At 49.1% G+C, this 115343-nt stretch carries 110 protein-coding genes and 1 tRNA gene (1 of these 111 only partly in view); 30 read left to right on the top strand and 81 right to left on the bottom strand.

All coding sequences use genetic code 11. The annotated features are described in order from the left end of the window. The 3 genes in view from HMPREF3091_RS21025 to HMPREF3091_RS21015 are tightly spaced (at most 26 nt apart) and all read left to right on the top strand, a layout consistent with a single transcriptional unit that may run on beyond the window. Positions 1–196 carry the 3' end of a CsgG/HfaB family protein gene (locus HMPREF3091_RS21025; protein ID WP_087944316.1) on the top strand. It extends 476 nt beyond the left edge of the window, so 196 of the gene's 672 nt are visible here — the last part of the coding sequence; its start codon lies beyond the left edge, outside the window; the stop codon is at positions 194–196. Between the two features lie 26 nt (positions 197–222). After that, positions 223–582 carry a DUF4810 domain-containing protein gene (locus HMPREF3091_RS21020; RefSeq protein ID WP_070718762.1) on the top strand — a complete coding sequence of 120 codons (360 nt, stop codon included), beginning with the start codon at positions 223–225 and terminating at the stop codon, positions 580–582. Continuing rightward, positions 579–1235, top strand: coding sequence for a DUF799 domain-containing protein (locus tag HMPREF3091_RS21015; protein WP_004092594.1), 657 nt, complete (start codon positions 579–581; stop codon positions 1233–1235). The genes HMPREF3091_RS21020 and HMPREF3091_RS21015 overlap by 4 nt, the downstream gene beginning before the upstream one ends. Before the next feature lie 76 nt (positions 1236–1311). On the opposite strand, the gene HMPREF3091_RS21010 is transcribed toward HMPREF3091_RS21015, so the two are convergent. From HMPREF3091_RS21010 to HMPREF3091_RS20935, 16 genes are all read right to left on the bottom strand, one after another. Further along, the gene (locus HMPREF3091_RS21010; RefSeq protein WP_004092596.1) at positions 1312–1866 is read right to left on the bottom strand and encodes a sugar O-acetyltransferase; all 555 of its coding nucleotides are present in this window, start codon (positions 1864–1866) and stop codon (positions 1312–1314) included. 189 nt (positions 1867–2055) lie between these two features. Next, positions 2056–3528, bottom strand: coding sequence for an NADH-quinone oxidoreductase subunit NuoN (gene nuoN, locus HMPREF3091_RS21005; protein WP_008814013.1), 1473 nt, complete (start codon positions 3526–3528; stop codon positions 2056–2058). Positions 3529–3534: 6 nt separating this feature from the next. After that, on the bottom strand, positions 3535–5073 hold the full coding sequence (nuoM, locus tag HMPREF3091_RS21000) for an NADH-quinone oxidoreductase subunit M (protein ID WP_004092599.1): 1539 nt from the start codon (positions 5071–5073) through the stop codon (positions 3535–3537). Between the two features lie 88 nt (positions 5074–5161). After that, positions 5162–7009 carry an NADH-quinone oxidoreductase subunit L gene (nuoL, locus tag HMPREF3091_RS20995; RefSeq protein ID WP_061059799.1) on the bottom strand — a complete coding sequence of 616 codons (1848 nt, stop codon included), beginning with the start codon at positions 7007–7009 and terminating at the stop codon, positions 5162–5164. Further along, a complete protein-coding gene (gene nuoK, locus HMPREF3091_RS20990) occupies positions 7006–7308 on the bottom strand; it encodes an NADH-quinone oxidoreductase subunit NuoK (protein WP_004092601.1) in 303 nt (100 codons plus the stop codon). Before nuoK ends, nuoL begins: the two co-directional genes overlap by 4 nt. Continuing rightward, positions 7305–7883 (bottom strand): NADH-quinone oxidoreductase subunit J, encoded by a 579-nt coding sequence (nuoJ, locus tag HMPREF3091_RS20985; RefSeq protein ID WP_004092602.1) that lies wholly within the window; start codon positions 7881–7883, stop codon positions 7305–7307. The genes nuoK and nuoJ overlap by 4 nt, the downstream gene beginning before the upstream one ends. Before the next feature lie 10 nt (positions 7884–7893). Continuing rightward, the gene (gene nuoI, locus HMPREF3091_RS20980; protein ID WP_004092603.1) at positions 7894–8436 is read right to left on the bottom strand and encodes an NADH-quinone oxidoreductase subunit NuoI; all 543 of its coding nucleotides are present in this window, start codon (positions 8434–8436) and stop codon (positions 7894–7896) included. 14 nt (positions 8437–8450) lie between these two features. Beyond that, a complete protein-coding gene (gene nuoH / locus HMPREF3091_RS20975; RefSeq protein ID WP_004092604.1) occupies positions 8451–9428 on the bottom strand; it encodes an NADH-quinone oxidoreductase subunit NuoH in 978 nt (325 codons plus the stop codon). Continuing rightward, positions 9425–12175, bottom strand: a complete 2751-nt coding sequence (gene nuoG / locus HMPREF3091_RS20970; RefSeq protein ID WP_070718755.1) for an NADH-quinone oxidoreductase subunit NuoG — start codon at positions 12173–12175, stop codon at positions 9425–9427. Before nuoG ends, nuoH begins: the two co-directional genes overlap by 4 nt. 33 nt (positions 12176–12208) lie before the next feature. Further along, positions 12209–13570, bottom strand: coding sequence for an NADH-quinone oxidoreductase subunit NuoF (nuoF, locus tag HMPREF3091_RS20965; protein WP_004092607.1), 1362 nt, complete (start codon positions 13568–13570; stop codon positions 12209–12211). Next, positions 13567–14067: an NADH-quinone oxidoreductase subunit NuoE gene (nuoE, locus tag HMPREF3091_RS20960; RefSeq protein ID WP_004092610.1), complete on the bottom strand. Its 501-nt coding sequence runs from the start codon at positions 14065–14067 to the stop codon at positions 13567–13569. The genes nuoF and nuoE overlap by 4 nt, the downstream gene beginning before the upstream one ends. 2 nt (positions 14068–14069) lie before the next feature. After that, positions 14070–15893 (bottom strand): NADH-quinone oxidoreductase subunit C/D, encoded by a 1824-nt coding sequence (gene nuoC, locus HMPREF3091_RS20955; protein WP_371272857.1) that lies wholly within the window; start codon positions 15891–15893, stop codon positions 14070–14072. 97 nt (positions 15894–15990) lie between these two features. Continuing rightward, positions 15991–16665, bottom strand: a complete 675-nt coding sequence (locus HMPREF3091_RS20950; protein WP_004092613.1) for a NuoB/complex I 20 kDa subunit family protein — start codon at positions 16663–16665, stop codon at positions 15991–15993. 48 nt (positions 16666–16713) lie between these two features. Beyond that, positions 16714–17154 carry an NADH-quinone oxidoreductase subunit A gene (locus tag HMPREF3091_RS20945; protein WP_008814016.1) on the bottom strand — a complete coding sequence of 147 codons (441 nt, stop codon included), beginning with the start codon at positions 17152–17154 and terminating at the stop codon, positions 16714–16716. Positions 17155–17837: 683 nt separating this feature from the next. Next, entirely contained in the window at positions 17838–18797 is a 960-nt protein-coding gene (locus HMPREF3091_RS20940; RefSeq protein WP_004092615.1) for a LysR family transcriptional regulator, read from the bottom strand. Between the two features lie 361 nt (positions 18798–19158). Next, on the bottom strand, positions 19159–19842 hold the full coding sequence (locus tag HMPREF3091_RS20935; RefSeq protein ID WP_070718751.1) for a TVP38/TMEM64 family protein: 684 nt from the start codon (positions 19840–19842) through the stop codon (positions 19159–19161). A gap of 158 nt (positions 19843–20000) precedes the next feature. On the opposite strand from HMPREF3091_RS20935, the gene HMPREF3091_RS20930 reads away from it, so the two are divergent. Further along, the gene (locus HMPREF3091_RS20930) at positions 20001–21314 is read left to right on the top strand and encodes a rhodanese-like domain-containing protein (RefSeq protein WP_070718745.1); all 1314 of its coding nucleotides are present in this window, start codon (positions 20001–20003) and stop codon (positions 21312–21314) included. A gap of 446 nt (positions 21315–21760) precedes the next feature. Here HMPREF3091_RS20930 and HMPREF3091_RS20920 read toward each other — a convergent pair whose 3' ends face one another. After that, the gene (locus HMPREF3091_RS20920; protein ID WP_070718736.1) at positions 21761–22390 is read right to left on the bottom strand and encodes a CDP-alcohol phosphatidyltransferase family protein; all 630 of its coding nucleotides are present in this window, start codon (positions 22388–22390) and stop codon (positions 21761–21763) included. Next, positions 22383–22979 (bottom strand): carboxymuconolactone decarboxylase family protein, encoded by a 597-nt coding sequence (locus HMPREF3091_RS20915; protein ID WP_070718733.1) that lies wholly within the window; start codon positions 22977–22979, stop codon positions 22383–22385. The genes HMPREF3091_RS20920 and HMPREF3091_RS20915 overlap by 8 nt, the downstream gene beginning before the upstream one ends. A 299-nt stretch (positions 22980–23278) precedes the next feature. On the opposite strand from HMPREF3091_RS20915, the gene HMPREF3091_RS20910 reads away from it, so the two are divergent. Then, positions 23279–24499: a pyridoxal phosphate-dependent aminotransferase gene (locus HMPREF3091_RS20910; RefSeq protein WP_004092623.1), complete on the top strand. Its 1221-nt coding sequence runs from the start codon at positions 23279–23281 to the stop codon at positions 24497–24499. 116 nt (positions 24500–24615) lie between these two features. Then, entirely contained in the window at positions 24616–25221 is a 606-nt protein-coding gene (yfbR, locus tag HMPREF3091_RS20905; RefSeq protein ID WP_040046426.1) for a 5'-deoxynucleotidase, read from the top strand. A gap of 232 nt (positions 25222–25453) precedes the next feature. On the opposite strand, the gene HMPREF3091_RS20900 is transcribed toward yfbR, so the two are convergent. The 4 genes from HMPREF3091_RS20900 to yfbV form a co-directional block, all read right to left on the bottom strand. After that, positions 25454–27286: an SLC13 family permease gene (locus tag HMPREF3091_RS20900; protein WP_070718729.1), complete on the bottom strand. Its 1833-nt coding sequence runs from the start codon at positions 27284–27286 to the stop codon at positions 25454–25456. A gap of 159 nt (positions 27287–27445) precedes the next feature. Then, the gene (locus HMPREF3091_RS20895) at positions 27446–28099 is read right to left on the bottom strand and encodes a sugar phosphatase (protein WP_035503384.1); all 654 of its coding nucleotides are present in this window, start codon (positions 28097–28099) and stop codon (positions 27446–27448) included. 15 nt (positions 28100–28114) lie between these two features. Continuing rightward, positions 28115–28609 carry a YfbU family protein gene (locus tag HMPREF3091_RS20890; RefSeq protein ID WP_008814025.1) on the bottom strand — a complete coding sequence of 165 codons (495 nt, stop codon included), beginning with the start codon at positions 28607–28609 and terminating at the stop codon, positions 28115–28117. 256 nt (positions 28610–28865) lie between these two features. Next, the gene (yfbV, locus tag HMPREF3091_RS20885; protein WP_004092641.1) at positions 28866–29321 is read right to left on the bottom strand and encodes a terminus macrodomain insulation protein YfbV; all 456 of its coding nucleotides are present in this window, start codon (positions 29319–29321) and stop codon (positions 28866–28868) included. Positions 29322–29726: 405 nt separating this feature from the next. Here yfbV and ackA point away from each other — a divergent pair, with 405 nt between their 5' ends. Both ackA and pta read left to right on the top strand, forming a co-directional pair. Next, positions 29727–30926 carry an acetate kinase gene (gene ackA / locus HMPREF3091_RS20880; protein WP_004092645.1) on the top strand — a complete coding sequence of 400 codons (1200 nt, stop codon included), beginning with the start codon at positions 29727–29729 and terminating at the stop codon, positions 30924–30926. 155 nt (positions 30927–31081) lie between these two features. After that, on the top strand, positions 31082–33238 hold the full coding sequence (pta, locus tag HMPREF3091_RS20875; RefSeq protein ID WP_020303665.1) for a phosphate acetyltransferase: 2157 nt from the start codon (positions 31082–31084) through the stop codon (positions 33236–33238). An 81-nt stretch (positions 33239–33319) separates the two neighbouring features. Here the strand turns inward: pta and HMPREF3091_RS20870 are convergent, their stop codons facing one another. From HMPREF3091_RS20870 to HMPREF3091_RS20850, 5 genes are all read right to left on the bottom strand, one after another. Then, positions 33320–34285, bottom strand: a complete 966-nt coding sequence (locus HMPREF3091_RS20870) for a transketolase family protein (protein WP_070718726.1) — start codon at positions 34283–34285, stop codon at positions 33320–33322. After that, positions 34282–35112, bottom strand: a complete 831-nt coding sequence (locus HMPREF3091_RS20865) for a transketolase (protein WP_070718723.1) — start codon at positions 35110–35112, stop codon at positions 34282–34284. Before HMPREF3091_RS20865 ends, HMPREF3091_RS20870 begins: the two co-directional genes overlap by 4 nt. Positions 35113–35121: 9 nt before the next feature. Then, positions 35122–36507 carry a PTS ascorbate transporter subunit IIC gene (locus HMPREF3091_RS20860; protein WP_004092653.1) on the bottom strand — a complete coding sequence of 462 codons (1386 nt, stop codon included), beginning with the start codon at positions 36505–36507 and terminating at the stop codon, positions 35122–35124. A 39-nt stretch (positions 36508–36546) separates the two neighbouring features. Beyond that, entirely contained in the window at positions 36547–36816 is a 270-nt protein-coding gene (locus tag HMPREF3091_RS20855) for a PTS sugar transporter subunit IIB (RefSeq protein WP_004092655.1), read from the bottom strand. 89 nt (positions 36817–36905) lie between these two features. Then, positions 36906–37349: a PTS sugar transporter subunit IIA gene (locus HMPREF3091_RS20850; RefSeq protein ID WP_004092656.1), complete on the bottom strand. Its 444-nt coding sequence runs from the start codon at positions 37347–37349 to the stop codon at positions 36906–36908. 309 nt (positions 37350–37658) lie between these two features. Between HMPREF3091_RS20850 and HMPREF3091_RS20845 the strand changes: the two genes are divergently transcribed. Then, complete coding sequence (locus HMPREF3091_RS20845) at positions 37659–38678, top strand: LacI family DNA-binding transcriptional regulator (RefSeq protein ID WP_070718719.1); 1020 nt, start codon at positions 37659–37661, stop codon at positions 38676–38678. Positions 38679–38697: 19 nt separating this feature from the next. On the opposite strand, the gene yfcD is transcribed toward HMPREF3091_RS20845, so the two are convergent. The 3 genes from yfcD to yfcF all read right to left on the bottom strand — a co-directional run bounded on the left by yfcD (position 38698) and on the right by yfcF (position 40755). Further along, positions 38698–39312 carry an NUDIX hydrolase YfcD gene (yfcD, locus tag HMPREF3091_RS20840; protein WP_004092664.1) on the bottom strand — a complete coding sequence of 205 codons (615 nt, stop codon included), beginning with the start codon at positions 39310–39312 and terminating at the stop codon, positions 38698–38700. Between the two features lie 112 nt (positions 39313–39424). Beyond that, on the bottom strand, positions 39425–39973 hold the full coding sequence (yfcE, locus tag HMPREF3091_RS20835; RefSeq protein WP_070718716.1) for a phosphodiesterase: 549 nt from the start codon (positions 39971–39973) through the stop codon (positions 39425–39427). A gap of 137 nt (positions 39974–40110) precedes the next feature. Then, entirely contained in the window at positions 40111–40755 is a 645-nt protein-coding gene (gene yfcF, locus HMPREF3091_RS20830) for a glutathione transferase (RefSeq protein WP_035503359.1), read from the bottom strand. Between the two features lie 211 nt (positions 40756–40966). Here yfcF and yfcG point away from each other — a divergent pair, with 211 nt between their 5' ends. From yfcG to HMPREF3091_RS20815, 3 genes are all read left to right on the top strand, one after another. Further along, positions 40967–41593: a GSH-dependent disulfide bond oxidoreductase gene (yfcG, locus tag HMPREF3091_RS20825; RefSeq protein WP_070718714.1), complete on the top strand. Its 627-nt coding sequence runs from the start codon at positions 40967–40969 to the stop codon at positions 41591–41593. 107 nt (positions 41594–41700) lie between these two features. After that, complete coding sequence (gene folX / locus HMPREF3091_RS20820) at positions 41701–42078, top strand: dihydroneopterin triphosphate 2'-epimerase (protein ID WP_004092674.1); 378 nt, start codon at positions 41701–41703, stop codon at positions 42076–42078. A gap of 99 nt (positions 42079–42177) precedes the next feature. Beyond that, positions 42178–43083 carry a TIGR01777 family oxidoreductase gene (locus tag HMPREF3091_RS20815; protein WP_004092676.1) on the top strand — a complete coding sequence of 302 codons (906 nt, stop codon included), beginning with the start codon at positions 42178–42180 and terminating at the stop codon, positions 43081–43083. A 667-nt stretch (positions 43084–43750) separates the two neighbouring features. Here the strand turns inward: HMPREF3091_RS20815 and hisP are convergent. The 16 genes from hisP to HMPREF3091_RS20730 all read right to left on the bottom strand — a co-directional run bounded on the left by hisP (position 43751) and on the right by HMPREF3091_RS20730 (position 58933). Then, positions 43751–44524, bottom strand: coding sequence for a histidine ABC transporter ATP-binding protein HisP (hisP, locus tag HMPREF3091_RS20805; protein ID WP_035503387.1), 774 nt, complete (start codon positions 44522–44524; stop codon positions 43751–43753). Between the two features lie 10 nt (positions 44525–44534). Next, positions 44535–45251, bottom strand: coding sequence for an ABC transporter permease (locus tag HMPREF3091_RS20800; protein WP_070718709.1), 717 nt, complete (start codon positions 45249–45251; stop codon positions 44535–44537). Then, positions 45248–45934, bottom strand: coding sequence for a histidine ABC transporter permease HisQ (hisQ, locus tag HMPREF3091_RS20795; RefSeq protein ID WP_004092681.1), 687 nt, complete (start codon positions 45932–45934; stop codon positions 45248–45250). The genes HMPREF3091_RS20800 and hisQ overlap by 4 nt, the downstream gene beginning before the upstream one ends. Before the next feature lie 81 nt (positions 45935–46015). Continuing rightward, a complete protein-coding gene (gene hisJ / locus HMPREF3091_RS20790; RefSeq protein WP_004092682.1) occupies positions 46016–46798 on the bottom strand; it encodes a histidine ABC transporter substrate-binding protein HisJ in 783 nt (260 codons plus the stop codon). Between the two features lie 364 nt (positions 46799–47162). Next, entirely contained in the window at positions 47163–47744 is a 582-nt protein-coding gene (locus HMPREF3091_RS20785) for a UbiX family flavin prenyltransferase (protein ID WP_008814041.1), read from the bottom strand. Continuing rightward, on the bottom strand, positions 47741–48121 hold the full coding sequence (locus tag HMPREF3091_RS20780; RefSeq protein WP_070718705.1) for a helix-turn-helix domain-containing protein: 381 nt from the start codon (positions 48119–48121) through the stop codon (positions 47741–47743). The genes HMPREF3091_RS20785 and HMPREF3091_RS20780 overlap by 4 nt, the downstream gene beginning before the upstream one ends. A 258-nt stretch (positions 48122–48379) precedes the next feature. Continuing rightward, positions 48380–49897, bottom strand: coding sequence for an amidophosphoribosyltransferase (purF, locus tag HMPREF3091_RS20775; RefSeq protein ID WP_004092690.1), 1518 nt, complete (start codon positions 49895–49897; stop codon positions 48380–48382). A 21-nt stretch (positions 49898–49918) separates the two neighbouring features. Next, positions 49919–50434: a colicin V production protein gene (gene cvpA, locus HMPREF3091_RS20770; RefSeq protein ID WP_008814043.1), complete on the bottom strand. Its 516-nt coding sequence runs from the start codon at positions 50432–50434 to the stop codon at positions 49919–49921. A 255-nt stretch (positions 50435–50689) separates the two neighbouring features. Then, on the bottom strand, positions 50690–51484 hold the full coding sequence (gene dedD, locus HMPREF3091_RS20765; RefSeq protein WP_070718702.1) for a cell division protein DedD: 795 nt from the start codon (positions 51482–51484) through the stop codon (positions 50690–50692). Continuing rightward, the gene (folC, locus tag HMPREF3091_RS20760) at positions 51474–52760 is read right to left on the bottom strand and encodes a bifunctional tetrahydrofolate synthase/dihydrofolate synthase (RefSeq protein ID WP_070718792.1); all 1287 of its coding nucleotides are present in this window, start codon (positions 52758–52760) and stop codon (positions 51474–51476) included. The genes dedD and folC overlap by 11 nt, the downstream gene beginning before the upstream one ends. A gap of 164 nt (positions 52761–52924) precedes the next feature. Beyond that, positions 52925–53833 (bottom strand): acetyl-CoA carboxylase, carboxyltransferase subunit beta, encoded by a 909-nt coding sequence (gene accD, locus HMPREF3091_RS20755; RefSeq protein ID WP_008814046.1) that lies wholly within the window; start codon positions 53831–53833, stop codon positions 52925–52927. A gap of 309 nt (positions 53834–54142) precedes the next feature. Further along, on the bottom strand, positions 54143–54817 hold the full coding sequence (locus HMPREF3091_RS20750; protein ID WP_004092702.1) for a DedA family protein: 675 nt from the start codon (positions 54815–54817) through the stop codon (positions 54143–54145). 64 nt (positions 54818–54881) lie between these two features. Beyond that, positions 54882–55703 carry a tRNA pseudouridine(38-40) synthase TruA gene (gene truA, locus HMPREF3091_RS20745; protein ID WP_035503390.1) on the bottom strand — a complete coding sequence of 274 codons (822 nt, stop codon included), beginning with the start codon at positions 55701–55703 and terminating at the stop codon, positions 54882–54884. Between the two features lie 35 nt (positions 55704–55738). Then, the gene (locus HMPREF3091_RS20740; RefSeq protein ID WP_008814049.1) at positions 55739–56749 is read right to left on the bottom strand and encodes an aspartate-semialdehyde dehydrogenase; all 1011 of its coding nucleotides are present in this window, start codon (positions 56747–56749) and stop codon (positions 55739–55741) included. Between the two features lie 171 nt (positions 56750–56920). Continuing rightward, the gene (gene pdxB, locus HMPREF3091_RS20735; RefSeq protein ID WP_070718699.1) at positions 56921–58048 is read right to left on the bottom strand and encodes a 4-phosphoerythronate dehydrogenase PdxB; all 1128 of its coding nucleotides are present in this window, start codon (positions 58046–58048) and stop codon (positions 56921–56923) included. Between the two features lie 108 nt (positions 58049–58156). Beyond that, the gene (locus tag HMPREF3091_RS20730; protein WP_070718694.1) at positions 58157–58933 is read right to left on the bottom strand and encodes an AraC family transcriptional regulator; all 777 of its coding nucleotides are present in this window, start codon (positions 58931–58933) and stop codon (positions 58157–58159) included. A gap of 152 nt (positions 58934–59085) precedes the next feature. Here HMPREF3091_RS20730 and HMPREF3091_RS20725 point away from each other — a divergent pair, with 152 nt between their 5' ends. From HMPREF3091_RS20725 to malI, 3 genes are all read left to right on the top strand, one after another. After that, on the top strand, positions 59086–60015 hold the full coding sequence (locus tag HMPREF3091_RS20725; protein WP_070718692.1) for a DMT family transporter: 930 nt from the start codon (positions 59086–59088) through the stop codon (positions 60013–60015). 150 nt (positions 60016–60165) lie between these two features. Then, on the top strand, positions 60166–60339 hold the full coding sequence (locus HMPREF3091_RS20720) for a hypothetical protein (protein ID WP_167510567.1): 174 nt from the start codon (positions 60166–60168) through the stop codon (positions 60337–60339). A 228-nt stretch (positions 60340–60567) separates the two neighbouring features. Beyond that, the gene (gene malI, locus HMPREF3091_RS20715; RefSeq protein WP_035503362.1) at positions 60568–61584 is read left to right on the top strand and encodes a Mal regulon transcriptional regulator MalI; all 1017 of its coding nucleotides are present in this window, start codon (positions 60568–60570) and stop codon (positions 61582–61584) included. Here malI and HMPREF3091_RS20710 read toward each other — a convergent pair. The 7 genes from HMPREF3091_RS20710 to HMPREF3091_RS20680 all read right to left on the bottom strand — a co-directional run bounded on the left by HMPREF3091_RS20710 (position 61581) and on the right by HMPREF3091_RS20680 (position 68826). Then, entirely contained in the window at positions 61581–62477 is an 897-nt protein-coding gene (locus HMPREF3091_RS20710) for a glycosylasparaginase (RefSeq protein WP_210403581.1), read from the bottom strand. The two genes, malI and HMPREF3091_RS20710, sit on opposite strands and share 4 nt — an antisense overlap. A 38-nt stretch (positions 62478–62515) precedes the next feature. After that, positions 62516–63268, bottom strand: coding sequence for a 6-phosphogluconolactonase (locus tag HMPREF3091_RS20705; protein WP_035503364.1), 753 nt, complete (start codon positions 63266–63268; stop codon positions 62516–62518). Between the two features lie 10 nt (positions 63269–63278). Then, positions 63279–64856, bottom strand: coding sequence for a PTS transporter subunit EIIC (locus tag HMPREF3091_RS20700; RefSeq protein ID WP_004092727.1), 1578 nt, complete (start codon positions 64854–64856; stop codon positions 63279–63281). Between the two features lie 267 nt (positions 64857–65123). Next, positions 65124–65621: a protein disulfide oxidoreductase gene (locus HMPREF3091_RS20695; RefSeq protein WP_070718684.1), complete on the bottom strand. Its 498-nt coding sequence runs from the start codon at positions 65619–65621 to the stop codon at positions 65124–65126. Continuing rightward, positions 65618–66361, bottom strand: a complete 744-nt coding sequence (locus HMPREF3091_RS20690; protein ID WP_070718682.1) for a DsbA family protein — start codon at positions 66359–66361, stop codon at positions 65618–65620. Before HMPREF3091_RS20690 ends, HMPREF3091_RS20695 begins: the two co-directional genes overlap by 4 nt. Before the next feature lie 4 nt (positions 66362–66365). Then, positions 66366–68393 (bottom strand): protein-disulfide reductase DsbD family protein, encoded by a 2028-nt coding sequence (locus HMPREF3091_RS20685; protein WP_070718679.1) that lies wholly within the window; start codon positions 68391–68393, stop codon positions 66366–66368. 52 nt (positions 68394–68445) lie between these two features. Further along, complete coding sequence (locus HMPREF3091_RS20680; RefSeq protein WP_070718676.1) at positions 68446–68826, bottom strand: copper resistance protein; 381 nt, start codon at positions 68824–68826, stop codon at positions 68446–68448. A gap of 198 nt (positions 68827–69024) precedes the next feature. Between HMPREF3091_RS20680 and HMPREF3091_RS20675 the strand changes: the two genes are divergently transcribed. Next, complete coding sequence (locus HMPREF3091_RS20675; protein ID WP_004092737.1) at positions 69025–69390, top strand: DUF4186 domain-containing protein; 366 nt, start codon at positions 69025–69027, stop codon at positions 69388–69390. Positions 69391–69534: 144 nt separating this feature from the next. Next, on the top strand, positions 69535–69966 hold the full coding sequence (gene asr / locus HMPREF3091_RS20670; protein WP_061059789.1) for an acid resistance repetitive basic protein Asr: 432 nt from the start codon (positions 69535–69537) through the stop codon (positions 69964–69966). Positions 69967–70717: 751 nt separating this feature from the next. Here asr and HMPREF3091_RS20665 read toward each other — a convergent pair. Next, positions 70718–71116 (bottom strand): VOC family protein, encoded by a 399-nt coding sequence (locus HMPREF3091_RS20665; RefSeq protein ID WP_070718673.1) that lies wholly within the window; start codon positions 71114–71116, stop codon positions 70718–70720. Between the two features lie 215 nt (positions 71117–71331). On the opposite strand from HMPREF3091_RS20665, the gene HMPREF3091_RS20660 reads away from it, so the two are divergent. Next, positions 71332–71553: a YgdI/YgdR family lipoprotein gene (locus tag HMPREF3091_RS20660; RefSeq protein WP_008814061.1), complete on the top strand. Its 222-nt coding sequence runs from the start codon at positions 71332–71334 to the stop codon at positions 71551–71553. Between the two features lie 64 nt (positions 71554–71617). Here HMPREF3091_RS20660 and fabB read toward each other — a convergent pair whose 3' ends face one another. Continuing rightward, the gene (gene fabB / locus HMPREF3091_RS20655; protein WP_008814062.1) at positions 71618–72832 is read right to left on the bottom strand and encodes a beta-ketoacyl-ACP synthase I; all 1215 of its coding nucleotides are present in this window, start codon (positions 72830–72832) and stop codon (positions 71618–71620) included. 173 nt (positions 72833–73005) lie between these two features. On the opposite strand from fabB, the gene mnmC reads away from it, so the two are divergent. Next, complete coding sequence (mnmC, locus tag HMPREF3091_RS20650) at positions 73006–75024, top strand: bifunctional tRNA (5-methylaminomethyl-2-thiouridine)(34)-methyltransferase MnmC2/FAD-dependent 5-carboxymethylaminomethyl-2-thiouridine(34) oxidoreductase MnmC1 (protein ID WP_070718670.1); 2019 nt, start codon at positions 73006–73008, stop codon at positions 75022–75024. 61 nt (positions 75025–75085) lie between these two features. Here mnmC and HMPREF3091_RS20645 read toward each other — a convergent pair whose 3' ends face one another. The 4 genes from HMPREF3091_RS20645 to HMPREF3091_RS20630 form a co-directional block, all read right to left on the bottom strand. Then, positions 75086–75436: a hypothetical protein gene (locus HMPREF3091_RS20645; RefSeq protein ID WP_070718668.1), complete on the bottom strand. Its 351-nt coding sequence runs from the start codon at positions 75434–75436 to the stop codon at positions 75086–75088. A gap of 75 nt (positions 75437–75511) precedes the next feature. Further along, positions 75512–75790: a YfcL family protein gene (locus HMPREF3091_RS20640; protein WP_004092755.1), complete on the bottom strand. Its 279-nt coding sequence runs from the start codon at positions 75788–75790 to the stop codon at positions 75512–75514. Positions 75791–75812: 22 nt separating this feature from the next. After that, positions 75813–76367, bottom strand: a complete 555-nt coding sequence (locus HMPREF3091_RS20635) for an elongation factor P hydroxylase (protein ID WP_020303657.1) — start codon at positions 76365–76367, stop codon at positions 75813–75815. Positions 76368–76499: 132 nt separating this feature from the next. Beyond that, complete coding sequence (locus HMPREF3091_RS20630) at positions 76500–77312, bottom strand: sulfite exporter TauE/SafE family protein (RefSeq protein ID WP_139146239.1); 813 nt, start codon at positions 77310–77312, stop codon at positions 76500–76502. A gap of 221 nt (positions 77313–77533) precedes the next feature. Here HMPREF3091_RS20630 and HMPREF3091_RS20625 point away from each other — a divergent pair, with 221 nt between their 5' ends. Next, positions 77534–78271: a cysteate racemase gene (locus tag HMPREF3091_RS20625; RefSeq protein ID WP_070718666.1), complete on the top strand. Its 738-nt coding sequence runs from the start codon at positions 77534–77536 to the stop codon at positions 78269–78271. Here the strand turns inward: HMPREF3091_RS20625 and hypT are convergent. From hypT to prmB, 7 genes are all read right to left on the bottom strand, one after another. Continuing rightward, the gene (gene hypT / locus HMPREF3091_RS20620; RefSeq protein ID WP_004092764.1) at positions 78254–79150 is read right to left on the bottom strand and encodes a hypochlorite stress DNA-binding transcriptional regulator HypT; all 897 of its coding nucleotides are present in this window, start codon (positions 79148–79150) and stop codon (positions 78254–78256) included. The genes HMPREF3091_RS20625 and hypT overlap by 18 nt on opposite strands. Positions 79151–79234: 84 nt before the next feature. After that, positions 79235–80401 (bottom strand): beta-aspartyl-peptidase, encoded by a 1167-nt coding sequence (gene iadA, locus HMPREF3091_RS20615; protein WP_210403580.1) that lies wholly within the window; start codon positions 80399–80401, stop codon positions 79235–79237. A gap of 10 nt (positions 80402–80411) precedes the next feature. Beyond that, on the bottom strand, positions 80412–80876 hold the full coding sequence (locus HMPREF3091_RS20610) for a YjiG family protein (RefSeq protein ID WP_008814069.1): 465 nt from the start codon (positions 80874–80876) through the stop codon (positions 80412–80414). Positions 80877–80880: 4 nt separating this feature from the next. Continuing rightward, complete coding sequence (locus HMPREF3091_RS20605; protein WP_004092767.1) at positions 80881–81561, bottom strand: nucleoside recognition domain-containing protein; 681 nt, start codon at positions 81559–81561, stop codon at positions 80881–80883. A 241-nt stretch (positions 81562–81802) separates the two neighbouring features. Beyond that, positions 81803–82630, bottom strand: coding sequence for a penicillin-insensitive murein endopeptidase (gene mepA, locus HMPREF3091_RS20600; protein WP_070718784.1), 828 nt, complete (start codon positions 82628–82630; stop codon positions 81803–81805). Between the two features lie 120 nt (positions 82631–82750). Then, positions 82751–83836, bottom strand: coding sequence for a chorismate synthase (gene aroC, locus HMPREF3091_RS20595; protein ID WP_008814072.1), 1086 nt, complete (start codon positions 83834–83836; stop codon positions 82751–82753). Between the two features lie 142 nt (positions 83837–83978). After that, positions 83979–84911 (bottom strand): 50S ribosomal protein L3 N(5)-glutamine methyltransferase, encoded by a 933-nt coding sequence (prmB, locus tag HMPREF3091_RS20590; RefSeq protein ID WP_035503370.1) that lies wholly within the window; start codon positions 84909–84911, stop codon positions 83979–83981. 239 nt (positions 84912–85150) lie between these two features. Here prmB and smrB point away from each other — a divergent pair, with 239 nt between their 5' ends. After that, the gene (gene smrB, locus HMPREF3091_RS20585; RefSeq protein ID WP_070718661.1) at positions 85151–85693 is read left to right on the top strand and encodes an endonuclease SmrB; all 543 of its coding nucleotides are present in this window, start codon (positions 85151–85153) and stop codon (positions 85691–85693) included. 140 nt (positions 85694–85833) lie between these two features. Here the strand turns inward: smrB and sixA are convergent, their stop codons facing one another. The 4 genes from sixA to HMPREF3091_RS20565 form a co-directional block, all read right to left on the bottom strand. Beyond that, entirely contained in the window at positions 85834–86316 is a 483-nt protein-coding gene (sixA, locus tag HMPREF3091_RS20580) for a phosphohistidine phosphatase SixA (RefSeq protein ID WP_070718660.1), read from the bottom strand. 379 nt (positions 86317–86695) lie between these two features. Further along, the gene (gene fadJ, locus HMPREF3091_RS20575; protein ID WP_070718657.1) at positions 86696–88843 is read right to left on the bottom strand and encodes a fatty acid oxidation complex subunit alpha FadJ; all 2148 of its coding nucleotides are present in this window, start codon (positions 88841–88843) and stop codon (positions 86696–86698) included. Then, positions 88843–90171 carry an acetyl-CoA C-acyltransferase FadI gene (gene fadI, locus HMPREF3091_RS20570; protein ID WP_070718655.1) on the bottom strand — a complete coding sequence of 443 codons (1329 nt, stop codon included), beginning with the start codon at positions 90169–90171 and terminating at the stop codon, positions 88843–88845. The genes fadJ and fadI overlap by 1 nt, the downstream gene beginning before the upstream one ends. Positions 90172–90527: 356 nt before the next feature. After that, positions 90528–90824, bottom strand: coding sequence for a YfcZ/YiiS family protein (locus HMPREF3091_RS20565; protein ID WP_008814078.1), 297 nt, complete (start codon positions 90822–90824; stop codon positions 90528–90530). A 405-nt stretch (positions 90825–91229) separates the two neighbouring features. On the opposite strand from HMPREF3091_RS20565, the gene fadL reads away from it, so the two are divergent. Continuing rightward, positions 91230–92555 carry a long-chain fatty acid transporter FadL gene (gene fadL, locus HMPREF3091_RS20560; RefSeq protein WP_070718653.1) on the top strand — a complete coding sequence of 442 codons (1326 nt, stop codon included), beginning with the start codon at positions 91230–91232 and terminating at the stop codon, positions 92553–92555. A 257-nt stretch (positions 92556–92812) separates the two neighbouring features. Here the strand turns inward: fadL and mlaA are convergent, their stop codons facing one another. The 10 genes from mlaA to ccmA all read right to left on the bottom strand — a co-directional run bounded on the left by mlaA (position 92813) and on the right by ccmA (position 100890). Continuing rightward, the gene (mlaA, locus tag HMPREF3091_RS20555; protein ID WP_070718649.1) at positions 92813–93571 is read right to left on the bottom strand and encodes a phospholipid-binding lipoprotein MlaA; all 759 of its coding nucleotides are present in this window, start codon (positions 93569–93571) and stop codon (positions 92813–92815) included. 120 nt (positions 93572–93691) lie between these two features. After that, positions 93692–94903 carry a c-type cytochrome biogenesis protein CcmI gene (ccmI, locus tag HMPREF3091_RS20550; RefSeq protein ID WP_070718647.1) on the bottom strand — a complete coding sequence of 404 codons (1212 nt, stop codon included), beginning with the start codon at positions 94901–94903 and terminating at the stop codon, positions 93692–93694. A 2-nt stretch (positions 94904–94905) separates the two neighbouring features. Continuing rightward, positions 94906–95379 carry a cytochrome c-type biogenesis protein gene (locus tag HMPREF3091_RS20545; protein ID WP_172635538.1) on the bottom strand — a complete coding sequence of 158 codons (474 nt, stop codon included), beginning with the start codon at positions 95377–95379 and terminating at the stop codon, positions 94906–94908. 8 nt (positions 95380–95387) lie between these two features. Next, entirely contained in the window at positions 95388–95939 is a 552-nt protein-coding gene (locus tag HMPREF3091_RS20540; RefSeq protein ID WP_004092781.1) for a DsbE family thiol:disulfide interchange protein, read from the bottom strand. Next, on the bottom strand, positions 95936–97909 hold the full coding sequence (locus tag HMPREF3091_RS20535; RefSeq protein WP_070718644.1) for a heme lyase CcmF/NrfE family subunit: 1974 nt from the start codon (positions 97907–97909) through the stop codon (positions 95936–95938). The genes HMPREF3091_RS20540 and HMPREF3091_RS20535 overlap by 4 nt, the downstream gene beginning before the upstream one ends. Then, complete coding sequence (ccmE, locus tag HMPREF3091_RS20530) at positions 97906–98412, bottom strand: cytochrome c maturation protein CcmE (protein ID WP_070718640.1); 507 nt, start codon at positions 98410–98412, stop codon at positions 97906–97908. Before ccmE ends, HMPREF3091_RS20535 begins: the two co-directional genes overlap by 4 nt. After that, a complete protein-coding gene (gene ccmD, locus HMPREF3091_RS20525) occupies positions 98409–98648 on the bottom strand; it encodes a heme exporter protein CcmD (protein WP_004092784.1) in 240 nt (79 codons plus the stop codon). The genes ccmE and ccmD overlap by 4 nt, the downstream gene beginning before the upstream one ends. Then, entirely contained in the window at positions 98648–99403 is a 756-nt protein-coding gene (locus HMPREF3091_RS20520) for a heme ABC transporter permease (protein ID WP_070718638.1), read from the bottom strand. The genes ccmD and HMPREF3091_RS20520 overlap by 1 nt, the downstream gene beginning before the upstream one ends. A 210-nt stretch (positions 99404–99613) precedes the next feature. Next, positions 99614–100273 (bottom strand): heme exporter protein CcmB, encoded by a 660-nt coding sequence (gene ccmB, locus HMPREF3091_RS20515; protein WP_004092786.1) that lies wholly within the window; start codon positions 100271–100273, stop codon positions 99614–99616. Continuing rightward, the gene (ccmA, locus tag HMPREF3091_RS20510) at positions 100270–100890 is read right to left on the bottom strand and encodes a cytochrome c biogenesis heme-transporting ATPase CcmA (RefSeq protein WP_004092788.1); all 621 of its coding nucleotides are present in this window, start codon (positions 100888–100890) and stop codon (positions 100270–100272) included. The genes ccmB and ccmA overlap by 4 nt, the downstream gene beginning before the upstream one ends. Positions 100891–101286: 396 nt before the next feature. Between ccmA and hutH the strand changes: the two genes are divergently transcribed. The 4 genes from hutH to phsC all read left to right on the top strand — a co-directional run bounded on the left by hutH (position 101287) and on the right by phsC (position 106643). Then, positions 101287–102978: an HAL/PAL/TAL family ammonia-lyase gene (gene hutH / locus HMPREF3091_RS20505; RefSeq protein ID WP_246840038.1), complete on the top strand. Its 1692-nt coding sequence runs from the start codon at positions 101287–101289 to the stop codon at positions 102976–102978. Next, positions 102971–104548 (top strand): flavocytochrome c, encoded by a 1578-nt coding sequence (locus HMPREF3091_RS20500; RefSeq protein WP_070718635.1) that lies wholly within the window; start codon positions 102971–102973, stop codon positions 104546–104548. Before hutH ends, HMPREF3091_RS20500 begins: the two co-directional genes overlap by 8 nt. 1 nt (position 104549) lies before the next feature. Beyond that, entirely contained in the window at positions 104550–104978 is a 429-nt protein-coding gene (locus tag HMPREF3091_RS20495; protein ID WP_118937719.1) for a cytochrome c3 family protein, read from the top strand. Between the two features lie 357 nt (positions 104979–105335). Beyond that, complete coding sequence (gene phsC / locus HMPREF3091_RS22395) at positions 105336–106643, top strand: thiosulfate reductase cytochrome B subunit (protein ID WP_246840037.1); 1308 nt, start codon at positions 105336–105338, stop codon at positions 106641–106643. 80 nt (positions 106644–106723) lie between these two features. Here the strand turns inward: phsC and HMPREF3091_RS20485 are convergent, their stop codons facing one another. Then, positions 106724–108175 (bottom strand): AAA-type ATPase lid domain-containing protein, encoded by a 1452-nt coding sequence (locus HMPREF3091_RS20485; protein ID WP_246840036.1) that lies wholly within the window; start codon positions 108173–108175, stop codon positions 106724–106726. 294 nt (positions 108176–108469) lie between these two features. Here HMPREF3091_RS20485 and HMPREF3091_RS20480 point away from each other — a divergent pair. The 4 genes from HMPREF3091_RS20480 to HMPREF3091_RS20465 form a co-directional block, all read left to right on the top strand. Continuing rightward, positions 108470–108544: transfer RNA gene (locus tag HMPREF3091_RS20480), tRNA-Arg, on the top strand. 958 nt (positions 108545–109502) lie between these two features. Then, on the top strand, positions 109503–110180 hold the full coding sequence (locus HMPREF3091_RS20475) for a hypothetical protein (RefSeq protein ID WP_004091356.1): 678 nt from the start codon (positions 109503–109505) through the stop codon (positions 110178–110180). A gap of 58 nt (positions 110181–110238) precedes the next feature. Next, positions 110239–110697: a hypothetical protein gene (locus tag HMPREF3091_RS20470; RefSeq protein WP_004091357.1), complete on the top strand. Its 459-nt coding sequence runs from the start codon at positions 110239–110241 to the stop codon at positions 110695–110697. A gap of 214 nt (positions 110698–110911) precedes the next feature. Further along, positions 110912–115343, top strand: a 4432-nt coding sequence (locus tag HMPREF3091_RS20465; RefSeq protein ID WP_210403579.1) for an Ig-like domain-containing protein, incomplete at its 3' end; no start/stop codon positions are given.

Genomic DNA, 115343 nt, shown 5'->3' with positions numbered 1-115343 from the left:
TCAAACCTCTGAAGTGGTGTTCTCATCTCAGGGCGCTGGTGAATATGAGTTATCTAATCGTGAAATTATTGGCTTTGGCGGCACCGCAAGTTACGACTCAACGCTCAATGGCAAAGTTTTGGATCTTGCCATCCGTGAAGCCGTCAACAATCTGGTCGCAGGGATCCAAAACGGTGCATGGCAGCCAGCTCAATAATTATAAAATATACGGATAACCACTTTATGAAGTTCGTTAGACATTCGGGGCTACTGCTAGCCGTAGCCCTTTTAGCAGGCTGTGCCACGGCACCAAAGCCACTCTATAGCTGGGATAATTATCAGTCCACGATTTATCAATATTACCAGTTAGGAGAAACCGGCCCTGAACAACAGATTGAGACGCTCAAGGCGAGCATCGAAAAATCTCGCTCGAAAGGTTTGCCGGTTCCCCCCGGATTACATGCTCACTTAGGCATGCTTTATAGCAATACCGGACAAATGGATTTGGCGATGGCGGAGTTTGAAGCAGAGAAAGCACAGTACCCAGAATCGGCGACGTTTATGGATTTTCTGACCCGCAAGAATAAAGGAGCGATAAAATGAAATATCTTCTCGCTCTATGCGGTTTGATCAGTGCGCTGCTCCTGACCGGCTGTGTGTCCCCTGTTAAACATGACTATTCGGCATTTAAGCAAAGCAAACCGAAAAGCATTTTGGTGTTGCTGCCACAAAATCAGTCTCCTGATATAACGGCTAGCCACGGCCTTCTGTCTCAGGTCACTTTCCCTTTGGCTGAGGCTGGATACTACGTCTTCCCTGTTGCCGTGGTAGAGGAAACCTTCAAGCAAAATGGCATGACCAATGCTGGAGATATCAACGCGGCAAGCCCTGCCAAGCTGCGCCAAATCTTTGGTGCGGATGCTGTTTTGTATCTGACGGTGACTCAATATGGCACGTCTTATCAAGTGATTTCCAGTGATACCCGCGTCTCAGCCACGGCGAAACTGGTGGATCTACGCGATGGGAAAACACTGTGGAGCGGCTCTGCTACGGCATCTAGCACCGAGAATGACAATAACTCCGGCGGACTGCTTGGCATGGTTGTCACAGCCATGATCAATCAGGTTAGCAATACGCTGAACGATAAGAGTCACGATATTGCCGGTATCACCAGCGTCCGCTTGCTCTCTGCGGGAACGCCAAATGGCATTCTCTATGGGCCGCGTTCACCTAAATATGGCAAAGACGCACAATAACGTTTTTACACCATAATCTGATCAAGCCTCGCCCTGCGGGGCTTTTTTGTGTCAATATCTCTTTAAGCACAAAGCGTTAGCTCAGTACTTTATGTGCGCGACAAGGGTTACCGCACGCCACCACATTCGCCTCAATCGAACGCGTTATCACGCTCCCTGCCCCCACGGTCACGCCGTCACCGATAGTCACTCCTGGCAAAATGATACAGCCGCCGCCAATCCACACATTACTGCCAATGGTCACCGGCTGCGCACTGCCGATATGCGCATTACGCGAATCTATCGCCAGCGGATGTTGAGCGGTATAAAGTTGAACATCTGGGCCAATAAAGACATTGTCGCCAATAGTCACCCTCGCACAGTCAAGGATCACAAAGTTGAAGTTGATAAAGACATTGGAGCCAAAGTAAGTGTTACAACCGTAATCAACCCGTAGCCCTTTTTCGATGTGAACGTTCTCTCCCACCTGAGCAAAAATGTCAGCAATGAGACGATTTTTCTCCATAACGTTACGGGCACTGAGTGCATTGAAAGCATCCACGCGGTCACGCGTTGTATAGCGAATTTCGCGCAGTTCATCATCGTTAATAAAATACTCTTTCCCCGAAGTCATTAGATCAAATGCGCGCATGTCAGTCTCTCTGTAGAAAACTTCAAACTAGCATGCCGCAGGGTTTATAACAGGGACGCGTCTGACGCAAAGATGCACTATTTAGCTAACAAACGCGGTTAGATGATGAATATCAAAAAGACAAAAAGCCCCTGCTGCTTGCGCGAACAGGGGCTTTATTTACCTGAGATTAACGCTCAGGAAAGGTTATTACAAAATCGGCTGTGCCATCTGCACCAGAGAGATCAGCGGCTGCGGGAAGATACCCAGCAGAACCACTAAGATCCCGGAGATCAGAACAACAACGCCACCGGCAGTCAGTGCCCAGTTATTTGGCGTATCACGTACCAATGTCTCAGGTGCATGGAGATACATACTGACAGCCACGCGCAGGTAGTAGTACAAACCAATCGCACTCCCCACGACAACGGCACCGGTCAACCACCACAGGTGCGCACTCACACCCACGGAGATAATGTAGAACTTACCGATAAAGCCTAGCGTCATTGGAATGCCTGCCAGTGACAACATAGAAACCGTCATGACGGCAGAAAGAATCGGCTTGTGCCAGAACAGACCACGGTATGAGAACAGTGACTCTGCATCAGGGCCGCTGTAAGGGCTAGACATCAGGCTCACTACGCCGAAGGAGGCCAAGCTGGCGAACAGATAACCTGCCAGATAAACACCCACCGCTTCCGCGGAGATCTGTTGGCTTTGCACCGCAATCAGCGCGACCAGCAGATAACCCAAATGTGACACCGAAGAGTAACCCAGCAGACGCTTGATGTTGCTCTGAGTGATCGCCATCAGGTTACCAAACAGGATTGAGCAGAACGCAATAATACCCAGAACCAAACGAACGGTTTCGCTGTTGGTGACAGGAGCATACATGAACAGACGCATCAGAACCGCAAAGATCGCAATCTTGCTGGCCGTAGCGAGGAAGGTTGAAACCGGCGCAGGCGCACCCTGATAGACGTCAGGCGTCCACAACTGGAACGGAACCAGAGACAGTTTGAAACCGAAGCCAACCAGCATTAAGCCCAAGCCCGCCAGCAGCAGCGGCTCATGCAGCATGCTATCGCTCATGCTCTTACCTAAACCAACAAACGACAGGTCACCAGACTCAGCGTAGAGCAGCGCCATACCAAACAGCAGGAAGGACGAAGCCGCTGCTGACAGAATAGTGTACTTGATAGCCGCTTCCAGCGAGCGTTTCTGGCGGTAGGCATAACCGATCAGGCCAAACAGTGGCAGAGAGATAAGCTCAATACCAATGAAAAGCGCAGCCAAATGGTTAGCACAGGCCAGCACAATGCCGCCCAGCGTCGCGATCAGAACCAGCAGGTAGAACTCATCGCGGTTATCGGGATAGCCTTGCAGCCACGGATAAGCAAAGGTGCTAGTCGCAAGGCTCGACAGCAACACCAGCCCAATATAAAGCATGGAGAAGCTATCAATGCGGAATAGCGGAGTTACGCTTAACGAGCCGTCCGTTGCAGAAAGAAGCTGCCCCACAAAATAGAGCGAAAGCAGCGCTAGGTTCAAACCGATCACTGTCACCGTTGCGTTGACGAAGTGGTTGCGTCGCCACGCAATGCACAGCATCACAACCACCACCGTCAATCCGACGATCAACAGCGGTAACAGTGCGATCAGATGTTGAGGAGTTATTGTCATGGCGAATTACGGCCTTGTTGTTGTAGATAATGACTGCAAAGTTGAAGCAGAGCTAAACCAGTGCTGCACGTTCGTCATTGCTGCACTGGACGTATCCAGAATAGGCTGAGGATAAAGACCCAGCGCAACCAGCAGAACCACCAGCAGCAGAATAATCGACAGCTCACGCGCACTCATGCCCGGCAATGGTTTGTCAGATTTTGGTGCGCCGTAGTAGGCGCGCTGCATCATGATTAACGAATAAACAGAGGCAAACACCAGACCGAAGGTTGAGATAATCGTGATAACCGGCACTACTTGGAAGCTGCCGAACAAGATCATGAACTCACCAACAAAGTTACCGGTACCTGGCATACCCAACGTCGCTACGGCGAAGAACAACGACAGCGCTGGCAGATATTTAATCCGCCCCCACAGGCCACCCATCAGGCGCATATCACGCGTGTGCAGACGCTCATACAGCTGACCACAGATGATGAACATACCGGCAGCGGACAAGCCGTGTGCAATCATCTGAATCACTGCACCCTGATAAGCCAGTTGGTTACCAGAATAAATCGCGATCAGTACAAAGCCCATATGAGACACAGAGGTATATGCGATCAGACGCTTAATATCGGTCTGCGCAAATGCCATCCATGCGCCGTAGAAGATACCAATCACACCCAGCCACATGGCGATCGGTGCAAACTCATGAGAAGCTTCAGGGAACAGAGGCAAACTGAAACGTAGCAGACCATAGGCCGCGGTTTTCAGCAAGATACCCGCTAGGTCAACAGAACCTGCGGTTGGTGCCTGACTATGCGCATCGGGTAACCAGCCGTGCAATGGAACCACCGGCATTTTCACTGCAAAAGCAATGAAGAAGCCTAACATCAGCAGATACTGAACGTTATGGCTCATCGGCGTATTCAGCAACTCTTCATAGTTGAATGTCCACACACCGGTTGCGTTGTAGTGAACGAACACCAGACCCAAAATCGCGATCAGCATGATCAGACCGCTGGACTGGGTATAGATGAAGAACTTGGTTGCCGCACTGATACGGGTTTTGCCGTCTGATGCTTTATGACCCCAAAGAGCGATCAAGAAGTACATCGGCACCAGCATCATTTCCCAGAAGAAGAAGAACAGGAACAGGTCGATGGCCAAGAACACACCGATAACGCCGCCCAGAATCCACAGCAGATTCAGGTGGAAAAAGCCCTGATACTTCTGGATCTCGTTCCAAGAACAGAGAATCGCTAGCACACCCAGCAAGCCGGTCAACACGACCATCAGCAATGATAAGCCGTCTAATGCAAGATGGAATTCAATACCGAAACGAGGGATCCACGGTATGGAGAACTCCGACTGCCACTGCGGGATACCCGCTGCCTGAGTCAGAGAATAGCCGCCCTGCAACCAGAGTTGCAGAGACAACACTAACGTCAGACCCATTGCTATCAGTGCAATCCAGCGTGGAGCTTTGGTGCCGAAGCGCTCGCTCTGCCAGCTTAAGAAGCCACCGATAAACGGGATAAGAATTAGCCAAGGTAATAACATGGCGCTTTGTGTCCCTTAAAATTGAATAATGTAAAACTTGTTATTAGTAGGGGCCTGTTGCCCCTACTCTTCAGGTTTTAAACTCTATTCATTTGACCAATAACAACAGAGCCAATACGACCACTGCGCCCACACCCATAGATGCCATATACCAGCGCAGCTGACCGTTCTCGCTCACCGCCAGACCACGATTACCCCAACGCGCAAAGACGGCGAACAGGTTCATCAGGCTGTTTAGCGGATCGCGCTGTAACAGGTAAGCAACGGCTTTAAACGGCTTAACAAAGATCATGTTGTATAGCCAATCGAAGCCCCACGCATGGAACCACCACGTTGAGAAGAAGCGACCTGGCGCACTTTGCGCCACGCTGTTCACAAACTGGCGTTTACCAAGGTACAAGACAGCAGCCAACAAGATGCCAACGATAGCGACAACGCCGGAGATAATTTCTAAGGTCATCTTACCCGCTTCACCGCTATGGCTTTCTGGCAACACGCCCGCCAGCGGTGGTGTAATCAACGCACCGATGAACGTAGACAGAACCAGCAGCACGATCAGCGGTAGGCTGTGCGCAATGCCTTTACCAGCATGGGCTTTGGTGTGTGCTTCGCCATGGAACACAATGAAAATCATACGGAAGGTATACAGCGACGTCAGGAACGCCCCAACCAGACCCGCAGTCATCAGGTTGACGTGACCAGAAGCCAATGCGCCCCACAGGATCTCATCTTTACTGTAGAAACCTGCGGTGACGATTGGCAACGCTGACAGCGCAGCGCCACCCACCAAGAAGCAGATGTAAACCAGCGGCAGCGATTTACGCAACCCACCCATTTTGAAGATGTTCTGCTCGTGGTGGCAGGCCAAAATGACCGAGCCAGAAGAGAGGAACAGCAGCGCTTTGAAGAACGCATGCGTCATCAAATGGAAAATTGCCGCGTCCCATGCCTGAACGCCAAGCGCCAAGAACATGTAGCCAATCTGACTCATCGTTGAATAAGCCAGCACACGTTTGATGTCGGTTTGCACCAGCGCAGCAAAGCCAGCCAGAACCAGCGTAACGGCACCAACGATGCCCACCAGATGCAGTATCTCTGGCGCCATCAGGAACAAGCCGTGAGTACGTGCAATCAGGTAAACACCCGCGGTAACCATGGTCGCGGCGTGGATCAGTGCAGATACCGGTGTTGGACCCGCCATCGCATCTGCCAACCACGTTTGCAGCGGCAGCTGTGCAGATTTACCCACAGCACCACCCAGCAGCATCAGCGTTGCCCAAGTAATGGCGGCGGAGCCGACTTCCAATTTCTGCGGTGCCAGAATCATCAGTTCACGGATGTTCAGGGTGCCCAGTTCGTTATAAAGAATGAACAGGCCAATGGCTAAGAACACGTCACCCACACGGGTCACAATGAACGCCTTCATCGCCGCAGCGCCGTTAGCTGGATTGGTGTAATAGAAACCGATCAACAGATAACTGCACAGCCCTACCCCTTCCCAGCCGAGATACATCAGCAGCAGGTTATCCGCCAGTACCAGAACTACCATGCTAGCGATAAACAGGTTGGTGTACGCGAAGAAGCGGGAGTACCCCTCTTCACCACGCATATACCAAGAGGCAAACATATGAATGAAGAAGCCCACGCCGGTGACCACAGAGAGCATGGTTAACGACAGGCCATCAAGCGTAAGAGTGATTGGAATACCAAAGTCACCCACGGCCATCCAGTTCCACAGGTGCTGGTTAAACACCTGCACGCCATCCGCTTTTTGGCTTAAGAAATCAAAGCCGACATAAGCCGTTACTAGAGCAGCCAGACCGATAGAGCCAACGCCGATGATAGCCGACGTACTTTCTGACCAGCGACCACGGGAAAATGCCAGCAGCAAGAACCCGATTAACGGCAGCAATATTGTTAAGTAGAGTAGGTTCATCCGCGCATCTCACTGACAGTATCGATATTCAGGGTGTTGCGACGGCGATGCAATTGCAGCAACAGCGCCAAGCCGATGCTTGCTTCCGCAGCCGCTAAGCTGATAGCCAGAATATACATCACCTGACCGTCTGCCTGTCCCCAATAGCTCCCCGCCACCACGAATGCCAAAGCAGCCGCGTTGATCATGATTTCCAAGCTAATCAGCATAAACAGCAGATTGCGTCGGATTAATAGGCCAGTCAGCCCGAGAACAAACAGGATGGCCGCCAGAATTAAACCGTGTTGTAACGGGATCATGCTCGCTCCTCCGCCTTGTTTTTAACCGCCATCGCCTTGGCTTTATTGGCTTCTGTCTCTGGTGTTTTGCTAAAGACTTCGCCCTGCTTATGCTCACGCCCGATGTGGAACGCCACCACCAGACCGGCTAGCAGCAGCATAGACACCAGTTCAACAGCCAGAACATAAGGACCAAACAGCGCGATACCGACCGCTTTCGCGTCAATCATGTCGCCGCTGATACCCTGATCGTTCACGCTCATAATGGCGTAGACCAGCACCGCTAGCAGGATGAGAGACAGCAGGCTTGGCCCAATCCACAGCGAAGGTTTCAGCCATGCGCGCTCTTGCTCAACTACGGAATTTCCCAGGTTGAGCATCATCACGACGAACACGAACAGAACCATAATCGCACCGGCGTAGACGATGATCTCCAGCGCCCCAGCGAAATAAGCGCCCAGCGAGAAGAACACCGCAGCGACAGCCAGCAGCGATACGATAAGATACAGCAAGGCGTGAACCGGATTGGTGTGCGAGATCACTCGGATCGTTGCCACCACGGCCACCAGCGCTGCAATGTAGAATGCAAATTCCATGCTTGGCTCCTTAAGGTAGCAGACCTTTGACGTCGATCGGCTTCGCTTCGTTTTCGGCTTCGCCTTTGGCTTTGCCGTCGATAGCCATACCGGCCATACGATAGAAGTTATATTCTGGGTATTTGCCCGGCCCCGAGATCAACAGATCTTCTTTTTCATACACCAAATCCTGACGCTTAAACTCACCCAGTTCGAAATCCGGCGTTAGCTGAATCGCCGTCGTTGGGCAGGCCTCTTCACATAAACCGCAGAAAATGCAGCGAGAGAAGTTGATGCGGAAGAACTCTGGATACCAGCGCCCGTCTTTAGTTTCTGCTTTCTGCAAAGAAATACAGCCAACCGGACAGGCCACCGCACACAGGTTACAGGCAACGCAACGCTCTTCACCGTCTGGATCGCGCGTTAACACGATACGCCCACGGTAACGAGGTGGCAGATAAACCGGTTCTTCCGGATACATTTGGGTTTCGCGCTTAGCAAACGCATGCAAGCCAATCATCCACAGGCTGCGCACTTGGGTGCCGAAACCAACCACTAACTCTTTCAATGTCATGGTTCATTCACCCCTTATTGAGCGTTATACAAAATCACGGCGGCGGTCGCCAACAGGTTCAACAACGTCAGCGGCAGGCAAATTTTCCAGCCAAATGACATCACCTGGTCATAGCGAGGACGCGGCAATGACGCACGCACCAGAATAAACATCACCATGAAGAAGGCCGTCTTGATAGCAAACCAGATAACCGGCGGCAGGAATGGTCCCTGCCAACCACCGAAGAACAGCGTAACAATCAGCGCTGACACGGTGACGATCCCGATATATTCCCCCACAAAGAACAGACCGAATTTCATACCGGAGTATTCAATGTGGTAACCATCAGCCAGTTCCTGCTCGGCTTCTGGTTGGTCAAAAGGATGACGGTGACACACCGCAACACCTGCGATGATGAAGGTCAGGAACCCAAAGAACTGCGGGATGACATTCCACAAATGAGACTGTGATTCAACAATCGTCTGCATGTTGAAAGAGTCAGCCTGTGCAACAACGCCCATCACCGAAAGGCCAAGGAATACTTCGTAGCTCAGGGTTTGTGCCGATGCACGCATCGCCCCAAGCAAAGAGTATTTGTTGTTACTTGACCAACCGGCGAACAGCACAGCATAAACCGCAAGACCCGCCATCATCAGGAAGAACAGGATACCGATATTCAGATCCGCCCCCATCCACGTTGGACTGACAGGCACAATCGCAAATGCCAGCAACAGAGATGAAAACGCAATCATCGGTGCCAAGGTAAAGATTAAACGGTCAGAGAAGCGCGGAACCCAGTCTTCTTTGAAGAACATTTTGACCATATCCGCAACCAGCTGGAGCGAGCCGCCCCAGCCAACACGGTTTGGTCCATAACGATTCTGGAACAGGCCGAGCAGACGACGTTCGCCGAAGCTCATGAATGCCCCGCAGGTAACCACCACCAGCAAAATCACAATGGCTTTTAACACTGTGAGAAGGATGTCGATCACCTCTGGCGTTAGCCAACTCATAATGCTGCCTCCCGCACTTTCGTTTCCTGAATAGCGTCAACTTTGGTTCCGTTCAGTACCGGAGAGATCCCTGGTAAACCAAGAGGCAGACCGATTTGACCCGATTGTAGGTTTTCGCTTAAGCGTGCTGGTAACGTCAGTTTCTGGTCTGCAAAAGTCAGTTCCAGAACCGTACCGTTGTTAACGCCCAGCTGCGCGGCATCCGCTGGATTCACCATCACGTAAGCCTCTGGCATACGAGTCTGAATGACCGGAGAACGCTGAGTCATTTCGTCACTACCAAACAGATGGTAATAAGGCGCAACAACCCAACCCGCATTTTGATAAGCGGCAGGTACCGCGTCGAAGTACGCCAGTGAACCTTCACCGGCAGCAATCAGGCGCACACCCGGATCGCCATGACGCAAATGACCGCCCACTTCGGCTTGGAATTTGTTCCATGCCTGAGGGGAGTTCCAGCCTGGAGCCCATGCGAATGGGATCTGCTGACGATCCTCTAGAGGACCACTGTAGCCTTCCATCGAGAACGCAAACGCGGTGTCTTTGTCCTGAGGCTGGCGCGGTTCATGCACGCTGATGTTGGCACGCATAGCGGTACGACCACTGTAGCGATGCGGTTCACGCGCCAGTTTCTGACCTTTAATACGGAATGTCGCATCCGGTGCCGCATCCACAATGCCTTGCAGCTGCGGATAAGCTTTCACACACGACGCGATCACATGATCCAATAAAGTCCAGTCGATCTGACGGCTTTCAACGGTGGTGTGCAGTGAATGCAACCAACGCCAGCTTTCCAACATAATGGACGGCGTGTTTTTCTTAGGATCGTCGTAGTAGGCGGGATCATAAACTTGGAAGAAGCGCTGAGCGCGGCCTTCCTGATTGACCAGCGTACCGTCGCTCTCGGCAAAACTTGCGGCAGACAACACCAGATCGGCTTTGTCCATAATGGCAGTGCGCTGATGATCGACGACGATCACGCTTTGTGCTTTGGCCAATGCAGCATCGACACGTGCAGCTGGCGCATGGCGGTAGAGATCGTTCTCCAATACCACGACGGCATCCGCACTCCCCTGCTCCAGCTCAGCCAATGCATCATCGATAGATGGCGCATTCATCATCGCTAAGCCCATGCTGTTCGCTTCGGAGGCAATAAAGGTAATACCAACGTCCAGATCGCGTGCTTTCAGTGCTTTGGCAATGTTCGCAGCGGCTTCAATCAACGGGGTATAACCGGCGTTGCTGCCTGTTACGATCAGCGGCTTCTTCGCTCCGGCTAGAGCCTGAACAATCACGTCAACCTGCTTGCGCACGTCGTCTGACAGTCCATCAACCGCTGGAGCCGAGTTATCCAGCGCATGTGCAACCGCAAATCCTAGACGAGCCTGATCGGCAACCGGTGCGCGATAGTTCAGAGCAGAGACGTCATCTAAGCGAGTGTCATCGATGCTGGTCATGAACAGTGGATACTTCGCACGCTGACCAATGTTTTGAATCGCAGCAATCTGCCAATCAGCTACGCGCTGAGCCGCAGCCATCGCGCGCGCTTTGCCTTTCACCGCCTGACGTAGTGCTAGTGCGATACGCGCCGCGGTCTGGGTAACATCTTCCCCCAGAATCAGCACCGCATCATAGCTTTCCATTTCACGCAGAGCTGGCGTGTAAACGCCGCCTTCGCGCAGAATTTTCTGCATCAGATTCAAACGGCTTAATTCGCCTGCTTCAATACCGCTGTAGAAGTTTTCAGCACCAACGAGTTCACGCAGCGCATAGTTGCTTTCAAGGCTTGCGCGTGGAGAGCCGATACCGATGGTTTTCTTCGCCTGACGCAGCAGATCTGCAGCACCTTGCATCGCCTGTTCGGCATTCAGGTGGATCCAGTCATTGCCACGACGCTGTTGCGGCTGACGAGGACGATCTTTCAGGTTGACGTAGCCATAGCCGAAACGACCACGGTCGCAGAGGAAATAATGGTTTACGGTACCGTTATAACGGTTTTCAATACGGCGAATTTCACCGTAGCGTTCACCTGGGCTGGTGTTACATCCCACGCTGCACTGCTGGCAGATGCTAGGAGCAAACTGCATGTCCCATTTACGGTTGTAACGCTCAGAGTGTGTTTTATCGGTAAATACGCCCGTTGGGCACACTTCTACCAAGTTACCGGAAAACTCACTTTCCAGCGTTCCGCTTTCAGGGCGGCCAAAGTAGACGTTGTCGTGCGCACCATAGACGCCGAAATCGGTGCCGTCAGCGTAATCTTTGTAGTAACGCACGCATCGGTAACAGGCGATACAGCGGTTCATTTCGTGAGAAATAAACGGCCCTAACTCCTGATTATTATGGGTACGCTTGGTGAAGCGGTAACGGCGGAAACTGTGGCCGGTCATTACCGTCATATCTTGCAGGTGGCAGTTGCCGCCTTCTTCACATACCGGGCAATCGTGTGGATGGTTAGTCATCAACCACTCAACGACGCTCTCACGGAACGTTTTTGCTTCAGCATCATCGATGGAAATAAAAGTTCCATCCTGCGCTGGTGTCATACATGACATTACCAGACGACCGCGAGTGTCTTCCGCGTTCTGGTATTGCTTAACCGCGCACTGGCGGCAAGCACCGACGCTTCCCAGCGCCGGGTGCCAGCAAAAGTAAGGAATATCAAGTCCCAGAGAAAGACATGCCTGTAACAGGTTATCCGCTCCGTTGACTTCATACTCTTTGCCGTCTACATGAATTGTAGCCATTAGCATGCTTCCAAAATAAGAAAAACCTTTAAATTACCAGCGCGATTTCAGCAAGTTCGGCTGAATACCCTTAATGGCATTCAAGTTGCCGTAGTCTTTGGCGGCAATGCCTGCTTCGAACTCTTCACGGAAATATTTAATCGCGCTCTGTAATGGTTCAACAGCCCCCGGCGCATGTGCGCAGAACGTTTTACCTGGGCCTAAATGGCGGCACAGCTGTTCTAACGTTTCGATATCTCCCGGCTGGCCTTCGCCACGCTCAAGTGCACGCAGGATTTTTACACTCCACGGCAAACCATCACGGCATGGTGTACACCAGCCACAGGACTCACGAGCGAAGAATTCTTCTAAGTTGCGCACAAGCGGCACCATGCCGATCTCATTATCAACGGCCATTGCCAGCGCGGTACCCAAACGGCTACCTGCTTTGCCGATGCTGGCGAAGTCCATCGGCAGATCGAGATGATCGCCAGTCAGGAAGTCGGTCCCTGCCCCACCCGGCTGCCACGCTTTGAGCGTTAATCCATCGCGCATACCACCAGCGTAATCCTCAAGAATTTCACGCGCCGTGGTGCCGAATGGCAGTTCCCATAGACCCGGATTTTTCACCCGTCCCGAGAAGCCCATCAGCTTGGTGCCCGCATCTTCACTCTTACCGGCAGAGAGACCTTTGTACCAGTCAACACCGTGCTCAATAATCGCAGGTACGTTGCACAAAGTTTCAACGTTGTTAACACAGGTAGGCTTGCCCCATACGCCAGAACTGGCTGGGAATGGTGGCTTGGAGCGCGGATTGGCACGACGCCCTTCCAGTGAGTTAATCAGCGCAGTTTCTTCACCGCAGATATAACGCCCTGCACCGGTATGCACAAACAGCTCAAAATCAAAGCCTGAGCCTAAAATGTTTTTACCCAGCAGGCCTGCCGCTTTAGCTTCTTCGATCGCTTTACGTAGGTTAACCGCAGCTTCTACATATTCGCCACGCAGGAAGATATAGCCACGGTAGGATTTCAACGCGAACGCCGCAATCAGCATGCCTTCCACCAATAGGTGTGGCATCTGTTCCATCAGCAGACGGTCTTTATAGGTGCCCGGCTCCATTTCATCGGCGTTACACAGCAGGTAACGGATGTTCATGGATTCGTCTTTCGGCATCAGACTCCATTTCAGACCTGTTGAGAAGCCAGCACCGCCGCGCCCTTTCAGACCTGCGTCTTTAACCAAGTTGACGACTTCATCCTGAGCCATGCCTTTGAGCGCTTTTTCAGCGCCCTGATAGCCACTTTTACTGCGATACTCATCCAGCCAAACCGGCTGTTTGTCATCGCGTAAACGCCACGTTAGCGGATGGCTTTCCGCTGAACGGGTTGGGAATAAAGCTGAAGGAATCGTCATTTATACTGCTCCAACAATTCGACGACGTTTTCCGGCGTCAGGTGAGCATGAGTATCTTCATCGATCATCATATTCGGCCCCTTGTCGCAGTTACCCAGACAGCACGTTGGCAACAGCGTAAAGCGACCATCAAACGTGGTTTGACCCGGCTTGATATTCAGCTTACGTTCCAGCGCGGCCTGAATGCCTTGGTAGCCGTTGATATGGCAAACCACACTGTCGCAATAGCGAATAATGTGGCGGCCAACCGGCTGACGGAAGATCTGGCTATAAAACGTGGCCACCCCTTCGACGTCTGCGGCAGGAATATCCAACACCTCGGCAATGGCATAAATGGCACCATCAGGAACCCAGCCGTGCTCTTTTTGCACAATTTTCAGTGCTTCAATCGACGCGGCGCGCGGATCTTCATAGTGATGTTTTTCATGCTCGATGGCCTCACGGGCGCTATCGCTGAGCACGAAAACCTCTTCTTTAGCTAAAGATTGATCTGACATGATTAGCGGTCCACATCTGACATAACAAAATCAATACTGCCGAGGTATACGATCAGGTCGGATACCAGGCTGCCACGAATTACCGCCGGGATCTGTTGCAGGTGCGCATAGCTTGGAGTACGAATGCGCGTACGGTAGCTCATCGTGCTGCCGTCACTGGTCAGGTAATAACTGTTAATCCCTTTAGTCGCTTCAACCATCTGGAACGATTCGTTAGCAGGCATGACCGGCCCCCACGACACTTGCAGGAAGTGTGTGATCAGGGTTTCGATATGCTGCAACGTGCGCTCTTTCGGCGGCGGCGTGGTCAGTGGATGGTCAGCTTTAAACGGACCTTCCGGCATATTTTTGTAACATTGCTCCAGAATTCGCAGGCTTTGACGAAGCTCTTCGACTTTCAGCATTACGCGGTCGTAGCAGTCACCGTTGTGACCCACCGGAACTTCGAAATCAAAGTTTTCGTAACCGGAATAAGGACGCCATTTACGCACGTCAAACTCGATACCCGTGGCGCGCAGACCCGCACCCGTTACGCCCCAGTCCAAGGCTTCTTTTGCATTGTAGGCAGCAACGCCAACCGAACGGCCTTTCAGAATAGTGTTTTTCAGCGCGGCTTTAACATAGGAGTCCAAACGCTTTGGCATCCAGTCGAGGAAGTCACGCAGTAAACGTTCCCAACCGCGAGGCAAATCGTGTGCAACACCGCCGATACGGAACCAAGCTGGATGCATACGGAAACCCGTAATCGCTTCAACCACATCGTAGACTTTCTGGCGATCGGTAAAGGCGAAGAATACGGGGGTCATCGCGCCCACGTCCTGAATAAACGTGGAGATATACAGCAGATGGCTATTAATGCGGAACAGCTCAGAAAGCATGACGCGAATAACCTTCACACGCTCTGGCACTTCAATACCCGCCAGTTTTTCAACGGCCAGTACGTAAGGCATTTCATTCACGCAGCCACCGAGGTATTCGATACGGTCGGTATACGGAATATAGCTGTGCCATGATTGGCGCTCGCCCATCTTCTCTGCGCCACGATGGTGATAACCCACGTCTGGCACACAGTCGACGATCTCTTCACCGTCCAACTGCAACACAATGCGGAATGCACCATGAGAAGATGGATGGTTAGGGCCGAGGTTGAGGAACATGAAATCTTCATTTTCAGTACTGCGCTTCATTCCCCAGTCTTCAGGTTTGAAGGTCAGTGATTCCATTTCCAGATCTTGTTTTTGCTTAGTCAGCTCAAACGGATCGAACTCGGTCGCACGCGCCGGATAATCTTTACGCAGCGGATGCCCTTCCCATGACTGAGGCATCATAATGCGCGTCAGATGTGGGTGGCCATCGAAGGTCATACCGAACATTTCCCACGTTTCACGCTCATACCAGTTAGCGTTAGGGAAAATCTTGGTCACGGTCGGCAGATGCATGTCTTTTTCAGACAATGCAACCTTGAGCATGATGTCGCGATTTCGTTCAATAGAGATGATGTGATAGAAGACTGAAAAATCTGCTTCCGGCAAACCCTGACGATGAGTACGCAGGCGCTCATCCATACCATGCAGGTCAAACAGCATAACGTATGGTTTTGGCAGTTTTTTCAGGAAGGACATAACTTCCAGTAATTGCTCACGCTTCACCCAAACAACAGGCATTCCAGTGCGTGTGGGCTGAACGGTAAAGGCATCGGGCCCAAAACGGTTGCGCAATTCACCGATAACCGGATCATCAAGATGATCGCGGGTTTGCCACTCTTTACCTTCAGAAAGAGGCAAATTCAGATCTTGCGTCGTCGAATCTGTCATAATTTTTATCACCACGCTTTTACTTTACTTGCTGGAAACCAGCAAACTAACGGGCTAAGTCATTCGCCGCTGACAATGCTAACCCAGGGTGGGCTGCATCATGCGTGCGTTAAATTTCGTCTGGTGAGCGCAGATTAGTCACTGCAATACGCTCAGCTCGCTTGCGTTCTTTTTCTGATGGCATGTTGGCTCGGTAAACACCTTGATCGCCCACAACCCAAGATAATGGGCGGCGTTCTTTACCAATCGATTCCTGCAACAACATCAGCGCCTGCATATAGGCTTCTGGGCGCGGCGGACAGCCCGGGATATACACATCAACCGGAATAAACTTGTCTACGCCTTGCACGACGGAATAAATGTCATACATGCCGCCAGAGTTGGCACAAGACCCCATAGAAATCACCCATTTTGGTTCCAGCATCTGGTCATATAGACGCTGAATAACCGGAGCCATTTTGGTGAAACAGGTTCCCGCAACCACCATAAAGTCAGCCTGACGCGGAGAGGCACGAAGTACTTCCGCCCCAAAACGCGCAACGTCATGCACCGCAGTGAATGACGTCACCATCTCCACATAACAACAAGAAAGGCCGAAGTTATACGGCCAAAGAGAGTTTTTACGCCCCCAGTTCACCATATCGTGCAGAGCATTTTCGAGTTTGCCCATATACACGCTGCGGTGAACATGCTGTTCCAGAGGATCGGTCACGATCTCCTGTTTTTGAAGGGGGTAACGGTCGTTCTCACCGTCCGGATCGATGCGGGTGAGCGTATAATCCATCTTTATGCCTCAATTCTTTCTCTATAAATGGTGACTAATAGGCCAGACTTACTGCGGGCGGCTATCTGTATTCGTGACGGTACTTTCGTGCTCTACACGGCGCTTGGAACGTGCGGGAGTCCAATCAAGCGCGCCGATACGCACCAGATAGAACAAGCCTGCTAACAGCACCAAAATGAAAATTGCCGCTTCGATAAAGCCAACCCATCCACTCTCCCGGATGGAGACAGACCAAGCATATAGATACAAGGCTTCCACATCGAAGATGACGAAGAACATGGCGACCAGATAAAACTTAGCAGACAGACGCAGACGCGCTGAGCCTACTGAGTCGATACCGGATTCATAAGGCGTATTTTTCGCGCGCGCGCGTGCTCTCCCACCGAGTGCATATGCTCCAAGAAGCATAACCCCACATAGCCCGAGTGCGACGATGATAAATACGGCGAATGCCCAGTGATGAGCGATTACTTCAGTGGTTGTTGACATACTCTTATGCTTACTCATCAAACGTGATGCGGTTCACTGCGTAAAAAATGCAGGAGCACCACAACGACTAAGGGAAGGAAAATGACCACAAGAAAACTGCTGTTTCCTATGATTAAACAGAGTTTTACTGTGGGCTTTTTACTCCTTTCTATAACCTTTTGTCAACTTTGACAAAAGTAACAACACATTAATTTACAACACTACATTTTACTTAACATTTGATGCGTCTGCACGACGTATTAGCATCCTTAATGACGTTTTAGAGTTGCATCAGTAACGTGTCGATTATGTAAACGAAAGTGAATGTTTGGTAAGCACTATACCATTTTCTAAAGAATTACCCGTTCACCATCGTGGGTATCTCGGGTGTTTTTATGATGGAGATCACACTTACAATGATAAGCACGCAAATGAATATTCATTCAAGACGATAGAATCACGAGATTGTTTAACATTTGCTGTATGTATTTCATACAGTCATATTATTTATGAGAATGATTTTCATTTAAGTTTTTGATGGTAAAGCGGAATCGGTTCAGGTGGGAAGCGTAGGGTCGTAAAGCCACGAAATGTTAAAAATTTATTTCACACTATAAAATAATCACATACCGGCATGTTTATGCACTCAATGCCGGTATGTTGAATCAATTTTTCCTGTTTAAAATATGCATGAATAAACGAACTCAAGCCACATCAGCAGGATCGGTTGGGCCGGTAGAATAAGAACTCCCCTGCTCAACAGCCAGATCGATATTTGAACCATTTTCACTATAAGGTTCAGAACCTGCTTTTAATGAACTAAACAATATCGTCGCTAATTCATTAGTACAGTTAGGGGCTAAGCAAAGAGAATATTCAGTTTCAGGCAGTTTAGGCAGGCGCTCAGAAACGCCAAGAACGCGCAGCTCTGGGCTCATCATTTCAATTGGCCGTGCTGTAACCCCCAACCCTGCTTTTACCGCGGCTCGTACTGCTGACAGCGTAGACGCTACATACGCAATACGCCATGGAATACCGGCTTCATTCAGGTGCTTGATCGCCAGTGCGCGGAATGGACTCGGTTCATCCAGTACCACTAATGGCACAGGCTCGCCTGCTTGGTAATCGTAATCGGTTGCGCAAAACCACACAGTTGGAGAACTTCTTAAAGTTTCACAAGAGAACTCATCAAAGCCCATGGTGGTGATAGCGAGATCAATTTCTCGATCTTTTAGCAACTGTCTCATGTCAGGACTGCGCTTTACTCTGACATCGATTTCCAGCTTCGGATAAAGGCTGGTAAACCGGCTCAGTAGAAAAGGCAAAATAGTATCCGCGGTATCATCCGTGGCGCCAATAATGAGTGAGCCATGTAGATGGTTGTAGATCAGCGAACTACAGGCTTCATCGTTAAAGCGTAAGATTTTACGTGCATACCCTAACAGCTGCACGCCGTGCTCCGTGAGTTGTTTGTTACGTCCATGGCGAGCAAATAACTCCTTGCCAACCAACTGTTCCAAACGTTGCATCTGCTGACTAACGGCCGATTGTGTTCTCTGCACCACAATAGCCGCTGCCGCAAAAGTTTTCACATCGGCGACAGCTACGAACGTTCGTAGCAAATCTAAATCAAGGTTAATGGTAGGACGATGTGTATTTATCATATCTATTTCTCATTATAAGAGTGTAATTATAAAACCCTGGTATTTAAGACTTGTGATACTTAGATAATCAGAATCCTCCTATCACTGATACATCTACTACTTAATACTTAATCCATTTGATATACATGTTTAATTATGGCTTAAAAAAAAATTTTAAGCATAAAACACGCAAAAATATTTACACTATTTAGCTCTGCTTATTAGTTAAGATATGCAATTAACTACATCGTCTATAATTAACTGTAATATAATAACTTTTTAAATGACCTTGTCTTTTTATACGTACTTTTATAGCAGCAACACAATAAATAAGTTAATAATTCTTATGTTAGCTTAATAACTGAGACCGGTTTCATTAAGCTTAGCTGTTGTTTCCTTGGGAAAGTTTTTTCTTTTTTAGCGCGAAAAAAACCACGCTTATTGAAAACGTAATTAATAAACCTGTTACTAACAACTGCATTCCCCCCGTAAGCATTCCACCCACATACGAGTAAACAAGCGTTGCGGGAAGTTGCCCGATTCCCGTAGCAATTAGGAATCCCCTTACTTTAATGGAGGTTAATCCTGCTGCATAGCTAATAATGTCAAATGATACAAAGGGTAATAGCCGGCAAATCAGGATGGTATGTTTTCCGTAGCGAGCAAAAAAAAGATCGCTACGTTTTAGGGCTTCGGAAGAAACAAACTTTTCCAGCGTTTCTCTTCCTACCCAACGTGCCAGAATGAAACATATCCAAGCGGCTACCATAGCGCTGAACCATGATAAGAGCGCCCCTTGCCACCAGCCAAATAACGCCGCATTGGCGAATGTAATCAAAAACGCAGGCAAAGGAGCAGCAAGAGCCTGAAAGATCATGAGCAAAAATGAGACAACCATTGCCCAAGGCCCAAAACTGCGTAAATACTCCATCATTGCACTAACATCCAACGAGGAGAACAGCGCCCACAAATGCCGTAACAGCTGTCGGGAGGAGTCGAACCACAGCATGCCAGCTATCATCAGGCACAGAAGGAATAAAACATAAGCCTGACGATGCTTAAACATAACTCGTTGGTTTCCTCAGTAATTACTACCACGCATAGAATAACGATTTATCACCAACTTGTGTGCGCTAACTTAAAACATTGTGCGCTTGCACAAAGAACACTGCAAAATGTTGCGAGAAAATACATCCCTTTCTGTTTTCCTTGTTAGGATCCCTGATGAAAGTCACTTCTCAGCTAGTCACCTCAGCGCTATTGCTTGGGTGGTTACAAATGACTCATGCCGCTGACGTCACGCCTTTACAGCAAATTAAGCTGGACGATCTTCAGTCTGGCAATGGCGCAATTGTCGATACCCGACCTAGTGCATTTTATAACGGATGGCCTCAGGGGCTTAATGGCCCATCAGGTCATGAACCTCAAGCGTTCAATCTTTCTGCAAACTGGTTAAGCCTCATGAGCGATGAGCAACTAAAACAGTGGGCTAGCCAACATCAGATCACGCCAGACCGTAAAATCGCACTTTATGGTACGACTGAACAGACCTCAGAGGTTAGTAAACGATTAATTAAGCTGGGCTACATTAATATTGCCACGCTCAGTGACGCATTATCTCAACCCGATCGTTTGCAACGTATGGCTCACTTTGAGCAACTCGTTTACCCACAGTGGATCCATGATTTACAGCAAGGGAAAAATGTCGTAGCGAAGCCCGCTGGTGAATGGAAAGTCATTGAAGCCGCTTGGGGAGCGCCGAAGAAATATCTGCTCAGCCATATTCCCGGTGCAGGCTATATCGATACTAATGACATAGAAAGCGAGCCGCTTTGGAACAAAGTTTCCGACGACAAGCTGAAAGCATTGCTGGCTAAACAAGGCATCAAACACGATACCACCGTCATCCTCTACGGTCGCGACGTGTACGCAGCCGCTCGCGTGGCTCAGATTATGCTGTACGCGGGCGTAAAAGATGTTCGCCTGCTCGACGGGGGTTGGCAAACGTGGTCTGATGCGGGACTCCCCGTTGAGCGCGGACTCCCGTCAAATGTGAAACCAGCGCCTGATTTCGGTGCAGAAATTCCGGGACAGCCACAGCTGATGCTCAATGAAGAGCAGGCTCGCGGATTATTACATCGCAAAGATGCTTCGCTGGTGAGTATCCGTTCATGGCCAGAGTTTATCGGTGAAACTAGCGGTTACAGCTATATCAAACCAAAGGGTGAGATCGCGGGTGCTCGCTGGGGCCATGCAGGCAGTGACTCCACGCATATGGAAGATTTCCATAATCCAGACGGAACCATGCGCTCAGCGGATGATATCGCGGCCATGTGGAAAGAGTGGCATATCACCCCTGATCAACAGGTTTCCTTCTATTGTGGTACTGGTTGGCGAGCCTCTGAGACCTTCATGTATGCCCGCGCTATGGGTTGGCCATCTGTCAGCGTATACGATGGTGGCTGGTATGAATGGAGCGCTAATCCAAAGAACCCAGTTGTTGCAGGAGAACGCGGGCCGGAGAGTAGCTGGGAGTGATGCTCACGCTTATTTTCTGAGCACATGATGTTGGGATGATAAAGTCATCGGGCAGATTCTGCACTCAAGAGCGGTTATCTGGGATGTCATTTCTGCTGCAGTTTGATATTGGCGATGCAAGTTCAGTGTAATATTCCGCCCGCCTGTTCATACCGAGCGTCATTGATACACTGTGTGTAATATTCCGCCCGCCTGTCCATACCGAGCTTCATTGATACATCCATGAAGGCGTACGGGCAGAGACCACCAGCGCGTGGTCTCTGCACTCGCGCGCTTTTATCCGAGATGCCATCTTCGCTGCGGTTTGGTATCGCCCATCCCGGGCGCCCCAAACGCCAGCATGACATCCCTGTCATGCTGACTCTCCCTTCCAAGACTTAACCTTTTAAAATCCTTCGTGTTTAATGAAATAAATGGGCGAAAACCTTCAACACAATGGAGTCCCCTTACTCCCCGCGATCCTGCGCCACCCTTCTCAACGTGTGATATCCCCCCCAGACGCGCGTCAGCGTGGTAAACCAGCATAGAGCACCAAAAAGCCACGCAAGTAGAGGGAAATAGGCGGGGAATAAGCAGAAGAGCACGAACACCAATATCGTTTCTGCCCCCTCGGTTAATCCTCCAAGGTAATAAAATGACTTATGTGGGTAGTCTAAATTCTCTAATTTGTATTTATCCGCTACCGCGGCAAAGGCTAAGAAACTGCTCCCTGTGCCGATAAAAGCAAACAGCAACCATGCTCCGGCTACCGCATTTAACGCTGGAGAGGCTAAGACAAAACCAAATGGCACCAGCGCATAAAATAAGAAGTCCAAAGCAATATCTAAAAATCCGCCCGCATCCGAAAGATTGCGCCGGCGTGCTAAAGCGCCATCGAGTCCGTCAAACAATCGGTTGATAACAATCACCAGCAAAGCTGCGGGGTACCACTGCATAGCAAGAAACGGCAATGCCAATGCACCGATAAGAAACCCCGCAAGACTAATACGGTCGGGGGTGATTTCTGGACGATCAATCGTCGCGGCTATTCGGTTTAATAGGGGTTTTACTCTGGGATGCAAATAGCGATCAAACACGTGGTTTACCTCGATGCTGCACATCACGTTCCGGTACACAAAGGCCCTGTGATGAAATATCTAAAGCAGAATTAAATCTCGCAGACAAATTTTGAAATGCCACCAGCGCGGTGAGTTCTGTAATGGCCTTTTCGCTAAAATGACGCTTAAGCTCAGATTTTAATGCCTCGTCAATGCTCGGTGGCGTCGCAGTCATCCCATCGGCATAAGCCAGCGCAGCTCGCTCCTGCCCATCAAAGCAATCCGCCTCGTGCCAATGATAAACTGACATCACTTTATCCAACGAACCACTACGCTGAGCAAGACGTAGGCTATTTGCATCGATACAAAAATCACATTCGCACTGCTGGGAAACTCGGGTCATCACCAACGCCCGCAGCGTGGGTGAAAGTGACGATCTTTTTCTCTCCAGAAAACCGACGAAAAAAGCGATTAGCCAAAACAAAAAAGGGAACCGCCCCCACCAACGCGTAGGATTAAGAATCTGCCCGTAATGTTTCTCTTGTGCTCTCACGATCGGAACCAGCACTGACGGAATTTTCTTCAGCGGTGAGACCCAAGGCTGTTGCTGTTGCCCACTATTTTTCACCCATCATCTCCTATTTTGTGGCGTTAAATTGACGACGCCAGTGATTTTATTTGGAGTTTTTAACTTCATAAAAAACAAACCAAAGATTTATACACTAATAAATGACTACGTATTACGCGTGATCGGTTATCGACGGCGAATAAGCTAACGTTTTGCACCAAAAACTCTCTCTGCCCTTCAAAACCCCTGCGCTGGGGAGTACATTATTTTACGTCGCAGTGTTCTGTTCGTATGGACACGCATTTTCACGCGCAACGCCGAATTTTATTCTGGCTACGTATTATAAAGGCTGCTGTTATATGTCCCCTATAGAAAAATCCCGCAAGCTGGATCACGTGTGCTATGACATCCGTGGTCCGGTTTTGAAAGAAGCAAAACGACTCGAAGAAGAAGGCAATAAGGTCCTGAAGTTAAACATCGGTAATCCGGCGCCGTTCGGCTTTGAAGCACCCGATGAAATTTTGGTGGACGTCATTCGCAATCTGCCAACGGCTCAGGGCTACTGTGACTCCAAGGGGCTATATTCTGCGCGCAAAGCCATCATGCAGCACTACCAAGCACGTGATATCCATGATGTTACCGTAGAAGACATCTATATTGGTAACGGTGTATCTGAGTTAATTGTGCAGTCTATGCAAGCACTGCTGAACACTGATGATGAGATGTTGGTACCTGCGCCAGATTATCCGCTATGGACCGCAGCGGTCGCATTATCAGGTGGTAACGCCGTTCACTACCGCTGCGATGAAGAAGCCGACTGGTTCCCAGACTTAAATGATATTCGCAGCAAAATCACTCCACGCACCCGTGGTATCGTGATTATTAACCCGAATAACCCAACCGGCGCAGTCTACAGCAAAGAACTGTTAGAAGAGATCGTCACCATTGCGCGTGAAAATAATCTGATCATCTTCGCTGATGAGATTTACGACAAGATCCTCTATGACGATGCTGAGCATATTTCGATCGCCTCTCTCGCTCCGGATTTGCTCGTTGTTACCTTTAACGGTTTATCGAAAACCTACCGCGTCGCCGGTTTCCGCCAAGGCTGGATGGTGCTTAGCGGCCCTAAAAAGCACGCTAAAGGCTACATTGAAGGATTGGAAATGTTGGCGTCTATGCGTCTGTGCGCCAACGTACCGATGCAACACGCTATTCAAACCGCCATCGGTGGTTACCAGAGCATCAACGAATTTATCCAACCCGGTGGCCGCCTGTATGAACAACGCAACCGTGCTTGGGAACTGATCAATGAGATCCCTGGCGTATCCTGCGTCAAACCGCGTGGCGCGCTCTATATGTTCCCGAAAATTGATGCCAAACGCTTCAACGTTCATGACGATCAGAAAATGGTTCTGGATCTCTTGCTACAAGAAAAAGTGCTGCTTGTGCAAGGTACCGCATTTAACTGGCCAGAACCCGATCACTTCCGAATCGTTACGCTGCCGCGCGTAGATGATCTCGATATGGCCATTCATAAACTCGGTCGCTTCTTCTCTGGCTACCACCAGAAATATTAATTTTCGCTTCCGATGACAACGGCACCTCCTTGGTGCCGTTTCTTATTTGCATCCTCACTTTCCTCCGCCCACAATAGAACGTGTCTTTCCACTACTTGTATTATTGAGAGAGCGTTATGAGCCAGAACCAAAGTCACTTTTTCGCCCATCTGTCCCGTTTAAAACTGATTAGCCGCTGGCCACTGATGCGCAACGTGCGCACCGAGAACGTCTCCGAACATAGCCTTCAGGTCGCATTTGTCGCTCATGCATTAGCCATCATTAAAAATCGAAAATTCAACGGCAATGTGAACCCCGAACGTGTGGCATTACTGGCGATGTATCATGACGCGAGTGAGGTTTTAACCGGCGATATGCCAACGCCGATCAAGTATTACAATCCGCAAATTGCGCATGAGTATAAGAAGATTGAAAAAGTCGCGCAGCAAAAGCTGATTGAAATGCTGCCCCCAGAGTTGCAAAACGACTTCCGCCCACTGCTGGATGAACACTATTACACTGAAGATGAGAAACTGGTTGTTAAGCAAGCTGACGCGCTATGCGCCTATCTGAAGTGCCTGGAAGAGCTTTCGGCTGGTAACAATGAATTCAAACTGGCCAAAGCGCGTTTAGAGAAAACATTAGATATGCGTTCAAGCCCTGAAATGGAATACTTCATGGAAGTCTTTATTCCAAGTTTTAGCCTGTCGCTAGATGAGATCAGTCAGGATGAAGTGATGTAGTTTTTGAGCATTTCACTTCTGGTTATACTGCATTCGTTTAAGGTTTCGACCGTCTCTCAGCATTGGTCTTTACATACAAACTAAGTCGAAGGCATCCGAGTTGGGTCGGACGCCTACACGATAGAGATGCAGGGCTCGGTATTTTGGGCGTACACAATATGCACCATATTTACGCGAGCGCTTGAGCTGCCTTGTTCAATGCTTTAAGCGCACAAAGCTTAGATCACCCCCATCAAAACGGAAACAACCACGGCACCACAATCACGCTGGCAACCATCACCAAGAGAGTAAACGGCACGCCGATCTTAACGAAATCGCCAAAGCTGTAGTTACCCGGCCCCATCACCAGCGTATTGACCGGCGACGATACCGGCGTCATAAACGCCGCTGACGCCGAAATGGCAATAATCATCGCGAACGGATACGGTGAAAGGTGCATCGCATGCGCCGTCGCAATCGCGATTGGTGCCATTAGAACCGCCGTAGCCGTGTTAGAAATAAAGAGTCCCGTGACCGCACAGAATACAAATAAGCTGAGCAACACAACTCTTGGCCCCATGCCGCCCACTAAATTCATCAGCACATCTACCGCCAGCGTGATACCACCACTCTTTTGCAACGCCAGGGCAAACGGTAGCATTCCCACGATTAAAATGAGGCTCGGCCAGTGAATCGACTTATAGGCGCTTTCCATATCAATACAACGGAATTTACCCATCAACATACAGGCGATCAGCGCCGCAATGGCGTTGGGAACTTCATCTGTTAGCATCATGGCAATCATTAATGCCAAACAAAACAGCGCATGTGGGGCTTGGCTGATAGCGGGAGCGACATCGTCCACTTCAGCGGGGAGGTGCAGCACAATAAAATCATGGGGCTGTAACTGAAGCTGGCGGATCTGCTTCCAGTTACCGATAACCAACAGAATGTCACCTAACTGAAGCGGCTCATTCACCAACTTGCCTTCTATCGGCGCACCATCGCGGCGAATACCCACCACGTTTAGCCCATAGCGGGTACGGAAAGTCATTTCGCGCAATGTTTTACCAATTAGGTCGGAATCAGGAACGATAGTGACCTCAGCCATCCCCACATCGCGCGCCTGTTCAGAAAAATACTCGCCACGCAGTACCATCGGCTCAAGCATCTGTTCGGCACAAAACTCACGCAGATCGACTTCAGAATCCGACATGTCGATTAACAACACATCGCGCTCTTTAAGCTCAGTGTTTCCAACCGCATTAACCATGACTCGGCGAAACTTGCGCCAGCGTTCAATCCCCACCACGTTAGCACCGTAACGTGCACGGAGATGAAGTTCATCCAAGGTATGACCGATCAAGGGAGAACCGGAGCGAAGCGCTAATCGACGCGCTCTTCCGGTCAGTTTGTAATCGCGGATCAGATCGCGGAAAGTCCGGCGTGTCCAGCCGTCCTTATTGCTATCTTCTTTACTGCTTGCGAGCCAGTTACGCGCCACCAGCATATAACCGACACCCATCAGCAACACGATGATACCAACCGGTGTTACGCTGAAAAAGCTGAGGCCACGAAATCCCTCACGCACTAATTCACTGCTCACAATCATATTGGGCGGCGTTGCAACCAGCGTCATCATGCCGCTAATCAGCCCAGCAAAACTCAGCGGCATCAGCAGACGCGCTGGCGATATTTTCATCCGCGCAGCAACGCTAAGCACGACGGGGATAAAAATCGCTACCACGCCCGTTGAACTCATGACGGCTCCCAGTGAAGCTACCGTAATCATGAGCAAAACCAACATCTTGGCCTCGCTATCCCCGGCCACCTTGACTAACCAATCGCCGACCTGATAAGCAACGCCTGTGCGCACCAATCCGTCACCGATAACAAACAAAGCCGCGATTAAAATAACGTTAGGGTCACTAAAGCCCGCGGTTGCTTCGCTGAGCGAAAGCGTACCGCTCAGGACAAATGCAATGATGATAAGCAACGCTACGACATCCATGCGTAGCTTGTTGGTAGCAAAAAGGACAATAGCAATCAGTAATAACGTTAAAACCCACAATAATTCGCCGTTCACGACATCTCCCTTTGTGAATTTACTCCGATAGAAACCTATATCTAAATTAGCTGGATTTTCAGCCAGCGTCGCGACTACTCCAAAGAAAAATCGTTATAAGCATGCCATAAAAAAAGCCCCGTGATGACGGGGCTTAATCATATTTCATTCAATTACTACTTACAGCGCATGAATAACCGCGTACTCACCTTCTTTCTCTACGCGAATCTGCACTAGCGAAGTCAAATTGAGATCGACTAACTCCAGCTTTGGTGCATCTTGAGGGGCATTCACCGCGATCACCTGACAGCCTGCCGACAATCCAGAAAGAATGCCCGCCGCTGCGTCCTCCACCACCACACAGTCACTGACGGCCAGCCCTAGCTTCTGCGCACCTAACAGGTAAGCGTCAGGCTCTGGCTTGCCACGAGACACCTGTTCAGCGGTGATGAACACATCAGGTTTTGGTAATTGCCCCGCCGCGCGACGCGCATAGGCCACCGGAATAGAACCTGAAGTGACAATCGCCCATGGAATGTCTAACTCATTCAGACGATCCAGCAGAGCAACCGCTCCTGGTAACGCCGTCACACCATCGGTATCTCTTGATTCAATCTCTTCCAACCAGTCATATTCTTGTTGAATACGCTCTTCGCTCTCACCAGACATAAAATGCCGCAGCGAGGTGATGGCCTGTTTGCCGTGGATAAAATCCAGAACCTCCTGTGGATTCACTCCCTGACGTTTCGCCCAGTTGATCCATGAGCGTTCAACTACCGGCAGTGAATCTACCAATGTTCCATCCAGATCAAACAAAAAACCTTTGCACTTCACAGGCATTCCTCTGTTTTACGCGTTAATAATTTGTGCAATCTCCACCGCGCTCAAATGATACTGACGCGGGCATGACTGCCAGATTGACAGCATACGCTGGTATTTTTCCCACATTTTAGTCTGGGCATTGAAACCATGCGTGCCTGAATCGAAGTGAGTGTAACGCCCTTCGGTACCAACCATAAAGCGTACATAGCTTAAATAGCGAGCTTCTGTTGCAGCATCAAAGCCTAAAAACTCTAATCGACGAGGGTCAATATCTTGTTTTTCTTTCAGATTATTGTAAGACACCTGCAACGCATGATGCATTTCCATAATATTGATAATAGTGCGACAGGTATCTTCGCTCAGCTCGCCAAAGTCGCGATCGAGTTCGCGCATTTGCAGGCCAAAGCCGCGCTCAATGATGGTTTGCAAACGACGGTAACGCTCGGCGTTATCCGGATCCATCATGGTCATCATCTTGTATTGGTTAGAAAGAATCAGGCGTTGTGCGTTGGTCATTTCCATCTTTGATTTCCTCATCGAGCGGCCAAAGTCGATGCTAGGCCGGGGTCAAGTCATGTAAAAATGTGAATTCTATGTCCGGAGCATGGCATAAGCCTGTCATTCTAAATAGTGCTTAACATCACTTTTTTGATTTGGAACGGGGTTTCGAGGAAGAGAAACTGCGTTAAATTCCACTCTGCGCATTTTTTTATCAATAGGCGTGTATTTTTACAACAAATCCGCAACATTGACGGACAAAAAACACACGCCAAATCGATTAAATATCATCCAGAAAGGTCTTATCCAACTGCTTAAATGCGCGCTGCAAAACATCTGCTAAGGCTTGATAGGTTGGCGTCCCCTCAACGGGAGCCTGTGCTTTACCCGCTTCGACTAACTTCGCGCGTAGCTCGTGAAACCACTGTAACAGCGTTGGCGGCAACGGAGTGACTGAGCGTTTCCCCAACCACCATAGCCCTTGCATTGGCAAACTACAGGCAAACAGCGCCGTGGCAATCGCAGGCCCTAACTGGCCGCCCAGCGCAATCTGCCACGTCAGTGTAAAAATAGCGATTGGGGGCATAAAGCGCACGGCAAAGCGCGTCACTTTAGCGATACGGTTTTCAGGGAACACCGGAGCCAAGCGTTTATCACTCGGCCAGGTCTTCATATATGTCTGTCCGCGCTGAAAAATCTGAAACCACCCTACGTGGCCCGTTGGCTTAGATGTCATAGGAACCTCAACTTCATTTATAAAAATTCAAAAAATAGTGTAAAATCACAACGGATACTTAGCGGCCTTAAATTTATTTTGTTTTTGGCATCCGCAATCGGTATCCTAGCGCGGCCTTGGGGCCGGTAGAAGCAGAAAACAGCGTTAATAAAGTGTTTCATTGACGACTGCTTCTTAAAGCTAAGTTTTCAACGATTGAGCTCTGTACACTCTATCAGTGCTCGGCTGAATCCTTGCCGGCAAAGCAATGCATTTTTGGGCACCGCAGTTTCTCAATGCGATGTTCTTCATCATGACGAAATCACATTACGCATGATGTTAATCATAAATGTCGACGACATATTACGCTACGCTTAATGTCTGATTGACTCAATTTCTAACCACGCATAACAAGTAGGTACTTCCATGTCGAAGCTGGTACTGGTTCTTAACTGCGGCAGTTCATCACTGAAATTCGCTATCATCAACGCAGCCAACGGTGAAGAACACCTGTCTGGTTTAGCTGAATGTTTCAGCCTGCCTGAAGCCCGTATTAAATGGAAAATGGACGGCGCTAAACACGAAGAAGCGTTAGGTGCTGGCGCAGCTCATAGCGAAGCGCTGAACTTCATCGTTAATACTATTCTGGCTCAGAAGCCTGAACTCTCCGCATCACTGACCGCTATCGGTCACCGTATCGTTCACGGCGGCGAGAAGTTCACTGAATCCGCGTTGATCACTGATGATGTTCTGCAAGGTATTAAAGATGCGATCCCGTTTGCGCCTCTGCACAACCCTGCGCACCTGATCGGTATCGCTGAAGCGTTCAAATCTTTCCCTAGCCTGAAAGACAAAAACGTTGCCGTCTTTGACACCGCATTCCACACCACCATGCCAGAAGAGTCTTACCTGTATGCCCTGCCATACAGCCTGTACAAAGACCACGGCGTTCGTCGTTACGGCGCACACGGCACCAGCCACTTCTTCGTAAGCCAAGAAGCGGCAAAAATGCTGAACAAGCCAATTGACGAGCTGAACGTAATCACTTGCCATCTGGGCAACGGTGGTTCTGTAACCGCAGTTCGCAACGGTAAATGTGTTGATACTTCTATGGGTCTGACCCCGCTGGAAGGTCTGGTTATGGGTACTCGCTCTGGCGACATCGACCCCGCTATCATCTTCCACCTGCATGATTCACTGGGCATGAGCGTTGAGCAGATCAACAAGCTGCTGACCAAAGAATCTGGTCTGCTGGGTCTGACCGAAGTCACCAGCGACTGCCGTTATGTTGAAGACAACTACGAAACCAAAGCTGACGCTAAGCGCGCTATGGACGTATTCTGCCACCGTCTGGCTAAATACATCGGTGCTTACACTGCGCTGATGGATGGTCGTCTAGACGCCGTTGTATTCACCGGCGGTATCGGCGAAAACGCAGCAATGGTACGTGAACTGACTCTGGACAAACTGGGTCTGCTGGGCTTCGAAATCGATCACGAACGCAACCTGGCTGCACGCTTCGGCAAATCAGGCACCATCACTAAAGATGGCAGCCGTCTGGCCGTCGTTATCCCAACCAACGAAGAGTTGGTGATTGCACAAGACGCCTCTCGTCTGACTGCATAAGACGCATCTCAACCCCGCAAGCCAAGGCCTGCGGGGTTATTTAAGCTCCAAAGTTTAAATCAAGCGTAGAAATTCTAACCTATCCGACCAAGTTCAACGCACTGAGCAAACCAACATCCGTTCAGCCAGTTGAACAACCGTAAAGAGGTTTTATCGTGTCACGTACAATTATGCTGATCCCCACCAGCACCAGCGTTGGCCTGACCAGCGTTAGCTTGGGTGTCATCCGCTCCATGGAGCAAAAAGGTGTTCGCCTAAGCGTGTTCAAGCCCATCGCCCAGCCACGCACCGGCGGCGATTCTCTTGATCAAACTACCACTATCATCCGCGCTAACTCTTCAATCCCTGCCGCAGAACCGCTGCGCATGTCTCACGTTGAAACGCTGCTGAGTTCTAACCAGCAGGACGTGTTGATGGAAGAAATCGTTGCTCGTTACCACGAAAATACCAAAGACGCAGAAGTTGTTCTGGTTGAAGGCTTGGTTCCAACACGTAAGCATCAGTTTGCTAACGCGCTGAACTATGAAATTGCCAAAACCCTGAATGCTGAAATCGTCTTCGTTATGGCGCTGGGTAATGACACCGCTTCTCAGGTTAAAGAGCGTATCGAACTGGCTCGTTCTAGCTTCGGCGGCAGCAAAAACAAAAACATCACCGGCGTGATCATCAACAAGCTGAATGCACCGGTTGACGATCAGGGTCGTACTCGCCCAGATCTGTCTGAAATCTTTGATGACTCTAACAAAGCCAGCGTTGCAAACCTAGATACTGCACAGCTCGTGGCAAATAGCCCGCTGCCAGTTCTGGGCTGTGTGCCTTGGAGCTTTGAGCTGATCGCGACTCGCGCAATCGACATGGCGAATCACCTGAAAGCACGCATCGTGAACGAAGGCGACATCAAAACTCGTCGTATCAAGTCTGTGACTTTCTGTGCACGCAGCATTCCTCACATGCTGGAGCACTTCCGTCCAGGCTCTCTGCTGGTCACTTCTGCTGACCGTCCAGACGTGCTGGTTGCCGCCTGTCTGGCTGCAATGAACGGCGTGGAAATCGGTGCGATCCTGCTGACCGGCGGTTACGACATGGACGAGCGCATCGCTAAGCTGTGCGAACGTGCATTCCAGACTGGTTTGCCAGTATTCATGGTCGATACTAACACTTGGCAGACTTCTCTGAGCCTGCAGAGCTTCAACCTCGAAGTTCCCGCTGATGACCATCAGCGCGTAGAGAAACTGCAAAACTATGTCGCTAGCCATATCGATAGCAAGTGGATTGACTCTCTGACTGCCGCCTCTGAGCGTTCACGTCGTCTGTCTCCTCCAGCATTCCGTTATGAACTGACCGAACTGGCGCGTAAAGCTTGCAAACGCGTTGTTCTGCCAGAAGGCGACGAACCACGTACCGTTAAAGCAGCCGCTATCTGTGCTGAGCGCGGCATCGCTGAATGTGTTCTGCTGGGTAACCCAGAAGAAATCCAGCGCGTAGCAGCGGCTCAGGGCGTTGTTCTGGGTAAAGGCATCGAAATTGTCGATCCAAATGTCGTCCGTGAACAATACGTTCCACGTCTGGTTGAGCTACGTAAGAACAAAGGCATGACCGAAGTTGTTGCCCGCGAACAGCTGGAAGACAACGTGGTTCTGGGTACGCTGATGTTGGAACAAAACCAGGTAGACGGTTTGGTATCTGGCGCAGTTCACACCACAGCAAACACCATTCGCCCACCGTTGCAGTTGATTAAAACTGCACCTGGTAGCTCTTTGGTTTCTTCTGTGTTCTTCATGCTGTTGCCTGATCAGGTTCTGGTTTATGGTGACTGTGCGATCAACCCAGATCCAACGGCTGAACAGCTGTCTGAAATCGCGATTCAGTCTGCTGATTCTGCAGCTGCATTCGGTATCGAACCACGAGTTGCCATGATCTCCTACTCTACCGGCAATTCTGGTGCAGGCAGCGACGTTGAGAAAGTACGCGAAGCAACTCGTCTGGCTCAGGAAAAACGTCCTGACCTGATCATCGATGGCCCTCTGCAATATGATGCGGCAATCATGGCTGACGTTGCGAAGTCTAAAGCGCCTAACTCTCCAGTTGCGGGTAAAGCAACCGTGTTCATCTTCCCAGACCTGAACACCGGTAACACCACTTACAAAGCGGTACAGCGTTCTGCTGACTTGGTTTCTATCGGGCCAATGCTGCAAGGCATGCGTAAGCCGGTAAATGACTTGTCTCGTGGCGCACTGGTTGATGATATCGTCTACACCGTTGCTCTGACTGCGATTCAGGCTGCACAGGCTGCGGCGGCAGCAGCTAAGTAATCTTTGATTACCTATGTGCTTTAAAGGCTCCCAATGGGAGCCTTTTTTAGTGGTATCAATAAACTACAGCACCTGCGGGAATTACGTTTTATTGTTTAACAACGCTTCAGCCTGTTTCACAATATCTTCCGCCGTCAGTTCATACTCCTTCATCAAGAAATCCTGCGTTCCCACCTGCCCGTAACGCTCTTTAATTCCAACGCGTCGCATTGGTACCGGATAATTTTCAACCAGCACTTCTGCCACTGCTGAACCCAGCCCATTATGGATACTATGGTTTTCACAGGTGACAATTCGCCCTGTTTTTGTTGCGTATTCAATAATCAGGTCTTTATCGATAGGCTTCAAAGTAAACATATCAATAACCGCCACGCTATATCCCTGCTGCTTCAGTATCTCTGCGGCCTGCAAAGCCTCAGCCACCATGATGCCATTGGCGACCAGCGTAATATCTTTACCATCCTGTAAAACCTTTCCCTTGCCGATGGTAAATTCAGTGCCTTCAGGATAAATGGTATAGGCCTGCTTGCGGATAGTCCTTACCCAATGGAAACCTTTTAAATCGACCAGTTGGCGCAGAATTTCACGGAACATCGTGGCATCCGTCATTTCCATGACCACCGAATGCGCCAAACCACGCACGATCCCCATATCTTCAAATGACATATGGGTTCCGCCATTGTGACAGGCGCTAACACCCGCGTCTGACGCAATCACCTTGACGTTGTTTTTCTGATAATCAACAGACATGAAAAGCTGATCAAAACAACGGCGGCTAGCAAAAGCAGTAAAGGTATGCACAAAAGGAATTCGGCCAGCCAATGAAAGCCCCGCGGCAGTGCCAATCACGTTTGCCTCCATAATTCCGCAGTTAATCACCTGCTGTGGAAAATCGCGATGAACGGCATCCATCGCCATTGAACTCATCAAATCAGCCTCTAAGGCAATAACCGGCGTATTTTCCATGAACTGCTCGCGCATCGCCTGAGCATAGACCTTACGCATTTCAATCTTATCTTTCTGTAACGGCAAGAATTCATGGCTCATAGCGAGGCCTCCAGAGTCTCAATTGACTTCAGCATTTCAGCTTTTATTTCGTCAGTTAAACGTAGATGATGCGAGTTCGGCAGTTGTTCGATGTAAGCAACCCCTTGGCCTTTGATGCTGTCGAGTATCACAACCCGAGGCCGCTGCTCACCAACACGAACCGGGGCAACAACGTCATAGATTGCAGCAATATCGTCACCTTTCACGCTGACAACATCGAAACCAAATGCACTGAATTTTGCCTTAAGATCAAACGGTTTAATCACTTCATCCAAGGTTCCATCCAACTGCTGCTTGTTATAATCAATAAACAACGTCAGGTTGTTCAGATTATGATGAGCAATAAATTGGAACGCCTCCCAGCACTGCCCTTCGTTGAGCTCACCGTCGCCCAAAATACAGAACACGCGATTTTTACGCCCAGCCAAGCGGTGTGCCAATGCCATTCCTGTCGCGATGGATACCCCTTGCCCTAACGACCCCGTAGTGGCGTCAACGCCACGGGTTAATAAGCGATCGGGATGACTCGGAAAATGGGTGCCATTTTGGTTTAGCGTCGCGAGATCCTCACGCGGAAAATAGCCTTTCAGCGCTAACGCACTGTAGAGCGCAGGCCCCGCATGGCCTTTGGATAAGACGAAATTATCGCGCTCCGGCCACTCAGGGTCGGCAGGATCAACATTCATCACCGCGCCATACAGCACGGCCAGCGTTTCGACTACTGACATCGAACCGCCATAATGGCCAAATCCCAGATTGGTTAACGCTTTCAACGTTTCCACGCGAATTTCTGTTGCGTAGCGTTGAACCTCATTTAGGTTAAGCATAATGACCCCTTATTTATTCACACCGTCGGAGGACGTGGATGGTGAGCTCTTACGAGAGAAGAAGTAGTTATGCGCCACGAGCGCCGCAAAGATTGCAATAATAACTACCATAATCATGTCTTTATTCATGAAGCGCGCCATGTTGCCCAGCACAATACCGATGGCACCAAAATCAGCGTCCGAGAAGGTGGTGTTAGCAAAACCTAAAGCGCCAAGAACAGGGAGTAATAGAACGGGTAAGAAGGTAATCAACAAACCGTTGGCAAAGGCTCCCAGCATCGCGCCACGACGCCCGCCAGTCGCATTGCCAAACACGCCTGCGGTAGCACCGGTGAAGAAGTGCGGCACAACGCCTGGCAAAATCAGCACTAAATTGAATTGCCCCAGTAAGAACAATCCCACCAGTCCGCCGAGAAAACTAAATAGAAAGCCGACCAACACCGCGTTTGGCGCATAGGGATAAACCACTGGGCAGTCGAGAGCAGGACGAGCATTCGGCACTAAGCGCTCAGAGAAGCCGGTAAATGCAGGCACAATTTCTGCCAGAATCAGGCGCACACCCTGCAGGATGATGAATACACCGGCGGCAAAAGTGATCGCCATAATAATGGCGTAAACCAGATAGTTTTGACCGGCGCTATAGGTCGCCTCAACGAACGTGGAACCCGCACTCACCGCCATAATCAGGTAGATCACCATCATGGTCAGCGAGATTGAAATCGAACTATCGCGCAAGAAGCTCAGGTTTTTAGGCAGATTCATCTCTTCGGTCGAACGAGAGCCTTTACCTACACGCCCGCCAATCCAGCCGGAAAGAATGTAGCCAAGCGTACCAAAGTGACCGAAAGCAATATCGTCATTACCGGTGATTTTCCGCATATAGCGTTGCGCCAGTGCAGGGAAAAAAGCCATGACCAAACCTAGCGTCAACGCCCCCGTAAAGACTAATTGCACACCCTCAAAACCCGCTACGGTTAAAATAATCCCGATCATACACGCCATATAAAACGTATGATGACCCGTCAGGAAGATATATTTCAACTTGGTAAAACGAGCAACGACGATATTAGCCACCATGCCGAATGCCATGATTAGCGCGGTTGCTGCACCGTACTTTTCAAGTGCAATAGATACAATGGCTTCGTTGTTAGGGATAATGCCTTGAATATTGAATGCATGCTCAAACATTCCGCCTAATGGATTCAGAGAACCCACTAACACACCCGCACCGCCGCCTAATACGATAAAACCTAAAATAGTTTTTACCGTGCCTTTAACCACATCACTGAACGATTTTTTTTGCGCCAGCAAACCCACCAGTGCAATTAACCCAACCAATACGGCGGGGACTTTTAATATATCAACGATGAACTTAAGCGTTTCTTGGATAAACATATCCACCTCGCTAATTATCTAGGGAAACTGCCGATTTTTTTATTTATTGAAATAAGCGCGTAGTTTTGTTTCTAACTCATTTATATCGATAATATTAGTAATCACGATCAGCTGGTTATCAGGAATACTGGCACTCGCTGCAATATCCTTTGCCATAACAAACAGATCAGCTTCACCGGGAATAGCCGAGGAGAGATCGGAGTGCTCTACCTCTGCGTCAACGCCAATTTTCTTAAGTACTTTCTTAATATTCATTTCAACCATAAAGCTACTGCCTAACCCTGAACCACATATCGCCATAATTTTCATTATTTGTTCCTCGGTGATTTATTTTGAATGCAGGAATCCCGCAGGCAATCCTGATGTTTTGATTATTGGGTTATTAAATTAAGTAGAAATTAATATTTTTCGATGATGGCTTTAATTTCCTCTATGGTGGTAGCCTTATGAATTTTCTTTACCGCATCATCATCTGAGAAAAATTCAGCCAGATGAGAAATTAATTCAATGTGGCTATGACTATCAGGCGCCGAGAGCATAACGATTAAATTAACGGGATCGTTGTCGGCAGAATAAAACAAAACGTCTTGCTTTACGCTTAGCAGTGAAAGTCCAAGAGATTTAGCCCCCTCTTCCGGCCTAGCGTGTGGCATTGCAATTCCGGGAGCCAAAACATAGTAGGGACCCAGTTTTTCATGTTGTTGATAAATCGCAGCCAGATAGTCAGGAGTAATAATGCCTTTCTGCAATAACGGTTGAGCGCTGAGTTTTACCGCTTCCTGCCAAGAATCCACACGCTCGCGAATTTGTATGGTGTCATCAGTTAACCAAGTATTCAGCATTGTCTCTCCTAAGCGGATGACCCCAGTCGATTGCCTTTAACTGTGGGTCATTTAGACCCGCGGTCATCACATGATTGAGTGGTGTAAAGAGACGATACCTTTAAAGATAGCGCTACCAAAAACGCTATCTATTGGATTTGTGATAGCGCTATCAAAAATAGATGTTTATTCTATGAACAACGAGGATGCGTAACTTTCAAGCAGCCCATATGACAATATCTCACGCTAGGTCACTAAGTAGTTTGATGATTAATCTATTTTTTTAGCTAAAATAGCGTCACTGCAGCCTAGGCTCCGTTAGGAACAAGCATGCCTATCATTAAAAAACGACGTAGTACCGGCAGAGTGACATTGGCTGATGTAGCCAGACTCGCCGGTGTGGGTTCTATGACCGTATCGCGCGCGCTTCGCACGCCCGATCAGGTTTCGGATAAGCTAAGAGAAAAAATCGAGTCTGCCGTTAGCGAACTGGGCTATGTGCCAAACCTTGCCGCAAGCGCGTTGGCGTCAGGAGCCGGTCGCACCATTTCGGTGGTCGTTCCCTCGTTTACTGAGGCTGGTTGTGCCCAAATGCTCGCCGGTCTACAAAGCGTGCTGCAACCGGCAGGGTTCCAACTCACGCTCTCTGAATCTCAACGTGATGAAGAACGTGAAGCGAGCATGTTGGAAAACCTTCTGTCGGCGAGTCTGGCCGCGGTTGTTTTGCTGAGCACTGAGCAAAGCGACAATACGCGACAGTGGCTGAAGAATGCAGAGATCCCCGTCGTTGAAATTGGTGCAATCCGTGAGGATCCTATCGATATCAACATCGGAATAGATTATGCCGATGCCATGTTCAATCTCACCCGTCACGTTATCGAGCGCGGGTATGAAAACATTGGTTTGCTGTGCGCGAACCAAGAACCGTGGGTATTTCAACAGCATCTGCACGGTTGGCATCAAGCGTTGTTACGCAGCCATTTCTCGCCACATCGTGTGATTAACGCCGCTGAGCCGGCTAATTTTTCTACGGGCGCGAATCTACTGCCGGAGTTTATTCTGGCTTGGCCTGAAATTGATGCATTGATTTGTGCCTCTGACGAACTTGCCTGCGGCGTCTTATATGAGTGTCAACGACGGCATATTCGCGTACCAAGCCAGTTGGCGGTGGCAGGATTCGGCAATCGTGATGTCAGTCAGGTATGTCAGCCGCCGCTAACAACCACCGCGGTACCGTTTAAAGAGATAGGAATTCAGGCTGCCAACGCACTGCTGGCGCGCCTGAATCAGCAAGCAACCAAAGCCACTATTCCTGTCAGCTCAGTATTATGCAAACGGAGCAGCTGCTAAGCCGACAGGCGTTGAATCGCTACTCTTCGCTCTCGTTCTGCGGCACTTCTTCCGCTTCAGTTTCGCTAGAGGCTTTTGCCGATGGCGTATTTTTTTGAATACACATCGGCTGATAGTGCTTGTCGCTATTGCGTGTCATCCACAATGAGAGGGCTTTGAGCGAGTCCGGCGTAAAGCTGTCGCACTCAGCCGTGATCTCTTCTGGCGTCATCCAGCGAACGGATTCCACCTCTTCTTCCTGTAAGGCAAACGGCCCGTGCGAAACACAGCTGAAAAGCGCGCCCCAAACACGGCAATTGTCTTGTTCAAAATAGAACATACCGTGATCGGCAAAGGGAACACCGGCAATACCCAGTTCCTCTTCCGCTTCACGGCGTGCTGAATCCAACATGTTCTCACCGCTTTGAACAACGCCCCCTGCGGTTGCATCTAGCCAACCGGGGTAAAAATCTTTGTTGTCGGTACGTTTTTGAACCAGGATCTGCCCCATTCCATTGTGAACCACGATATAGGTTGCACGGTGACGCAGACATTGAGCGCGCATTTGCGCACGAGTCGATTGAGCAATGACATCATTGTTTTCGTCAACGATATCGACCCACTCCAACCCGGTGTTGAGCGTTTGTTCCACCATCCTCTGAAACCTTTTTCTTAGCGTACTGACGCACGCAGTTTGTTCATCGCATCTGCTTTATGTGCAACATCAGCGCACGCAGATCCTACCGAAAATGCCATAAAATAAAAAATCAGCCGATTGCGACTTCTGCCAGTATCTCTGTACCGTTCAGGGCGCAGACTTTTAAGACTCCGTGTTCAAACATCCCAAAACTAGGGACATTTCCGCCTTTAGGTAGGCTAACCGAGCCAGGATTGAAACAATAAATATCACCACGTTGCTCTGCTACCGGCAAGTGTGTGTGTCCGTAGACCAGCACATCTTTTTGGCTCAATGGCGGTAGCTCAGCAGGATGATAAAGGTGACCGTGGGTTAAAAACAATCTTTGATTATTGAGCAAGATTTGTTGCCAAGGCGCCATCATCGGGAATTTCAACAGCATCTGATCGACTTCACTATCGCAATTGCCACGAACGGCGATGATCTTGTCAGCAAACTTATTTAATAGCTCTGCGACCTGAGGCGGATTATAGCCGTCGGGCAGTGGATTGCGCGGCCCGTGATTGAGCACATCTCCCAGAATAATCAGCCATTGGCTTTCATTTTGTTCAAACAACTCAAGCACGCGCTGCGTCGCGCTGAGAGAGCCATGAATATCCGAGGCAAACATCAGCTTCATATGCGGTTCTCGTTGAATAGGAGTAATGCCCATAGTGTAACGATGGCTATCATTGCCCGCCAGCCTACAAAGCCTTGTTTGCCCACTTTTAACCAGATTGATTCATCAGTTGCTTGTTTTAACAACACTTAATCGCTTTAGCGTCGTTTGGCGGCCGATAAAGCTAGCCACTGGCATACAGATGCGCGCTGCCACTGGAAATGTGCATACTCGACCAGCCGTTCAGGCACAGCATCTCCCGCCATAATCAATCGATTGAGCATGAGCGCTAAATCAGTATCTGCGATACACCATTCACCAAATAAGTTTTGATGTCCTTCCAACAACAGGCGTTCAACTCCGGCGATAAGCTTAGCCGCGGCATACTCGCCCTCTTCACTTAGCGCAGGTGGCTTTAATCCAGCAAAGACGACCTCTGTAGAGCGCTCTTGGCGAATCGGCATGAGATCGCTGCGCAACCATGCCTGAATCTCGCGAGCCTTGGCTCTCTTTTGTTTGTCGTGTGGGTAGAGCGACGCAAAATCCGGCGCGGCAAACACCTCATCCAGATATTCCGTAATCGCCGAAGATTCAGAGAGAGAAAAGTTTTCATGCAACAACGTTGGCACCCTACGCGTCAGGGATAGCTCGGCATACGCCTCCTGCTGATTTTCATGCTCTGCCAAGTCAACGGGTTCCAGTTCGAATCTCAGCCCTTTTTCTTTCAGAGCCACATAGACCGACATCACATAAGGACTAAAAAAATGACTGTCAGAATACAGCGTAATATCCGGATGACTCATGTTGCCTCCTGAGGAATAGGACAAAACAGTAGGAGTATCAGTATTACATGTCTGCATACTTTTGCAGCGATGAAATCATGTAACAGAGTAGATATTTCATTCAATCTTAATTATACATTTTTGCAACACCATCGCTTTCACCGCTGTGGCTTTTGGACTATAGTCAGAAGGATACGCTTCCTCTTACCGCTTGATTTTTCTGGGAGACATCATGATCGACCTGTATTACGCCCCGACGCCAAACGGCCATAAAATAACGCTTTTTCTCGAAGAATCTGGCCTGGCATATCGCATCCACCACGTCGATATCGGCGCTGGTGATCAGTTCAAACCCGAATTTTTAGCCATCTCGCCAAATAACAAAATTCCAGCCATCGTCGATCGTCAGCCCGTTGACGGCGGCGCTCCGTTAAGCCTGTTCGAGTCAGGCGAAATACTGCTATATCTGGCAGAAAAAACCGGACGTTTCATCAGTCAGGAGCTGCGTTCACGCGCTTCCACTCTCCAGTGGCTGTTTTGGCAGGTGGGCGGCTTTGGTCCAATGCTGGGACAAAACCACCACTTCAATCACTATGCTCCCCAGCCGGTTCCCTATGCCATCGAACGCTATCAGGTTGAAACCAAACGCCTGTATACCGTTTTAGACAAACAGCTCCAGAAACATGCCTATGTTTCTGGTGATGAATACAGCATTGCTGATATGGCGATTTATCCTTGGGTGGTGCCGCATGCGCGCCAACGCATCGATTTAGAAGACTTCCCTGCGGTACGTAACTGGTTTGAACGTATCTCTGCGCGCCCCGCCACTAAAAAAGCGTACAACCTGCCACAAGAATAATGGTTTCAGGCCAGCACTCACGGTGCTGGTCGCAACTCCCCTTCTATTACCAATCGCCAATTTTCCCTGTATGCTGAATGCGACATCGCATTTGATAAGGATACCCTATGAGCTTTTTACAGCCTGATGCCATCATTCGGATTAAAAACCTGCGGCTGCGTACTTTCATCGGGATAAAAGAAGAAGAAATCAATAATAAACAAGACGTTGTTATCAACGTTGTGATCCACTACCCAGCAGAACAAGCACGGAGAAGCGAAAATATCGCCGATGCGCTTAACTACCGTACCATCACGAAACGCATCATTGCTCACGTAGAGGAACATCGTTTCGCGCTGCTGGAAAAATTAACCCAAGATGTTCTCGACATCGCTTGTGAACACCACTGGGTCACCTATGCTGAAGTAGAGGTCGATAAGCTTTACGCGCTACGCTACGCGGATTCCGTCTCGATGACTATGCGCTACCGTAAGGCTGATAAATAACGACATATACCCGAACAACTGGAGAGGCGGCCAGCAACAGTCGCTAGCGCAGCTTAATGTACTGACGGGTATACATATCCCTGATCTTGGAGAAGGCTTATGCGTATTTTTATTACCGGCGGAACGGGGCTTATCGGCAAACCTCTTTGCCAACGTCTTCAGACGCTACACCACGAGCTAACGGTTTTAACCCGAGATCCGCAAAAAGGACGAGAAAGACTGGGGGATAATGTTAGCTACGTCACCTCGTTAGATGCACTGTCAAACCTTGACGGCTACGATGCCGTTATCAATTTAGCGGGCGAGCCTATTGCCGATAAGCGCTGGAGCGAAGAGCAAAAGCAGCGTTTGTGTCACAGCCGCTGGGATATTACCCAGCGCATCGTCGAACTGATCCACAACAGTGCTAAGCCGCCTTCTGCACTGCTTTCGGGGTCTGCGGTCGGTTATTACGGCGATCAGGATGAAGCGCTCGTCACGGAAGAAGACCCGCCGCACCACGAATTTACTCACGATCTTTGCGCTCGCTGGGAAGGGCTTGCTCTCCAAGCTTCCAGCGATAAAACGCGTGTTTGCTTAATGCGAACAGGGATCGTGCTTTCACCCGACGGCGGCGCATTAAGCAAAATGCTGCCGCTGTTCCGTTTAGGCTTAGGGGGCGAAATGGGTAGCGGCAGGCAGTACATGCCGTGGATCCATATCGATGATATGGTCAACGCTATTCTCTATCTGCTGGAATGCCCAACGTTAAATGGCCCGTTCAACATGACCGCGCCCTATCCGGTTCATAACGAACAGTTTATCGCAACATTGGGTGAAATTTTAGGACGCCCAACGGTAGTACGTACTCCGGCATTTGCAATCAAAACCCTGATGGGTGAAGCCAGCGTACTGGTACTTACGGGACAGCGCGCCGTGCCAAAACGCTTAGAAGAAGCGGGGTTTGGGTTTAGATATTTTGAGTTGGAAGATGCGTTGAGGAATGTGTTGGGGAAGGAGTTTTAAGTTGGTAGAGGTTTAGTTCACCGATCGTTTATGGTATTGCAGTGAAATGTTTCGTTCGCCTGTCAGCAAATGCGTGTCCATGACACCGCTGGCGAAGGCGACCGATGAGAGCCCCGTTGCGCGGGGGCTCTCAACTCGCGCGCTTTTATCCGAGACGCCATCTCCGCTCCGGTTTGGTATCGCCCATCCAGGGCGCCCCAAACTCCGTCACGACATCCCTGTCGTGCCGGCTCTACCTACCAAGACTTAAACAATTAAAAAGACAAAAACAGGGTGTGGTCTTTATCTTTTGCCTTTGACCTTTTCCGGCACGTTGTTCTTCAGCCGAAGGGAGGAATGTAGGCTAGGATTCGCCGACAGGACGTCGGCGAAAGAACGGAGGAGCCAGGATGGCGATTGCCGTTCGTTCCGTTAAGACCGGAATGATGAAACGAGGGAACCCGCGTAGCGGGCTGGGAGGGGGTGCCAAGCCCGGATGCAAGGCGGCGGCGATTGAGCCGCCTTGCTCGGACGCCTGCACGGTGTTCATGTAGATTTCAGTGTAATAGGCGTACGAAACTTTACACCACCGTCCCATAAACGACAGGCGTACAAAACCTTCATAGATCTAGCATAGAGCTGCTGTAGCTATTATGCCCCAAAACTCCCCAGCCCTAAGCAATCCCCCCTACTTCAATGCCCCCGACAAAAACTGCTGTAGCCGCGCACTTTTTGGGCTACCAAACACCCATTCTGGCGGCCCTTGTTCTTCAATTATCCCTTGATGCAAAAAGATAACGTGATTAGACACGTGACGGGCAAATCCCATCTCGTGAGTCACCACAACCATCGTTTTTCCCTCTTCGGCCAGCTTTTGCATAATGCGTAATACTTCACCAACCAATTCAGGATCGAGCGCCGACGTTGGTTCATCAAACAACAAGACTTCCGGCTCCATCGCTAAAGCGCGAGCGATAGACACACGTTGTTGCTGACCGCCAGACAAATTGATCGGGTATTTCCCTCGCGCTCTTTCATCAATACCCACTTTGTCGAGATAGCGAATCGCCCGCTCATGCGCCTCTGCTTTACTCAGCCCAAGAACCTGAATCGGCGCTTCCATCACGTTTTCCAGCACGGTCATGTGGCTCCATAAATTGAAATGCTGGAACACCATCGTCAGGCGCGTACGCAACAGTCGAAGCTGCTTTTTATCACCCACTTTTAGCTGACCGTCTGTATCTCGAACCAAACCGATATCGGTGCCGTTAATAGCAATCGAACCCTCGCTCGGTTTCTCCAGAAAATTAATGCAGCGCAAAAACGTACTTTTTCCCGACCCTGATGAGCCAATAATACTGATCACATCGCCGGCTTTCGCCGTCAGTGACACCCCTTTCAACACTTCGTGGTCACCGTAGCGTTTATGCAGCTCTATTACGTTAAGTTTGGTTGGATTCATCAACGGCAGCTCAGTGAGAAAGTGTGGGATTAACATGCGCCATCCAGCGTTTCTCCGCTTTGCGGAACAGCCTGATGAGCACGTAAGAGATAATCAGATATAACACGGCCGCAATGCCAAACGCGGTGAAAGGCTGATAGGTTGCGGAATTGATATCACGCGCCACTTTCAGTAAATCAGGTACCGTCGCGGTAAACGCCAGCGCGGTCGAGTGCAGCATCAGAATCACTTCATTACTGTATGCGGGTAATGCCGTACGTAACGCAGAAGGTAAAATAATGCAGCGGTAAAGCTTAAAACGTGAAAAACCATAAGCATTCGCGGCTTCGATTTCACCATGGGGCACCGCACGGATCGCTCCGGCAAAAATTTCGGTGGTATAGGCGCAGGTGTTCAGCGTTAACGCCAGTAAAGTACAGTTCAGCCCGCTGCGGAAAAATGCATTGAGCATCTCGGTACCTTTGACTATTTCCAACGTGTACATTCCAGAGTAAAACACCAGCAGTTGCACATACAGCGGAGTGCCACGAAAGACCCAGGTAAACAACCATACCGGCATCGAAATCCAACGTTTTGGGGAAACCCTAGCCACGGAGAGAAAAACGGCCAGTATTCCGCCCATCACCACCGAAGCAATCAGCAACCACAGCGTAATCGCGATTCCGGTAAAGCGAAAACCATCCGTCCAAATCAGCGATTTCCAGTATTCATAAATAATTTCATTCATAGTTCTGCCCTTCTCACACCCGCAGAGTAGCGTTTCTCGAGCATCAGCAGCACACCATTCGACACCGTGGTAAAGAGTAAATAGATCGCCCCCGCCACGATGGCAAAATAGAATGGCTGCCAGGTGCCTTTGCCGGCAATCTGAGTGGCTTTGACCAAATCGTCCAACCCCAACAACGAAACTAGCGCAGTGGCCTTTAAAATCACCTGCCAGTTATTACCGATGCCCGGTAACGCATAGCGCATCATGGCTGGGAACAAAATACGGCGGAAAATTTTGCTGGCGGAAAATCCCAGCGACGTTGCCGCTTCGATCTGACCTTTCGGTACAGCCATAAAGGCACCGCGAAACGTTTCCGTAAAATAAGCGCCATAGATAAAGCCCAGCGTGATCACACCGGCAACCAGCGGATCGATATTAAACTGGGACCAGCCGAGTAAATCCGTGATTTGGTTTAAAACCATCTGCAAGCCATAGAAGATCAGCAGCATCAGGACGAGATCGGGTACGCCTCGAATAAGCGTGGTGTAACCTTCAAAAATCGTCGCCAGAACAGACGAGCGAGAGAGCTTTGCCGCCGCGCCGAGCAAGCCTATGGCCACCGCAAGCAGCACCGAACTTACCGCAAGCTCAAGCGTCACCAGTGCACCATTTAAAATGAGTTGAGAGTAGCCTTGTAGCATCTTCAGCCTGCCATTTCATCGCGAACAAACTTAACCCACAGACATCCCCCGCACAGAATGCGGCGGATGTCTCACCTCGGATTAACCGCCGTAGACGTTAAAGTCGAAATACTTCTTGGCAAACTTGTCATAGGTGCCATCTTTACGCATTGAATCAAAGGCTTTATCCAAGGCAACCTTCAAATCGGCATCATCCTTACGCAGCCCCATGCCTGTACCTACGCCAAAAATCGCGTTGTCTTTCACCGATGGGCCAGCAAAGGCATAATCTTTGCCCACTGGCTGTTTCAAGAAACCTTCGCTAGCGGCCACCTCATCTTGGAAGGCCGCGTCGATGCGACCCGCCGCTAAATCAGCGTAGATTAAATCCTGATTCTGATACGGCACCACGTCCACACCCTGCGGGCGCCAGTGCTGATTCGCGTAAGTTTCCTGCGTAGAACCTTGCAGTACCCCGACGTGTTTACCTTTCAATGACTCCAACGTTGGCTGAATAGGCGAACCTTTAGCCGCCACTAAGCGAGAATCTGCCGCGTAGAGCTTCTCGGTAAAGGCAATTTCCTTCTGGCGCTTTTCGGTAATCGATAGGGAAGAAATGATGGTGTCGATCTTCTTGGCTTTCAGAGACGGGATCAGGGCATCGAAATCACTCTCTACAAACGTACATTGAGTATTGATGCGTTTGCACAACTCTTTGGCTAAGTCGATATCAAATCCCACCAGTTGTCCTTGAGGATTTTTGGAAGAGAACGGTGCATAGGTCGGATCGGTGCCCACTCTGAGATGATCCGGAACGGCTGCAAAAACGCTTGTAGAGCCAACCATTGCTAAAAATAGAGATACTGCTAATACCTGCTTCTTCATACTTTACCCTCAAGGAAACGTTTTATGGTTGTGATGTCGTTGTGTTGTTTGCAGTCTGTCGAACTCAATGTATCGACTTAAAATTGTTATTTAGCGAAAGCTCGGCTCGCACTGAAAGCTGTAGCAGATTTCGTGCCATACCCATTGACTCACCGCGGATAGACGCAGGACATGGATCAACATCCTCAAAGGAACGCCTCTAAGGATGCGGAACACCGCTGATATCAGTGAAGTGAGCCGCTCAACCTTGCTTTAGCAAAGATAGAGCAGCAATGACAAAACGACAGGTCCTGAGGAGGGAAAATTAGACTTTATGCACCAAAAGTGATCGATGTTGCAAAAACGCACTAATGTTGCACAAGTGTTACTGTGATTTATGTCCGCCGTCCCAGCGGGTGAAGAGATCTTGTGAAATCTCGATATCAAACTGATCGATCACGCGGTTTACCGTTTGATCGACGATATCTTGCAACGTCTGTGGACGATGATAAAACGCGGGAACCGGCGGCATCACGATCGCGCCAAGTTCTGCTGCCGTAGTCATCATTCGCAGATGGCCTAAATGCAGCGGGGTTTCACGCACGCAAAGCACTAAACGGCGACGCTCCTTAAGCACCACGTCTGCCGCTCGCGTCAATAAGTTATCGGTATAGCTATGCACAATACCAGACAGCGTTTTCATCGAGCACGGTAAGATAACCATGCCTGCTGTTTTAAACGAACCCGAAGAGATACTGGCGGCGATATCACGCGCATCATGCACCACGTCTGCAAGGCTCTGTACATCGCGCAGTTGGAGATCGGTTTCTAGTGCCAGAGTCTGCCGTGCGGCATTGCTCATGATTAGATGAGTTTCGATATCAGGCACGCCGCGCAATACTTCCAGCATACGTACGCCATAAATCACGCCGCTGGCGCCAGAAATACCGATGATTAAACGTTTCATGAGTGTTGGCCTACTTTGGTGGATTTAATCAGACACTCAGCTGGAATACCAAACAAGGAGTGCAAACGGCGAATCATCGGCAGCGTTAAATTACGTTTACGATTCAACACTTCATAGACACGGTTAGGATGCCCAATGGCCGCAGTCAGATCACGAACAGACAAGCCTGACTGCTCCATGCGAAACTTAATGGCTTCAACCGGATCGGGAAGCTCCACGGGAAAATGCTTAGATTCGTATGACTCTATAAGAGTAAGCATAACCTCGAATTGATCCCCTTCCGGCGTATTTGGCTCAGGGGGATTTTCAAAGAGCAGTGATACTTCTTTCAACGCGGCTTTGTAATCTTGCTCATTACGGATTGGGCGAATATTCATCTACCACTCCATGTCTATGGTATTAGCATCATAACATCCATGAGTCCCATGATGGGACAAATGAATCTTATCCCATTTTGGGACTATCACAAGACAAAAAAGCCCTGCATGGTGAAAATCTACTTCAACGTAAATTTTCACCATGCAGGGCAGAGGGGGTATAAATAATTTAGGACTCATTAACTACACGGTCAATGCGGCCAAATGCGAGCAGAGACTAAAAATAGAATGTAAATCTAACGTCACTTGCAGAGGCGATTACCCCTCATTGTGCATCTCAAGGTTTTCAGCTTCTTCCTGACCGCGTATCGCTTTTGCATCATCACTGCGCAGCGACTGCAGATAATCGAGATAGCCTTGATCCACATCCTTGGTGACATAAATCCCGTTAAATACCGAGCACTCAAACTGCTCAATATCGGGATTCTCTTCACGCACGGCTTCAATGAGATCGTTCAGATCTTGGAAAATCAGGCCATCAGCACCAATGATTTTCGCAATTTCGTTCACTTCACGCCCGTGTGCAATCAACTCATTCGCATTTGGCATATCGATGCCATACACGTTAGGGAAACGGATTTCCGGCGCAGCCGATGCCAGATAAACCTTCTTCGCACCCGCCTCCCGCGCCATTTCCATAATCTGTTGGGAAGTCGTACCACGTACGATAGAGTCATCAACCAACAGCACATTTTTGTCACGGAATTCGGCACGATTAGCGTTAAGCTTACGACGCACCGATTTACGGCGTTCCTGCTGGCCTGGCATGATGAAGGTGCGGCCTACGTAGCGATTTTTAACAAATCCCTGGCGATATGGCTTATCCAGGATACGAGCGATTTCTAGCGCGATATCACATGAGGTTTCAGGGATCGGGATAACCACATCGATATCCAAATCCTCCCACTCGCGGGCAATTTTTGCACCCAGCTTCTGCCCCATGCGCACGCGTGCACTGTAGACAGAAATCTTATCGATAAAGGAATCTGGACGAGCAAAGTAGACGTACTCAAACAAACAAGGATTGCTCTTCGGATTATCGGCACACTGGCGGGTAAACAACTGCCCTTTCTCCGTGACATAAATCGCTTCGCCCGGTGCAACATCACGGATAAACTCGAAGCCCAGCGTATCCAGAGCCACGCTCTCGGAAGCGACCATATATTCCACACGGCCATCTTCCAGATCGCGTTTACCGATCACCAACGGACGAATGCCGTTTGGATCGCGGAACGCCACCATGCCGTGACCAATGATCATCAGTACGCAGGCATAAGCGCCACGAATTTGCTGGTGCGTCGCCGCAACCGCAGCAAATACGTTGTCCACTTCCAGCGGATAGTGATCAAAACGATCCAGCTCATGAGCAAAGATGTTGAGCAAGATTTCAGAGTCAGAAGTGGTATTGACGTGGCGACGCGCACGCTCAAACAATTTCTGCTTAAGTTCGTGCGCATTCGTCAGATTACCGTTGTGAGCCAAGGTAATACCGAACGGGGAGTTGACATAAAACGGCTGCGCCTCGGATGCGCTGGAGCTGCCTGCCGTTGGGTAACGAACGTGGCCGATACCCATATTGCCTTGCAGGCGAAGCATATGCCGTGCTTCAAACACATCTTTGACCAACCCGTTTGCTTTACGCAAACGGAAGCCATTATTGGCATCAATAGTGACGATGCCTGCGGCATCTTGCCCACGGTGTTGAAGCACCGTTAACGCATCATAAATCGACTGGTTTACCGGTGTAAAACCGGCGATACCGACAATACCGCACATGTTGTCATTTCCTCATCAGCGTTACCGGAGCGGGAGCGGAATAGAAGGCAAATGCTCCGGTATGAAACTCGACGTGCTCTGCAGGTAGTCAAAGAACCACCTGATAATGTAACTGAACTGCGGGATGAGCTGCGACTGTTTCCAGTCCGCACTTTGTGCCATCGAGGTAAAGGTATCCAGAAAGAACAGTAGCGCTGACACAATCAGCACCCCGCGCAGCGCACCAAAGCAAATCCCTAGTACACGGTCGGTTCCGCTCAGTCCGGTTCGCTCCACCAACGAACCAATCACATAGTTAACAATGGCTCCGACAATCAGCGTTGCAACAAACAAAATGGCAATCGCAATGCCGTTGCGCACCAGCGCATCTTCAAAACGGGTGAAGTAGACGGCGAGATAGGTATAGAAATGGCTAGCGACAAAGAACGCGGCCCCCCATGTAACCAGTGACAACGCTTCTCGCACAAATCCTCGAATCAGGCTAACTAACGCCGAAAATCCGATGATGCCAATAATGACCCAATCAATCCAAACCATGACCATTCCAATCCAAGAATTGCCTCGGCATCCAGTTCGCGGCGAATTCTAACAGAAAAAGAAAACGTTTGCGTAGAGGATTTCCCTTCCTGTTCGCAAATTTTATTCTCATAAAAATTTGGCACAGATCCGGCCAATGCTTCCGGTCAGACCGACTCCCAAATGTAACAACAGCCCTGCTCCCATAACTGAGAACAAAGCTGTTGGAAAAACAAACGCCGTTCATTTCACGATAAATCGGCGTCTATATAACGACTACTTACCACTATAGCTGCGCACCTGACCATTCAACCCACTGATGCTGTTGAGTTCAGGCAAAGCAGATTCCAGTTTTTGTTTGGAGGCATCTGGCCCCACAAACAAGCGGGTAATTTCCCCCTGAACCGGCGTTGCAGGAACCGTATAGGCGCGATAACCAGACAAACGCAGCTTCGCCACGATTTCACTCGCCTTAGACGCATTACGTAACGCACCCAGCTGCACCACATATGCCTGCCCTGCTGGCGCTTTTTCTTCTGACGCAGCAGCTTTAGGCTGCTCAACGGGCTTCGGTTGTTCTACGGCTTTAGGTTGCTCGACAGCTTTTGGCTGTTCCACGGGTTTTTCAACCGGCTTAGGCTTCGCCTCAACCATCTTAGGTGGTTCGACCGGTTTTGGCTTCTCCACTGGTTTTTTCACCGGTTTAGGTGGCTCTACAGGCTTGCTTTCCACAGGCTTGAGCTCAACCACCTCTCCACGTCCTTGCTGAGCATTCGAGGGCGCTGTCGTATTGACACTATCGCGATCCTGAGTCGGGACATTGCCACTCTCTTGAGGTATCTGCGCATTAGCACCGTCCTGCGGTGCCTCAGGCGTTTCGCTCAGAGGCTGTGTGACCGGAGGGATAACGTCGGTTGGATCGTTCTCACCCGGTTTGGGCACTAAGGGGATCGCCGCAAACTCATCCTGATAATGCTTTTTCTGCCCGTCTAACAAGCCAGGCAACACAATCACGCCCAGTGCGACGATAATGATCGTGCCAACAAGTCGGTTTTGAAACTTACTCGCCACTCGCGTTCTCCGTTTCTAATGCCGCCATAACATGCGCGACAGTATGGAACGAACCACAAACAATCACGATATCCTGTGGAGCAGCATCCTGCATTGCTTTTCTCCATGCACTTTCGACGTCGGCAAACACATTAGGTTCATCTAAATGCTCAGCCAAGCGCTCAACAGGAGCGCCACGTGGCCCTTCTAGTGGAGCACAGTACCAATCATTGATTAAAGGTTTCAGACACTCTAGCGTTCCCGCAATGTCTTTATCTTCTAACATGCCAACCACCGCGCGCAGATGACGGGGTTGCGTCGATGGGCGCTGCTCGAGCAACTGCTGTAAGTGCCCCGCCAAATATCCTGCCGCATGGGGATTATGCGCCACATCCAGAATCAACAAAGGTTGCTCGCGGATGATTTGGAAGCGCCCCGGCAATAATGCCGTGTCTAATCCCTGACGAATAGCGGCGTCATCAATGCTCAGCGAACAATGGCGCAGTGCCGCTAACGCGGTAGCGGCATTCGGCAACGGCACCTTCGGTAAAGGTAAATGCGACCACGTTTTATCTGCATCATGCCATTGCCAATCGCGATCGGTTACGCTGAAGTTCCAGTCTGCCCCGCGACGATAAAGCTTCGCGCCCTTTTCAGCGGCGACCTCAGCGATAGTCAGCGGCATATCTGGCTCACCCACAATCGCCGGAATACCCGCACGGAAGATACCCGCTTTTTCACGACCGATACTTTCTCTATCAGGGCCTAACCAGTCGGTATGATCCAGCGCAATGCTGGTGACCACAGCAACGCTAGGATCAACAATATTGGTCGCGTCTAAACGCCCCCCTAGCCCAACTTCGAGGATCACCACGTCGAGAGCAGACTGTTTAAACAGCTGCAACGCTGACAAGGTGCCATATTCAAAATAGGTCAGAGAAATATCACCACGTCCTGCTTCTAACGCGGCAAATGATCGGCAATGATCGGCTTCGCTGAGCTCTTCGCCTTGAATACGTACACGTTCGGTGTAACGCAACAGATGCGGCGAACTGTAAACACCCACTCGGTAACCGGCAGCCATTAAAATCGCTTCTAGCGTGCGGCACGTGGTGCCTTTGCCATTGGTACCGGCGACGGTAAATACCGTTGGTGCGGGTTTAAGCAGGTCAAGGTTTTCAGCAACGCGTTTAACTCGGTCAAGCCCTAGCTCAATCGCTTTAGTATGCAGGTGTTCGAGATAGTGCAGCCAATCAGCTAACGGCGATGTGGCTTGGGGAATTGGGAGATTATTCATAGTCATTGATCGTTCATGAGTCCCGTTCATACCGGTTCAAGAAGTCAACATAGCCCCCAGAACGGGGGCTATGGCTTTATCCTGCATCATTGAAGCTGCATCGAAATGGGGTAAAGCCTTGATGCCACGCCAAACGTTTCAGATAAAGGAACTGCAGGGCAAACCTATTCTTGCGTCTCGCCGTCAACAGGAACTTCACGAACGATTTCGTTGCTGACAGGTTCTGGCTGCCCCGTCATTTTAGCCACAAGGCTGGCCAGTTTATCGCGCATTTCCGGACGACGTACAATCATATCGATCGCACCTTTTTCGATCAGGAATTCACTGCGCTGGAAGCCTGGTGGTAACTTTTCACGCACGGTTTGCTCAATGACACGTGGTCCAGCAAAGCCGATTAGCGCTTTAGGCTCAGCCACATTAATGTCGCCCAGCATGGCCAGACTGGCTGAAACACCACCCATTGTCGGATCGGTCAGCACGGAGATATACGGCAAACCGCGTTCTTGCAGCTTAGCCAATGCAGCACTGGTTTTTGCCATCTGCATCAGAGACATCAGTGCTTCCTGCATACGGGCACCGCCGCTGGCAGAGAAACAAATCAGCGCACAGTTATCTTCCAGCGCCTGCTCAACCGCACGCACAAAGCGCGCACCCACCACAGAAGCCATTGAACCGCCCATAAAGGAGAATTCAAAGGACGCAGCAACAACAGGCATACCTTTCAGCGTACCTTTCATCACAATTAATGCGTCTTTTTCACCGGTTTCTTTCTGCGCCGCAGAGATGCGATCTTTATATTTTTTGGAGTCCTTAAACTTAAGAATATCCTTAGGCTCCAGCTCGCTGCCTAGTTCAACCTCACTGCCTTCGTCCAGCAGAGTATGCAAACGCATACGCGCAGACATGCGCATGTGGTGATCACACTTAGGGCAAACGTCTAGATTACGCTCCAGTTCGGCGCGATAAAGTACCTGACCGCAGCTATCGCATTTAGTCCAGACACCTTCAGGAATGCTCGCCTTACGGGTTTGCGTGATATTACTTTTGTTAAGAATTCGTTCAATCCAGCTCATCGATGACCTTTCTGTTTGAACCTGGCGAAATGCCAGTCCTCTGTTCATGCCATAAAAATTCGGTCAAAGCCCTTTCCTCACGGTGAAGAACCTTCCCTTTCTTGAATCACAAATTAGGCCACTAGCCAAAAGGCTTACCGCACTAAAAGGTTCAAGATAACCAGCAGGAACAGACCATAAATGCCGTTCATTAAACCACAACGGTTCGACTCTGTGGACAAAAAACTGGTCGAACCGCGTGGAGTTTACATTTATTGAACACTCTGGGTGAACAATAAACGCATTTTATTTTCCAACTGTGACAGCACCCTATAGATGGCTGCCAGAAGATGCGGACTTTTTCGCTGCACGTTTATGACGCCAAACCTCAATCACTCCCGGCAGAATAGAAAGCACAATAATCGCGACGATCAGCAGTTTCAAGTTTTCCTGTACGACCGGTACGTTACCGAACAGATAACCTGCATAGGTGAACAACAGCACCCACAGCAACGCGCCAATCACGTTATACATGGCGAAATGGCGATAGGACATATGCCCCATACCTGCAACAAATGGTGCAAAAGTACGCACTATTGGAACAAATCGCGCCAAAATAATGGTTTTTCCGCCGTGCTTGTCATAAAACGCATGAGTCTTATCCAGATAGCTGCGGCGGAAAATTTTAGAGTTGGGATTGCTAAACAGCTTCGCGCCAAACAGGCGACCAATCGTGTAGTTAACCGCATCACCAATAATTGCCGCCGCGATCATTAAAGCAACCATGGTATGCACATTGAGATCGTTAGTGGGCAACGCCGCGAGTGCACCGGCAACAAAAAGCAAAGAGTCACCCGGCAGGAATGGCGTCACGACCAAACCGGTTTCGCAGAACAGGATCAGGAACAGAATGGCATAAACCCAAACGCCATACTGCGCCACGAGCTCCGCTAAATGCACATCAATGTGTAGGATAAAGTCGATTACCCATTGGATATATTCCATGGCACTTCACTCTCCATAAACAGTGCTGGTCAATTCCACCAGCTAAAAATCTGAGCCACCACGTTTAGTCAGCTAAAAACAGCGGCCCCATCGAAACCTTTGGCAGATCAAAGTGCTCAGGGTAATCCACTGAAACCAGATACAGACCAGCCGCTTTGGCCGTCGCCGCAGCCAGCTTACGATCTTTCGCCGCCAGCAGCTCGGCCATCCAGCTTTCAGGCTGATTACCACAGCCAATCTCCATCAAGCTCCCCACGATATTACGCACCATGTGGTGCACAAAAGCGTTGGCTTTGATGTCTACGATCACGTAATCGCCCAAACGGGTAACCTTCAGATGTGACACGTTACGCCACGGCGTGCGCGACTGGCACTGCGATGCGCGGAAAGAGGTAAAATCATTCTCCCCCAGCAACGCCTGCCCTGCCCGCTCCATGCGTTCAGCGTCCAAATGATGGTAAAAATGAGTCAGCCCATTTTGCAAAACCGCCTGACGATAACGATGATTGTAGATGACATAACGATAACGGCGAGCCGTAGCGCTAAATCGTGCATGAAAATCTTCACTGACGCTTTTTACCCAACGCACAGCGATATCTTTCGGCATGTGCGTATTCACGCCCATCGTCCATGCTGCGTCTTTACGCGCCACATGTGTTTCGAAATGCACCACTTGCCCTGTCGCATGCACGCCGGCGTCGGTTCGACCGGCGCAGGATACCGTAATGGGCTCACAGGCCACTTTGCTCAGCGCCTTCTCTAAGCACTCTTGCACGCTCGGGGCGTCCGACTGACGCTGCCATCCAGCATACTGGCTGCCATCATATTCAATGCCGAGGGCAATTTTATACACGGGCTTCGTAGACAGAACCTCGGGTTCTGTCATGGGTATCATCTCGCCGGAGATTGACGCTTCAGACATTAGTACATGTACTCCTGAATCAGGCGCTCCGCAGTCTCGATAGCCATTAAAGCACCACCAAAACGCACGTTATCCGCGACTGACCAGAACTGCACGACATCAGGAGAACCATAGTCATTACGCACACAGCCGATGCTCAGCAGTGGGTTGCCTGAAGCATCCCCCACCTGCGTTGGGTAATCATTCTCTTCGCTGAGTTCGATACTCTCTAAACGGCCGAAAACATCGCGTGCTTCTTCAGCAGATATCGGGCGTTGAGTCTCAATATGTACGGTCTGAGCATGACCATAGAATACCGGAGACTGAATGACGCTCACCGACATCGGTAGGCTTTCATCCTGTAGAACTTTACGAACCTGATCAACCACGCGACGCTCTTCACGCACGCTACCCTGTGCATCAGACACCAACGGGAGTAGGTTGAATGCCAGTTGTTTCTGGAATAAGCCAGGTTCGAATGGAATACCATTCAGCAAACGCGCGCTCTGTCCGGCTAACTCGTCTACCGCAGCTTTACCGTGTGCGGAAGCCGATAGCAGGCTCGTGACATGAATGCGAGCCAAGCCAGCCTCATCGGTCAACGGGCGAATTGCGGTTAACAATTGGCTAACGAGGCTATCGGCCACCACGACCAGATTGCGGTTGCGATACTCTGACAGCGCCTGTGGATTAACGCTTGGCACAACCAAAGGAACATCGTGCTCCATAGCAAAGGCATCACTGCTATCAATCACCAGACAGCCTGCGTTACCCGCCTCTTCCGCATAACGCAAAGACGCTTCTGTCCCCGCCACGAAGAACGCGAGTTGCACTTGTGACCAGTCAAACTCAGCGGCGTTTTCTACCAGAATTTGTTTACCATTAAAGCGAATGGATTCACCCGCACTGCGTTCGCTAGCCAATGGGAACAGCTCACCCACAGGGAATTCACGTTCCGCCAACTGTTCCAACAGTGCGCTGCCTACAGCACCGGTTGCTCCTAACAAGGCGATATTCCAGCCGTCAGTCATGTTCTTCTCCCAAAGCAAAAATACAGAGCGCCCGGCATCACTTAAGTAAGCAAAACAGGCGCTGGAAAAAACCTTAGTTCAAAATTAGTCGATTAAGCTTAGCCAAACCTTAGATCACGTTTCAGTAAAGGTTTTTTATCCCAAATCAAGGGATGAGGCCATCGCCGTCGGCTAGGCCAGTTCAGCGCTAAACCCTAGCGCTCTCAGTAGCTCAACGCTCGCGCTATCGTCACATAGGACGCACAGTGAAGACCACTCGCGGCGCTCTTGATAATGTTTACGCAAGCGATCAAACTCGCCAGCCTGCCCCGCCACACGACGCAGCGGCGCATCATCGCGGCGCACATCATACACCAGATGCATCAGACGTTTGAGTTTTGCCTGATCCAATGCGCCATGAACGCGTACGCTAGCAATTTCCGGCACAGGTAGGAGCTCGCTTAAAGCAACGTGTTGCGGTTGCCCTAAAAATTCGCTGTAGGCTTCAAACACCTGCGTCGTGCCGCGAGCTTTACCCTCTAAGCTGTAGCCAGCAATATGCGGCGTACCGATATCAACCAGAGCCAACAGTTCTAATGACAACTCAGGCTCGGGCTCCCACACATCCAAGATAACACTCAGTTTTCTACCGTTTTTCAGCGCCGCTAGCAAAGCCGAATTATCGACAATAGGGCCACGCGCCGCGTTAATCAAAATACGATTATCGGGTAATGCAGCGAGCAAGTCGGCATCAACGAGATGCAGCGTTTTATCACTGCCGGTTTTGTTCAGCGGCGTGTGGAAGGTCAGGATATCGGCGTCCTGCACCAACTTATCTAAGGGATAAAAGGTTTCAGCATCGCCTTTAGCCGCACGAGGTGGATCACACAGCAGCGTTTGCACGCCTAAAGCCTTCAGTCGGTTATTCAAACGAGAACCAACATTACCTACGCCGACGATGCCAACGGTTTTCTCTCGCAGGTCAAAACCGTCGCGTTCAGCCAGCATCATTAAAGAAGAAAACACGTACTCCACTACCGCAATCGCATTACAGCCGGGAGCCGCCGAAAAGCCAATACCCTGCTCGCTTAACCAGCGGTCATCAACATGATCGGTGCCAGCCGTGGCGGTGCCAACAAAACGTACGCCCGTGCCGCTCAGTAATTCTGCATTTACTTTAGTCACCGAACGCACCATCAGCGCATCCGCACCCACTAGCGCTTCCGCAGGCAACGGACGCCCACGCACCGCTTGTACGTCCCCTAAACGGCTAAACAGTTCGCCCGCGTAAGGCATGTTTTCATCGACCAGAATTTTCACGAGTTTCTCCCGCCGGTGCTAAGCACTGCGTAAATAAGAAAATGATTGAACTGCTATTTTGCCACCAAAAGCGAAGCGAGCCCAAATAAGTCAGCACGCATTGGCTGATCAACTCACTTTTCGGTAACGCTCAGGTGTGGTACCGGAGATCTGCTGGAACATAACGATAAACGCAGAGGAAGAACTGTATCCCACCTCAAGTGCAACTTCCTGCACCGTTTTCCCCTGCTCTAACAAAGGCAACGAGTGTAAAAAACGTAACCGCTGCCGCCATTCACTAAATGACATACCCAGCTCAATCTGACAGCGGCGTGATAAAGTCCGCTCCGTGGTATATACGCGCTGAGCCCATATGCTTAGCGGCGTATTATCAGAAGGACAGCTTTCGAGCATCCGCAGCACCGGAGCTAAAAATTTGTCCTGCGAAGAAGGTAAGTAAGTCTGATGCACAGGAGCTTGTTTAAGCTGATCGACTAAAACTCGGCATAATCGCAAATCTTCTCGCGTCTCTGGAAATATCAAATCACGCTCAAAGCAATTATCCACAATAGCGTTAAACAAGGGACCAACATTGAGCAAACAGGCTTCCGCCGGAAGGTCCGCGCATAAGCGTGCGCTAATGTTAATGGTTCGAAATTGGGAGAGTTTCCGGTTGTAGCTTGAGTGTTCAACGCCAGCGGGAAGCCATACGGCAAATTTTGACGGAGCGAGAAAACGTTGATCGCCGACGTTAAGGGCTAAAACCCCCGTCCGGATATAAATGAGTTGCCCCCATGGGTGGCTGTGCGGCAAATACTCCGTGTCCGCATTCACTTCTTCGCAGCGAAAAAACAGATTACGAACTGAACTCACCTCATCAGAAGGAAAAATCCGCTGTTCAGCCATAGCTCTTCACCTCAATAACATTAAGTGATAATTCAGTTTGTCTGGATTTCATTAAATATTGTCTGCTTTTCACTATATCTAACAAACCAGACACGCGTAAACTAACGCTCGTCGCCACTGTTGTCGACAATAATGTTTTGAGAAGAAATATCATGAATGCACTATTTCCACTTTTTGCCGTGCTGATTTGGTCAATGAATGCCATTGTCAGTAAGGTTTCTGCTGGTGCTATCGACCCCGCAGCCATCTCATTTTATCGCTGGGTATTAGCATTACTGGTGTTAACCCCCTTCGTATTGCCTGGCGTTATCCGTAACCGAAAAGCAATTCGCCCGCATCTAGGCAAGCTGCTAATTTTGGGTTTACTGGGCATGGTGCTATACCAAAGTCTGGCCTACTATGCCGCACACAGTGTCAGCGCATTGTTTATGGGGATTTTAAGCTCGCTGATCCCACTGCTAACGGTGCTTATCAGCATCTGGCTGTTGCGTATTGTACCGACGGTCGGTATCGCGCTGGGCAGCGTAATGTCCTTCTTTGGATTAGTCTGGCTAGTCAGCGGCGGCAACCCACAAGAGCTATTAACACACGGCATTGGTTCGGGTGAATTGATGATGTTTGCCGCATCAGCATCCTATGCGCTATATGGTGTGCTGACTAAACGTTGGAATATCAATTTACCGAATTGGCAGTCGCTCTATATCCAAATTGTATTTGGCGTATTGTTACTCCTGCCGAACTTCCTGCTAACCGATAACGTTAGTCTGAATACGCAAAATATTCCGCTGGTATTATTTGCGGGGATCCCAGCGTCTATTATTGCACCGTTCCTCTGGATACAAGGTGTGGTTCGTCTAGGCGCCAACAAAGCGTCAATATTTATGAACCTAACGCCGGTGTTCACCGCGATCATTGCCGTTTCATTCCTACACGAACAACTTCATAGCTATCACCTCATCGGCGGTGGTATTGCTCTGCTAGGGGTTGTGATTGCACAGCGTCTGCGTACGCCGCTGGCCCGTAAAAAAAAGCCTGAAAGCGTGGAAAGCGCTGAGAAAAAGGCCTGTCCAACGTCGGATTAAGCATGATATCTGCTCGTCCTCCCCCCAAGAGGGCGAGCAAATCTTTACTAAAATAGAGCCAAATTTTCACACACCCTAAGCTTTCCCTAATTTTCATGGCGTATGCTTTCCTCATTGCCCAACTTATTGGAATCAATAGAGGAACGAAAAATGAAAATCACGCTTGTCAGTCTCAAATCCAAGGCAAAAGACATCATCGCTAACTGTCGTATGTTATTTATGCTGTTACGTCATCAAGCTGATGCCGCCATTCCAAGCAATCATGAAGAAATGTTTAAAGAGCCTGAAAATGCCATGGTGAAAGCCGCAAGGAGAGTTTGTTGACTTCCCTTTAGCCCGTCGACTTGAAAATATGTCGACGGGTTAAACTCACCATTTATTCATTTGATTTAACATCATTGATACATAAAGACAGTGACTCATAAAGACACTGCGCAATAATCCGTTCGTCGCTTGCCAATATAACCGTCGTAGTTAACGAAACGAGATGAGGAAATACACTAACCCGCTACCTCATGCTAAAATGCTGGTTTGTTTGGAATGGTGTTACAAATGGACAGTAAACATTCAGCAAAGAAGCCCACTATTGCCGACGTCGCCGCACTGGCAGGCGTTTCTGTTGCCGCGGTATCACAGGTTATATCAGGTAAAGGAAGAATATCTTCTTGGACCGCGCAAATTGTGAAAGATGCGATCAACGAACTTGGCTATGTGCGTAATCACAATGCTTCAACGTTACGTAGTGGTAAAACAAATCTCATTGGTATTGTGTTACATAATATCAGCGATAATTTTTGCGCAGAGTTATTAGACGGTGTGAGTGGTGAACTAGAAGCTAACGGCAAAATCCCTCTATTTATTCAATATGGTAAAGATGGCGCTAGTCTAGAAAATCGCATTGATCTTTTTCTGCATTTGAATGTAGACGGCATTATTCTTATTACACCCTATGATGTTTCTGACGATTTATATATTCGCCTATCGAATACCCCAACGGCATATATATCTAGGAATTGTCATTACAATAAAAAACACCATATCGGACCAAATTATTTCAATGCGGTAGAAACCGCGACTGAACATCTGATTAAGCATGGACATAGAAATATCGCGTTTATTGGCGGCGAGAAAGATTCTTATAGCCGCGCCGAGCGTATTGGTGGTTTCTTTTCAGCGCTCATCAGCTACGACGTGATTCCCCATAATGAATGGATAATCGACTGTCCAAACAATCAGCGTATTGCGGCAGAAAAAACCAGCAATCTCCTGACGCATAATCCTCAAATAACCGCAATTCTCGCCTATGACGAAATGACGGCAAACGGAGCTATCCACGGGATACAGCAGGCTGGGAAAAGCGTGGGGAAAGACAACTATATTGCTCGGCAAATCGCGCTTCTATGTTTAGAAAATATCCCTGATACAGCCATAACCAATCTGACGTGCATTGATTTCTCGCTCAAGGAGATTGGCATGAGGGCTGCACAGGACTTAATACAACAACTTGAATCGCATCCTGGGCAGCCGAATAATACCGTTCCTAAATTAATACTTCGTGATTCGGCCTAGTTGCCAGAACCATGTTTAAGTGCATCAGCATATTTTTTAAGCCACTCATCACTCGCACGCGTATTACTGACTTTTCCTTCTTCGCAGGATGAAATCCATACCTCGGTAGAACCCTCATCTTGCCCAACGACAAAAGAAAACTCGTTTTTGGTTGTCGCTGCCCCCCACTCACCTTCTTTATTGAGGGCAATAACCGACATACTACCGATAATATTTTTACTTCTTTGCAAACGTTTTTGATGTTGAGCTAATGCTGTGGTACATGCTTGCTGAGGTGACATATGCTCCATTAAACGAACGATTTCGTAAGATAAGCACCCTTTCATGATATCTTCGCCCACACCGGTCGCCGCAGCCGAGCCGATATCACTATCCGCATAGCATCCTGACCCAATGATCGGTGTATCGCCCACTCTACCCGCATGTTTCATGAATAGACCCGACGTCGATAAACCAGCAATCACTTCGCCATTTTTAGCCCCTAATATACAGACCGTATCATGACCATCATAAGCTTCCTGAGTTTCATGATTTGTCTCTATAACAAGTTGCTCCTTCCATTTTTTTAGGGAAAGTGAACTTAAATTATTCCGCATCGCAAACTGATTGTTGATCGCATACTGTAAGGCCCCTTCTCCGGCCAAAACATTATTGCGCTGTTTTCCACTCAGTTTTCTTGCTACCGCAATAGGGTTTTTCAACCCTTCAACGGCCATAACTGCACCATAGTTCAGCGTATTGCCATCCATCCATGCGGCATCAAGTTCTACCTTACCGTTTTCGTTCGGCAGGCCACCATTCCCCACGGAATGAAAGAGCGGATTATCCTCAACGTTCATGACGGCTAGCTGCACAGCATCGCTAATGGATGCTCCCTCATGAAGTTGAGACATTGCATTCTCCACCCCATCTAAAGCCATACGCCATGTGGCTATAATGGCTGCGCACATAGTTTTGTCTCCGGTGAAAGTAACGCGGCGGCGTCGGCGTCAATGACAAAAACAAAATTCTCATGATTGAGTAGATAAGAAGCCGGGCAGTCGATACTGGTTGGCTCTTCTAGCATACGTCTCACCGCTTCAGCCTTGCTGGAGCCAGATGCAATCAATAACACCGTCTTGGCAGACATAATTTCTTTGAAACCCATGGTATACATTTCGGTCGGCGCTTCGTCTCGCGTAATACCATACAAATTGATAGTACTTTGAATGGTAGATTCTTTGTGCTTAGCGCAGAAGGCCGTTTGATCAAACGGCGTTCCAGGCTCACACGCGCCGATGTGACCGTTCGTCCCCAGACCTAGCAGCTGAACATCTCTTGGATAGGTGTCTAAAACCTGAGTGTAGCGCTTTATTTCGGCCTCTTTATCCTCAGCATCTGCACAAAACATGTCCATGTATTTTGGCAATTTATTGAGTCTGCTATACAACCGTTTTTGCATAAAGGTATTCACCGTATAAACGGCATTGCGAGGACCAACATATTCATCAACGTTTAGAAATACGGCATTAGAGACATCATGTGTTGAATTGATAGCCTCAACGAGTATATCAAACAGCCCAGCAGGAGAGGCTCCCGTTGTTAATGATATAACAGGGTTTTTATTCTCAAGCAGCGGTGAAAGAATAAACTTAGATGAAACCTCTGACATTTCTTTATAATTCTGAACGATAAATAATTTCATTATAAAATCCTTATTTTGCACTAAGTTGTTTTTTCACTGCACCACGAATAGTTCCTGCCGTAGTGCCATATATAATTTGGATATTTTCGCTATCAACTTTGACAATGCCCAGCGGCCCTGTTGCATTTAATATTTTGTCATCAACGTTATCCATATTAATAACGCTCACCCTTAATCGAGACATACAAGACTCAACGTCGGTGATATTCTCACTGCCGCCCAACCCTTTAATAATAGTCATGGCTTTCAATTGAAGTGGATCTTTATCTGAATAGGTTTCACCCAGTCCAAGGATATCTATCGTCTGCTCATAATCACTCCCCCTGCCCGGTGTTTTCAAATCAAAACGGACGATCCACCAGCGGAACAACAGGTAACCTACGCCAGACATCACGACGCCTATCAGAATATTGATCCAGAATTTTGACTCCGGCCGTAAAAAACCATACAGAACAAGGCCGATAATATTTGCTTCCGTTCCACCAACCTGACTCTGGAACATATAGCACAGCATAAAGCTCAGGCCGTTGATTATACAGTAAACGAAGTACCACAAAGGTGAGATAAATAGGAACGTAAACTCAAGTGGCTCAGTCACCCCCGCGATAATTGAGGTAAATACCCCCGTAATCAGCAACGGCTTTATCTTTGCCTTTTGCTCAGGCTTAGCGGTATGGTACATCGCCAACGCCATCATTGGTAAAGTAAACATCGTGATAGGGATCTGTCCACCACGTAAGAACTTCACAATGTCAGGCAATGTCATATTGGTGGGTAGAATATTGGTTCTCATATAGTCGGCAAAAATCGCCCTTGCACCCTCGATAGTGTGACCATCGGGGAATGTTGCTATACCAGATACCATGGTATCTCGAATCACCGTATTCCAGATTTGGTGTAAGCCTGTTGGGATAAGCAAACGCTCTCCCATACCATAAATAAATGGCGCCAATACACCAGCATGAGATACACCAATAGCGGCACTGTTAATTATATTGGAAACAAATACCCATATAAAAGGGAAAAGCTGGCCGAATATAACAAAGAATATTGTGTTTGCTATAGGGACAAAACGAACGCCGCCGAAAAAGGCCAGCGCCATTGGCAATTTTGTTTTATGTGTATGGTTATGAATAAAACTAGACATTATCCCTGTAATAATACCGCCGACGACGCCAGTATTGACGGTTTTAATCCCTAGTGTTTCGGTCAATGCTTTCTCTGGGAACATATGTTGCACGCTGGGAATGAATGTAATCAATGCATGCATACCCATTATCAATGCTAAATACCCGACGAGAGCACCTAACGCGGCATATTCTTTATCTTCCTTCGCTAAGGTAAAACTCAGTGATATAGCGAATAGTAAAGGTAAATTATCCATTATTACTGATGCGACCGTATTCATTAAATTCGCACAGTACTGAATTGCTGGTGTTTTTAGAATTGGAAACATATCAAGCAAAGCTTGATGCCATAGAAATAATGAAGCGACACCTAGCAGCAAGGATGCAAACGATAGCAACGCTATCGGCATAATAAATGCCCTAGACAACTTCTGAAAGAAATCGAGTGTTTCTTTTTTCATATATTACTCGCGTTTTTTAATCCATTTAGATCCATTAAGGATGGATAGTAATTAACAGCAAAATAATTACATGAAGTCATGATAAATGATTAAACGTTTAACCCTCCGTGACTAACATCACAATCGCTACAAAAATAAACAAAGCCATCTTGCGATGGCTTTCTATAAACGATTTGATTCATTCAAAGATAAAATAAATACAATTAATACTTAAATTAAATTATATGTATTTCTCAAATATAAAATAATGCTTGTATATATATTTCATTATTCTGCCCACCACATTCTAAACTTAACCCCCCATGCACTGCTCCATCCGCTGGTGCTACTCACCATTTTCCCTTGGTCAAGAATAACGAACGTTGGCGTCGCGCTAATGTTCCATTCCGCACTTAACCGCCCCTGTTCATCATTAGCCACTGGGAAGGTTAGGCCTTTGGCGGCCATCCCGCGCATCAGGCGTTCGTTATCACCTGAGCGAATAGCGACGCTTAGCACGTTCATACCGTCGGCATGTAGCCCTTCAACCATTGGTGAAGTCAGTTTGCAGACACCGCACCATGTGGCCCAAAAGTAAATCAGCAACGGTTTGTCAGCGCTCAATTGAGCTAAAGATACCGTTTGGCCACTGGTGAGAGTGACATCCGGTAAATGCGTAATATCCGGAGGCGTTGGCTTTCGCCACTGATCCATGCCCCAAGAAAACGCGGCGAGAACAACGATAAAAATGGCCAGTTCTCTGGCCCATTTTTTCCATTTTGTCATGATGATTTCCGTGCTAACTCAGCCTTAACCAATTGCTCAAGATCCTCATAGCTAATTGCCCCTGGGATCATTTGATTACCCACCAGCGTGGCTGGCGTCCCCTGAACACCCAAGATGTCAGCTAAACGCAGGCTGCTACGCACCTCATCCAAGGTTTTATCATCCACTTTAAGCGTGGCATTGCCCGTAGACTTGAGTGCGCTAGCAATACTGTCTTCGGTGTGATACCCCTTTTTCGACATCAAACGTTGATGCAACGCTTCAAATCGAACAGGATTTTGCTGCCACAGCGTTAATGCATACTGAGCAGAGCTTTGCGAGGTTTCCCCCTTAAATGGCAGCAGCTTGATCACGACGGCGACATCAGGATATTTTTTAACAATCTTCTCAAGCTGAGGATCAAATTGTTTGCAGTATGGGCAGTTATAGTCAGTGAACGAAACCAGCGTTAGCTTGGCCTTCTTAGCACCGATACGCGGGCTAGCTGCATCATTAAATAACGCATCTTTATTTTGCTCAATCACCTTACCCAACTGCGCGCCAGCCTGTTCAGCGCTTTGTTGCTGCCATGCTGCTACCGCCTCTTCCAGAATTTGTGGATTGTTTACCAAAGTGTCGCGAATTAATTCACGTACCTGATTTTGTTGTTCAGTCGTCAAAGGTGCCGCCGTACCGCTGAAGCTAAGCATGGTCATTGCCAGTAAGGCGGTATTCATCAGCGTTGTCATCGTCTTTTTCATGGCGTTATTCCTTAGCATTATTGAGCGTATTAAGTAGGGTTTGACGGTCTAGCAGCGGGGATAACACCTCACCGTTCGGCAGACCGGGGCCATAAATTTGGTTAAACGGTACGGCGACTGCGCCGCGCTGTTGCAAAAATTGAGTCATAGCGGGAGAGGGAGTGGTCCAGTCACCGCGCAGAGCGATAACATCAGGTTCGCTTAAGGCCTGTTGCACATCATCACGTAGCAATACGTTATATTTGTTCGCTTTGCAGGTCACACACCAGTCAGCCGTGACGTCCACAAACACCCGCTTATTCTCACGTAACGCCTGAGTAATCGCTTGCTCGCTCAATGGCTGCCATTGCACGCTATCGGTCATGGGTGTGCGCCAGCGCTCTGCGGTTAATGCGCCCGTGGCCAACACGACGCCAGCCAGTAGCAGCAAAACAGCCCCCCAAATTAGCAATAGACGACGGCCATACTGGATCCCCGTCAGGATCAGCAACACCAACAGCAGTAACCCGCTGATTATCAGCACGACCGCCACACCGGTATGCGCAGCGAGTAAGCTAATCAACCACAGGCTAGATGCCAGCATCATCAGCCCTAGCACAATTCGCAGCCGATTCATCCACTGTCCCGGCTTAGGCAGTGCTTTGGCAACAAACGGGAAAGCGGCTATCAGCAGCCATGGCAGGCTCATCCCAATGCCCAACGCCGTAAACACAAGCCAGAGATCGGTAAGCGGTGCCGCCAGTGCGAATGCTAATGCGGTTCCTAAAAACGGTGCAGAGCACGGCGTGGCCAGTAATGTGGCAAACACGCCTTGCCAGAAATGACCACCGTTGCCATGCCCTCCCGCGGTGGCCAATCGAGTGGTAGTATGACTTCCCAGTCGAATTGAGAAAAAGCCAAATAGGTTTGCACTAAAGAGAGCGGTGACCACAACCATTAGGCCGATAAACCACGGGCTTTGGAACTGAATTCCCCAACCAACCGCCTGCTGACTCAGCCTTAGCCCTGTCATTAATCCAGCCAACGCCCAGAACGACACCAAAATGCCGCTGGCTGAAGCCAAAAATTGGCGACGAACAACGCTGCGTTCTCGGTTTTCTAACTGAAGCACTGAGCCGAGCTTCATGGCTAAAACAGGGAGCACGCAGGGCATCAGGTTAAGGATTAAGCCGCCTAATAGGGCAAGCAGGATAGCCGTTGACAGTCCTAGCGATGAAGATCTCGACGCTGGCAATACGTTACTCACGTCCATCGTCATCTGCTGAGCAATACCTGAATCGCTAAATACCATGCTGAGCGGTTTACCATCCAGATCAGGCGCACTGCCTTCCCAGCCATCGGTTACATGCACCGTCGCTAAGAGTCGCTTTCCTTCTATTTTGATATTCGGTTTCGCAAAATCAGCGCCCTCAGGCACATCAAAGAAGACATCAGGCTTTTGCCATCCCTCCTCACGTTCGGCACTCACACGCAATTCACCTTTGATATATCCGGCCTGAGCCTGATGCACCATGCCAGAGGTGAGCGGCAGGGTTCCTTCTGCTCGAGTAAAAGCATGATCAAATCCCTGCGGTGCAGGCTGGGTGAGATCTAAATCGAAGGGAAAATCGGTGAGCACGCAAACGTTGCTACAGGTTGAAAGGGTAAGCACGCCCTGTAATCGCGTGGACGTGCTCGGCACGTTTAACGTGATCGGAAAGACGGTATCTCCATGATATCCCTGAGTTGAAATACCCGAAACGTCAAAACGTTGCGGGGTTGGCCAGCGCCAATTCACATGGACAACAGGTGTTTGCCATTTGATTTCAGGGGCAATACCGCCCTCCCCCGGCGAACGCCAATAGGTTTTCCAGCCGTCACTTAGCCGCACATCGAGCAGCAAACGAACGGCACCCTCCTCTGGCTGGCTAGCGCTCATTAGCACGCGTGCATGGCTGTTGTTTGGGTCTTGCAGCCAACCGCTATCAGCCGCCCAAGATGCGGGTAGCCACAGGCACAGGCTAAACGCCAGCGCCCTCAAAAATAGGTACATAGATTTTCTCCAAAAATAATGTTGCTACGTTAACAATCAATAACGCAGTAATTTATTCTCGGAAGACACAAAGCCGGAGATGCACCCGTAATCGGGGTAAAGAAACCGCACGCGGCGGGGGAATAAGGGAGTATAAACGCCGAGCTGGCTCCAGCAGCAAGGCCACAAACAGCAGCAAAGCGAAAAACACATGTTCAACCGCCATGCTATTCGCCGCCAGCAATGATTTGGCACTTAACTCACAGGGTGAAATGGGGGTTTCTTGGCTGGCCGTGACCGTTGGCTCTACGGCAGTTTGAGTCGCAGTAATATCATCGGTCGGGAGGTATTTGCTAAGCATGTGCATGCCAGCCATGCGCTGCGTTGTACACGAGAGTACAACCAGACAAGCTAGAATTAAAAACCATTTAGCCACACGCTGCCGCTGAACCATACACCCCTAAAATTAAAAAACCGAAAATATTAGATTGGCTTATCTTACCTTGCAAGTAAGGATAAACAAGCCATTAGCAATAACTTTACGTTTATGAAGTCGATAGACACGTGTTCCGCTGGCGCTCTAGGGTTGCTTTTTTTGCTGAGCAAGAGGATCGTACTTCTGTTCGTTCCCCGCAATATGTAGGATTTTGTTGTGTATCAATCTGCTGAAAATATCTGGACTCGCCTGCAACGCTCTCCGTTCCGCATGAAGTTTCATCTCAACGCTAAAGACAGCGCTTATCTGCAGCAAAAAGGCACTGCGGTAATTTTGTCCCATGCTTATGACTTTATAGACGCGCGTCTCGCGCCTGCATTTCCAGACAATGACGGCAAACAAACGCCAATGCGTGGGCATCCTGTGTTTGTTGCTCAGCATGCGACGGCAACCTGCTGCCGCGGATGCTTAGAGAAATGGCATAAGATCCCACGAGGAAAAACATTAAACGAAGAAGAAAAACAGTATGTAGTGAGCTTCATTGCCCACTGGATTGAACATGAAACCAGCGGTCATCCCTAAAGATTTACCCAACTTTGTACGCTTTGTACATGCCGTTACGTACCGACACCAAACACTTACGGAAAGTTAACATCCATCCTCCTATTATTCATTCACCGGCTCCACCAAGGGGCTTATGAAAAACAAATTCTTGAGGAATGGAAAATGAAAAAAGTTTTAGCTCTGGTTGTTGCTGCTACTATGGGTCTGTCTTCTGTTGCTTTCGCTGCTGAAACAACCGCCGCACCTGCTGCTCCGGCCGCATCTTCAACAACTGCTGCCGCACCGGCTGCCAAAGCGACCAGCACAACGCATCACAAAAAAGCTAAGCACCACAAGAAAGCAGCAACTACTGAGCAAAAAGCTCAGGCTGCCAAAAAACACGCTAAAAAAGCGCCAGTAGCTCAGAAAGCCCAGGCGGCTAAAAAAGCTCAACACCACAAAAAAGCAGCGCCAGTAGCTCAGAAAGCTCAGGCGGCTAAAAAAACTCAGCACCATAAAAAAGCAGCGCCAGTAGCACAGAAAGCTCAGGCGGCTAAAAAAACTCAGCACCACAAAAAAGCAGCACCAGCAACCGCTGCAGCACCAAAAGCATAAGTAAAAATTTAGACAGCATGAAGGCCACGGAATAATCTGTGGCCTTCATATCTATAGGCAGCGCTTTTCTCTAGATATATATACTTCACCCATCACAACGCCTGATTCCGCTATTCAATTCACACGAAGCTGCGACGCTCACCTCTCTAAAGTAAGCACCATTCCTCTAACAAAAGGCATATCAATCATAGAGTAAGACAAATGCCCTATGGCACTACTCTAAAAACAAGAATTGGCCCCTTATTGTATAAGGTTATATTTCCTGTTTAAAATACGCAAAATAAAGCACCGTTTATTATTCCAATAAGAAAAATATAAGCATTAACCATAATTTACATTGATGTATTTCGTTTTATTTACAGGGAACTTGATATGGTCATTTTAACCAGCATTCTATTAAAAATATTTTTTTAAACAGCTGACACTACGCGATGCCGCGGCCATAGCCGCTCATCTTGTGGTTATTATTTTTATTTTTGAGCACCTCATCGCCATTGATATATAAAATAAAAATCAAAAAAAATAAAAACATACCAAAAATTAATAAACGTGCGAAGCGCAAGCACCAATGTACTCACATCAAGTTTAGATCTTATTTCATCAGTGCATGATAACTCGTCAATATAACGGGAGAAATCATATCGTATGGCTATATTAGCGAATGCCAATGATGCGCCTCAGGGGAAGCGCATGTAAACGCATATGCACCTTGGCTCAGGCGAAACTGTAACATTATTGCACTCTACAGCACCTAACGATCCCAGCCCGAATTCTGTAGCACAACGCGGTAACCATCCGGATCGGCGAAAGTTTTACCATTCAGATCCCAATAAGGATTATACGAATCTTCGGCAACAAAACCGGCACGTTCCATCTGTGCACATGCCGTACGCCACTCCCGCTCATCGGGGATATAAAACACCAGTAAATTATCCTGCGACGGGGCATCCGGTACAGAAGTTCCACGATGATGAGTAAATTCAAGATGATACGTATGATTTTGGTGGCCTAAAATCACCCCATCAAACCCTTGATGATCGTCAAAACTGCCCAGAATCTCAAAGCCAAGCCCGTCTTGGTACATCTGGGCAATCTGGCTAAGACGGTTTGTTGGGCGGGCAATACGTAATCGACTATTTTTATTTAGCATTTTACTCTCCACGTTTTAGCGCTTAAGCGTAGATGATAATCCTCTACTCCGCCGCCTCAGGTGGATATCTCAATGGAAAACCAACTGCTAACATCCCTTTTAGCGATACATTTGACATGATTTGTAAGGATTTTTTCATTTTAGCAGGCGAAGCGTATTGCTGCGGCTTGTTATGATCTATGCTTGTAACAGACCCACTCAAAGGACGCTATAAAATGAAAAAAATGATTTCTATGCTGTGTATTGGCGCAGCGGTATTAATGGTTGCCGGCTGTTCAAGCGACTATGTGATGTCGACCAAGTCGGGAGAGATGATTGTCACGCAGGGTAAACCCAAAATTGATAAAGATACCGGCATGACCAGCTACGTCGATCAGGATGGCGTCAATCGCCAGATCAACACCAATGACGTGGCTCAAATGATTGAAAAAGAATAATTTAAGCTGATAAAAAAGCAAAAAACCCGCTTACGCGGGTTTTTTTATGCCATCAGTAAACTGATTATTTCTGGAATTTTTTCATTACCAGAGTGGCGTTAGTACCACCGAAGCCAAAGCTGTTAGACATCACGGTAGTCAGATCGCGCTGAGTTGGCTCAGTAACGATGTTCATCCCCTGAGCCTGTTCATCCAGCTCTTCGATGTTAATGCTTGGCGCTACGAAGCCGTGTTCCAGCATCAGTAAGGTATAGATAGCTTCGTGAACACCAGCGGCGCCCAGCGCATGGCCAGTCATCGCTTTAGTAGAAGAAATTGCTGGCGTGTTGTCGCCGAAAACTTCACGAATTGCGCCCAGTTCTTTCACGTCGCCTACCGGCGTAGACGTGCCGTGAACGTTCAGGTAATCAACAGGAGCATCCAGATCTTTCATCGCCATACGCATACAACGCGCAGCACCTTCGCCTGAAGGAGCAACCATGTCGTAGCCGTCCGATGTTGCGCCGTAGCCAACGATTTCAGCGTAGATGTGTGCACCACGAGCCAGAGCGTGTTCCAGTTCTTCAACAACAACGATACCGCCGCCGCCGGAGATAACGAAACCGTCACGCTTGGTGTCATAAGTACGTGAAGCTTTGTCAGGGGTTTCATTGTACTGAGTAGAAAGTGCGCCCATAGCGTCAAATTCACACGCCAGTTCCCAGCACAGCTCTTCGCCGCCGCCTGCAAAAACAACGTCCTGCTTGCCTAGCTGAATCATCTCTACTGCGTTACCGATACAGTGAGCAGAAGTTGCACAGGCAGAGCTGATGGAATAGTTTACGCCACGGATTTTGAACGGTGTCGCCAAACACGCTGACACGCCAGAACCCATTGCTTTAGTGACCATGTATGGGCCAACGCCACGCAGACCGCGTGAACGCATACCGTCAGCGCCCGCAACCTGATTACGTGGAGAACCACCGCCGGAGCCAACGATCAGGCCAGTACGGTCGTTAGAGACCATATCATCAGCCAGACCAGAATCTTTAATCGCTTCCTGCATGGAGAGGTAAGCGTAAATTGATGCATCACTCATAAAGCGCATCACTTTACGGTCAATCATGCCGGTGGTATCCAGCTTGATGTTGCCCCATACGTGGCTACGCATACCGGCCTCTTTGAGTTCAGGCGCGAAGGTGATACCCGAACGCCCTTCTTTCAGAGACGCCAGAACCTCCTGCTGGTTGTTACCGATGCTGGAAACAACGCCCAAGCCAGTAATTACTGCACGTTTCATGTCTTAACCTCTTACACAGATATTGTTCATTCGGGATTTTGAGACGCACTTTAGCGTACACTTGTACGCCGAGCAAGTCCGATCAGATGTGGTTGAACCAGATGGACGCATATTTGCTGTCCCTGTCAGAGCCCGTTAAAATCCCTTTATATCTGTATTTAGAGTAAAAAATCGTGAGCCACTCCCCGATCCAAAGCGCAAAATTAAGTTGGAATGAACAAGGTACACCTGTTTCGCAACAGTTTGATGACGTCTATTTCTCCAATCAGGACGGGCTCTCCGAAACCCGTTACGTATTTTTGCAGGGTAATCATCTGGCAGAACGCTGGCTGCAAGCACAACAGCGTACTTTCGCCGTGGCCGAAACGGGGTTTGGCACCGGTCTTAATTTTTTAACGCTATGGCAAGCCTTTGATGCATTTAGAAAACAGCATCCTGAAAGCCCATTCAATCATCTGCATTATGTTAGCTTCGAAAAATATCCTTTACTGTCCGACGATCTGGCCGCCGCACACGCCCGTTGGCCTGAGTTAAAGGATTTCAGTGAACAGCTGTGCGCTATTTGGCCGGCAGCTTTGCCCGGATGTCACCGCCTATTTTTAGCCGATGGACACATTACGCTCGATCTATGGTTTGGCGATGTTAATGAACTCATTCCTGCCCTGCCATACAGTCTCTATGGTCAGATTGATGCCTGGTTTTTAGATGGCTTCGCTCCATCAAAGAATCCAGATATGTGGACACCGACGCTTTTTAACACCATGGTTAAGCTGGCAAAAAAAGACGGTACCTTTGCCACTTTCACCGCCGCAGGTTTTGTTCGTCGTGGTTTGCAAGAAGCAGGCTTTGAAGTGCAGCGCGTTAAAGGCTTCGGGCAAAAGCGGGAAATGTTGACGGGCACGCGTGCTGAAAAGCTGACAGCATCGTCATTAGCCCCGTGGTTCGCTCGCCCTCAGGCCAGCAACCCGCAAGATATTGCGTTGATTGGTGGCGGTATTGCCTCTGCACTCACGGCGTTAGCCCTGCTCAAACGCGGCAGTAAAGTCACTTTGTATTGTGCTGATGCTAAACCCGCGCTGGGGGCATCTGGCAATCGTCAGGGCGCACTTTACCCGCTGCTCAACGGGCGTAATAATCCCCTTGAGCGTTTTTTCATCACTGCTTTTGCCTTCGCTCGTCGGCAATATGATGACTTCGCGAATCTCGGGTTGGCTTTTGATCACCAGTGGTGCGGCGTCACTCAACTAGGCTGGGACGAGAAAAGTCGTCATAAAATTGCACAAATCCTCGCTACAGATTGGCCAAATTGGCTTGCTGAAAAAGGCGATGCGGCTGCGCTCACAGAGCTAACCGGCGTAGATATTCCTCATGATGGGCTCACCTACGGCGCTGGCGGCTGGCTCTGCCCTTCTCAGCTAACTCAGGCCGCTATCGAATTAGCCCAACAACAAGGTCTGGTGGTACATTTTAACACCGAGCTTACGGGGCTGACCCAAAACAGCGATGGCTGGCAGCTCGCATTCCGTCATGGCGACATCCAGCAGCATAGCTGTGTGGTGCTGGCTAATGGGCATCGGTTGAATCATTTCACTCAAACCGAAGCGCTGCCGCTTTCGGCAGTGCGCGGTCAGGTCAGTCATATTCCAACCGCAGCGACATTAGGGCAGCTCAAGCAGGTACTGTGCTACGACGGTTATCTAACCCCTGTCAATCCAGCCAATGACCATCACTGTATTGGTGCCAGCTATCAGCGTAACAACACCGATCTGCGTTTCTCCCACGCCGACCAGCAAGAAAACCGTGATCGTCTGCTGAAATGTCTGCCACAGGTGGAATGGCCACATGAAGTTGATATTTCAGGGAATGAAGCCCGCGTCGGCGTTCGGTGCGCCATCCGCGACCATATGCCGATGGTGGGCGCTGTCCCCCATTATGCGGCTACACTTGAGCAATATCAGGATTTAATGACGCAAAAATCCGCGCCAGAATCCGTAGCTTCAGCACCGGTTTATCCTGACCTGTTTATGATTGGTGGCCTAGGTTCTCGCGGTTTATGCAGCGCTCCGCTGTGTGCAGAAATTCTGGCAGGGCAAATTTATGGCGAAGCGCTGCCGGTCGAACAAGATGTATTAGACGCATTAAATCCGAATCGGATGTGGGTGAGAAAATTACTGAAGGGAAAAGCGGTGTAGTGGCCTAAATAACGCGCAGCGCCGTTTGATTAGCGATTTAACGGCGCTCAACCCCACGTTGCTATCTCGCGATCTGACAAAGGATGTAAAGCCCTGCAAATGGAAAGCCAATCGATATAAATCTCGCCAATGCGTAAAAAGTATACCTTCGCGTCATCCGTAGTGATTCATTAGAAATGGTTTTCAAAATTTTACGAAAATAGATAATGAATCCTATCGAATAGAGTGGCCATAGCAAAACGACCCAGTGAGCGAGTGAATTCCCACCCAATAGAAACAAAACCAGTGGAATAGCAAAGAAAATAGCGACGCCAATATTGTCTATCTTCTTCAGTTTATCGCGGATGAGAAGATCATTTTTCATGATCGCTCTTTTAGAAAGCGCTTTAGGTTTTATGTCATCCTGAACCATACATAATCACTCCATGATTGTACGGTATGCTCAAATACGATGGCGCAAACGCGTCGCGCCATCGTATTTCATCGCTTAGCTCGCTAAAACCTTCGCAAACAGCGATTCCCACATGTTATTAACCAAAATCTGATCCGGAGGCGAAAGTTCACCGGCTTTGATAGCCTTATCTAGACTATGTTGGACTGCGTCTTTCAACGCCGCTGGCGTATGCTCGCCATCGGCTTCCAATTCAGCAACCGCCAGCGTTAAATGCCCACGCAGATAGCCTCCGGCAAATAGTTCGTCATCGCTGGCGTGCTCAACCATGTCATCAATCAGCGCCAGAATGCGGGTTTCAAAATCTGCGATCATCGGGGGTCCTCTGGATTATTTATTACAAATCTTCCGGATAGGGGAACCTATCAGCGGTTAGCGTTGGCGTATTGTAAAACGATTGTAACGCCTGAATAAAGCGCGCTGGACGCTCAGGGATACCGTTTTCTAAATACCACAATACCTGCTCACGCACTTTTCGCTGAAACGCGATGCGATCGGGGTCGAAATCGCCTTCAAGGTTGTCACAACTGACGTTAAATGGATAGCCCGCCGCTTCACAAAATAACCAGTCAAACGCCTGAGGCTTAATCTCTACAACTTCAAATTCACACTGGGTTTTCGCATCGCGTCCGTCTGGGCAATACCAATAGCCATAATCCACCTGCTGGCGGCGCGCGGCTCCCGCAATGCACCAATGAGATATTTCATGCAATGCGCTGGCGTAAAAGCCATGAGCAAACACGATACGATGGAAAGGCGAGGTTTCGTCTGCGGGCAGATAAATCGGCTCGTCATCACCGGCTACGAGTTGAGTTTGATAGTCGTCGCTGAATGTCTGATTAAACAGATCGATTAGCTGCTGAAAATGATGTTCTATTTGGGTTTGAGACATGATTGCCGTCGATAAAAAAATCATTAAAAAACGGCACCGCTTAAACGATGCCGTTAACCTGACAAAATTATCTCACGCTCCAAGGCGGCTTGCACCACCAATAACGTTAATACACAATTATTGTATGGATAATTAAAACCAGTGGCTTATCCATTGAGTGATTTCTGTACCATGGTTGTCATACATGAGCTTGCAGGTCATGGCGAGCGAAACCAGTACAATCATCGGACGGATCAGCTTTTGTCCTTTGCTTAACACCATTTTGGCTCCGGTTCTGGCACCAATAACCTGCCCCACCAGCATAACGAGGCCAAGCGACCAAATCACTTTACCGCCAAGCATAAAGAACAACAGCGCGGCAAGATTAGAGGTAAAATTTAAGACCTTTGCGTGGGCGGTGGATTTCGCCAAATTAAATCCACACAGCGTGACATAAGCGAGAGCGTAAAATGATCCGGCTCCTGGGCCGAAGAAACCATCATAAAACCCAACACAGCAGCCTGCCACAATGGCAAAGGGAATATAGGAGAGACGACGCTGGCGATCCGATTCGCCAAGGCGCGGCGTCAGTAGAAAGTAAATGCCGATCCCTGCAACCAGTATCGGCAGCAGTTGGCGCAAAATGTCAGCTCGCATGTTCTGCACTAAAATTGAGCCAATCATTGAGCCAATAAATGTCAGCGCAATCACCAGTTTTTGATCGTTAAGGTCGACGGCTTTACGTCGGATAAAATAGAGACTCGCAGAGAAAGAGCCCCCGACCGACTGCAGTTTATTGGTGGCGAGTGCCTGTGCGGGAGGAACACCAACAGCCAACAGAGCAGGCACCGTTAACAATCCACCACCGCCCGCAATGGAATCAATAAAGCCAGCCAGCATGGCGACAAAAAAAAGTATCCCTAACATTTCAGGACTTACTGGCAGCCCATTAATAAAGTCCATCATTTCGTCTACCTTCCGCCTAAATATATTTAATTAACTGCCAGAATCTTATTTTTATTGGCTGTACACACTACGCTTTGTGTCATCAAAAAGAAATATTCATGTATACGCATATCATGCTATGCATTTTACGCATTGCAACTAAATAAACGGCATTTATTCTTTTAACTTCAGACTGATAGTGTTAATTCCAGACTCTGGTTTATCAGAAAAGGATAAGCGAAATGCAACACACTATTGGTATTCTGGGCGGAATGGGGCCTGCAGCCACGGCAGATATGCTGAATAAATTTGTACGTTTTAGGCATGCGGGGCAAGACCAACAACATATTCCCATTATTGCCTGCTCGATACCGGACATTCCCGATCGTAGCGCATGTTTGCTTTCCGGCGGCCCTTCTCCTTACGACTACCTTGAGCGTTATCTGCACATGCTGGAAACCGCCGGTGCTGAATGCATCGTGATCCCCTGCAACACCGCGCATTATTGGTTTGAACGTTTGCAGCACAGCGCGCACGCAGAAATGATCAACATCTTGGATGCCACGCTGGCAGAACTGCCCCGCGCTAGCCAAACCGTTGGCCTACTCGCGACGGATGCCACGTTGGCCACTGGACTTTATCAACGCAGGTTAGATCAACAGGGGCGAGGATTATGTGTTCCCGAAGGTGACGGGCAGAGCGCGGTGATGCAGGCTATTTATGCCTATAAAGCTGGCGATATCGCTTTATCGCAGGCGCTACTGTTTCCGCAGGTAGAGGCCTTAATAACGCGTGGGGCGGATATTATCATTATGGGATGCACCGAAATCCCGCTGATTATCGGTGCCGAAGAAGCCCGCTTTAACTGTGGATTTATTGATTCCACTGCCGCGTTGGTGCGTGCCGCGATTCGCTGGTATGAGGCAAAAAATGGCGAGACGACACTGAACGCTCAGCCTGAACTAGCGAGCATGGAATAAGTTTTTCAGATCCCGCCAAAAACTTTCGGCGGTGATACTCATGCGCGTGTCCATCCGATACGCATAGGCATAAATGGGTATAGTCAATGCTTCATTATCCAAACGCACCAGCTTACCCTGCTCTAACTCTTGCACCACAGAACAGTCTGGCAGCCAAGCAACGCCCGAGCCATCTAACGCCAGCTGTTTTAGCAATTCACTCATGGATGAAACAAAAACGGTACGGAAGCTGAGATGGGTATTCTTGGCTAACATACGGTTCACCAACCTTCCCATGTAAGAGGCTTGGCTATAATTCAGTAGTGGAAAATCCTGTTGGTCCAAGGTGTAAAGCGGCTTTCCTTGTAAGTCACTCGCGCAAACGGGGAAAAGCTGAGCTTCAAACAGGTGAATATGAGCGAAAGGTGCCTGTAGCAAATATTCGTCATGATACGAGAGAATAAAATCGCTTTTCCCTTCTCGCAGCGTATTTACCGCGCTATCGACGTCAATAGCCTCCACAGAGTAAGCAAAGTGGTTAGGCATCTCTTTAACAATCGAAGGCAATAATCCCAAAGAAAGCGAATGAGCCGCCGCAATCTTGATTTTATGCTCGATAAAGTCACTTCCGCCGCGTAGCTCGGTGAGATTACTTTCCAGCTGTTGCAGAAGATTTCTTACCTGAGAGTGGAACACCTTTCCCGGCTCAGTCAACTGAAGCGGTGAGACATCACGGTTAAACAGAGAGACACCCGCCGCCTGTTCCAGAGAACGGATGCGCCGACTGAATGCGGGCTGTGACACGTTGCGTTTGATTGCCGACTGGGAGAAATTACGGCACTCCTCCAACGTGAGAAAGTCATACAACCATTTCGTTTCTATATTGTGCACTATGCTCATCTCAATTCCTGTTGTCGCACCGAGTCTCCTCTCATAAACATACCATTATCATGAGACGCGACGCGACAACAGACAAACAGTGAGTTATTCGAAGGTCCCTTTCACGCAGGCTTTCCCCTCTTGTACCATCAGACGCCCACGGGCATAGACCTGATGGATTGCCAGATCGGGAGTTAACACCACAAAATCGGCGTCTTTACCCACGGCAATCTCGCCCTTGTTTTCCAGACCAAGGAACTTAGCAACGCTACGGGTAAATGGCACCAGCGCATCGGCTAAGGTCATATCCTGCTCTTTCACCAAGGCAACCAGCGTCTCTAACATGCTGCTGAAACCTGCGACACCAATGCCGGTGAGATTCCCTAGCGCATCAAAAACAGGCTGGCTACCATTACCGTCCGAACTCACGGAAAGCAAATCAAGCACAACGCCGCGATCCACTGCACGTTTAACCGCCTGAGAAGGCGTAACCGGCCCTGGAATGCCGCTAGTAATATCGATATGACCGCCTTTTAGCGCAAATTCGATAGCCGCATCAAACAACGTTTCGCTACGATTAACATGAGTGGGTAACAGCTTATTCATTGGAACATCACTGTTTTCAAGAATGGCATACAGCGGGTCTAAGCCTTTCTTGCTGCTGCCCATGTGGAACACGCTGATGCCCGCCTTATTCCCCAATAGTCCACCCACTCTCGCCTGAGCAGCCATATTGGCTAATGAGGAATCATTAGGTGCCGACGAACGGTGATCGGAAACGGCACACTTCACGCCGATGATTCTGTCGATCAGTGCGACATCACGTTCAATGCTGCCGGTAATGGTAGGAGAAGGAATGCTATAAGCACCCGTAAGCATATAAGCCGTAATGCCTTCGTCGTTAAGCGCGCGTGTTTTTGCCAGTAGCGCTTCAGGATGTCTAGTCACTGAATCCGTGCCTAACAGACCAATTGCCGTGGTAATCCCCGCCTCAACCAGCTTGGATAAGCGCACTTCTGGCGTACGTGTTGCAGGCCCCGCCTCACCACCGCCACCAATTAAATGAATGTGCTGATCGATAAATCCTGGACACAGCGTTAAACCATGCAGATCGATAATCTGACAGTCGGGTAAAACATCGGCGGAAATTTGCGGCTCAATGGCGACCACTTTTCCAGCAACCAGCAATACATCCTGAATTCCAAGCGCCTGAGGGGCGTATACCTGTGCGCCGCGCAGCAGCGTAAATCCTGCGGAAGTTAAGTCCATCACCAATTCCTCGTTATCTCACAATCAACTGCATGACCCAGATAGACAGCAGCGAGTTAATTACGCAAACGCCAATAATATGGGGGTAATATTTCGCGTTTACCTCAGCGGTACCCAAGCAGCGCCCCACGTTTTGCACTGGATTTCCCATCAAATAAATCGCGGGCAACAATACGGTAACGTCATGACCGCTTAACGTTCCGGCGGTGACTAAGCTGGCAGCAACACCAACCGCACCGCCCATGCTGAGCAGTGATGCCAGCAACACAGTAGCGGCTTCGCCCGGTAATCCCCAGAACGCCATCACTGGCTGACAAACTTGGCCGACCAAATCGAGTAATCCGGTAATTTTCAACGCTTGAATAATCACAAACGCCATCACGACATTCGGCAAAAGGTTGGTTGTCGCAATGGTGAATCCGCGGCGCGCACCGTCGATAAAAAGATCCATTACGTTTTTACGCACTTGTGTCGTCATTTTATTATTCCTTATTATTCACAGTGCGGTGTTCTGCAAAATTAATATAAACACGAAGAATGTTCGCGCCAACGAATTTAAACAGTAAAATCACACCGAGTGGGACAATGACCGAGGTACCTAAAAAAGCAAATACGGCGACGCCCGAAGAGAAGTAATTAGTAATGATCGCACTACCGCTAGTTTGATAAGCGGCAAAAATAACTTTCTCTTGTTCGGTGATTTCCCCTTCTTCAGCTAACTCTTTCGTCATACCCGCAGCAGCATCGGTGTTTTGCAGGTTGGCGATCAGTGCAAGAGAGCAAATACCGGGAATGCCCAGAATCGGACGTAAAATCGGCGTCATGAGTTGCTGCGCGGCTCGCAGTCCCCCCAAGCCGTCGGTGACAGAAATAATCCCTAGAGACAAAATAACCGATGGCGCGAGCTCTAGCGCAAAAAGAAACCCATCTTTTGCACCAGCACCGTTCACGCCTCTGAACGTGACCGCGGTAGTCGCGCTATCGCCATTAACATGTCCGAATGAACCATTTAAAACGGTGAAATCAAAGACACGCCACCAGCCATCGCTGCCGGAAAACATACCTGAGAAAAATATAATGGTGAGAAAAAAAGAAAAATAACCTACCCACGTGACTTTTAGTTTCTGGCTGGGTGCCGCCAGCTCCGCTTCCTGATGTTTCATAATTCCCCTGTCCTGTGTTAAACACTATATTTCCGATAAAATTCATTATTTATGTAAATATATTTCGTGCTTCTATGAGCACTTATTACAAAAATAACCCAGCCATAAGGCCAGTTTCGAACATAACATGTGATTATTAACGCAGGAAAATGCAAGAATGTATTTTGCTATGCAAAAAACGCATAGCGGCAAGAAAGTGGGATATAAAAAACGCCCCTCGACGGGGCGTTTATGGCAAGGATTAACCTGCGAAGTGCCTGTCCAGCAAGGCCTGACAGGACGGATACAACGGCGGCGGCGCAGACGGTTTTGACGGTTTGCTGCCCGGAGGTGGCGGCTGGAACCAACTTGCCAGTTCGGCACCACAACCGTCACCGGCAGGCGGCGGCGTCTGATCCTGACACTCAAGGCTGCTTGCCGGACAGCGCAGACGTACGTGCATATGAGCCCGATGAGCAAACCAAGGACGAACCTTACGCAGCCAATCACGATCGGTACCGGCGGTGTCACACAGCTTTTGCTTAATGGCCGGGTTGACGAAAATGCGCGTCACTTCGTCATCTTTTGCCGCGAGCTTAATCAATTCGCCCGTATCATCGCTCCACAGCGCAGGAATGACGTTTCGTCCGTTGACGGCAACCAGATCAATCGGCTTCGGCTTCAGCAACTGCTGCTGACTCCAACGCTGCTTTGGCAGTTGTAACCAAATATCGACATCCAACCCCGACTGATGACTCGCATGACCGCTACTGAAACGTCCACCGGCAGGCATCGCCATATCACCAATCAACAAAGTCCCCATTTGGCGCTGACTCACTTCACTACTGAGGCGATTAATAAAAGCCAGTAAATCAGGATGACCATAATAGCGATGCTGATCGGGCCGCATCACCTGATAATCATCAGCTTGCAACGGTAATGGATTGGCTCCCACAATGCAGCCATTGGCAAAGCCGCCGATGGCCTGCGCCGCGCCCGGCACCGGTTTTGTGATCTGCTGCCACGGTGTCAGCGCCATAGCCTGAGCACTCATCGCCAGCGCACAGGCACCCAGTAGCCAGAATTTCATTTTCTTCATATCAATGAGCCTGCCATGATTATTCGCATCCATTCTTTCCATCTGCATACAAATACAGCCCTTACCCCGCGCAAAGCAATGTCTTGAAGCGCTTAAGATGGCGCATATTTTTTACCAACGCGGAACGTCTGAAACCACATCTCCGCACTGTGCTCTTTGACGCAGCAAATGATCCATCAGCACAATCGCCATCATCGCTTCGGCGATTGGCACCGCGCGGATCCCAACGCAGGGATCGTGACGTCCACGCGTAACCATTTCAACCGCTTCACCTTGGCGATTGATCGTTTTACCCGGCACCATAATGCTGGACGTGGGCTTCAATGCGAGATGCGCGATAATATCCTGACCGCTGCTGATCCCCCCCAAAATGCCGCCAGCGTGGTTGCTCTGGAAGCCTTCTGGCGTGATCTCATCACGATTCTCACTGCCACGCTTGTTTACCACCGCAAAGCCATCACCGATTTCCACGCCTTTCACAGCGTTAATGCTCATCAGCGCATGAGCCAAATCCGCATCCAGACGATCGAATACTGGCTCACCTAAACCGACTGGAACTTTTTCAGCCACCACGGTGACTTTGGCGCCAATGGAGTCGCCCTCTTTTTTCAGCGCGCGCATCAGCTCATCCAGCGCTTCCAGTTTTGAAGGATCAGGGCAGAAGAAGGGGTTTTGCTCTACCTGCTCCCAATCTTTAATCTCACAGGAAATATCACCGATCTGTGCTAAACAGCCACGGATTTGCACACCATATTTTTCTTTCAGGTATTTTTTCGCGATGGCGCCTGCGGCAACGCGCATCGCAGTCTCACGCGCAGAGGAACGACCGCCGCCGCGATAGTCACGGGTACCGTACTTTTGTTCGTAGGTATAATCCGCATGCCCCGGACGGAATAAATCTTTGATCGCACCGTAGTCTTGAGAACGCTGGTCAGTATTTTCAATGATTAAACCAATGCTGGTGCCGGTGGTGATCCCTTCAAATACACCGGAAAGAATGCGCACCTGATCGGGCTCACGGCGCTGCGTAGTGTAGCGAGAAGTCCCCGGACGACGGCGATCCAGATCGTGTTGCAGATCGGCCTCTGTCAGCGGAATACCTGGCGGCACTCCGTCAACGATACAGCCTAACGCGATACCGTGTGATTCACCGAACGTAGTGACACGGAAAAATTGCCCAATGCTATTGCCTGCCATGCGCGGCTCCTTAGCGTTGTTTTCTGACTTTGCAGATGAATGTTGTGTTTTTTATGGCGTGAATGAGACATTGAGCCCATTCATCCTCCCCCTGTTTGTTTACAAGGGGAGGCGCAAATCGAAATTTGCGGAACGTCTGCTGCTATGACCGATAGAGTGCAAAGTGTGGTGCACAGTCAATCAGCTGTTGTTTGGTCAGCATAAATACGCCGTCACCGCCGTTTTCGAATTCTAACCACACGAACGGAATATCAGGATACTGTTCCATCAGGTGCACCATACTGTTGCCCACTTCGCAAATCAGCACACCGTCATCGGTCAGATAATCTGGCGCGCACGCTAAAATGCGTCGAGTCAATTTCAGGCCATCGCTGCCTGCGGCGAGTCCAAGCTCAGGCTCGAAGCGGAATTCTTCCGGCAGATCGGACATATCTTCTTCATCCACATACGGTGGATTGGTCACGATCAGATCGTACTGAAGCGGTGGTAGCTCGCGGAACAGATCGGAACGGATCGGGGTGACGCTCTGATCCAAACCGTGCTCCTGAATATTTTGCTCGGTCACAGACAGCACGTCGGTTGAAATATCTACCGCATCGACTTCGGCTTCTGGGAATGCATAAGCACAGGCGATAGCGATACAACCGCTGCCGGTGCACATATCCAGAATATGGCTTGGATTGTGGTTGATGATGCCGCTAAAGCGGTTATCGATCAGCTCGCCAATCGGTGAGCGAGGCACCAAAACGCGCTCGTCAACATAGAACTCATGACCACAGAACCACGCTTTATTGGTCAGATAAGCGACTGGAATACGATCGTTCACGCGGCGGATCACGCGCTCAACGATGCGATGACGCTCACTCAGCGTCAAACGTGCGGTGCGCATATCTTCTGGAATATCCATTGGCAGGTACAAGGTTGGCAACACCAGTTGCACCGCTTCGTCCCACGGATTATCTGTGCCGTGGCCATAATAGATATTCGCTGCATTAAAACGGCTGACGGTCCAGCGCAGCATATCTTGGATGGTATGCAGCTCATTCACCGCTTCATCGACGAAAATCTTGTCCAAATTAGCCTCCAACAGACCTGTCTATGACCTAACACCACCTAAAAAGGCGCCATTAAGTCTAAATAATGAGAAAAGTAAGCAATCCCGTAGTTTGCCATGAAGAGCCCCACAAATCAGCAGGAATATAGTCTGAGAGATGCCTCTGTGACGCTAGAAGATAAGATTGATGACGAGTTTTATTTAGATGCCGCGAGAACTTTAGTTACACTATCCCTAAGAGTGACTATGGCAGATTGATAATGAAGAAAAATAAAACGATCAGCGGTGAGGATGCCGCCCTTTTTCGTGAGTCCGTCAGCGGCGCACGTAAGATCGCGCAGGACACCGTGGTACATCGCCCTAAGCGCAGTACCCGAAAAATTGCGCCTGAAAAAATGCTGCAAGAACAAATCGACGCTAGCTTCTATTTTTCCGATGAATTTCAACCGCAGCTCGACAGTGATGGACCAACGCGTTATATCCGCCCTGACGCCAATCATTTTGAGCTAAAGAAACTGCGCCGCGGCGACTATTCACCTGAATTATTTTTAGATCTGCATGGGCTTACCCAAATGCAGGCTAAGCAAGAATTAGGGGCGCTGATCGCCGCCTGCCGCCGTGAACACGTCCACTGTGCCTGCGTTATGCATGGACACGGTAAACACATTCTCAAACAGCAAACGCCGCTCTGGCTGGCTCAGCATCCAGACGTTGTTGCGTTTCATCAGGCGTCACGTGAATGGGGAGGAGATGCCGCGTTATTAGTGCTGATAGAAATCGACGAGCGTGAAGAGCGCCGCTGATGCAGCGAAAATGATGAATATAGCAGGGTTAGGCGGTTTCAAGTTGCAGAGAGGCGGTAATAGAGCCAGTCCCTAGAGCTTACATCAGTAAGTGGCTAGGGCACATGAACGCATCTGCAGCTTGAAAGATGAAGTGAATATTAAGCCTTAGCCATTACCTGCGCGGGTCCAACCTGCCAGTCAAACACGCCACGCTCTGTGGTCGCATCAAAAGAAACGCCAGCAATAGCCGAAGTGGCAAACATCGGAGGGGCTTCTTCCGGGCAGAGTTCTGACACCAGATAGCCCACCAACGGCAGATGCGAGATAACCAGTACGCTGCCGATATCCGTTTTGGCCAGTGCCTCCAGATAGCACCCCACCATAGCAGCATCGCCGCCCGGCGTAAGCTCCGGCATCACTTCAACATCGTCCGGTAACGCCAGCCCTTCGCGTACTGCCGCTAGCGTTTGCTGGGCGCGCAGATAAGGACTCACCAAAACCTTTTCAATCTTACATGATTGCGTTTGTAGCCAAGAGGCCATACAGACTGATTCATCGTGACCACGGGTCGTCAGAGGCCTGATTGAATCGCTAGCTGCTTCGAGAGCGGCCTCACCATGACGCATAATAAAAACTTGCATATTGCACCGCTATTGTTGGCTGAATCCTGCACCGTTCGCCGATTGGCATGTAGACGGTCGGGCATTCTGCCTGATTCGACACAGAATTAACACGCAAAAGTGATGCGTATTAATCACGCGGACTGGATCGCTTCCGCGTGGGGTAGAGATAACAGCACACATAACAGCTGTTTATCTTTTATCCAATATCTAAATATACTACTAAACGGAGCGTGGCGCACCTGCCCCACTCCGTCAGCCTAACGCCGTAAACTACCCTGAGCAGAATTATCTGTACAGAGTCTGACCGTGAAAGAGTTGCAAGCAGTGATCGGCCTCTCATTCCCAAATAAAGACTCACTGCCGCGCAATCGCGCATTTTTCTATGCCACTCTGACGGTTACAAATAAAAGCGCTGATTTTGCTCTTTCATGGTCAATAATTTTTCGCATGGTGCGAAATGCGAGCCGTGGCGTTGAGCTAAGGTTTGCAGCGTATTGACAACGTTATCGATGCCTAAGCGATCCATATAGCGGAATGGACCTCCGAGGAATGGCGGGAAACCGATGCCAAATACTGCGCCAATATCACCATCGCGTGCACTGCGGATAATATTTTCATCCAAGCACCGAGCCGCTTCATTGAGCATCAGCATGACACAGCGCTGGAAAATTTCTTTTTCATTCATTTGTGGTTTCGGCGTCACGCGCAGCAATGGATAAACCGAGGCATCCACCTCTTTTTTCCCTTTTTTGCCCTTGTTCTTATAGAGATAGAACCCTCGACCATTCTTACGTCCTTTGCGGTCATCCTGAATCAACGCATCAAATGCCGGCGGCGCTGCAAATCGCTCACCTAATTCTGCCACCAAAATAGGGATAATTTTCGTGCCCACGTCGATCCCAACTTCATCTAACAGAGCAAATGGCCCGATAGGGAATCCCCCTTTCACCATCGCTTGATCGATACCGTTAATCGATTCGCCCTCTAACAGACAGCGCGCCGCCTCACTGATATAAGGGGCCAAAATACGGTTTACATAGAAACCGGCGCGATCGCCAACGACGATCGCCGTTTTCCCCTGCTTTTGTGCTAAAGCAACCGTGGTAGCAATAGTGACTTCGCTGGTTCCCGCATGCGGAATGACTTCTACCAGCGGCATTTTATCGACTGGACTAAAATAGTGCAGGCCAATTACCTGCTCCGGTCTTTGTGATAACGCCGCGATTTGAGCAATAGGTAAAGAAGAGGTATTCGATGCGAAAATCGTATGTGGTGCACAATAGTGCTCAACGTCCGCCACCATTTGCTGCTTCAGCTTAAGATCCTCAAACACCGCCTCAATCACCACATCCATTTGCTGAAAACCGCTATAGTCTGTGCAACCTGACAACAGTTGCATCTGTTTTTGCCGCTCAGCCGGGCGCATACGACGAGCGCGAACCCGCTTGGTCAACGCATCCCAGCTATAGCTTAACGCGTGGCTAATCCCCTTCTCGCTGATATCTTTGATACGCACAGGCAAACCGCCTCGCGTTGCTGTCACACAGGCAATTCCTCCGCCCATCAGCCCACCGCCCAAGACGCCTACGTGGCGTATGGCCTGTGGCTTAGCGGTGCCTCCGGCCTCTTTCTTCAGCGAAGTGGAAGCAAAGAACAAACTGCGCAGCGCGGCGGACTCAGGCGTCATCACTAATTCACCAAAAGCCTTAGCTTCTGCCTCATAGCCGCTGCTGCTGCCGTGCTCCAAGCCTTGACGTACGACCTGAATGATTTTTTCCGCCGCAGGGTAGTTACCCTGTGTTTTCGCTAAGGTTTTCTTACGCACGATGCTAAACAGCAGAGAACGCCCCAGAGGGCCATTTAGCAAGCGCTCCATCACTGGCAGCTCAGGGCGTGTGCGCCAGCCCTGTCGCGCCAGTTGAATCGCGCTTTCCAACAGGATCGAGGCAGGAACGGCATCATCTACCAACCCCATCTTCAGCGCCTGTTTAGCGCGAACATGGCGCCCCGTCAGCATCAAGTCCAATGCCTGCGAAGCACCAATCAAACGCGGCAACCGCTGAGTGCCGCCCGATCCTGGTAATAAGCCGAGCTGTACTTCGGGTAGCCCCAGCGCGGTTTTGTCATCTAAAGAACAGATTCGGCGGTGGCAAGCTAACGCGAGCTCCAAACCGCCCCCTAGGCAGGCACCATGAATGGCGGCGACCACGGGAATAGACAGCGCGGCGATCTTCGCCAGCGTAACCTGCCCTTTCTGTGCCAGTATGCGTGCCTGCTGCTCGCTTTGGCACGCATCAAGCATGGTGATATCGGCCCCGGCAATAAATGAATCAGGTTTGCCCGAGATAATCACCATGCCCTGAAGCTTATGTTTTTGCGCCTGTTGTAAAACGTCATCCACCTGCTGAACAAATTCGGCTTTCAGCGTATTCACGCGCTCATCCGGCACATCGATGGTGATAAGACCAATGTCGTTATCCACTACGCTAAAGCGGAAGGCGCTTGGCTTAGCGTCCCGCATGAGAGGGTATTCTTGTGCAGACATTACTCCACCTCCACGATCATGGCAGCGCCGAGGCCACCCGCGGCGCAGGCCGTGGTTAGGCCAAGCCCCCCGCCGCGACGACGCAGTTCATTCAACGTTTGGGTGATCATACGAGCGCCGGTGGCAGCAAATGGGTGTCCATAGGCAATTGAGCCGCCTAGAACGTTAAATTTATCCATGTCGACTTCACCAATCGCACGATCACGCCCGAGTTTTTCACGCGCAAATTCATCGCTGGCAAACATTTTCAGGTTCGCCAGCGTTTGCGATGCGAAGGCTTCATGCATATCGATTAAGGTTAAATCCTGCAGCGTGATCCCCGCGCGGTCTAGTGCCAGCGGCGTTGCATATGATGGCCCGAGCAGCATGTCCTCCCAAACATCGATGGCAGAAAAAGCAAAACTGCGCAGATAGCCTAGCGGAGTCAGCCCAAGTTCGCGGGCGCGGGATTCGCTCATCATCAGCACTGCGGCGGCACCGTCGGTTAAAGGAGTACTGTTGGCCGCCGTAACGCTACCGTGGCGGCGGTCAAACGCCGGTTTCAGCTTGCTATAGGACGCTAAGGTGGAATCGCCGCGCACGTTGTTGTCTTTATCCAGCGACTGCTGGTACGGAGGGATATAAGCGGTGATCACTTCATCGCGCAGCACGCCGGATTCCCATGCTTTGGCCGCCAAAGTATGAGAACGGTGCGCCAAGGAATCTTGTTCCTCTCGGCTAATATGGTGGCTTTTCGCCATTTGCTCTGCAGTATCTCCCATGCGCAAACCGGTTGAATACTCAGCGACCGCGGGGGGAACAGGCAGTAAATCACGCAGTTTCAGCTTACTGAACAACTTGAGGCGCTGAGACAACGTTCGGGCTTTATTGACATCCACCAGCGTGCGCGCCAAGGATTTGCTCACGCCGATGGGAAGCACTGAGGAAGAGTCCGCACCGCCGGCAATACCGACAGAAATGGAGCCAGCCATAATGCTCTCAGCCACATTGGCGATTGCTTGAAAACTGGTGGCGCAGGCACGCGATACGCTGTAGGCATCGGTGTGAATACTCATTCCGGTGCCTAACACGATTTCACGTGCAATATTCGGCGCTTCGGGCATCTGCACAACCTGACCAAAAACCAACTGATCGATAACGTCAGGAGAAATATTGCTGCGAGCCAGCAGCTCACTCACCACCATATTGCCTAACTCCACGGCCGGAATACCATGAAATGCGGTGGCTTGGCGGGCAAACGGCGTTCTCAGCCCCTGCACAATGGCAATACGATCACCCGAACGGGTTGTCAAAGCCAACGGGGATGATAAAGGAAGTGCCTGACTCATTTTGAGCTCCTGCGCAATACGACAAAAATAGTAAAAATGTAACCATTCCCTGAATTGTAAAGACCACGGAGCACGATACCCGCGTGGCATTTAGTAAACAGGTCTGACCTGATGACGTAAATTCTTAACCCAATTTTTACATTTCGCAAACAAGAAAAGGCAAAAACTGAGAACAGGAACAGGTTTCTTTGCGGGAGAAAGAGGAGTCAGTGAAAAAGGTGTGTCGCAATCAATATATTTAATGAATGTATTTATCGATAAAATCGAATTTATGTAATGAAGAAAGGGCGCTGGCTAAATATAAAAAAAGCACGACCGAAGTCGTGCTTAGAATATTACTTTCGGTTAACCCGCGATTAACGCAGGCCGAGTTGAAAAATCAGGGTTTCCGCTTCACAAGCAAAAGTGAAATCAACGGTCAACTCATAGCCTTCCGCTTTTTTAACAATATTGCTTTTGATAACACAAGGATCGGATTCGATGCCGCGCGCTTTCTGAGTCAGTTGTTCCAGCATAGCTTTCGCATCAGCTTCCTGAGCAAAAACATTGCAATAGGATGCGGTGCAGTCGGTGTTATCCATGATGGTGCCGACATCAACGCAGCAGCAAGCTGCCGTTTCTTGTGCACTGCACTTTTTAATAGCATCAGTCATTTCAATCATCTCCTCGACGGGGAATAACCCCCACTTTATATCGCCAATTATGATCTGGCTCAAAAAATATAAAAACTGTGGGTATTTTACTCCTCTCCCACTACAGACACTAGCGATATGCCATAGGAATGACACTTAGTGAGCAAAATCACATTATTTGCTGTTTATTTCCACGCACTTGTAACCAGTTCTTTATTAGTTCCGTTGTTTTTTGTTACACGGATCTCTTTTCTTGAATCATTTTGGAAATATTTAATAAACATTCTTGCAACATACCAAGAGGTCAGACCTATACTCTGCTCACTGGTCTGATTTGTCAGATCGAACTCGGACCCTACAATCCGCGCTCATTGTTACAGTACGTAACATAGTTTAAATAAAACACACAATAATGAGGTTTCGGTCATGCGCCAGAAAAACCTGTTTACTAAGTCAGCATTAGCTGCAGCAGTGGCACTGCTTTCATCTAACGTCAATGCCGCTGGTTTCCAGCTGAATGAGTTCTCAGCCGCTGGCTTAGGCCGAGCCTATTCAGGTGAAGGTGCCATGGCTGATACCCCGGCATCCGCAAGCCGCAACCCGGCCCTGTTGAGCATGTACGATCGCCCAGCGATTTCCATCGGCGGCGTATTTATCGACCCAGACGTAGACATCTCCGGGCGTTCTCCAAGCGGCCAGAGCCTGAATGCTAAAAATATCGCGCCAACGGCGTGGGTGCCTAACTTCCACTACGTGCAACCTATCAACGATCAGTGGGCCGTGGGTGCATCTGTAACCTCAAACTACGGTTTGGCGACTGAATTCAACGATAACTACGCTGCAGGCTCTATGGGCGGGACTACCGACCTGACCACAGCGAACTTAAACCTGAGCGCGGCTTATCGTGCTAACGAACACTTCAGCTTCGGTCTGGGCTTTGACGCCGTATATGCGAAAGCTAAGATTGACCGCTATGCAGGCGACCTGCCACTGCTGATCGGCAGCAAATTACCCCCTCCGTACAACGGCATAGTCGGTCAGATCCCAGCCAACACACAGATCTCTCATCTGAAAGGCGACGAATGGGGCTTTGGTTGGAACGCCGGTATTCTGTATGAAGTGGATGAAAATAACCGCTTTGGCCTGACCTATCGCTCTGAAGTTAAAATCGACTTCGACGGTGACTACCGTAGCGACCTGCCAACCAGCGTGAACGCATTGGCAAATCAGTTCGGTATCCAAGGTTTACCTATGGGCACCGGTGGAGCCACCGTACCAGGCTCTCTGACCCTGAATCTGCCTGAAATGTGGGAAATCTCTGGCTACCACAAAGTGGCACCACAGTGGGCTGTCCACTACAGCATGGCCTACACCAGTTGGAGCCAGTTCGAAGAGCTAAAAGCCAAGGGGTCAAACGGTCAGACCCTGTTCTATAAAGATGAAGGCTTCAAAGATGCCTACCGCATCGCGATTGGTACCACCTACTTCTACGATGATAACTGGACGTTCCGTACCGGTATTGCCTTTGACGATAGCCCAGTACCTGCCGGCACACGTTCTATCTCTATCCCAGATCAGGATCGTGCTTGGATCAGTGCGGGTACCAGCTACGCATTCAACAAAGATGCGTCTGTTGACGTCGGTGTTTCCTACATGCATGGCTCAAAAGTTACCATCAACGAAGGGCCGTATGAGTTCAAATCTGTAGGTAAAGCATGGTTGTACGGTGCTAACTTCAACTACGCGTTCTAATTTTTAAAACGAGTAGACATTAAAAGCGCCCTTTTAGGGTAATGCTGGTCACTTAAGCGCGATTTTAGGGGAAGTACACCGATGGGGTCGTAGCAGCTTTAGCTGCCGGAGCGCCCCGCGGTGTACTAGACCCGTGTATCTCGATCTCTTAAACGATCAGCATTACCCTTTTGGGGCGCTTTTTCATTAAGAACAGCGGCTATCCAGACGTAAAAAAAGCGCCCTAAGGCGCTTCTTTGCGATCTATCCATTATCCATCAGTTTGAATCAATGTCTTTCAAATCATCCTGAATAGCTGAGGCATTTGGATTGGTTGGTGCTATCAATTCACCACCGGTTGCCAAGAAATCATTGCGCTGGAAATACGCTTCACGCATAAACAGATACGGATCTGAAGAATTCCTCAGCAGACCATCGGAATCCAGCAGCTGTGCTCGAGTCTCTATACCTTCGACGACCCATTTACCTGCAGACATCCAGAAGGTCAGCCAGCTTAACGCTGGGTAGACGTAGTCGACATAATTCCCCCCGTCCTGACGTGGGGTCGCGCTGCCGTAGCCCGGAAGCACCACATATGGGCCATACGGCACATCATAGTAACCTAGCGTGCTACCGAAACGATGAGGTTCCTGTTTCGCCAGTTTAGGGTTTGCCATCGACGCGACGTCCATGAACCCACCCATACCGAGAATGGTATTCAGGAAGAAACGGTTAAAGTGTACAAATCCATCGTAAACATTACCTTCAAGGAAACTGTTCACCATGCTAGCAGGTTCTTCAAGGTTGCTCGTGAAGTTCGAAATCCCCGAGCGAGCAGGAACAGGCACATAGTCACGCCAAGCTACGGCTACAGGACGTAACAAATACGGATCCAGATAATTGTAGTTCACGCTAAACATCGCACGGTTAAAACCTTCCAGCGGGTCTGAACGCCCTTGAGCTGAATCCGATGCATTTGTTGCACACCCAACCAGCAATACGCTTGCCAGAGCCACTCCTGTCAGCCGAAGTTTCATATCCTTCTCCATGAAAAGGGATCGCTGATGACAGGCTATCAATCTTATCCCGCCGTCAACGATCCACATATTTTATTCTGATCTTACTCATGCCCAAAGACTGTTTTTGCCATGGGCGATTTATGGTACTTGATGTTCAATCTGTACGCTAATCTGACTTTCTTTATTATAGGGCATAACCGCACTTTCACCGAACCAGTCACCTGATTGTGGATTGGCTAAACCATCTCGAGAGATGCGCGCACGGACTTTCACCTGTTTTTGCGTCGACAGCAAACGTTCCGGCATCATGGCATTGGCATCAGATAATGAAACTGTCACAGGGAAATGCCCCAGTGGCAACTGCTTCACCGCAACGGGTATTGGCGTGACGCCATCGCTAACTGAAACCACCAAGACCGCCGTTGGCGGTAGTTGGCGCTCAACGTCAGGCGACAGATTAATCGTGACGTTCAGTAGGCTATTATCCTCACCAGACTGCACTTTGGCTTGTTCAATGCTGCGCTTTAGCACTTCACGACGACTATCGTTGGCAGGTAATGTTTTCAGCATCATCTCCCACGCACCAATCGCCTTCTTATAATCGCCCTGTTCGAAAGCATTAAATGCCAACAGGCTCAGCACCCGCACGTCTTCATGATTACGCGCCATCATATCGCGCAGCATGTCGGCTGCCTGTTTATTATCTTGTGGATCGCTAGAACGGGTGAGCACTTCCGCGTACCCCAGCGCAACCTCAGGTTCATTCGGCGCCAACTGGTAGGCGTGAGAGAAAGCCTGAGTCGCGGTCGTCGCGTTATTCAATGCCATACCGATTCGGCCTAACATCACCCAATCAGCCACGTTACGCGGATCGGTTTGCAGCTCGGTACGCAGCCCTAAGCCTAAACGAGCAATTTCTTCCATCGTCAGCGGCTGCTTGTCTTCGTTCATGACCCGCTCGCGCAGCGAAGGCATTTCACTCATCACCAGATTCCAGCCTTGAACTTGAGCTAATCCGCCGGTTTTCAAATAAAAACCGACAGAAATCAGTACGAGGACGACGACGCCTGGCAGCAGCACCCAGCGGTTGAGTGGTTCAGGTTTGGCCTTATCTGCATGAGGAACATCAGACAGCAGGTTTTGCTGAAGCTCTTCGATCATCGCCTGACGCTCAGCAACCACACCCTGCTCTTCGTCCTGCTCCAGCTCTTTTAACCGCTGATGGTAAAAACGTGTGTTTAAACGATCGCGATCTTCAGGTAAATCACGCTGAGGCTGACGTAACACCGGAACCAGCAGCAACGCAGCGGCGGCGATCAGCAACACTAAAACTATTAACCAAAATGCCATTATCAATGTTCCCTGTCGCTGTCGTTAAGAAGCTGTTGTAATCGTTGTTTCTCAGCATCGCTTAGCGTATCACCTGAAACCTCTGGCTCTTCTGGGCGACGGCGACGAGCGCGTGTAATCACTACGATGGCCCCCAGCAGAACAAACAGTGCAGGTCCCACCCACAGAATCACGGTCGCGGCGGTTAACGGTGGTTCATAGGTCACAAAATTACCGTAGCGCGCCACCATATATTCAGTAATCTGCTTATTGGTGTAGCCTTTTTCCATCAGCTCATACACTTTCTGGCGCATGTCTGCAGCAATGATCGCATTGGAATCCGCAATGCTGTTGTTCTGACATTTCGGGCAGCGTAACTGCTCGGTTAATTCACGGTATTGCTGTTCTTGCTCAACGCTTTTAAAACTATAGGTATCAATCGCCGCCCAAGCGCTAACAGAGAGCATAACGCCGACCAACACGCTGGCTAATCTTATCGCTCGCATTATTTAGCTCCTTCATATTGGCGGTATAAAGGTTCGATTTCCTGTTGCCAAACGCGATCGTTAAGATCCCCTGCATGACGATAACGGATGATCCCATTACCATCGATCAGGAAAGTCTCAGGCGCGCCATATACGCCAAGATCAAGTCCCAGCATGCCGTCGCCGTCGTAAAGACTCAGCGCATAGGGATTGCCCAAATCATTGAGCCATTTCACGGCTTTCTGACGGTCATCCTTATAGTTTAACCCCACCACGCGGATCCCTTTCGCGGCCAGCTTATTGAGATACTGATGTTCGGCGTAGCAGGTCGGGCACCAGGTCGCCCACACGTTGAGCAGCATCGGTTTGCCGTCGTGCAATACGCTTTGATCAAAGGTTTTACCCGGCTGATCTAGAGACTCCAGCTTAAACTCGGGAACCGGTTTACCAATCAGCGCTGACTCCAACATAGTGGGATCTTCACCGCCGGCATTACGCTGTAGCTGGATCACAAACGCCAGCACCAGCAGCATAAATAAAACTAACGGGATAAAGAGCAGCTTGCGATTCATGCTGTTTTCTCCAGTTTTTCTTGTTCGCGCTCTTCCTTACGGCGTGAACGGTAGCGTGGGTCGAGAATACATAGCACGCCGCCAATCGCCATTAACACGCCGCCGTACCAAATCCAGCGTACAAAAGGTTTGTAGTACAGGCGAACCGCCCATGCGCCGTCATCCAGTTCTTCGCCCAATGCCGCATATAAATCGCGCGTTAAACCGCCGTCAATGGCGGCCTCGGTCATCATGCTGCGCGCAGTCGCGTAGTAGCGTTTTTCTGCCCGTAGCGTCGCTTCAGGTTTTCCGTTGCGGGTAACGTCAATAATTCCCACGCCGCCGGTATAGTTCGGGCCTGTAATATCGTGAACGTCGCGGAATACAAAGTGATAGTTGTGAATATCTACGCTATCTCCCGACTTCATTCGCACATCGCGCTCGATGCTGTAGCTTTGGCTAAACGCGATACCAATCACCGTGACCGCGACACCAAGATGGCCTAGCACCATCCCCCAATGACTGCGTGGCAGTTTGGTCAGCCCTTTCCAGAATCCATAACGATGCGTCGCGCGCTCGTGCAGTTCCATCAACGTCAGGATAACGACCCAGAACGCCATCAACAGACCCACAACCGTCATGCCTTCAACGCGATCCTGCATCAGCCACGGCAACGCAACGGAAAGGATCACGGTGACGATCACTGCCATCAGCAGGCGTTTCCAGAATTTTGCCGGCTCATCACGACGCCAGCGCACCAGAGGCCCCACCCCAAGCAGTAATGCAAACGGAGCCATCAGCCAAGTGAACATTGAATTGAAGAAAGGTTCGCCAATCGAAATACTGCCCAAACCCAGTTGCTTATGCACCAGCGGCAGTAGCGTACCCAACAGCACCACTAACATCGCGGCGACCAGCAGCACGTTATTACCCAGCAGGAAGGTTTCACGTGAAAACACTTCATGTTGAGTGCGACTACGTACCTGTGCACCCTTCACGGCATACAGCAGTAAAGAGCCGCCGATCACGATCACCAAATACGCCAAAATGAACATTCCGCGCGCCGGATCGGAAGCAAACGAGTGCACGGAGACCAAGACCCCAGAGCGCACCAAAAACGTTCCTAGCAAACACAGAGAGAAGGCAGTGATGGCGAGGAGAACCGTCCATGCTTTGAAAGTGCCACGTTTTTCGGTCACCGCCAGTGAGTGCAGCAGAGCCGTACCCGCCAGCCAAGGCATAAAGGAGGCATTTTCTACCGGGTCCCAGAACCACCAGCCGCCCCAACCGAGTTCGTAATAGGCCCAAGCAGAACCTAAAACGATCCCCATGGTGAGGAATACCCATGCTGCCGTGGTCCAAGGACGTGACCAGCGTGCCCATGCGGTGTCTAAGCGCCCCGCCATCAGCGAGGCAATCGAGAAGGCAAAAGCGACCGAGAATCCTACGTAGCCCATATACAGCAACGGCGGATGGAAAATCAGACCGATATCCTGCAACAGCGGATTCAAATCGCTGCCGTCAATCGGGAAATTCGGCAACGTGCGAGTAAACGGATTCGAAGTAAGAATGATGAATAGCAGGAAACCTACGTTAATCATCCCCATCACCGACAACACTCGCGCCACGGAATCTTGTGGCATGCTGCGGCTAAACAACGCAACGGCGAGCGTCCAGCAACTGAGTAGCAGAACCCAAAGCAGCAGCGATCCCTCATGCGCGCCCCACGTGGCCGCAATGCGGAAATAAACCGGTAGCTGGGTATTGGAGTTAGCCGCTACATAGGAAACGGTAAAATCATTAGTGATAAAGGCATACACCAAACAGCCAAAAGAAACCGCAATGCTGAAGAACAGTCCGTAGGTCAACGGCCGTGCCGACGACATCATGCGCACATCTTGTCTGGCTGCGCCCCAAAGCGGATAAATGCTCAGCAACACGGACAGCGCGAGAGAAAGCGCCAGTAGGAAGTTACCAATTTCAGGGATCATGGCTGCGGGTTCCCCGCATCAGAACTACCGCCGTTTTGTTGGTAGGCGTCTGCTGGGCGACTATGATTTTGCTCCATCGCTTCTTTTACCTCTGGTGGCGTATATTTTTCATCATGTTTTGCCAGCACTTCTTTGGCATGCACCACGTTATTTTCGCCCATGACACCTTGTGCCACTACGCCCTGCCCTTCACGGAACAGATCCGGCAAAATGCCTTCGTAGGTCACACCGATTGCACCATGAGCATCGTAGATTTTGAATGACACTTTCAGGCTTTGCTGATCGCGTTTCACCGAACCCGGCATCACCATGCCGCCAATACGTAAACGCTGGCCCACTTCAGGCTTTTCATGATTTTCGCCTTTACCCTGCAAAATTTCAGTTGGGGTATAAAACAGGTCAATGTTGGAGCGCAATGCATAAAGAACCAGAGTTACTGTCACCCCAAGGCCAAGTAAGACAACAATGGCCAGATACAAGCGGCTCTTGCGACGTGGATTCATAACGACTGCTCTCCTTGTGAAACTGACGAAGCGCGTTGTTGACCCTGCGCTTGTTTAATACGTTGCTCGCGCGCCTGATGACGGCGAATTTCCGTCAAAATTTGGCGGCGTTGCCAGCGGGTATGACACACCAGCAACAGTAAAGGAATGAGGGTTGCGGCAACGGACAGCCATACGTAAAACGCATAGCCGCCCATGGCAAAGAAGTCCTGCCACGATGAAAATGCGGGGTTCATCAGGAACGCTCCTTGTGCTGGTTATTCTGGCGAGTATTCACTAACGCATTCACCCACGGACGGCGGCGTTCCTGCATTAAGATCAGATTACGTAAACGCATTAGCGTCAGGGTAATAAAGAAGAAAAGATAACCGAAGATCGCCCAACGCAGCGGAGAGCGCATGCTTGGGTCAATGGTGTTTTGCATGTTGGTAGACCCTTGATGCAGGGTGTTCCACCACTCAACGGAGAAATGAATAATCGGCAGGTTTACCACGCCAACCAGCACCAAAATGCCTGCCGCGCGACCGGCGGTGCGGCGATCTTCAAACGCGTTGTACAAGGCAATAGCGCCCAGATACAGGAACAGCAGCACGAGTTCAGAGGTTAAGCGCGCATCCCACACCCACCACGTTCCCCACATTGGCTTGCCCCAAGCCGATCCTGTCGCAAGCGCAATAAAGGTGAAAACCGCCCCCACGGGTGCCATCGCGGCACTCACCAGATCGGACATTTTCATCTGCCAGACTAAGCCGATAAACGCCGCAATTGCCATGGAAGCATAAATCCCCATCGACCAAATAGCCGCTGGGACATGGATGTACATAATGCGATAGCTATTGCCCTGTTGATAGTCAGACGGTGCGAATCCAAAGCCCCAGACCCAACCAATCAACAAACACGCTGCCCCAGCTAATCCTAGCCATGGCACAAACTTACCGCACAGATGATAAAGCCGTTCAGGCTTAGCAAGCTGATGAAGCCATTTCCACATTGAGATTTATGCTCACAAAACGAAAAGTCACTGTTTCGACCTTGATGTCGAAACCCCATAAAAAGGCGCTGTCTTGTACTACCTGCAGGCTCTTTTCAGACAATCTATCTTATACGGTGTTACTTATTATTAACCTATTAGTCTGAGCTATATTACCGCCGACAAACAAAAAGGTTTTTCAAATCGTTGAGTTCGGTTTCATCGAACAAGTTACTGCACGCTGACACGCAGCGCTGCCGCTGCTGCAAACGGTGAAAGTGTAACGCTTCCTGCGAGCATCGCGCCTAAGATAGCGAGATATCCACCAATAGGCATACCCATCGAGGCCGCATCAATCGCAGAGGTCGCAAAAATTAAAATAGGAATATAGAGAGGAAGCACCAGCAGACTGAGTAATACTCCCCCCTTGCGTAACCCTACCGTCAGTGCCACACCTATCGATCCAATAAAACTGAGCGTTGGCGTGCCCAACAGCAGGGTTAAAGCCACGGCCCACCAGGTCGCAAAATCGAAAGAAAGTAAAAGTGCGACCAACGGAGAGAGGATCAGCAGTGGCAGGCCGGTCACTAACCAATGAGCAAATACTTTCGCGAGCACCGTTAATGCCAACGGCGACGGCGTTAACATGAGTTGTTCTAGCGTGCCGTCCAGATAGTCATCTTTAAACAGGCGCTCCAGAGACAAAAGCGCGGCTAACAATGCCGCTACCCACACAACACCCGGCGCAATACGCGCAAGCAGCTGCGGCTCGGGGCCAATGCTGAGAGGGAACAGCGTAATCACGATTAAAAAGAACCACAGCGGATTAATGATTTCAGCGCCGTTGCGAAAGGCAATTTTTAACTCACGTCGCAATACGGTGCCGATCATCGCGAAACTTCCTCGCCGCTCAAACGCAGCTTACGCATGCGATAATCCAGATCCTGATGAGTCGTCAGCAAAATAATGCCTCCCGCCTGCGTATGCTTCTCGAATAATGCGATCAGCTTTGCCACCCCAGACTTATCAATCGCGGTTAGCGGCTCATCCAAGATCCATAGTGTTGCCTTACTCAACCACAGTCGCGCTAAAGCCACTCGGCGTTGCTGTCCCGCAGAGAGCTGAGCGACGGGCACATCTTCATAGCCAATTAAATCAACCTGAGCCAAAGCATCCCAAATGGCCTCTTGATTATGTTCACCCTGCACCGCTTGATAAAACGCGAGGTTTTCAAACGGCGTCAGCACCGATTTCACACCGGCCTGATGGCCAAGGTAAATCATCTGCTGTTGGTACTCTTCACGCTGTTTACGAATAGATTTTTGCTGCCATTGAATATCGCCGCGGTCAGGCTGGGACAAACCGGCAATCATCCGTAGCAGGGTCGTTTTACCTGCTCCGTTCGGGCCTTCTATTTGTACCATTTCGCCCGCTTCCACCTGAAAACTGAGCTGGCTAAACAGCACTCGCTCGTCACGGCTACAGGCTAAAAGGGAGATATTCAACATCGAAGAAACCATTCCTAAAATCGGGGGTAACGCATCATATCATAAGCCTATAGCTGCTCGTACCCCGTAACACGAGTGATGCCTACCTACATGGAGGTAAAATTGTGGTTCAAATCAATAACTGCCCCCTCACCCTATGAGTCGCGTCTATCCCTCAAATAATTCGAGTTGCAGAAGGGCGACAAGTGAGTGATTACTCGAGTGAACCAACGCATATGCAACTTGAAGTATGACGGGGATATACATCTATCATCCCAACGAAGATTAAATCTGGCATACGTCAATTTTTATATCGATTCTTGATATTTCAAAAATCGGCACAAAAAATGCTGAGCGCAATTCAAACTTTTCTCCTGTGGTTGCCCCTTATGATTTTGCTATTCAAACAGGAGAATTATGATGAAAAAAACGGCATTAGCACTTACGTTGGCAGGTTTGTTTCTTTCACCGACCGTTTGGTCGGCCACATCAGGGATCACGTTGGATGGGCATTCACTCACGTTGGAAGACGCATGGGAAATTGCTTATTCAAACAAAGAGGTTCACATCGCCCCTGCGGCAATGAAAAGGGTTGAAGAAGCCAATCAGCTCTTAATGACGGCAGCCAGCAAAGGGATCCCCGTCTATGGTTTAACCGTCGGCGTAGGCTTAAATAAGGATAAATCGCTGTTTGATGCCCACGGTCAACTCACGCCAGAAGCCATTGCAGCCTCAAAAGCCTTCAACGTTAACGCACTGCGTGCCCATGGTGCAGGTATTGGCCCAGCGATGCCTGATGAACTGGTACGTATGGCAATGGTTATCCGTCTCAATACGTTACTCGTAGGCAGAACCGGTGCTCAACCACAGGTAGCGACCCTATATCAGCAACTGCTCAATAACCATATTACGCCCGTCGTGCCTTCACAAGGCTCGGTTGGGGAAGCTGATATCACTCTGGCCTCTCATATCGGCGATGTCATGATGGGAGAGTGGAAAGTTCACGTAAACGGTCATGAACAAGATGCAGCCAGCGCATTACAAGCCGCTGGGATTACAAAACTCGATCCTATCGGCAAAGACGCCCTCTCTATTTTATCGACCAATGCAATCTCCGCAGCATACTCCGCACAAGCGCTGCTCGCCGCTAAACAGATCATTAATGTCACTCCTGAAGTGTTTGGTTTATCTCTAGAAGGTCTGAATGGCAACGTTGCACCGTTCCTGCCACAAAGCCTTAGCGTTCATCCATTCCCTGGCGTCCAAGATACCGCCAAGGTGATGCGTGAGGTGCTGAAAGGTTCTTATCTCTGGCAGCATCAGGATGGCCGAGCATTACAAGATCCACTCTCCTACCGAACCACGGTGTTTGTTCTCAATGAGGCACATAAAGAGTGGGCTGAAGCTTATCAAATGCTGTCGATTCAGATGAACAGCTCAGACGATAACCCTGCGGTGATCGTCAACGCCGATAAATCATTAATAGAGAATAGCCAAGTTGCGCAGTACTACGTCCACGATGGCAAAGTGAATGGTGCGATCTTCCCTACGTCGAATTTCGAACCACTCCCGCTGACGCTGGCCATTCAAAACCTATCCGTTGCTATGGGTCACTTGGCACATAACAGCGTACAAAGAACCCTGCATCTTTCCGACGATCATTTCACCGGTCTAAGCCGCTTCCTCGCGGGTGAGGAGAATAATGGGCACGCTTTCGGTGCAATTCAAAAGCCGCAGGTTGCTATGCTTGCCAACATCCGCTCGCTGGTAAATCCAGTATCACTCGATGGCCAACCTATGGCTGGCAGCATTGAAGATACCTACACCAATAATTTACAGGCCTCCACTCGACTGACCCAAATTGCCGATGACATGCGCTACATCTATGGCCTTGAGCTGTTACATGCGAGTCAAGCGATCGACCTGCGCAAACACAAAAACCCAGACATCAAACTGGGCGAGCAAACAGGTAAGCTCTACAACAGCTACCGCGAAAAGGTGAAATTCGTCGATAAAGATCGCATCTTCAGCGATGACATCGAGAATTCAGCCAAACTCCTGCGACAGTATCCTGCGCTACCGTTGATCCGTGAGGGGCACAATGGATAACAAAATCAATAACTCTCGTCGTAATTTTATTACCAAAGGGACGTTGTTGACGACTGGGGCCGCTTTTGCGGCCTTTTCCGGTTCTGTCAGCGCCAGCACCGCCTCGTGTAGCAACGACAACGCTATCCGCTATCACCGTGTTTATGACGTCATTGTGGTTGGAAGTGGTTTTGCCGGATTAGCCGCCGCGCTTGAGGCTGTCAATCTCGGCCGCAGCGTATTAGTCATCGATAAAATGCCCGTTTGTGGAGGAAACTCAACGATTAACGGGGGGGCTGTCGCGGTTGCAAACTCGCCTCTGCAGCAAAAAGAGGGCATCGTTGACTCACCTGAACTCATGTACAAAGACATGTTAAAAGCAGGTCGAGGTCTCAACGACAAAGAGCAGTTAACTATTCTGGTCAATAACACAACTGCCGCCTATGAATTTACATTGAAACATGGCGTGGTTTATAAACCGTTCGTGCAACATTTTGGCGGTCACTCCGTCCCCCGAACGCTACAGACGGTCGAAAGCTCTGGTGCCGGAATTGTCATGCCATTGAAAAATTCAGCGATGAAGCTGGGAGTTATGTTCCGTACTCGCTGCAAACTGCTGGGTTTTGACCAAAATGCACAAGGGCGCGTGATTGGTATTTCAGTTCGTGATGGCTACCGCTTTCCCGACGAAACCAGCGGTGAAATTCGCCACTACGGTGCTCGTTACGGCGTCGTGATGTGCTCTGGGGGATTCTCCAACGATCTCCGCTTCAGAAAAATGCAAAACCCTCGGCTGGATGAAAAAGTGGACTCAACCAATCATCCAGGAGCCACCTCTGAGTGCCTCGTACAAATGTTACGTATCGGCGCGATTCCCGTTCAACTTGATCTGATCCAGCTTGGCCCTTGGTCATCTCCCGATGAAAAAGGCTTCGGCTATGTTTCTCAGTTCAACACCATCTCCGGCTTTCCTAACGGAATTATGGTCAATCCACGGACGGCTAAGCGCTTTACCAATGAGTTGGCCGACCGTAAAGAGCGCGAAGACGGCATTCTGGCACAGGTTGATCAGGACGGTAATCCGCTTTACCCCATCTGCTTTACCACGCTAGACGGTGCGAAGCAGGCACAAAGTTTAACTCATGCACTGCATTATAAAGTGGCTTGGCAGTTCGATACCCTACAGGAATTAGCCGATCACTTTGGCATGCCCTATGCCACGCTAAAGTCAGAAGTGGATGAATACAATGCGGCAGTTGCCCGTAAAGGAGGCGACCGCATGCATAAAGATGTCAGTCGTGCCGTTCCGTTAGATAAGGGGCCCTTTGTTGCCGTGCGGGTTTGGCCAAAAGTCCATTATGTGATGGGAGGCGTAAAAATTAACGTCAAAGCAGAGGTTTTAAACGCTGCTGATAGCACCCCGATCCCAGGACTGTATGCAGCAGGCGAAGCCACTGCGGGCTCTCACGGGGGAAGTCGATTAGGAAGTTGTGCCGTCGCAGACTGTTTGGTTTATGGCCGTATTGCCGGCGCCAGCGTAGGTGCCGCAGCGCCAAGCGATGATTTCCCAGCTACAGACAAGGATGCCTGAGATGACAAAACAACTTTTATTTTTTTTAGTGATGGTTATCAGTTGCTTGAGTCTGAACTGCGCCGCTGCCGACAACACTGCCAACAATGAAGCCCTATACCATGACAAGCTGAATAGCATGCATGCTAAGCCCTATCACCAAACGTTGGAGGCCACGGGAAAAGATAATTCATGTCAGCTATGTCACGGCACTAAAACCCCAGTATCGTCGCCGAATGACAGCAATTGCCTGAATTGTCATGGTTCTCGCGATCAGGTGGCCGCGCTAACGCTACCTGATCCAAAGGACAAAAATGCGGAGCCCAACCCGCACAACTCAATTCACTATGGCAAAGATGCTTCTTGTACCATGTGCCATAACGAACACAAACCTTCAGAGATTTATTGTAATAACTGCCATCTCTTTAAATATCCCAACATGAAACCTTAAGGGATCGCTATGACTAATTTATCTATGAAACACCAGATAAAGCGCGGTCTGCTTTTTGCGATACTCTTATTTTCACAAGTATATGCTTGGGCCGCCCCACCCGCGCTTTCCGTCACCGCCAGCCAGCAGAATCAATCATGCTTAAGCTGTCATTCCGATACTGATATTCATAGCATCGTGACATCTAAAGCACACGATAAGTTACAGCTCTCTGCCGAGGATTATCAAGAAAGTGTTCATGGTGGATTACCCTGTATTGCCTGCCATCAAAGCGCACCAAACAGCCAAGGTTTTGATGCTACGCCACACCAATTGGCGCCGCAGCAGAATACAAGCTGTGAGGGCTGCCATGCGGTAATGCTGCACGACACCATCACCGCCGAAAATGCGAGCGTGCACCAACAAAAAATAGAGCAAGGACAATTCACCTGCACGGCATGCCATGATGCGCATACCATGAGCAGCGGAGTTATCTCTAATCCTAGTAAAACGCAAATAGCCAAAAGCAATCAGACGTGCATAAACTGTCACTCAAGAGCCGGCGTTTATTCACTGCTCGCCAAAGGTAAATCTGCGACAAAACAGGATTTGGCGCATAAAATGCTGCCTTACTCAGAACAGCATTTGGCTAGCTTACGCTGCATCGACTGCCACGTTGCGGCGAACGATGAAACCTTGCACAAAATTTTACCTGCCTCTCAAGCAGTCACCTGCGAACAATGTCACAGCAATTCTGCCATACTCACCCAAAGGCAAAAAACAGATATCACACTGTTTCCCTCAACGCCTGGAAGCTTATTAGGGAAAGGATTATTTGATGACAGCCAATTACAGAAGAAACTAGCAAGCCTACCTGTAACGGGTGAAAAAACAGAACAGGTGCAAACGGTTAAAGGTACACTCTTTAGTAATACTTATATGATTGGCAGTAATGGCAGCAATCATTGGGATAAACTTTATGTTTATGCACTGATGGCATTCATTGGGTTATTGATCTGCCATGGCGTTGGTCGAGTTATCAGCAACAAATTGTTGAAGCGCTCACACGAGAATGCCAGTGAAGATAAAATATATCTTTATACTTTATTAGTCAGATGTTGGCATTGGCTTAATGCGCTGTGCTGTATCACGCTGCTCGTCAGCGGTATCGCCTTGCATTTTGTGACTCAACGATTCGCTACATGGGTAAATATTCACAATATTGCAGGGCTCACACTCTGTGCTATTTGGGTCTTATTCATCATTGCCGCTCTTTCAGGTAACGGTCACCATTATCTCGTTCGTTGGCGGGGAATTTCAGCAAGGCTTTACCGACAAACTCGCTATTATCTCGTCGGTATTTTCCGAGGCGAACCGCATCCTGAGCATCCAAGCCAGCAGAGCAAATTTAATATCCTGCAGCAGCTTGGATACATAGGCATTATGTTTGCGCTTGTACCATTGCTCATTGTCAGCGGGCTGTTGATGCTTTTCCCTGAGTACTCACCGACTAAGATATTTGGTTGGCCAGGAAAACAGATTATTGCCTACCTGCATTATGCTCTTGCATTAATCATGCTGATGTTTGTGATAGTTCACCTTTACCTTTGTACCACGGGCGATTCATTAGGTGCATTGATTAAAGGAATGATTGATGGTTTTCATCGTAGTAAAAAGATGAAATAACCCAAACAGAAGCGCAGAGTGTAAACCTTAAAAAAGTCAAAGAGTTCGCTCTTTGACTTTTTATTTTCCTGAAATTAGCTTTAGCGAGCTGAGATCCTCAGTTTTTTTATCTTGCTATACAACGTATTACTATTAATGCCTAGAATCTGCGCCGCGCCATTTTTACCTGAAATCTTCCCATTGGCTTGACGTAGCGCCTTCATAATATGCTCACGCATCGCATCCTCTAGAGGTAAAAGCCCTCCCTGAGCTTTTATTTTAGGCAAATCGCATATCAACTCTCCACCAGGGAATGAGATGTTTGAATTCTCAATCACATGAATTAGCTCGCTGATATTTCCAGGCCATTGATAGTCCCACAGCATTTTTTTCGTTTCTGGACTAAATATCGGAATTTTGTTTGCACCGCGGTGAGTTAGCTTCAATGACAGGTAGTGCGTTAGCAGTAACGGGATGTCTTGATGTCGATATCGTAAAGGAGGAAGGGTGATCTCTAAGCAGAGAATATGGTGATGATACTGGCTGGATAAATAATCAAGATGTAATGCTTCACTGTATCGCTCAGTTTGAATAGAGATGGTCTTAACATGACAAACACCGGGATAACGACTCATCAACTCTAGCACCATCATTTGCCAACGCTTCGGCAGAGAAAATAATTCGTAGACCAGTAAGGTTCCACCATGTAATGGCAAAAAATACTTAATATCTGGCATATCTTCCCAATTAATGTCGATACATTTTTTTGTGTTATCGTTCGATGATATATAGATTAACTGGTGATTTCTCACATCGAGAATACCATAAAAACCCTTTTCGTCGGCGGCTTCGCGTATGTATGACGCAATACTTTTTTTTCCTACGCCATTTTCACCAAAAATCAAAATTGGCGATTGACTACATGCCAGTATTTTCAACGATGAATAAAGCTTCGATAATTCGACATTACTTGGACTAACGATGAACCGCTCATCAGCGTGTGAAAACGTTGAAGGTATGCAAGAGGGAGGCGCTGAATATTTAGCCCGAGGCTCTAAAAGGTTATGCTGCAAAAGAGTAATAAATGAAAGTAACGAAAACTCACCACGAACCCCCTCAATCAAGGCAACATGCTCCGCAGTATAAGCTTGAGGCTGATAGCTAAAAAAACCAACGGCCCCCAAACGAATACCATCCAGCGACATTCTCATAAGAATGATTGACTTAATATTTCTAAATCCCCTTCCTACGACATATTCGGTTAATAAATCCTGCTTCAGATCATTAATGAGTTGAATTTCAATATTCTGATTTTTCTCAAACTGCTCGGCAATATACTCGGGTATTGGAATCAAATCACGCTTAAGCCGCGCCGCTTTATGAGAAGACAATGCAATAAACTGTATACTGCGAATATCATGTCGGTAATAATTCAGGAAAATGCCATCACAGCTAAAACCTTCCGGAATGGCATGAATACACGCCTGCATTGACTTCTCAATATGAGCACTGCTACACAAAGCTGTATGTAAGAATGATATAGCGCTATCCATAGGCCACCTAACTCACGTCAACATTCTATAAATTAATCTAATGATTTTTTTGTTATTTAACAGGGTATTATGAATAATATTGACTCATCTTTCTTTACCCTAGGTCAAAAATTACGCACCTCTTCTTAAAATGGCGTAATAACGACAGACACGGTGTATCGGTAGCATTTCCAGTCTGCACGCTGGCAAAATCAGTATGTTTTCCCAGCAAATAAACATTAACGCCGATAAAACGAGCAATCAGTAAGATTAGTTCTTATCCTATTGATAAAAATGCGTATAATAGCTGCCGTTGTCCTCTTAGTTAAATGGATATAACGAGCCCCTCCTAAGGGCTAGTTGCAGGTTCGATTCCTGCAGGGGACACCATTCTGAGTTTTATCCCTCTTTGAAGCCCCACCATCTCGTCAACGCCAAAACTCAAACCACGTAACCTACGTTGATTCATTACAAAGCGTGTACTTTCGCTAGAGATTCCATCAAAGAATAACTCGCAAATAGAGCTATAAAGCTATGTATTCATCATAAGCATTCACCCTACTTTCAGACCGTAGCTCCCTCCCCCCCATGTACAATCATTCTTCCAACAGCAACACTTCCTCAGCAACAACCCATTCCATTGAACTTATCGACTTCGCCCACTCTCTCCCCTATACGCAAAGCAGTGCAGGTAATACATCCATCGTCTCCGTATTTGAAACCCAATCAGCTCTATTTTTATCACCGCCCCCTCCTTTATAACGCTCTCCATAACTGACAAAACATGACCTCCATGGACGGAAATCACCACTCCCTCACTTATAAAAACAAAACATAACACCAATAAACAAAATATTATCAGATCATTAAACTATAAATTTAAATTTTATAGTTATAAATACCAATTATGTCTATGCCGCCAGTATACTTTATTCAACAAAATCGCCGCCTATGATGATAGAAACGATATCGGTTCTGACTTCCTAATAAAAAAGCAGTACAGACGAACAATATGGGAATAAGAAGGCATGGCAACGTTAATTATTTATTCCGAGAACTAAAAAAATAACAGTCAAGCAACGGCAAATTAATGCTGTCTTTCAGTATTAAAACATCAGGCTAAGCCAGATTTACAGCCTTGAAAAGATAGCAAGCTAATAATCATTAGAGTATCTAGCACGTTAAAGAGAAATGTCAGCATGACTCTATTTGAGTTGAACTTTCATCTATAGCAGGTGGTGCCATGAGTAAAAATCAGATTCAGGCCCGTAGATATAGAGCTGATACAAGGTTATTTCTATCGCCAACCTATATAGGTTCAACGTTTGATTTTGGATAAAAATATAAAATGCTCATCAATAATGAAAAACGAAACAGAAAAGTTTCAATCATCACAGATAACGAATACCTGAAATTAGGCTTGCTTTCTATACTTAGTGAGCTAGATCCCAAAAGCTTTGTAGGAAATGCTATTTTTATTGACGTTGATAGTTTGAAGTTGATGTCAGACTTTGGCACTTTGCTAAAAAATGCCTATGCCAATCGAGCCTCCGTGATTCTTATCTGCTCGGGGGGAGATATGTCGATGGTATTGGAGCGACTTCCTCACATCGATATTAACGAAAAACTCGCTCTATGGCCTCGAGATATCACGACTTTGCTTAGATCAAATCTGACCTATTATTTCATTAAGGAGTTTAATGATCTGATCTGTGTCAAAAAGCTCGGGGCAATGAAAATGGCCATCATTCTTATGGTCAATAAAGGATGGACATTTAGCCTTATCGCCAGAACGTTGAAGATCTCACATAAAACGCTTTATCGCTACACCGGGGGATTGGTTTCTTATTTTAATGTGAAAAACATTAATTTTTTATTTTATTTTCTTAGGTCACGTTTTCCACCGTCCTATTTTGACTCCCGTTTAACTGACTATTCGCCAAGAGCACCGCTACTGTCTTTTGTAGCCGGAAAGGTTTTGGCTAAAGGTCAAACAAGAATAACAACGCAGTTAACTCAGCCGTAGCCCATACAGGCACATTTAATAATGATTTTTTCATGATGTAATTAAGGAGCTAGTTTATATGAACATGGGTTCATCAAAGTTTTTGGTCTTGGGATCAATCTGTCTGCTGGCGGCATGCTCATCCCAGCCAGCAAAGAAGCCTCAGGGCAATAACCATACAACGGCTGCAGCAACTACTGGATATCAAAATACTAGTACTCCTGCAGATAACTATATTGCAAAACGTACTGCAACGCTAACAGGTATAACACTCGCCTCCACAAACAATACCTGTGTCGACCATTTTAATTTTTTAAGAGAAGCGCAGTCTAATCAATATCAGAAATACACTAAAGACTATGGTGACATTGGTAAAGGATACCGCTTTTTAAATGTAAACAAGAACATCATGGATAACGATGCAAAAGAAGTTTACACCATGATGCTTGAAATGAAATTAGACACACTGTGCTCAAAAGTCCAATACACCGGATACTCAGTCGTTAAAGGTAAAATAAAAGAACTCTCTAGCATTTAATTACACATTTAAGCTATTTCAAGCCAGAGCCCCTTCTTTTATGAAGATGGGCTCTTTGTGTATTTCATAAAATTTTACATTGGTATTCGTTATGAGAAAAATAATTTCACCAAGAGGTATGAAAATAACCTCATGGGGGATAATCATTATTCAAGCTCTTACACCATTGTTAATGTCAGTCAGTTCTGTAGCCAGAGCAAATGAATATAGCAAGATGGAAGAGACTATTTTGGGGATGCAATCGGTTGTAGAGGGAAGTGCTCCGACAGAGAGCCCCTCTTCGCCTTTATTACCTCCGAAAAAACAACAGGCCCCCACATTAATATCAACACCTGAGTTCCAATCTCATATTAATCCCGAGAACGCGGCCTCTGCCCTCCCTACCGGAGATTCAACACCTAATTTGCCTTCCCTTGGTAGCGAGTCTATTTCATCTTCGTCAGCAAACGAACCAGCGGTTGATCTCACTGGTAACGCGATGCAGGCAGGACAAATTTTATCGAGCGATAATGTCACCAACGCATCTATTAATTATGCAAAAAGCATTGGTGAAGGATTAATTAACCAGCAGATTAATGACTGGTTGAATCAGAAAGGCACCGCACGTTTCAGCGCGGGTTCTGATCAAAAAATTTCTGGTGATTTGTTACTCCCTATTATAGGCAACACGGATAGTCTATTCTTCACGCAGCTCGGCCTGCATAGTAATGAAGATAGAAATACGGCCAACGTTGGTGTTGGCTATCGCCAATATATCGACGATTGGATGTATGGCATCAACACCTTTTATGATTACGACTATACGGGCAAAAATGCGCGTTTAGGCGTCGGTGGTGAAGCTTGGACGGATTATCTAAAACTGGCGGTGAATGGCTACTACGGCCTAACCGACTGGCATCAGTCCCGCCTGTCTGCCATGAAAGACTATGATGAACGCCCTGCCAATGGGTTTGACCTGCGTGCTGAGGCTTATCTACCGTCATATCCTCAATTAGGCGCCAACCTTAAATATGAACAGTATTTTGGTAAAGGTATCGATCTGGGCACCGGCACACATCCTGACGACTTAAAGGATAATCCAAAAGCACTGACCTTCGGCTTAAACTATACGCCAATCCCACTGGTTACCCTGAAAGGTGAGCACTCCGTGGGTGATAAAGATGACAGTCGCATTGGGATAGATGTTAATTATCGCTTTGGTGTACCTTGGGCTCGACAGATCAGCGCCGATTCCGTTGATGCGTTGCGCAGCCTGATGGGCAGCATGTACGAGTTCGTCGATCGTAACTATGAAATCGTGATGCAATACCGTAAGCAGGATCTGCTGCGAATCTCATTGCCAAACACCGTCACCGCCAAAGCCGCAGAAACCATAACGCTACCGCTCACCGTATCTAAAGCCAAGTATGGTCTGAAGGACGTCGAATGGACGGCTTCTGCAGAATTTCTTGCTAACGGTGGTACATTCCGCGAGCTGTCGCTCACCCAGTTAGAAGTCACTTTACCGCCATACGTGTACACCAAACGCGCTAACGCCGCGCAGGAATACGTCATTAAAGCGGTTGGCGTCGACAACAACGGTAATAATTCCAATACCGCAGCGACGACTATCAAAGTTGAACCCTCTAAAAATATCATCAGCGATTTAACGATCACGCCATCAGGCTCAGTACCGGCTAACGACGCTGATTATTTCACCGTGACAGCCTCGGTGCTTGATGAACATAGCCAGCCGATGACGGCACAGCCTATCAAGTTTGATATTGATAACATGAAAGGCGCAGATGGTCGTTCAGCAGCAACGTTATTTAAAGATGGCGACACCAACAGCCAGACGCTGACGGTTAACACCGATAGCCGAGGTAAAGCCACGGTTTACGTTCGTAGTAAACTGGCTAAGCAAGGTGTGATTACCGCCACAATGAACAACGGCAACTATAAATCAGGCCAGGTTGACTTTATTGCTGATGCCGCTACAGCACAAATCAGCGCGCTGGATATCATCAAAAACAAGGCACTCGCAGATGGGCAAAGCTCAAACAAACTGCAAGTGACCGTAAAAGATATCAATGGCAACCCACTCGCCAATTCACAGGTTGATTTGAGCGCCACAAACGGTGCAACTATCGTCAATGGTTCAACGGTGATGACTGATGCCGAGGGTCAGGCCATTCTGTTAGTGACCAATACCACCATTGGTGATAGCACAATCACGGCACGCATCAACGGAAGTTCTAAAACTCAGGTTGTGACCTTCGTTGCAGATAAATCGACATCAACCATTACCCAAGGCAATCTCACCGCAACGCAGGATGCCGTCGCAAACGGAACGGATACTAACCTAGTCACAGCAAAAGTTACCGACGCCAACGCGAACACGGTCTCCGATGTCACGGTTCATTTTACCGTCAGCAACGGTGCCAAAATTATCACCGTTAAAGGCGTGACCGGCGATGACGGCCTTGCAACCGCCAAAGTGACAAGCCTCAAGGCGGATACCTACACCGTTACCGCTCGGATTCAGGAATCAGGAAACAGCGCTCAGACCAACACGCGCTTCATTCCCGATAGTTCAACAGCAACTATCACTGCTAGCAATCTGACCATCAATCCAAATGGTGCTCTGGCTGACGGCGTTGATATCGATGCGGTTGAAGCTATTGTGACCGATGCCAACGGCAACCTCGTCCCCAACGCCAGCGTTAACTTTGTGGTTGCAACCGGTGCCACGATTACCACCGTAATCGGAACCACGGGTGCAGATGGCAAAGCGACAGCATCGGTGACGAGTACAACTGCGGGCAAATATAAGGTTACAGCAACCGTCAGCGGCCGTTCAGCCAGCAAAGACGCCGTATTTGTTGCTGATAATGGTACTGCGACCATCATTGCAGGAAATCTGAAGGTCACTGCTGATAACGCCTTAGCCAATGGGACCGCAACCAATGCTGTCCAAGCTAAAGTCACGGATGCCAACGGTAACGTGGTGCCTAATGTGGCAGTAAGCTTTAGCGCCAATAACGGTGCAACCGTCACTATGGCGTCAGCGCTCACTAATGAAAGTGGCCTTGCTACGACAACGTTGAGTAACACCACATCAGGGGTCACCAACGTCGTTGCGGCTATTAACGGCACCAGCCAGAACGTGAATACTAACTTCACTCCTGATGGCTCAACGTCAACGATCGTCAAAGGCGATTTACAGGTCACCAAAAACGATGCCACAGCCGATGGGAGCGATACTAACGCCGTTCAAGCCAAGGTTACCGATGCCAACGGCAACGTAGTACCGAATGCCACCGTCACCTTCAGCGCTAACCACGGCGCGACAGTGACCACTGAATCAGTCACAACCAACCCACAAGGACTTGCCAGCACCACGTTAACCAACACGCAATCGGGTACGACACAGGTTACGGCAACCGTTAACAGTCATAGTCAGCAAGTGGACACTAACTTTGTCGCGGATGGCTCAACGGCAACCATCACCAAAGCTAACCTCGTTGTGACTTCTGATAGCGCTAAGGCAGATGGCCATGCAACCAACGCGGTTCAAGCTAAAGTCACCGATGCCAACGGCAACCTAGTCCCTAATGCAGTCGTCAGTTTCACCGCAGATAATGGCGCAACGATCGCCAACGCGTCAGTAACAACGGGTTCCGATGGCTTAGCGAGCACAACGTTGACCAATACCCAAACAGGGATAGCCAAGGTCACAGCCACCGTTAATGGCCATAGCCAAACCGTAGACACCACCTTTGTGGCCGACGGCGGCACGGCAACGATTGTGAACGGTGATTTAACGATCACCACCGACGGGGCCAAAGCTAACGGCACAGATACCAACGCCGTTCAAGCCAAGGTCACCGATGCTAACGGTAACGTTGTTCCGAATGTCACGGTAAGTTTTACCGCAGATAATGGGGCCGTTATCGCCATAGCATCAGCCACCACCAACTCGCAGGGGTTAGCAACGACTAAACTAACTAACGTCACCGCTGGCACCAGCAAAGTCACCGCTACCATTAACGATAGCAGCCAAACCGTCGACACCACCTTTGTGGCTGATGACAGTACGGCGACCATTATCAATGGAGCTCTGACGGTCACAACCGACAACGCCGAAGCCAACGGCACTGCAACCAACGCCGTTCAGGCCAAGGTGACCGATGCTAACGGTAACGTGGTGCCTAATGTGGCGGTCACCTTCGCCGCGAATAACGGTGCTACGATCACCAACGCGTCGGCTAACACCGATGAAAATGGCGTAGCCACTACCACGCTGACCAACATCACATCCGGTATCAGTAAGGTCACCGCCACCATTAACGGTCACAGCCAAACCGTCGACACTACCTTTGTGGCTGACGGCGGCACGGCAACGATTGTGAACGGTGATTTAACGATCACCATTGATCACGCGGTTGCTAACGGCACGGACACCAACGCCGTTCAGGCCAAGGTGACCGATGCTAACGGCAACGTGGTGCCTAGTGTGGCGGTTACCTTCACCGCAAACAACGGTGCTACGATCACCAACGCGTCAGCCAACACCAATGAAAATGGCATAGCGACCACCACGTTGACCAACATCACGGCCGGTATCAGTAAAGTCACCGCCACCGTTAATGGTCACAGCCAAACCG

It is taken from the genome of Hafnia sp. HMSC23F03 (genome assembly GCF_001816025.1).
Classification (GTDB): Bacteria; Pseudomonadota; Gammaproteobacteria; order Enterobacterales; family Enterobacteriaceae; genus Hafnia; species Hafnia paralvei.
This window is presented reverse-complemented; position numbering and strand designations above follow the sequence as displayed.

Coding starts and splice junctions, on each gene's coding strand:
- HMPREF3091_RS21020 (WP_070718762.1), top strand. CDS start 223: ATGAAGTTCGTTAGACATTCGGGGCTACTGCTAGCCGTAGCCCTTTTA.
- HMPREF3091_RS21015 (WP_004092594.1), top strand. CDS start 579: ATGAAATATCTTCTCGCTCTATGCGGTTTGATCAGTGCGCTGCTCCTG.
- HMPREF3091_RS21010 (WP_004092596.1), bottom strand. CDS start 1,866: ATGCGCGCATTTGATCTAATGACTTCGGGGAAAGAGTATTTTATTAAC.
- nuoN (WP_008814013.1), bottom strand. CDS start 3,528: ATGACAATAACTCCTCAACATCTGATCGCACTGTTACCGCTGTTGATC.
- nuoM (WP_004092599.1), bottom strand. CDS start 5,073: ATGTTATTACCTTGGCTAATTCTTATCCCGTTTATCGGTGGCTTCTTA.
- nuoL (WP_061059799.1), bottom strand. CDS start 7,009: ATGAACCTACTCTACTTAACAATATTGCTGCCGTTAATCGGGTTCTTG.
- nuoK (WP_004092601.1), bottom strand. CDS start 7,308: ATGATCCCGTTACAACACGGTTTAATTCTGGCGGCCATCCTGTTTGTT.
- nuoJ (WP_004092602.1), bottom strand. CDS start 7,883: ATGGAATTTGCATTCTACATTGCAGCGCTGGTGGCCGTGGTGGCAACG.
- nuoI (WP_004092603.1), bottom strand. CDS start 8,436: ATGACATTGAAAGAGTTAGTGGTTGGTTTCGGCACCCAAGTGCGCAGC.
- nuoH (WP_004092604.1), bottom strand. CDS start 9,428: ATGAGTTGGCTAACGCCAGAGGTGATCGACATCCTTCTCACAGTGTTA.
- nuoG (WP_070718755.1), bottom strand. CDS start 12,175: ATGGCTACAATTCATGTAGACGGCAAAGAGTATGAAGTCAACGGAGCG.
- nuoF (WP_004092607.1), bottom strand. CDS start 13,570: ATGACGATTCCTTCAGCTTTATTCCCAACCCGTTCAGCGGAAAGCCAT.
- nuoE (WP_004092610.1), bottom strand. CDS start 14,067: ATGTCAGATCAATCTTTAGCTAAAGAAGAGGTTTTCGTGCTCAGCGAT.
- HMPREF3091_RS20950 (WP_004092613.1), bottom strand. CDS start 16,665: ATGGATTATACGCTCACCCGCATCGATCCGGACGGTGAGAACGACCGT.
- HMPREF3091_RS20945 (WP_008814016.1), bottom strand. CDS start 17,154: ATGTCAACAACCACTGAAGTAATCGCTCATCACTGGGCATTCGCCGTA.
- HMPREF3091_RS20940 (WP_004092615.1), bottom strand. CDS start 18,797: ATGATAAATACACATCGTCCTACCATTAACCTTGATTTAGATTTGCTA.
- HMPREF3091_RS20935 (WP_070718751.1), bottom strand. CDS start 19,842: ATGTTTAAGCATCGTCAGGCTTATGTTTTATTCCTTCTGTGCCTGATG.
- HMPREF3091_RS20930 (WP_070718745.1), top strand. CDS start 20,001: ATGAAAGTCACTTCTCAGCTAGTCACCTCAGCGCTATTGCTTGGGTGG.
- HMPREF3091_RS20910 (WP_004092623.1), top strand. CDS start 23,279: ATGTCCCCTATAGAAAAATCCCGCAAGCTGGATCACGTGTGCTATGAC.
- yfbR (WP_040046426.1), top strand. CDS start 24,616: ATGAGCCAGAACCAAAGTCACTTTTTCGCCCATCTGTCCCGTTTAAAA.
- HMPREF3091_RS20890 (WP_008814025.1), bottom strand. CDS start 28,609: ATGGAAATGACCAACGCACAACGCCTGATTCTTTCTAACCAATACAAG.
- yfbV (WP_004092641.1), bottom strand. CDS start 29,321: ATGACATCTAAGCCAACGGGCCACGTAGGGTGGTTTCAGATTTTTCAG.
- ackA (WP_004092645.1), top strand. CDS start 29,727: ATGTCGAAGCTGGTACTGGTTCTTAACTGCGGCAGTTCATCACTGAAA.
- HMPREF3091_RS20870 (WP_070718726.1), bottom strand. CDS start 34,285: ATGAGCCATGAATTCTTGCCGTTACAGAAAGATAAGATTGAAATGCGT.
- HMPREF3091_RS20865 (WP_070718723.1), bottom strand. CDS start 35,112: ATGCTTAACCTAAATGAGGTTCAACGCTACGCAACAGAAATTCGCGTG.
- HMPREF3091_RS20860 (WP_004092653.1), bottom strand. CDS start 36,507: ATGTTTATCCAAGAAACGCTTAAGTTCATCGTTGATATATTAAAAGTC.
- HMPREF3091_RS20855 (WP_004092655.1), bottom strand. CDS start 36,816: ATGAAAATTATGGCGATATGTGGTTCAGGGTTAGGCAGTAGCTTTATG.
- HMPREF3091_RS20850 (WP_004092656.1), bottom strand. CDS start 37,349: ATGCTGAATACTTGGTTAACTGATGACACCATACAAATTCGCGAGCGT.
- HMPREF3091_RS20845 (WP_070718719.1), top strand. CDS start 37,659: ATGCCTATCATTAAAAAACGACGTAGTACCGGCAGAGTGACATTGGCT.
- yfcD (WP_004092664.1), bottom strand. CDS start 39,312: ATGGTGGAACAAACGCTCAACACCGGGTTGGAGTGGGTCGATATCGTT.
- yfcE (WP_070718716.1), bottom strand. CDS start 39,973: ATGAAGCTGATGTTTGCCTCGGATATTCATGGCTCTCTCAGCGCGACG.
- yfcF (WP_035503359.1), bottom strand. CDS start 40,755: ATGAGTCATCCGGATATTACGCTGTATTCTGACAGTCATTTTTTTAGT.
- yfcG (WP_070718714.1), top strand. CDS start 40,967: ATGATCGACCTGTATTACGCCCCGACGCCAAACGGCCATAAAATAACG.
- folX (WP_004092674.1), top strand. CDS start 41,701: ATGAGCTTTTTACAGCCTGATGCCATCATTCGGATTAAAAACCTGCGG.
- HMPREF3091_RS20815 (WP_004092676.1), top strand. CDS start 42,178: ATGCGTATTTTTATTACCGGCGGAACGGGGCTTATCGGCAAACCTCTT.
- hisP (WP_035503387.1), bottom strand. CDS start 44,524: ATGAATCCAACCAAACTTAACGTAATAGAGCTGCATAAACGCTACGGT.
- HMPREF3091_RS20800 (WP_070718709.1), bottom strand. CDS start 45,251: ATGAATGAAATTATTTATGAATACTGGAAATCGCTGATTTGGACGGAT.
- hisQ (WP_004092681.1), bottom strand. CDS start 45,934: ATGCTACAAGGCTACTCTCAACTCATTTTAAATGGTGCACTGGTGACG.
- hisJ (WP_004092682.1), bottom strand. CDS start 46,798: ATGAAGAAGCAGGTATTAGCAGTATCTCTATTTTTAGCAATGGTTGGC.
- HMPREF3091_RS20785 (WP_008814041.1), bottom strand. CDS start 47,744: ATGAAACGTTTAATCATCGGTATTTCTGGCGCCAGCGGCGTGATTTAT.
- HMPREF3091_RS20780 (WP_070718705.1), bottom strand. CDS start 48,121: ATGAATATTCGCCCAATCCGTAATGAGCAAGATTACAAAGCCGCGTTG.
- purF (WP_004092690.1), bottom strand. CDS start 49,897: ATGTGCGGTATTGTCGGTATCGCCGGTTTTACACCGGTAAACCAGTCG.
- cvpA (WP_008814043.1), bottom strand. CDS start 50,434: ATGGTTTGGATTGATTGGGTCATTATTGGCATCATCGGATTTTCGGCG.
- folC (WP_070718792.1), bottom strand. CDS start 52,760: ATGAATAATCTCCCAATTCCCCAAGCCACATCGCCGTTAGCTGATTGG.
- accD (WP_008814046.1), bottom strand. CDS start 53,833: ATGAGCTGGATTGAACGAATTCTTAACAAAAGTAATATCACGCAAACC.
- HMPREF3091_RS20750 (WP_004092702.1), bottom strand. CDS start 54,817: ATGGAATATATCCAATGGGTAATCGACTTTATCCTACACATTGATGTG.
- truA (WP_035503390.1), bottom strand. CDS start 55,703: ATGACAGAACCCGAGGTTCTGTCTACGAAGCCCGTGTATAAAATTGCC.
- HMPREF3091_RS20740 (WP_008814049.1), bottom strand. CDS start 56,749: ATGACTGACGGCTGGAATATCGCCTTGTTAGGAGCAACCGGTGCTGTA.
- HMPREF3091_RS20730 (WP_070718694.1), bottom strand. CDS start 58,933: ATGGCTGAACAGCGGATTTTTCCTTCTGATGAGGTGAGTTCAGTTCGT.
- HMPREF3091_RS20725 (WP_070718692.1), top strand. CDS start 59,086: ATGAATGCACTATTTCCACTTTTTGCCGTGCTGATTTGGTCAATGAAT.
- HMPREF3091_RS20720 (WP_167510567.1), top strand. CDS start 60,166: ATGAAAATCACGCTTGTCAGTCTCAAATCCAAGGCAAAAGACATCATC.
- malI (WP_035503362.1), top strand. CDS start 60,568: ATGGACAGTAAACATTCAGCAAAGAAGCCCACTATTGCCGACGTCGCC.
- HMPREF3091_RS20710 (WP_210403581.1), bottom strand. CDS start 62,477: ATGTCTCAACTTCATGAGGGAGCATCCATTAGCGATGCTGTGCAGCTA.
- HMPREF3091_RS20705 (WP_035503364.1), bottom strand. CDS start 63,268: ATGAAATTATTTATCGTTCAGAATTATAAAGAAATGTCAGAGGTTTCA.
- HMPREF3091_RS20700 (WP_004092727.1), bottom strand. CDS start 64,856: ATGAAAAAAGAAACACTCGATTTCTTTCAGAAGTTGTCTAGGGCATTT.
- HMPREF3091_RS20695 (WP_070718684.1), bottom strand. CDS start 65,621: ATGACAAAATGGAAAAAATGGGCCAGAGAACTGGCCATTTTTATCGTT.
- HMPREF3091_RS20690 (WP_070718682.1), bottom strand. CDS start 66,361: ATGAAAAAGACGATGACAACGCTGATGAATACCGCCTTACTGGCAATG.
- HMPREF3091_RS20685 (WP_070718679.1), bottom strand. CDS start 68,393: ATGTACCTATTTTTGAGGGCGCTGGCGTTTAGCCTGTGCCTGTGGCTA.
- HMPREF3091_RS20680 (WP_070718676.1), bottom strand. CDS start 68,826: ATGGTTCAGCGGCAGCGTGTGGCTAAATGGTTTTTAATTCTAGCTTGT.
- asr (WP_061059789.1), top strand. CDS start 69,535: ATGAAAAAAGTTTTAGCTCTGGTTGTTGCTGCTACTATGGGTCTGTCT.
- HMPREF3091_RS20665 (WP_070718673.1), bottom strand. CDS start 71,116: ATGCTAAATAAAAATAGTCGATTACGTATTGCCCGCCCAACAAACCGT.
- HMPREF3091_RS20660 (WP_008814061.1), top strand. CDS start 71,332: ATGAAAAAAATGATTTCTATGCTGTGTATTGGCGCAGCGGTATTAATG.
- fabB (WP_008814062.1), bottom strand. CDS start 72,832: ATGAAACGTGCAGTAATTACTGGCTTGGGCGTTGTTTCCAGCATCGGT.
- HMPREF3091_RS20645 (WP_070718668.1), bottom strand. CDS start 75,436: ATGGTTCAGGATGACATAAAACCTAAAGCGCTTTCTAAAAGAGCGATC.
- HMPREF3091_RS20640 (WP_004092755.1), bottom strand. CDS start 75,790: ATGATCGCAGATTTTGAAACCCGCATTCTGGCGCTGATTGATGACATG.
- HMPREF3091_RS20635 (WP_020303657.1), bottom strand. CDS start 76,367: ATGTCTCAAACCCAAATAGAACATCATTTTCAGCAGCTAATCGATCTG.
- HMPREF3091_RS20630 (WP_139146239.1), bottom strand. CDS start 77,312: ATGATGGACTTTATTAATGGGCTGCCAGTAAGTCCTGAAATGTTAGGG.
- HMPREF3091_RS20625 (WP_070718666.1), top strand. CDS start 77,534: ATGCAACACACTATTGGTATTCTGGGCGGAATGGGGCCTGCAGCCACG.
- hypT (WP_004092764.1), bottom strand. CDS start 79,150: ATGAGCATAGTGCACAATATAGAAACGAAATGGTTGTATGACTTTCTC.
- HMPREF3091_RS20610 (WP_008814069.1), bottom strand. CDS start 80,876: ATGACGACACAAGTGCGTAAAAACGTAATGGATCTTTTTATCGACGGT.
- HMPREF3091_RS20605 (WP_004092767.1), bottom strand. CDS start 81,561: ATGAAACATCAGGAAGCGGAGCTGGCGGCACCCAGCCAGAAACTAAAA.
- mepA (WP_070718784.1), bottom strand. CDS start 82,630: ATGAAATTCTGGCTACTGGGTGCCTGTGCGCTGGCGATGAGTGCTCAG.
- aroC (WP_008814072.1), bottom strand. CDS start 83,836: ATGGCAGGCAATAGCATTGGGCAATTTTTCCGTGTCACTACGTTCGGT.
- smrB (WP_070718661.1), top strand. CDS start 85,151: ATGAAGAAAAATAAAACGATCAGCGGTGAGGATGCCGCCCTTTTTCGT.
- sixA (WP_070718660.1), bottom strand. CDS start 86,316: ATGCAAGTTTTTATTATGCGTCATGGTGAGGCCGCTCTCGAAGCAGCT.
- fadJ (WP_070718657.1), bottom strand. CDS start 88,843: ATGTCTGCACAAGAATACCCTCTCATGCGGGACGCTAAGCCAAGCGCC.
- fadI (WP_070718655.1), bottom strand. CDS start 90,171: ATGAGTCAGGCACTTCCTTTATCATCCCCGTTGGCTTTGACAACCCGT.
- HMPREF3091_RS20565 (WP_008814078.1), bottom strand. CDS start 90,824: ATGACTGATGCTATTAAAAAGTGCAGTGCACAAGAAACGGCAGCTTGC.
- fadL (WP_070718653.1), top strand. CDS start 91,230: ATGCGCCAGAAAAACCTGTTTACTAAGTCAGCATTAGCTGCAGCAGTG.
- mlaA (WP_070718649.1), bottom strand. CDS start 93,571: ATGAAACTTCGGCTGACAGGAGTGGCTCTGGCAAGCGTATTGCTGGTT.
- ccmI (WP_070718647.1), bottom strand. CDS start 94,903: ATGGCATTTTGGTTAATAGTTTTAGTGTTGCTGATCGCCGCCGCTGCG.
- HMPREF3091_RS20540 (WP_004092781.1), bottom strand. CDS start 95,939: ATGAATCGCAAGCTGCTCTTTATCCCGTTAGTTTTATTTATGCTGCTG.
- HMPREF3091_RS20535 (WP_070718644.1), bottom strand. CDS start 97,909: ATGATCCCTGAAATTGGTAACTTCCTACTGGCGCTTTCTCTCGCGCTG.
- ccmE (WP_070718640.1), bottom strand. CDS start 98,412: ATGAATCCACGTCGCAAGAGCCGCTTGTATCTGGCCATTGTTGTCTTA.
- ccmD (WP_004092784.1), bottom strand. CDS start 98,648: ATGAACCCCGCATTTTCATCGTGGCAGGACTTCTTTGCCATGGGCGGC.
- HMPREF3091_RS20520 (WP_070718638.1), bottom strand. CDS start 99,403: ATGTGGAAATGGCTTCATCAGCTTGCTAAGCCTGAACGGCTTTATCAT.
- ccmB (WP_004092786.1), bottom strand. CDS start 100,273: ATGATCGGCACCGTATTGCGACGTGAGTTAAAAATTGCCTTTCGCAAC.
- ccmA (WP_004092788.1), bottom strand. CDS start 100,890: ATGTTGAATATCTCCCTTTTAGCCTGTAGCCGTGACGAGCGAGTGCTG.
- hutH (WP_246840038.1), top strand. CDS start 101,287: ATGATGAAAAAAACGGCATTAGCACTTACGTTGGCAGGTTTGTTTCTT.
- HMPREF3091_RS20500 (WP_070718635.1), top strand. CDS start 102,971: ATGGATAACAAAATCAATAACTCTCGTCGTAATTTTATTACCAAAGGG.
- HMPREF3091_RS20495 (WP_118937719.1), top strand. CDS start 104,550: ATGACAAAACAACTTTTATTTTTTTTAGTGATGGTTATCAGTTGCTTG.
- phsC (WP_246840037.1), top strand. CDS start 105,336: ATGCTGCACGACACCATCACCGCCGAAAATGCGAGCGTGCACCAACAA.
- HMPREF3091_RS20485 (WP_246840036.1), bottom strand. CDS start 108,175: ATGGATAGCGCTATATCATTCTTACATACAGCTTTGTGTAGCAGTGCT.
- HMPREF3091_RS20475 (WP_004091356.1), top strand. CDS start 109,503: ATGCTCATCAATAATGAAAAACGAAACAGAAAAGTTTCAATCATCACA.
- HMPREF3091_RS20470 (WP_004091357.1), top strand. CDS start 110,239: ATGAACATGGGTTCATCAAAGTTTTTGGTCTTGGGATCAATCTGTCTG.